The organism is Pseudomonas sp. lyk4-R2A-10 (assembly GCF_030209075.1).
In the GTDB taxonomy this organism is placed as follows: domain Bacteria; phylum Pseudomonadota; class Gammaproteobacteria; order Pseudomonadales; family Pseudomonadaceae; genus Aquipseudomonas; species Aquipseudomonas glycinae.
The window spans coordinates 287224-402566 of the sequence record NZ_JARVSR010000001.1 but is presented as its reverse complement, the minus strand read 5'-3'; the positions used below and the strand labels follow the sequence as shown (position 1 = coordinate 402566).

General features: G+C 60.6%; 108 protein-coding genes, 1 tRNA gene and 3 pseudogenes (1 of these 112 running past the window's edge). 49 read left to right on the top strand and 63 right to left on the bottom strand.

What is annotated here, in order from left to right; genetic code table 11:
* The 5 genes and pseudogenes from QRN46_RS29070 to QRN46_RS01780 form a co-directional block, all read right to left on the bottom strand.
* A pseudogene (locus QRN46_RS29070) lies at positions 1-89 on the bottom strand (PAS domain-containing protein); its annotated part reaches 682 nt to the left of the window's first position; the annotation flags it as partial.
* 515 nt (positions 90-604) lie between these two features.
* Positions 605-1618 (bottom strand): ABC transporter substrate-binding protein, encoded by a 1014-nt coding sequence (locus QRN46_RS01795; protein ID WP_285354203.1) that lies wholly within the window; start codon positions 1616-1618, stop codon positions 605-607.
* Entirely contained in the window at positions 1615-2160 is a 546-nt protein-coding gene (locus tag QRN46_RS01790; RefSeq protein ID WP_201816148.1) for a sigma-70 family RNA polymerase sigma factor, read from the bottom strand. Before QRN46_RS01790 ends, QRN46_RS01795 begins: the two co-directional genes overlap by 4 nt.
* A gap of 127 nt (positions 2161-2287) precedes the next feature.
* Positions 2288-3079, bottom strand: coding sequence for a phosphate/phosphite/phosphonate ABC transporter substrate-binding protein (locus tag QRN46_RS01785; RefSeq protein WP_201816152.1), 792 nt, complete (start codon positions 3077-3079; stop codon positions 2288-2290).
* Positions 3080-3086: 7 nt separating this feature from the next.
* Positions 3087-4028: a fatty acid desaturase gene (locus QRN46_RS01780; protein ID WP_285354202.1), complete on the bottom strand. Its 942-nt coding sequence runs from the start codon at positions 4026-4028 to the stop codon at positions 3087-3089.
* Positions 4029-4365: 337 nt separating this feature from the next.
* On the opposite strand from QRN46_RS01780, the gene QRN46_RS01775 reads away from it, so the two are divergent.
* Positions 4366-4785, top strand: coding sequence for a GNAT family N-acetyltransferase (locus tag QRN46_RS01775; RefSeq protein ID WP_011335594.1), 420 nt, complete (start codon positions 4366-4368; stop codon positions 4783-4785).
* Here the strand turns inward: QRN46_RS01775 and def are convergent, their stop codons facing one another.
* The 3 genes from def to QRN46_RS01760 all read right to left on the bottom strand — a co-directional run bounded on the left by def (position 4786) and on the right by QRN46_RS01760 (position 6647).
* A complete protein-coding gene (gene def, locus QRN46_RS01770; RefSeq protein WP_007951144.1) occupies positions 4786-5325 on the bottom strand; it encodes a peptide deformylase in 540 nt (179 codons plus the stop codon).
* 2 nt (positions 5326-5327) lie between these two features.
* Entirely contained in the window at positions 5328-6278 is a 951-nt protein-coding gene (locus QRN46_RS01765) for a YihY/virulence factor BrkB family protein (protein WP_011335595.1), read from the bottom strand.
* Between the two features lie 177 nt (positions 6279-6455).
* Positions 6456-6647: a CsbD family protein gene (locus QRN46_RS01760; protein ID WP_011335596.1), complete on the bottom strand. Its 192-nt coding sequence runs from the start codon at positions 6645-6647 to the stop codon at positions 6456-6458.
* A gap of 197 nt (positions 6648-6844) precedes the next feature.
* On the opposite strand from QRN46_RS01760, the gene QRN46_RS01755 reads away from it, so the two are divergent.
* The gene (locus QRN46_RS01755; protein WP_285354201.1) at positions 6845-7222 is read left to right on the top strand and encodes a hypothetical protein; all 378 of its coding nucleotides are present in this window, start codon (positions 6845-6847) and stop codon (positions 7220-7222) included.
* Positions 7223-7274: 52 nt separating this feature from the next.
* On the opposite strand, the gene fadD1 is transcribed toward QRN46_RS01755, so the two are convergent.
* Entirely contained in the window at positions 7275-8972 is a 1698-nt protein-coding gene (gene fadD1 / locus QRN46_RS01750) for a long-chain-fatty-acid--CoA ligase FadD1 (RefSeq protein ID WP_011335597.1), read from the bottom strand.
* Between the two features lie 352 nt (positions 8973-9324).
* Entirely contained in the window at positions 9325-11013 is a 1689-nt protein-coding gene (fadD2, locus tag QRN46_RS01745; protein ID WP_011335598.1) for a long-chain-fatty-acid--CoA ligase FadD2, read from the bottom strand.
* A 248-nt stretch (positions 11014-11261) separates the two neighbouring features.
* Here fadD2 and QRN46_RS01740 point away from each other — a divergent pair, with 248 nt between their 5' ends.
* Together QRN46_RS01740 and QRN46_RS01735 are read left to right on the top strand one after the other, a co-directional pair.
* The gene (locus QRN46_RS01740) at positions 11262-12206 is read left to right on the top strand and encodes an alpha/beta hydrolase (RefSeq protein ID WP_201816158.1); all 945 of its coding nucleotides are present in this window, start codon (positions 11262-11264) and stop codon (positions 12204-12206) included.
* 43 nt (positions 12207-12249) lie between these two features.
* Positions 12250-12720 carry a MaoC family dehydratase gene (locus tag QRN46_RS01735; RefSeq protein WP_003227420.1) on the top strand — a complete coding sequence of 157 codons (471 nt, stop codon included), beginning with the start codon at positions 12250-12252 and terminating at the stop codon, positions 12718-12720.
* A 75-nt stretch (positions 12721-12795) separates the two neighbouring features.
* On the opposite strand, the gene QRN46_RS01730 is transcribed toward QRN46_RS01735, so the two are convergent.
* Positions 12796-13263 (bottom strand): PA2169 family four-helix-bundle protein, encoded by a 468-nt coding sequence (locus QRN46_RS01730; RefSeq protein WP_007951153.1) that lies wholly within the window; start codon positions 13261-13263, stop codon positions 12796-12798.
* Between the two features lie 205 nt (positions 13264-13468).
* Between QRN46_RS01730 and QRN46_RS01725 the strand changes: the two genes are divergently transcribed.
* Entirely contained in the window at positions 13469-13705 is a 237-nt protein-coding gene (locus QRN46_RS01725) for a DUF3820 family protein (RefSeq protein WP_003213031.1), read from the top strand.
* Positions 13706-13735: 30 nt separating this feature from the next.
* On the top strand, positions 13736-14917 hold the full coding sequence (locus tag QRN46_RS01720; RefSeq protein WP_285354200.1) for an aminotransferase class V-fold PLP-dependent enzyme: 1182 nt from the start codon (positions 13736-13738) through the stop codon (positions 14915-14917).
* Here the strand turns inward: QRN46_RS01720 and QRN46_RS01715 are convergent.
* The 4 genes from QRN46_RS01715 to zwf form a co-directional block, all read right to left on the bottom strand.
* Complete coding sequence (locus tag QRN46_RS01715; RefSeq protein ID WP_201816161.1) at positions 14914-15630, bottom strand: intradiol ring-cleavage dioxygenase; 717 nt, start codon at positions 15628-15630, stop codon at positions 14914-14916. The genes QRN46_RS01720 and QRN46_RS01715 overlap by 4 nt on opposite strands.
* Positions 15631-15797: 167 nt before the next feature.
* On the bottom strand, positions 15798-16463 hold the full coding sequence (locus QRN46_RS01710) for a bifunctional 4-hydroxy-2-oxoglutarate aldolase/2-dehydro-3-deoxy-phosphogluconate aldolase (RefSeq protein ID WP_011335602.1): 666 nt from the start codon (positions 16461-16463) through the stop codon (positions 15798-15800).
* 17 nt (positions 16464-16480) lie between these two features.
* Positions 16481-17194 (bottom strand): 6-phosphogluconolactonase, encoded by a 714-nt coding sequence (pgl, locus tag QRN46_RS01705; RefSeq protein ID WP_064383725.1) that lies wholly within the window; start codon positions 17192-17194, stop codon positions 16481-16483.
* Positions 17181-18647, bottom strand: a complete 1467-nt coding sequence (zwf, locus tag QRN46_RS01700) for a glucose-6-phosphate dehydrogenase (RefSeq protein WP_221615332.1) — start codon at positions 18645-18647, stop codon at positions 17181-17183. Before zwf ends, pgl begins: the two co-directional genes overlap by 14 nt.
* Before the next feature lie 226 nt (positions 18648-18873).
* Between zwf and QRN46_RS01695 the strand changes: the two genes are divergently transcribed.
* Positions 18874-19734, top strand: a complete 861-nt coding sequence (locus QRN46_RS01695; protein ID WP_169842436.1) for a MurR/RpiR family transcriptional regulator — start codon at positions 18874-18876, stop codon at positions 19732-19734.
* 207 nt (positions 19735-19941) lie between these two features.
* Here the strand turns inward: QRN46_RS01695 and QRN46_RS01690 are convergent, their stop codons facing one another.
* From QRN46_RS01690 to edd, 11 genes are all read right to left on the bottom strand, one after another.
* A complete protein-coding gene (locus QRN46_RS01690) occupies positions 19942-20796 on the bottom strand; it encodes a D-hexose-6-phosphate mutarotase (RefSeq protein WP_285354199.1) in 855 nt (284 codons plus the stop codon).
* Between the two features lie 116 nt (positions 20797-20912).
* Positions 20913-22259 (bottom strand): carbohydrate porin, encoded by a 1347-nt coding sequence (locus QRN46_RS01685; protein WP_201816196.1) that lies wholly within the window; start codon positions 22257-22259, stop codon positions 20913-20915.
* Positions 22260-22391: 132 nt separating this feature from the next.
* Positions 22392-23552 (bottom strand): ABC transporter ATP-binding protein, encoded by a 1161-nt coding sequence (locus QRN46_RS01680; RefSeq protein WP_201816199.1) that lies wholly within the window; start codon positions 23550-23552, stop codon positions 22392-22394.
* A gap of 2 nt (positions 23553-23554) precedes the next feature.
* A complete protein-coding gene (locus tag QRN46_RS01675) occupies positions 23555-24400 on the bottom strand; it encodes a carbohydrate ABC transporter permease (protein WP_007951164.1) in 846 nt (281 codons plus the stop codon).
* Positions 24393-25301, bottom strand: a complete 909-nt coding sequence (locus tag QRN46_RS01670) for a carbohydrate ABC transporter permease (protein ID WP_011335609.1) — start codon at positions 25299-25301, stop codon at positions 24393-24395. Before QRN46_RS01670 ends, QRN46_RS01675 begins: the two co-directional genes overlap by 8 nt.
* Before the next feature lie 93 nt (positions 25302-25394).
* Positions 25395-26696 (bottom strand): ABC transporter substrate-binding protein, encoded by a 1302-nt coding sequence (locus QRN46_RS01665; protein ID WP_007951167.1) that lies wholly within the window; start codon positions 26694-26696, stop codon positions 25395-25397.
* A gap of 118 nt (positions 26697-26814) precedes the next feature.
* Complete coding sequence (locus tag QRN46_RS01660) at positions 26815-28074, bottom strand: D-mannose isomerase (RefSeq protein WP_201816202.1); 1260 nt, start codon at positions 28072-28074, stop codon at positions 26815-26817.
* A 104-nt stretch (positions 28075-28178) separates the two neighbouring features.
* Complete coding sequence (locus QRN46_RS01655) at positions 28179-29606, bottom strand: ATP-binding protein (RefSeq protein ID WP_201816532.1); 1428 nt, start codon at positions 29604-29606, stop codon at positions 28179-28181.
* A gap of 31 nt (positions 29607-29637) precedes the next feature.
* Complete coding sequence (locus QRN46_RS01650) at positions 29638-30369, bottom strand: response regulator (protein WP_011335612.1); 732 nt, start codon at positions 30367-30369, stop codon at positions 29638-29640.
* A 79-nt stretch (positions 30370-30448) separates the two neighbouring features.
* On the bottom strand, positions 30449-31405 hold the full coding sequence (locus QRN46_RS01645) for a glucokinase (RefSeq protein WP_285354198.1): 957 nt from the start codon (positions 31403-31405) through the stop codon (positions 30449-30451).
* Positions 31402-33228 carry a phosphogluconate dehydratase gene (gene edd, locus QRN46_RS01640; protein ID WP_085745187.1) on the bottom strand — a complete coding sequence of 609 codons (1827 nt, stop codon included), beginning with the start codon at positions 33226-33228 and terminating at the stop codon, positions 31402-31404. Before edd ends, QRN46_RS01645 begins: the two co-directional genes overlap by 4 nt.
* Positions 33229-33448: 220 nt before the next feature.
* Between edd and gap the strand changes: the two genes are divergently transcribed.
* The 9 genes and pseudogenes from gap (at position 33449) to QRN46_RS01600 (ending at position 43783) form a co-directional block, all read left to right on the top strand.
* Entirely contained in the window at positions 33449-34450 is a 1002-nt protein-coding gene (gene gap / locus QRN46_RS01635) for a type I glyceraldehyde-3-phosphate dehydrogenase (RefSeq protein ID WP_085689348.1), read from the top strand.
* 119 nt (positions 34451-34569) lie between these two features.
* Positions 34570-35088: an RNA polymerase sigma factor gene (locus QRN46_RS01630; protein ID WP_201816208.1), complete on the top strand. Its 519-nt coding sequence runs from the start codon at positions 34570-34572 to the stop codon at positions 35086-35088.
* 124 nt (positions 35089-35212) lie between these two features.
* On the top strand, positions 35213-36178 hold the full coding sequence (locus QRN46_RS01625; RefSeq protein ID WP_011335617.1) for a FecR family protein: 966 nt from the start codon (positions 35213-35215) through the stop codon (positions 36176-36178).
* A gap of 122 nt (positions 36179-36300) precedes the next feature.
* Positions 36301-38886 (top strand): TonB-dependent receptor, encoded by a 2586-nt coding sequence (locus QRN46_RS01620; protein WP_285354197.1) that lies wholly within the window; start codon positions 36301-36303, stop codon positions 38884-38886.
* Positions 38887-38995: 109 nt separating this feature from the next.
* The gene (locus tag QRN46_RS01615) at positions 38996-39592 is read left to right on the top strand and encodes a biliverdin-producing heme oxygenase (RefSeq protein WP_011335619.1); all 597 of its coding nucleotides are present in this window, start codon (positions 38996-38998) and stop codon (positions 39590-39592) included.
* A 91-nt stretch (positions 39593-39683) separates the two neighbouring features.
* On the top strand, positions 39684-40079 hold the full coding sequence (locus tag QRN46_RS01610) for a YbaN family protein (protein ID WP_011335620.1): 396 nt from the start codon (positions 39684-39686) through the stop codon (positions 40077-40079).
* A gap of 102 nt (positions 40080-40181) precedes the next feature.
* Positions 40182-41540: pseudogene (locus QRN46_RS29065) on the top strand (methyl-accepting chemotaxis protein); the annotation flags it as partial.
* 102 nt (positions 41541-41642) lie between these two features.
* Entirely contained in the window at positions 41643-42398 is a 756-nt protein-coding gene (locus QRN46_RS29060; protein ID WP_371320921.1) for a methyl-accepting chemotaxis protein, read from the top strand.
* A 38-nt stretch (positions 42399-42436) separates the two neighbouring features.
* Complete coding sequence (locus QRN46_RS01600; RefSeq protein WP_201816217.1) at positions 42437-43783, top strand: CoA transferase; 1347 nt, start codon at positions 42437-42439, stop codon at positions 43781-43783.
* 74 nt (positions 43784-43857) lie between these two features.
* Here QRN46_RS01600 and arcD (QRN46_RS01595) read toward each other — a convergent pair whose 3' ends face one another.
* Positions 43858-45285, bottom strand: a complete 1428-nt coding sequence (gene arcD / locus QRN46_RS01595) for an arginine-ornithine antiporter (protein WP_285354196.1) — start codon at positions 45283-45285, stop codon at positions 43858-43860.
* Positions 45286-45733: 448 nt separating this feature from the next.
* On the opposite strand from arcD (QRN46_RS01595), the gene arcD (QRN46_RS01590) reads away from it, so the two are divergent.
* The 12 genes from arcD (QRN46_RS01590) (at position 45734) to QRN46_RS01535 (ending at position 60367) form a co-directional block, all read left to right on the top strand.
* Positions 45734-47161: an arginine-ornithine antiporter gene (arcD, locus tag QRN46_RS01590; RefSeq protein WP_011335624.1), complete on the top strand. Its 1428-nt coding sequence runs from the start codon at positions 45734-45736 to the stop codon at positions 47159-47161.
* Positions 47162-47195: 34 nt separating this feature from the next.
* Complete coding sequence (arcA, locus tag QRN46_RS01585) at positions 47196-48452, top strand: arginine deiminase (RefSeq protein ID WP_011335625.1); 1257 nt, start codon at positions 47196-47198, stop codon at positions 48450-48452.
* 69 nt (positions 48453-48521) lie between these two features.
* A complete protein-coding gene (locus QRN46_RS01580; protein WP_201816234.1) occupies positions 48522-49532 on the top strand; it encodes an ornithine carbamoyltransferase in 1011 nt (336 codons plus the stop codon).
* A 73-nt stretch (positions 49533-49605) separates the two neighbouring features.
* A complete protein-coding gene (gene arcC, locus QRN46_RS01575) occupies positions 49606-50535 on the top strand; it encodes a carbamate kinase (RefSeq protein ID WP_064383742.1) in 930 nt (309 codons plus the stop codon).
* 62 nt (positions 50536-50597) lie between these two features.
* Positions 50598-50960 carry a DUF5064 family protein gene (locus QRN46_RS01570; RefSeq protein WP_011335628.1) on the top strand — a complete coding sequence of 121 codons (363 nt, stop codon included), beginning with the start codon at positions 50598-50600 and terminating at the stop codon, positions 50958-50960.
* Positions 50961-51245: 285 nt separating this feature from the next.
* Positions 51246-52754 carry a transcriptional regulator GcsR gene (gene gcsR, locus QRN46_RS01565; RefSeq protein ID WP_039766033.1) on the top strand — a complete coding sequence of 503 codons (1509 nt, stop codon included), beginning with the start codon at positions 51246-51248 and terminating at the stop codon, positions 52752-52754.
* Between the two features lie 367 nt (positions 52755-53121).
* Positions 53122-53505: a glycine cleavage system protein GcvH gene (gene gcvH / locus QRN46_RS01560; RefSeq protein ID WP_011335630.1), complete on the top strand. Its 384-nt coding sequence runs from the start codon at positions 53122-53124 to the stop codon at positions 53503-53505.
* A gap of 10 nt (positions 53506-53515) precedes the next feature.
* A complete protein-coding gene (gene gcvP / locus QRN46_RS01555) occupies positions 53516-56368 on the top strand; it encodes an aminomethyl-transferring glycine dehydrogenase (protein WP_285354195.1) in 2853 nt (950 codons plus the stop codon).
* A gap of 201 nt (positions 56369-56569) precedes the next feature.
* Positions 56570-57946, top strand: coding sequence for an L-serine ammonia-lyase (locus QRN46_RS01550; protein WP_285354194.1), 1377 nt, complete (start codon positions 56570-56572; stop codon positions 57944-57946).
* A 93-nt stretch (positions 57947-58039) separates the two neighbouring features.
* Positions 58040-59164, top strand: a complete 1125-nt coding sequence (gcvT, locus tag QRN46_RS01545) for a glycine cleavage system aminomethyltransferase GcvT (RefSeq protein ID WP_285354193.1) — start codon at positions 58040-58042, stop codon at positions 59162-59164.
* Positions 59165-59568: 404 nt separating this feature from the next.
* Positions 59569-59781, top strand: coding sequence for a cold-shock protein (locus tag QRN46_RS01540; RefSeq protein WP_011335634.1), 213 nt, complete (start codon positions 59569-59571; stop codon positions 59779-59781).
* 97 nt (positions 59782-59878) lie between these two features.
* Complete coding sequence (locus tag QRN46_RS01535) at positions 59879-60367, top strand: RDD family protein (RefSeq protein ID WP_285354192.1); 489 nt, start codon at positions 59879-59881, stop codon at positions 60365-60367.
* 58 nt (positions 60368-60425) lie between these two features.
* On the opposite strand, the gene nadA is transcribed toward QRN46_RS01535, so the two are convergent.
* The 19 genes from nadA to QRN46_RS01440 all read right to left on the bottom strand — a co-directional run bounded on the left by nadA (position 60426) and on the right by QRN46_RS01440 (position 75533).
* Positions 60426-61484 carry a quinolinate synthase NadA gene (gene nadA, locus QRN46_RS01530; RefSeq protein ID WP_039766022.1) on the bottom strand — a complete coding sequence of 353 codons (1059 nt, stop codon included), beginning with the start codon at positions 61482-61484 and terminating at the stop codon, positions 60426-60428.
* Positions 61485-61755: 271 nt separating this feature from the next.
* Positions 61756-61831 (bottom strand) — tRNA-Lys (locus QRN46_RS01525).
* A 63-nt stretch (positions 61832-61894) separates the two neighbouring features.
* A complete protein-coding gene (gene queC, locus QRN46_RS01520; RefSeq protein ID WP_011335637.1) occupies positions 61895-62587 on the bottom strand; it encodes a 7-cyano-7-deazaguanine synthase QueC in 693 nt (230 codons plus the stop codon).
* Between the two features lies 1 nt (position 62588).
* Entirely contained in the window at positions 62589-63236 is a 648-nt protein-coding gene (gene queE, locus QRN46_RS01515) for a 7-carboxy-7-deazaguanine synthase QueE (RefSeq protein ID WP_011335638.1), read from the bottom strand.
* A gap of 164 nt (positions 63237-63400) precedes the next feature.
* On the bottom strand, positions 63401-64240 hold the full coding sequence (ybgF, locus tag QRN46_RS01510; protein ID WP_011335639.1) for a tol-pal system protein YbgF: 840 nt from the start codon (positions 64238-64240) through the stop codon (positions 63401-63403).
* Between the two features lie 6 nt (positions 64241-64246).
* On the bottom strand, positions 64247-64744 hold the full coding sequence (gene pal / locus QRN46_RS01505) for a peptidoglycan-associated lipoprotein Pal (protein ID WP_003178634.1): 498 nt from the start codon (positions 64742-64744) through the stop codon (positions 64247-64249).
* A gap of 52 nt (positions 64745-64796) precedes the next feature.
* Positions 64797-66056 carry a Tol-Pal system beta propeller repeat protein TolB gene (tolB, locus tag QRN46_RS01500; protein ID WP_373423137.1) on the bottom strand — a complete coding sequence of 420 codons (1260 nt, stop codon included), beginning with the start codon at positions 66054-66056 and terminating at the stop codon, positions 64797-64799.
* A 38-nt stretch (positions 66057-66094) separates the two neighbouring features.
* Positions 66095-67174 (bottom strand): cell envelope integrity protein TolA, encoded by a 1080-nt coding sequence (gene tolA, locus QRN46_RS01495; protein WP_011335641.1) that lies wholly within the window; start codon positions 67172-67174, stop codon positions 66095-66097.
* Entirely contained in the window at positions 67174-67626 is a 453-nt protein-coding gene (tolR, locus tag QRN46_RS01490) for a protein TolR (protein WP_162130475.1), read from the bottom strand. Before tolR ends, tolA begins: the two co-directional genes overlap by 1 nt.
* Positions 67627-67649: 23 nt before the next feature.
* Positions 67650-68345 (bottom strand): protein TolQ, encoded by a 696-nt coding sequence (tolQ, locus tag QRN46_RS01485; RefSeq protein ID WP_039766018.1) that lies wholly within the window; start codon positions 68343-68345, stop codon positions 67650-67652.
* Positions 68335-68802, bottom strand: coding sequence for a tol-pal system-associated acyl-CoA thioesterase (gene ybgC, locus QRN46_RS01480; RefSeq protein ID WP_007951203.1), 468 nt, complete (start codon positions 68800-68802; stop codon positions 68335-68337). The genes tolQ and ybgC overlap by 11 nt, the downstream gene beginning before the upstream one ends.
* Before the next feature lie 127 nt (positions 68803-68929).
* Positions 68930-69991, bottom strand: a complete 1062-nt coding sequence (gene ruvB, locus QRN46_RS01475; protein WP_011335643.1) for a Holliday junction branch migration DNA helicase RuvB — start codon at positions 69989-69991, stop codon at positions 68930-68932.
* Positions 69992-70600, bottom strand: coding sequence for a Holliday junction branch migration protein RuvA (gene ruvA / locus QRN46_RS01470; RefSeq protein WP_007951205.1), 609 nt, complete (start codon positions 70598-70600; stop codon positions 69992-69994).
* Positions 70601-70714: 114 nt separating this feature from the next.
* Positions 70715-71242: a crossover junction endodeoxyribonuclease RuvC gene (gene ruvC, locus QRN46_RS01465; protein ID WP_007951206.1), complete on the bottom strand. Its 528-nt coding sequence runs from the start codon at positions 71240-71242 to the stop codon at positions 70715-70717.
* 140 nt (positions 71243-71382) lie between these two features.
* On the bottom strand, positions 71383-72129 hold the full coding sequence (locus QRN46_RS01460) for a YebC/PmpR family DNA-binding transcriptional regulator (protein WP_003227527.1): 747 nt from the start codon (positions 72127-72129) through the stop codon (positions 71383-71385).
* 124 nt (positions 72130-72253) lie between these two features.
* Positions 72254-74029, bottom strand: coding sequence for an aspartate--tRNA ligase (gene aspS, locus QRN46_RS01455; protein WP_011335645.1), 1776 nt, complete (start codon positions 74027-74029; stop codon positions 72254-72256).
* A 108-nt stretch (positions 74030-74137) separates the two neighbouring features.
* Complete coding sequence (locus QRN46_RS01450) at positions 74138-74359, bottom strand: FmdB family zinc ribbon protein (RefSeq protein WP_007951210.1); 222 nt, start codon at positions 74357-74359, stop codon at positions 74138-74140.
* Between the two features lie 113 nt (positions 74360-74472).
* Complete coding sequence (locus QRN46_RS01445) at positions 74473-74820, bottom strand: ribbon-helix-helix domain-containing protein (RefSeq protein WP_011335646.1); 348 nt, start codon at positions 74818-74820, stop codon at positions 74473-74475.
* 242 nt (positions 74821-75062) lie between these two features.
* Positions 75063-75533: a Dps family protein gene (locus QRN46_RS01440; protein ID WP_085697174.1), complete on the bottom strand. Its 471-nt coding sequence runs from the start codon at positions 75531-75533 to the stop codon at positions 75063-75065.
* A gap of 307 nt (positions 75534-75840) precedes the next feature.
* Between QRN46_RS01440 and QRN46_RS01435 the strand changes: the two genes are divergently transcribed.
* Complete coding sequence (locus tag QRN46_RS01435) at positions 75841-76443, top strand: cold-shock protein (RefSeq protein WP_011335647.1); 603 nt, start codon at positions 75841-75843, stop codon at positions 76441-76443.
* Positions 76444-76533: 90 nt separating this feature from the next.
* Here QRN46_RS01435 and QRN46_RS01430 read toward each other — a convergent pair whose 3' ends face one another.
* On the bottom strand, positions 76534-76740 hold the full coding sequence (locus QRN46_RS01430) for a SlyX family protein (RefSeq protein ID WP_007951214.1): 207 nt from the start codon (positions 76738-76740) through the stop codon (positions 76534-76536).
* Positions 76741-76743: 3 nt separating this feature from the next.
* Positions 76744-77169, bottom strand: a complete 426-nt coding sequence (locus QRN46_RS01425; protein WP_041475414.1) for an HIT family protein — start codon at positions 77167-77169, stop codon at positions 76744-76746.
* An 899-nt stretch (positions 77170-78068) separates the two neighbouring features.
* Here QRN46_RS01425 and QRN46_RS01420 point away from each other — a divergent pair.
* Positions 78069-79415 carry an OprD family porin gene (locus QRN46_RS01420; RefSeq protein WP_011335650.1) on the top strand — a complete coding sequence of 449 codons (1347 nt, stop codon included), beginning with the start codon at positions 78069-78071 and terminating at the stop codon, positions 79413-79415.
* A 123-nt stretch (positions 79416-79538) separates the two neighbouring features.
* Here the strand turns inward: QRN46_RS01420 and QRN46_RS01415 are convergent, their stop codons facing one another.
* Positions 79539-80378, bottom strand: coding sequence for a mechanosensitive ion channel family protein (locus QRN46_RS01415; protein WP_007951217.1), 840 nt, complete (start codon positions 80376-80378; stop codon positions 79539-79541).
* A gap of 136 nt (positions 80379-80514) precedes the next feature.
* Complete coding sequence (locus QRN46_RS01410; RefSeq protein WP_011335651.1) at positions 80515-81000, bottom strand: YajQ family cyclic di-GMP-binding protein; 486 nt, start codon at positions 80998-81000, stop codon at positions 80515-80517.
* Positions 81001-81140: 140 nt separating this feature from the next.
* Here QRN46_RS01410 and QRN46_RS01405 point away from each other — a divergent pair, with 140 nt between their 5' ends.
* From QRN46_RS01405 to QRN46_RS01395, 3 genes are read left to right on the top strand one after another with little or no spacing between them, the layout of a single operon-like run.
* Complete coding sequence (locus QRN46_RS01405; protein WP_011335652.1) at positions 81141-82058, top strand: putative 2-dehydropantoate 2-reductase; 918 nt, start codon at positions 81141-81143, stop codon at positions 82056-82058.
* Positions 82059-82103: 45 nt separating this feature from the next.
* Positions 82104-84140, top strand: coding sequence for a sensor histidine kinase (locus QRN46_RS01400; protein ID WP_011335653.1), 2037 nt, complete (start codon positions 82104-82106; stop codon positions 84138-84140).
* A 3-nt stretch (positions 84141-84143) separates the two neighbouring features.
* Positions 84144-84728 (top strand): cob(I)yrinic acid a,c-diamide adenosyltransferase, encoded by a 585-nt coding sequence (locus tag QRN46_RS01395; RefSeq protein WP_285354190.1) that lies wholly within the window; start codon positions 84144-84146, stop codon positions 84726-84728.
* A 74-nt stretch (positions 84729-84802) separates the two neighbouring features.
* Here QRN46_RS01395 and QRN46_RS01390 read toward each other — a convergent pair whose 3' ends face one another.
* The 4 genes from QRN46_RS01390 to secA form a co-directional block, all read right to left on the bottom strand.
* Positions 84803-85747: a Nudix family hydrolase gene (locus QRN46_RS01390; RefSeq protein WP_011335655.1), complete on the bottom strand. Its 945-nt coding sequence runs from the start codon at positions 85745-85747 to the stop codon at positions 84803-84805.
* Positions 85744-86376, bottom strand: coding sequence for a glutathione S-transferase family protein (locus QRN46_RS01385; RefSeq protein WP_201816267.1), 633 nt, complete (start codon positions 86374-86376; stop codon positions 85744-85746). Before QRN46_RS01385 ends, QRN46_RS01390 begins: the two co-directional genes overlap by 4 nt.
* Before the next feature lie 62 nt (positions 86377-86438).
* Entirely contained in the window at positions 86439-87656 is a 1218-nt protein-coding gene (gene argJ, locus QRN46_RS01380) for a bifunctional glutamate N-acetyltransferase/amino-acid acetyltransferase ArgJ (protein WP_011335657.1), read from the bottom strand.
* Between the two features lie 122 nt (positions 87657-87778).
* A complete protein-coding gene (gene secA / locus QRN46_RS01375) occupies positions 87779-90517 on the bottom strand; it encodes a preprotein translocase subunit SecA (RefSeq protein WP_041475415.1) in 2739 nt (912 codons plus the stop codon).
* A gap of 307 nt (positions 90518-90824) precedes the next feature.
* On the opposite strand from secA, the gene QRN46_RS01370 reads away from it, so the two are divergent.
* A complete protein-coding gene (locus QRN46_RS01370) occupies positions 90825-91280 on the top strand; it encodes a DUF721 domain-containing protein (RefSeq protein ID WP_011335659.1) in 456 nt (151 codons plus the stop codon).
* Positions 91281-91290: 10 nt separating this feature from the next.
* Here QRN46_RS01370 and QRN46_RS01365 read toward each other — a convergent pair whose 3' ends face one another.
* Complete coding sequence (locus QRN46_RS01365; RefSeq protein WP_011335660.1) at positions 91291-92778, bottom strand: helicase HerA-like domain-containing protein; 1488 nt, start codon at positions 92776-92778, stop codon at positions 91291-91293.
* Between the two features lie 187 nt (positions 92779-92965).
* Between QRN46_RS01365 and QRN46_RS29055 the strand changes: the two are divergent.
* The 5 genes and pseudogenes from QRN46_RS29055 to gpgF form a co-directional block, all read left to right on the top strand.
* Positions 92966-93997, top strand: a pseudogene (locus QRN46_RS29055) (HAMP domain-containing protein); the annotation flags it as partial.
* 93 nt (positions 93998-94090) lie between these two features.
* The gene (locus tag QRN46_RS29050; RefSeq protein WP_502942347.1) at positions 94091-94855 is read left to right on the top strand and encodes a methyl-accepting chemotaxis protein; all 765 of its coding nucleotides are present in this window, start codon (positions 94091-94093) and stop codon (positions 94853-94855) included.
* Between the two features lie 157 nt (positions 94856-95012).
* Positions 95013-96125, top strand: a complete 1113-nt coding sequence (gene gpgS, locus QRN46_RS01355; protein ID WP_011335662.1) for an N-acetylglucosaminyl phosphatidylglycerol synthase — start codon at positions 95013-95015, stop codon at positions 96123-96125.
* The gene (gpgD, locus tag QRN46_RS01350; RefSeq protein WP_011335663.1) at positions 96118-96894 is read left to right on the top strand and encodes an N-acetylglucosaminyl phosphatidylglycerol deacetylase; all 777 of its coding nucleotides are present in this window, start codon (positions 96118-96120) and stop codon (positions 96892-96894) included. Before gpgS ends, gpgD begins: the two co-directional genes overlap by 8 nt.
* A complete protein-coding gene (gene gpgF, locus QRN46_RS01345) occupies positions 96891-97889 on the top strand; it encodes a glucosaminyl phosphatidylglycerol flippase (protein WP_011335664.1) in 999 nt (332 codons plus the stop codon). The genes gpgD and gpgF overlap by 4 nt, the downstream gene beginning before the upstream one ends.
* Here the strand turns inward: gpgF and QRN46_RS01340 are convergent.
* A complete protein-coding gene (locus QRN46_RS01340) occupies positions 97873-98049 on the bottom strand; it encodes a hypothetical protein (RefSeq protein ID WP_011335665.1) in 177 nt (58 codons plus the stop codon). The two genes, gpgF and QRN46_RS01340, sit on opposite strands and share 17 nt — an antisense overlap.
* 93 nt (positions 98050-98142) lie before the next feature.
* The gene (gene purU, locus QRN46_RS01335) at positions 98143-98991 is read right to left on the bottom strand and encodes a formyltetrahydrofolate deformylase (RefSeq protein ID WP_011335666.1); all 849 of its coding nucleotides are present in this window, start codon (positions 98989-98991) and stop codon (positions 98143-98145) included.
* A 339-nt stretch (positions 98992-99330) separates the two neighbouring features.
* Here purU and mvaT point away from each other — a divergent pair, with 339 nt between their 5' ends.
* Entirely contained in the window at positions 99331-99708 is a 378-nt protein-coding gene (mvaT, locus tag QRN46_RS01330; protein ID WP_007951234.1) for a histone-like nucleoid-structuring protein MvaT, read from the top strand.
* A gap of 101 nt (positions 99709-99809) precedes the next feature.
* Here mvaT and sbcB read toward each other — a convergent pair whose 3' ends face one another.
* The gene (sbcB, locus tag QRN46_RS01325) at positions 99810-101240 is read right to left on the bottom strand and encodes an exodeoxyribonuclease I (protein ID WP_011335667.1); all 1431 of its coding nucleotides are present in this window, start codon (positions 101238-101240) and stop codon (positions 99810-99812) included.
* A gap of 180 nt (positions 101241-101420) precedes the next feature.
* Between sbcB and QRN46_RS01320 the strand changes: the two genes are divergently transcribed.
* The 8 genes from QRN46_RS01320 (at position 101421) to QRN46_RS01285 (ending at position 109500) form a co-directional block, all read left to right on the top strand.
* Positions 101421-102146, top strand: coding sequence for an RDD family protein (locus QRN46_RS01320; protein WP_011335668.1), 726 nt, complete (start codon positions 101421-101423; stop codon positions 102144-102146).
* Complete coding sequence (locus QRN46_RS01315) at positions 102143-103120, top strand: stage II sporulation protein M (protein WP_201816269.1); 978 nt, start codon at positions 102143-102145, stop codon at positions 103118-103120. Before QRN46_RS01320 ends, QRN46_RS01315 begins: the two co-directional genes overlap by 4 nt.
* On the top strand, positions 103107-104651 hold the full coding sequence (locus QRN46_RS01310) for a DUF4129 domain-containing protein (RefSeq protein WP_201816272.1): 1545 nt from the start codon (positions 103107-103109) through the stop codon (positions 104649-104651). The genes QRN46_RS01315 and QRN46_RS01310 overlap by 14 nt, the downstream gene beginning before the upstream one ends.
* A complete protein-coding gene (locus QRN46_RS01305; protein WP_201816275.1) occupies positions 104648-105814 on the top strand; it encodes a DUF4350 domain-containing protein in 1167 nt (388 codons plus the stop codon). Before QRN46_RS01310 ends, QRN46_RS01305 begins: the two co-directional genes overlap by 4 nt.
* Positions 105811-106812, top strand: coding sequence for an AAA family ATPase (locus QRN46_RS01300; protein ID WP_085610826.1), 1002 nt, complete (start codon positions 105811-105813; stop codon positions 106810-106812). The genes QRN46_RS01305 and QRN46_RS01300 overlap by 4 nt, the downstream gene beginning before the upstream one ends.
* Positions 106809-108143: a DUF58 domain-containing protein gene (locus tag QRN46_RS01295; RefSeq protein ID WP_201816289.1), complete on the top strand. Its 1335-nt coding sequence runs from the start codon at positions 106809-106811 to the stop codon at positions 108141-108143. The genes QRN46_RS01300 and QRN46_RS01295 overlap by 4 nt, the downstream gene beginning before the upstream one ends.
* 194 nt (positions 108144-108337) lie before the next feature.
* Positions 108338-108553: a hypothetical protein gene (locus QRN46_RS01290; RefSeq protein WP_041475416.1), complete on the top strand. Its 216-nt coding sequence runs from the start codon at positions 108338-108340 to the stop codon at positions 108551-108553.
* Positions 108554-109095: 542 nt separating this feature from the next.
* On the top strand, positions 109096-109500 hold the full coding sequence (locus QRN46_RS01285) for a DUF6124 family protein (RefSeq protein WP_011335674.1): 405 nt from the start codon (positions 109096-109098) through the stop codon (positions 109498-109500).
* A 44-nt stretch (positions 109501-109544) separates the two neighbouring features.
* Here QRN46_RS01285 and QRN46_RS01280 read toward each other — a convergent pair whose 3' ends face one another.
* Positions 109545-109904: a PilZ domain-containing protein gene (locus tag QRN46_RS01280; RefSeq protein ID WP_007951248.1), complete on the bottom strand. Its 360-nt coding sequence runs from the start codon at positions 109902-109904 to the stop codon at positions 109545-109547.
* Positions 109905-110122: 218 nt separating this feature from the next.
* Positions 110123-110509 (bottom strand): tetratricopeptide repeat protein, encoded by a 387-nt coding sequence (locus QRN46_RS01275; RefSeq protein ID WP_011335675.1) that lies wholly within the window; start codon positions 110507-110509, stop codon positions 110123-110125.
* Between the two features lie 173 nt (positions 110510-110682).
* Between QRN46_RS01275 and pyk the strand changes: the two genes are divergently transcribed.
* A complete protein-coding gene (pyk, locus tag QRN46_RS01270; protein ID WP_007951250.1) occupies positions 110683-112134 on the top strand; it encodes a pyruvate kinase in 1452 nt (483 codons plus the stop codon).
* Between the two features lie 138 nt (positions 112135-112272).
* On the opposite strand, the gene QRN46_RS01265 is transcribed toward pyk, so the two are convergent.
* Genes QRN46_RS01265 through QRN46_RS01255 form a run of 3 tightly spaced genes read right to left on the bottom strand, consistent with a single transcriptional unit; the run spans position 112273 to position 115086 of the window.
* Entirely contained in the window at positions 112273-113022 is a 750-nt protein-coding gene (locus tag QRN46_RS01265; RefSeq protein WP_201816291.1) for an enoyl-CoA hydratase-related protein, read from the bottom strand.
* A 29-nt stretch (positions 113023-113051) separates the two neighbouring features.
* Positions 113052-113987, bottom strand: coding sequence for an iron-sulfur-binding ferredoxin reductase (locus QRN46_RS01260; RefSeq protein WP_201816293.1), 936 nt, complete (start codon positions 113985-113987; stop codon positions 113052-113054).
* On the bottom strand, positions 113980-115086 hold the full coding sequence (locus QRN46_RS01255; protein WP_201816295.1) for a GGDEF domain-containing protein: 1107 nt from the start codon (positions 115084-115086) through the stop codon (positions 113980-113982). Before QRN46_RS01255 ends, QRN46_RS01260 begins: the two co-directional genes overlap by 8 nt.
* Positions 115087-115343: the final 257 nt, after the last annotated feature.

Here is a 115343-nt window from a genome sequence, read left to right as displayed (position 1 = left end):
ATCGCCGCCAGCTTGGCGTTGGCTTCGGTCAGGGCACAGCTGAAACGTTCGATTTCCTGCAGATCAGCCTTGTGATGTAGGTTGAACATGTCTCGATCACCTTCCGCGCGTTCTTTTGATTTGATGAAAGTTCAGGTCTTTCAGAATCCACCACTACGTTCCACAGAACAGGCACACGCCTTCCTCCACGGGAGGAAGTTGTCAGGTGATAAACGATGATTAATCGGAGAGTCCATGCGACGACGCTCTAATCAAGGCATCCTTTTCTTGATAGCCCGGTGATGGGCCATTCCTAACATGCAGAAGAACTTCCATTTAAAAAACAGCTCCCTGTCGGTCAAGTGTCGGTGCCTTGGATTGCGCACTCTGGCAGCTTTGAGATCGGTAACCACTAGCGGTCGAAACGCATTGGATGGCGTTCGGCATAGTTAGTTATGAATGAGCATAGACAGCGCGAATGCTTGCGCAAGGCCACTAGTCGGCCAGTAATGAGGGAATTCGGACAGGAAGCGGACGAGAAACGGTTCAGCGGCGTGGGCGTTGATTGCCATTGCGACCGACTCGCAATGGCAACTTTTGAAACGACACCAATATCGGAAAAGAACTACAGACTCCCACTAACCTTGTTCGCCACATCATCCGGCACCCAAGGCTTCCACACTTGCGGTTGATCGCGCAGAAACGCTTCGGCGACCTGGCGTGGCTGCTGGCGCTTCTCGCTCATCCCGGCCAGGGTCTGGTTCAGCAGATCAATCGGCAAATCGACTTTCTCAAAGAACGTCACCAGTTCCGGATACTGCGCTTTGAACGGCGCCGAAACGCCAATCGCCAGGCTCGCCGGCATCGAGCGGGTGCCTCTCGGATTGGGGTTGTTGGCATCGGCCAGGGTTTTCCAGGCTTCGGCGTCGAACGGCGGCTCTTCCAGCTTCACCAGTTTGAAGCGACCGAGCAGCGGCGTCGGCGACCAGTAGTAGAACAGCACCGGTTTGCCGCGCTTGATCGACGACGCCACCTCGGCATCCAGCGCCGCGCCGGAGCCGGTGCGGAAGTTGACGAAGCTGTCGTTCAGCGCATACGCCTTGAGCTTCTGGCTGTTGACGATTTCCGAGGTCCAGCCGGTCGGACTGTTGAGGAAACGCCCACGGCTCGGGTCTTCCGGGTCCTTGAACACATCCTTGTAGCGCGGCAGGTCGGCCACCGATTTCAGCTCCGGCGCCAGCGGTTTGACCCCGCGCTCGGGGTCACCCTTGATCACGTATTCCGGCACCCACCAACCTTCGGTGGCGCCCTTCACCGTGTCGCCGAGGCCGAACACCTTGCCCTCGGCGGCAGCCTTGACCCACGCCGGACTGCGCCCGGCCCACTCTTCGCCGATCACCTGAATATCGTTTTTCGCCAGCGCCGCTTCCAGGCTGACGGTGCTGCCCGGTAGCGTATCGGTCGGGTAGCCGTAGCCTTTCTCGACGATCAGGCGCAGCACTTCGGTGATGAAACTGCCGCTTTCCCAAGTGATGTCGCCGAAGTGGATCGGCGCGGTTTTTTCCGCTGCCACCACGTGGCCGGCCGTCAGGGTCAGGGCCAGCAGCGAACTGCCGAGCAGGGTTTTGAGCGATCTCATGCGAACCTCTTGTTCTGGGAGGAAATCAGGGTTTGGTTGGCGCTGTGGCGATTGCACAGAGCCTGGGAACGGGTCATGTACTGGCTCACCGAACGCTGGGAGATGCCCAGTTCGGCAGCGATTTGCGGGTAGGTCAGGCCGTCGATGCGCGCCAGCAGAAAGGTCGAGCGCACCTTGCCCGGCAGGCGCTGGAGCGTCCGATCCAGGTGTTTGAGACTCTGCGACAGGTCGGCGAGCTCTTCAGGAGACGGGGGGTGATCGAGGTCGCCCTGTTGCAATTGATGCAGATGCCGACGCTCCAGATCGCCCCGCCGCCAGCGCTCGTACAGCAGGCGTTGAGCAATGGTGGTGAGCAACGCGCGGGGTTCGCGGATGGCGGTCAGGCCCGGCGCTTCGAGCAATTGCGCAAAGGTTTCGGCGGCTATGTCTTCAGCGGTGGCCGCATCATTCGATTGCCGACGCAGACGTGTGCACAACCACTGGTAATGGTCGCGAAACAACGTGTTCACATGATTGCGATGGGATGAGTCGGCGCCGGACATGGGGGCTCCTTGGTCAAGGGTCGCTGAATGTCCGGTCGTCCGGTGGCGCGATCCTAGCAAGGTGCCTTATGCGTTAAAAATACTTAAAAAGAATTTTTATATTCCATTAACGAATTACAAGAAGCCGCTAGCGCAGGCGGCCATAACCCAGCTCTTCGGCCTCGCGCTGGTAATCCAGCAGGACGAGGTAATCGCTTTCGCTGGCGGGCAGGACTTCGGGCAAACCGAGGATGCGAGCCACATCGGGCAGGTCTTGAAGGCTGCTATTCATCGCCCGGCGCAAGTGTTCAATCTGCTCGTCCGTCGTGCTGGCGGCGGTGATAAAGGGCAAGGTCGGGCTGAACGCACTGCGCGCCACCACCCGTAATCCGCTGACCTCTGCGGCGGCGTATTGCGCCAGGTACGCAAAGGTCACGCTGTCGATGGCCGCCAGATCGGCACGGTCTTCACGCAACCAGCGCAGGCTTTCGCGGTGACCACCACTGATGCCGACCGTGGCGAAAAACTGCCCGTCCCGGTGCAACGGCGCCAGACGCTGACGCAACAGGTTCATGCCGCTGTTGGAGTCGTCGCTGTTGATCACCCCGCGACTGTCGAAAAATGCCGCCAGACTGCGGCGCGAATCATCGGCGCGGGCGAGGATCAGGCTGCAATGGTTGCCGGCGCTGGCGTCCGGCAATTCGTAGCGCGGACGGCCGACAATCCTCACCTGACCACGCAGCGCGGTCATCAGCGGATAGCCGCAGGTCTGGGTCAGCAGCAACTCGGGTGAACGCCAGAGTTCCAGCAGCGACAGGCCTTCGGCATCGAGCCGCGAATGGCCCAGGTGTTCGAGAATCCGCGCCAGCCATTGCTCGTTCGCCGCGCGGATCGGCTCGGGTGCGATGTACATCAACAACTCTGCGTAACCTGACGTCATGCTCGCCTCAAATAAACGGATGCTGCGGGCTGTCGATCGGCTTGATGCCGTGCCGGCGCCACAGTTGCCCATAACCTTGCACCAGAAATCCGCCACTGCGCGCCACCCATTGCTCCCGGCGCATGCGGTAGGCCTCGGGCAAGTCGTACCACGAAAGCTTCGGCAGGTCGTGATGCACCAGATGGAAATTCAGGTTCAGGAACAGCCAGCGCCACGGCCATCCGGCTTCGTTGAGCACCGTACGCTGCTCCGGTTGCGTATGCGGCCGATGTTCATAGTAGGAGCGAACCATCGCGATCGACAGCGCCGGCACGCTGATCAAAAACAGGTAATGCCACACCGACAACACGCTGTAGCGGGCGATGAAAAACAGCATCAGCACGGTCAGGGCGCCGTGGGTCAGCCACATCAGCCAGGCCTGGCGCTCGCCGCTTTTCAGACGTTGCAATTCTTCACCGGCCAGCGCCAGCAATGCCAGCGGTGCGCCAAGAATGAAGCGGCCCAATACGGTCTTGTTCAGCCAGTGCAGGCTGCGTTCGAACAGCGAACTGCCCTGCCAGCGTTCGGCACTCAGGTAACGGCTTTCGGGATCGACGCCGGGGATCGTCAGATCTTCATCGCGATGGTGCTGCAAATGGCTGTCGCGGTAGAGCGTGTACGGATACCACACCGCGAATGGCGCATAGCCGAGGAGTTTGTTGACGAAGGTCCAGCGCGTCGGATGACCGTGGAGCAATTCGTGCTGCACCGACAGCCACAGCACCAGCAATGGAATCAGCAGCAGCGTGCTCCACAAGAGTCCGAGCCGTTCGCTGCCCAGCACAATCGCGAACCAGCCGCCGTACACGCCGATCAGCAGCAGCCAGGTCGGCCACTCGGTGCGCGAGGTGAAGCGCTGACGCAGGGTTTCGATCTGTTGGCGATGGGCATCGTCAAAATAGTGGGGCATGGCGTGGCTCGGAACGAGGGTCTGATCGTTCTGTGCAACACCGGCGGGAAATCTTGCAGATTATTTTTGCGAGCTGTTTTCAAGGACAGGACAGGAGCCCGGATCCGGGCTCCCGTACAGCGCGATCAATGGCCAAAAATGTCGACTTTTTTCGCCCTTTTTTCGTGGCGTTTTTCGATGGCGGTCTTGGCCGGTTTCTTCTTCGCGGCTTTTTTCGAATCCATACCTTTGGACATGATGCGTACTCCACTCAGAGGGGATGTGAGATCAGGTATACACCTATCCCGGCGGGCACGTTGTTTTATAATCCGCAGCTTTTGCACCGGCAGTCCGATTCATGACCGACATCCGTTACAGCCAGCTCGACGACCTGTCCTGGCCCTTGATGAACAAGTTCTACCGCCAGCATCAATCGTCGATGAAAGCGGTGCGCGAGGCGCAATGGTGGGTGGCGCGGCGGGAGGAAATCGTGGCGGCGCTGTGCCTGCGGCCGGTGTTCGGCGGGCATTGGCTGACCGGGTTGTTCGTTGATCCGGCCTGCCGCGAACAGGGCATCGCTGCGCAATTGATCGCGGCGGCGGTGAAAGATGTGGAGGCGCCGGTGTGGCTGTTCTGCCATCCGGACTTGCGTGGATTCTACGAGCGGCGCGGCTTCACCTTCGACCCCGCCCTGCCCCAGGCCATGGCCGAGCGCTTGAGCCGTTATGCGCGGAGCAAACCGATGATTGCCATGGAGCTGGCGCCGCGCACGGACTAGTCAGTCGTCGGCGTTGGGATCGAGGTCCGGAAACATCACTTCGGTGAAACCGAACTTGCTGAAATCGGTAATGCGCGACGGGTACAGCCGCCCGATCAGGTGATCGCATTCGTGCTGCACCACCCGCGCATGGAACCCCGAGGCCACACGCACAATCGGCTCGCCTTTGGGATCGACGCCCTCGTAACGGATCTGCTGATAACGATCCACCGCGCCCCGCAGGCCGGGCACCGACAGGCAACCTTCGAAGCCCTCTTCCATCAGCGGGCTGAGCGGCGTGATCAGCGGGTTGATCAGGATCGTCTGCGGCACGGCTTCGGCGTCCGGGTAGCGTTCGCTGTGCTCGAAACCGAAGATCACCAATTGCAGGTCGACGCCGATCTGCGGCGCGGCCAGGCCGACACCGCCGACACTTTCCATGGTCTGGAACATGTCGTCGATCAGTTGCCACAGCTCGGGACTGTCGAGCATTTCAGCGGGCACTGGCGGGGCGATGCGCAGCAGGCGTTCGTCGCCCATCTTCAGGATTTCACGGATCATGGTCAGACTTCGTCAGTGTTCGGCTTGAGCGAATGATCGCGCCCGAGGCCGGAAACGTGTTGTTTGGGATGTTCATCGAGTTCGCCGGGGACTTTCTCGCCCGAATCCTTGCCCTCGCTGGACATATGTTCGATGACCGCATTCATCTCCGCGCCGAGCAACAACACGGCGGAGGAAATATAGAAATACAGCAACAGCACGATGATCGCACCGATGCTGCCATACATGGCGTTGTAGTTGGCGAACGTCTTGACGTAAAACGCGAAGCCCAGGGACGCGATGATCCACACCACCACCGCCAACACCGAGCCGGGGGTGATGAAGCGGAATTCCTGTTTGACGTCGGGCATCACGTAGTAGATCAGCGCCACGGCCACCATCATCAGGATCACGATCACCGGCCAGCGGGCGATGGTCCACAAGGTAACGATGACTTCTTCCAACCCGACCTGCGCGGCGATCCAGCCCATCACCTGCGGGCCGAGCACCATCAGCGCAGCGGCCACCAGCAACATGCCGGCGATGCCCACGGTGTAGATGACAGACAGCGGAAAACGCTTCCACAGGGGCCGGCCCTCGACCACATCGTAGGCGGCGTTCATCGCGCTCATCATCAGGCGCACGCCGGCAGACGCGGTGTACAGGGCGATGACGATACCCACCGAAAGCAGGCCGCCCTTGGATTGCTGCAGTTGATCGATCACCGGGTTGACCTGCTCCAGCGCCTGGGGCGGCAACACCAGTTCCGATTGCAGGCGCAGCCAGGAGAAGAAGTCCGGCAGGTGCAGGAAACCGATCAGGGCAATCAGGAACAGAATGAACGGGAACAGCGAGAACAGCATCTGGTAGGCCAATGCCGAGGCATAGGTCGACATCTCGTCGTCGACGAATTCGGTGATCGTGCGCACCATCACCCGGTGCAGGGGCAGACCTTTCATGTCGGGAAAAATCATTCGCGTCTCCTTTCGCCGCAAAACAGGTTGAAGTCGTGGCGACTCAGGGGCCGTTTTTCTCTCATCAAAGTAGCTTACTTGGCGACTTTGAAACACTGTGTTCCGTGACCGCATGTGAGCGGGATACGAAAACGGCCATCCTTGGATGGCCGCTTCGCTGTTTCGTTCAAGGCCTGATCAAGCCTTGTCGACGCCTTTCTTGATCGCGTCCTTGGCTTTGCCCACCGCTTGCTGGGCCTCGCCTTTCTTCTCTTGCAATTTGCCTTCGGCTTGCAGTTTGGTGTTGTCGGTGGCTTTGCCGACACCCTGCTTGACGTTGCCGACCGCTTCGTTGGCCATGCCTTTCACTTTATCGCTCGTGCTACCCATGGTAATTCTCCTTGGAACATTAACGGGGAAAGTCAGTACGTAATGATTGACTGGCCCGGTTTGCGCCAAGTTTCATTTATTTTCAGGGTTTCATTTCGTCGCGACGTGCAGGTTGGGCTTTATGTTTGCGAGCGTTGCCCCGAGAATGCCCACCACAAGGGCGCCAGGCGCCACAGAACCGATCCCGCAGGAATGTTATGAAACTCGATAAAAAGCAGGCCATCGCCCGTCGCAACCAGGAACTGGGCGGTGCCGTGCTCGGCACCAACAACTGCCACTTCGCCGAACTGAACCGCAACCGCAACATCTGGTGGTTCGACTTGCCGGTGTCGCGCCTGGCCATCGGTCAGTACGAGTGGATTCACCTGTTGATGCACACCTCGGCCACCGACGAACTGCTGCACCTGAAAGTGCCGACCGTGTTCCTGCGCGAGAAACTCGAAGGCCTGGTGATCCGCAACGAAGGCAAGCGCAAGGCCGCCCTGAGCCTGGAACTGAGCGCCGACAAGGACTCGTACCTGCAGGACATGCGCCCGGCGGGGACCAATGTGAACTTCGCGCCGTTCCGCCAGTAAGCGTTCAAGCCCTGCACCAACAAAAAGCCCCGCATCTGCGGGGCTTTCTGTTTTATGCGGCGCTCTTCGCCTTGATCTTCTTCAGCTCTTCGTCGCGCAACTCGCGGCGCAGGATCTTACCGACGTTGGTGGTCGGCAGCGCATCGCGGAATTCCACCGAACGCGGCACCTTGTAGCCGGTGACGTTGGCGCGCATGTGCTCCATCACCTGCTCCTTGGTCAGCGTGACGCCCGGTTTGGCGACGATGAAGATTTTGATCGCCTCGCCGGATTTTTCGTCCGGAACGCCGATGGCCGCGCACTGCAACACGCCGGGCAGGGCCGCCAGCACGTCTTCCAGCTCGTTCGGGTACACGTTGAAACCGGAGACCAGGATCATGTCTTTCTTGCGATCGACAATGCGCATGTAGCCGTCCGGCTGGATCAACGCGATGTCACCGGTTTTCAACCAGCCTTCGCTGTCGAGCATTTCATCGGTGGCTTCCTGACGCTGCCAGTAGCCCTTCATCACTTGCGGGCCCTTGACGCACAGCTCGCCGATTTCGCCCAGCGGCTGCTCGACACCGGCATCGTCGATGACTTTGCACAGGGTCGACGGTACCGGAATGCCGATGGTGCCGATCTGGATGTTCTGGATCGGGTTGACTGTGGCCACCGGGCTGGTTTCGGTCATGCCGTACCCTTCGCAGATCGGGCAACCGGTGACCGCTTTCCAACGCTCGGCTGCGGCCAGTTGCAGGGCCATGCCGCCGGACAAGGTGACTTTCAGCGCCGAGAAGTCCAGCTTGCGGAAACCTTCGTTGTTGCACAGGGCCACGAACAGGGTGTTGAGGCCGACGAAGCCGCTGAACTTCCACTTCGACAGTTCCTTGACCATCGCCGGCAGGTCGCGCGGGTTGCTGATCAGGATGTTGTGGTTGCCGATCAGCATCATCGCCATGCAATGAAAGGTGAACGCATAGATGTGATACAGCGGCAGCGGCGTGATCAGGATCTCGCAACCTTCATTGAGGTTGGAGCCCATCAGCGCCTTGCACTGCAGCATGTTGGCGACGAGGTTGCGATGGGTGAGCATCGCGCCCTTGGCCACGCCGGTGGTGCCGCCAGTGTATTGCAGCACCGCGACGTCGCCGCTGTCCGGGTTGGCTTCGGCAACCGGCTGGCCCTGACCCTTGCTCAGCACGTCGTTGAACTTGACGGCTTTTGGCAGGTGATAAGCCGGCACCATCTTCTTCACGTACTTGATGACGCTGTTGATCAGCAGACGCTTGATCGGCGGCAGCAGGTCGGCGACTTCGGTGACGATGACGTGTTTGACACCGGTTTTCGGCACCACGGTTTCGGCCAGATGCGCCATGTTCGCCAGGCATACCAGCGCCTTGGCACCGGAGTCGTTGAATTGGTGTTCCATTTCCCGCGCGGTGTACAGCGGGTTGGTGTTGACCACGATCAGCCCGGCACGGATGGCACCGAAGACGGCAACCGGGTACTGCAACACGTTGGGCAGTTGCACGGCGATTCGATCACCGGGCTGCAAATCGGTATGCTGTTGCAGATAAGCGGCAAACGCACCGGACAATTCGTACAGTTCACCGTAGGTGAGGGTCTTGCCCAGGTTGCTGAACGCCGGTTTGTCGGCGAAGCGTTGGCAGGATTGCTTCAACACTGCCTGAATATTCGGGTACTCGTCTGGATTGATGTCGGCAGCAATTCCAGCGGGGTACTTATCCTTCCAAAAGTCTTCGATCATGGAAGCCCACTCCTCAGCAACGCGAATTCAGCACCGCATTTGATGCGATTATTATTGGTGTTTGTTTATTGGTGAGTCTGGCTTTTTACAAGGCCGAGAAGTCACAAAGCGCGCCGAGAGTAGCAGCTTTGCCAAGGGTCGACCAGAGCCAAAAGCGGCCCACATGGTCACTTTAATGACTCAAGAACTATTGGCAGTCATTTTAGAGCAAAAATCCTATAACACCTTGAAAGTCCCGGTTTTCGGGGGCTTGAAACGCGAGCGGGCTCGCTCCCACAGGGTCACCAGTGAACCTGGGGGGAGCGAGCCCGCTTCGGGCGGCGATCCGACGATTGCGCTTGGCACAGTCTGTTTATGCGATATCGCGCAACTCCCGCCGCAGAATTTTCCCGACAGGCGTCATCGGCAACGACTCGCGCAGCACGATATGTTTCGGCACCTTGTACGCCGTGAAATTCTCTTTGCAGTAAGCCTTCAGTTCTTCCAGGCTCACGCCGGTTTCCCGCGCCACCACAAACAGCTTCACTGCCTCGCCTGAGCGCTCGTCCGGCACCCCGATCACCGCGCAGTTGGCGACTTTCGGGTGGGCCATCACCACGTCTTCGATCTCGTTCGGGTACACGTTGAAACCGGAGACAATGATCATGTCTTTCTTGCGGTCGACGATGCGCACGAACCCGTCCGGGTCAATGACTGCAATGTCGCCGGACTTGAACCAGCCCTCGGCATCCAGCACTTCGGCGGTGGCCTCGGGCTTGTTCCAGTAGCCCTTCATGATCTGCGGGCCCTTGATGCACAGTTCGCCACGCTCGCCCAGCGGCTGCTCGACGCCGTCGTCGTTGATGACTTTCAACAAGGTGCCCGGCACCGGCAGGCCGACCGTTCCGATCCGCGACAGCTCGCCGTACGGATTGGTGCAGGCCACCGGCGAGGTTTCAGTCAGCCCATAGCCTTCGGTGATCCGGCAACCGGTGATCTGCTCCCAACGCTCGGCGGTGGCCTTGACCAGCGCGGTGCCGCCGGAGTTGGTGAGCTTGAGGGTGGAGAAATCCAAGGTCTTGAAGTCCGGATGATCCATCAACGCGACAAACAGCGTGTTGAGCCCCAGCAGCGCCGAAAACTTCCAGTTCTTCAGCTCCTTGATGAAGCCGCCGATGTCACGCGGGTTGGTGATCAATACGTTGTGGTTGCCCGACACCATCATGCACATGCAATTCGCGGTGAAGGCATAGATGTGGTACAGCGGCAGCGGCGCGATCATTACCTCCTGCCCTTCGCGCAGCAGCGGCTGGCCGTCGCTGCCGAACTGGCCGAGACAGGCGCGCACCTGTTGCATGTTCGCCACCAGATTGCCGTGGGTCAGCATTGCGCCCTTGGCCAGGCCGGTGGTGCCGCCGGTGTATTGCAGCACGGCGATGTCATCCAGGCCGACCTTCAGCGGCTTGATGCCCAGGCCCCGGCCCATGCGCAACGCGCTCTTGAAGGAAATCGCCTGGGGCAGCGAGTACGCCGGGACCATTTTCTTCACTTTGCTGACCACAGTGTTGACCAGCCAGCCCTTGGCGGTGGGCATCAGGTCGCCCATCTTCGCTTCAATCAGGTACTGAATGTCGGTGTCCGCCAGCACTTCCTGGACCTTCTGACCGAACATGTTCAGGTACACCAGCGCCCGGGCACCGGAGTCCTTGAACTGGTGACGCATCTCCCGCGCGGTGTACAGCGGGTTGGTGTTGACCACGATCAGCCCGGCGCGCAGAGCACCGAACACGGCAATCGGATAATGCAGGACGTTGGGCATCTGCACCGCGATGCGATCCCCCGGCACCAGGTCGGTGTGGGCTTGCAGATAACCGGCGAAGGCGGCGCTCTGGCGCTCCAGCTCGGCGTAGGTCAGGGTCACGCCCATGTTGCTGAACGCCGGGCGATCAGCGAATTTCTTGCAGGAACGCTCGAACACCTCGATCACCGACTTGAACTCACCCGCATCGATGTCCAGGGGTACGCCCGCCGGGCGTTTGTCATTCCAGAAATCAGGTTGCATTGTTCTTGTCCTCTTTACCTGAGCCGATCCGGGGCCGCTTCGCTGTCATTTCTTTCTGTCCCTGAAAAAGCCGAGAGCAAAAAGCGGGGCTTCACGGACACTAGCAGCTATGGTCAATCAGGCAAATATGGGCAAGGTCCTCATTGATCGTGTGAATCTTCCTGCCGTGGCGTGAGCTGATCGGACGCGCTATACAATGCAACCTCTGCACGACGCTTGAGCAAAAACAGGCCGCAAAAGGAATCGCCATGATCCACGACACCTTCTGGCTGGACGCGAGTGACCGCAGCCGCCTCTTCGTCAACCATTGGCTGCCGAACGCGCCGCTGAAAGCGGTGATTCTGCTGGCCCATGGCATGGCCGAACACAGCGGTCGCTATGCACGGCTGGCAGAGGCGTTCTGCGCTGAAGGCTACGGTGTGTACGCACCCGATCAACGCGGCCATGGCAAGACGGCCGATCATGGGACGCTCGGGCACTTCGCTGACGACGACGGCTGGTGCAAGGTGGTTGGGGATCTCGCGAGTCTCAACCAGTTCCTCGGCCAACGTCATTCGGGCGTGCCGATCGTGCTGCTCGGGCACAGCATGGGCAGTTACATTGCCCAGGCTTATCTGCTGCATCACAGCGCCAGCCTGCACGGCGCGATTCTCAGCGGCTCGAATTTCCAGCCGGTCGCGCTGTACCGCGCGGCCCGGCAGATCGCCCGTTTCGAAAAGCTGCGCCAGGGCGCCAAGGGCCGCAGCGCACTGATCGAGTGGCTGTCATTTGGCTCGTTCAACAATAAATTCAAACCGGCGCGCACCGCGTTTGACTGGCTCAGTCGCGACCCGGTCGAGGTCGACAAGTACGCCACCGACCCGTTGTGTGGCTTTCGTTGCACCAATCAGTTGTGGATCGACCTGCTCGGCGGGTTGCAGCAAATCAGCAAAGCGTCCAATCTCGCCCAGATTGATCCGGGCCTGCCGCTGCTGGTGATTGGCGGCGAATGTGATCCGGTGAGCGAAGGCAAGCGTCTGACTGATCTGGCCAACGCCCTGCGCGCAGCCGGCAGCCAGAACCTGCAACTCAAGATCTACCCGCAAGCGCGGCACGAATTGTTCAACGAGAGCAACCGCGACGAAGTGACCGCCGATGTGCTGGCCTGGATCAAACAGGCCCTTAGCCATCGCCGGCCACACCGCAGCGAATAATTTTTTTTTGGATTCATTTCATCCGTCACAGGAATTCAGCCCCATGACCCAGGTTACCAACATCCCTTACGAAGCCCTCGAAGTGGGCCAGACCGCGAGCTACAGCAAGACTGTCGAGGAACGCGACATTCAGCTGTTCGCCGCGATGTCCGGTGACCACAACCCGGTGCACCTGGACGCCGAGTTCGCCGCCGCCAGCATGTTCAAGGAACGCATCGCCCACGGCATGTTCAGCGGCGCGCTGATCAGTGCCGCAGTGGCTTGCGAGCTGCCTGGACCGGGCACCATTTATATCGGCCAGCAGATGAGCTTCCAGAAGCCGGTGAAGATCGGCGACACCCTGACCGTGCGCCTGGAAATCCTTGAGAAACTGCCGAAATTCCGCGTGCGCATCGCCACTCGCGTATTCAATCAGCGCGATGAGCTGGTGGTGGACGGCGAGGCCGAGATCCTGGCGCCGCGCAAGCAACAGACCGTTACCCTGCCGACGCTGCCGGCCATCAGCATCGGTTGATCGCCCTCGCCCTCGATCAAATCCGGGCACAAAAAAACGCCAGACCAGCTGGCGTTTTTTGTGGGCTTCGAACGCTTACGAGCGTGCGCGAGCCTGGTTACGCAGCGCCTTCACCTGGTCGTGATTGCGTTGCACACCGTGGTACTGGCGTTCGACCAGGTCACGAATGCCGACCAGATTGTGTTTGTTGATCTTCTCGATCGCTTCACGATAAGCCTTCAGGGCGTGGTCTTCACCGCGCTCGGCTTCGTTGAGCACCGCTTCTTCGTCCTTGCCGGTGAACATCGCTTTGACGTCGACCCAGCGACGGTGCAGATCACCGCTGACACTGGTCGAGGTTTCCGGATCGCCACCCATCGAACGCACGGCGGCTTGCAACTCGGCCGCAGCGGTTGCGCAATCGGCGGAGCGTTTCACGAACAGGGTTTTCAGCTCTGGGTGCTTGATGTCTTCAGCGCAGGTCTTGAACCCTTCCTGACCGTCCTTGCTGGTTTCGATCAGGTCGTTGAGGACGGAGATGGCTTCTTTATTCATGTCAGTCATTTTTCAATTCCTTGCGTGGGTGAAAGATGCAAGGAGTGTTGCAGTGGTCGTGCCAGCTTCACTAAAAGAATTTAATCTTTGATTTTCAATAACTTACAAATAATCCAGAAATCTGTATGCCTGTTATTTGCATGATCTGTCATTTGGCCTGCATGCAGAATGCCTGTATTTTCCGAAGTGTTTTCAAAGCCAGACGATTCCAACGATGAACCCTGAAAAGCTCGAACTGCTGATCACCCGCGAAATGCCCTTCGGCAAATACAAGGGCCGGATCATTGCCGACCTGCCGGGCCCGTACCTGAACTGGTTTGCCCGGGAAGGATTTCCCCATGGCGAACTGGGCGGGCTGTTGGCGTTGATGCAGGAAATCGATCACAACGGCCTGTCGGAACTGCTCGAACCGCTGCGCGCCAAACACGGCAAACCTGCCCCGCGCCACTGAGGCGTCACCCTGATCCGAGTCGAGTCGACCATGCCCGATAACACCCGCCGCGCCCGAGACGAAGCTTTCTGGCAAACCTTCGCCGACCGTTACGACCGCCACCCCGGCCCGGTGAATCTGGAGAACGGCTATTTCGGGCGCATGTCGCGCACCGTGGTCGAGGAGTACCAGCGCAACATCGAGCTGATCAACAACAGCAACTCGATCTACGTGCGACAGCGTTTCGAGCAGCACGACAGCCTCGACATCCGTGCGCAACTGGCAGAGCTGATCGGCGTGCGCGCGCAAAGTGTGGCCTTCACCCACAACGCCACTGCCGGCCTGCAATCGCTGATCCGCAACTATAACCGCCTGCAACCTGGCGACCAGGTGCTGATCTGCGATCTGGAGTACGACACGGTCAAGGGCGCGATGCGCTGGCTGGCACAGCATCGCGGGGTCGAGGTGATCGAGATCGAGCACGCCCACCCCGCCAGCTTCGACAGCCTGCTGGCCACGTACCGCGAAGCCTTCATCCGCCATCCAAAGCTCAAGCTGATGGCCCTTACTCACGTCACTCACCGTACCGGGCTGGTGATGCCGGTGCAGGCCATTGCCGCGCTGGCCAAGGAACATGGGGTCGATATCATCCTTGATGGTGCCCATGCCCTTGGCCAGATCGAGTTCGATCTCGAAGCGCTGGGCATCGCCTTCGCCGGGTACAACCTGCACAAGTGGATCGGCTCGCCGCTGACTCTCGGTTTTCTCTACATAGCTCCACAGCGCCTGGCCGACATCGACCCGGACATGGGCGAGATGCATTTTTCGGCGGGCGATATCCGCTCACGCACGCCCTACAGCACGCCGAACATTCCGGCACTGATGACCCTGCCTTTGGTGTTCGAGGAACACCGCTCACTGGGTGGCGCGGCCGCCAAGGGCGCGCGGGTGAACTACCTGCGCAACCTTTGGGTGAGTGCCGTACGCAACCTGCCGGGCATTGAAGTCATGACCCCGGACGATCCTCGCCTGTATTGCGGCATCACCTCGATGCGTTTTACCCGGCATGCCGACCAGCAGGCGATGGTCGAACGCCTGCTCAACGACTACAACCTGTTCACTGTCGTGCGCAACGGCTCTGCCTGCGGGCCGTGCATCCGTGTCACGCCGTCGCTGACCACGACGGCGGCGGAGATTCAGCAGCTGGTTCTGGCGTTGAATGAACTGCGTTAAACCGTGTACTTGTCGAAGTCCTCGGGCTTGATCTGCGACGACACCGCAAAGGTGTCGATGCCGATCGTGAGGTGGCCGAAGTACCCGTCCTCGTGTGAATCACGACCGATCGGCCACACCGTCAGGGTCGACTCTTCGCCGCCCATGTTGGCGTAGTAGGCATCGTCGTTGTTGCACACCGGCAGCGAACTGCGCCCGCGGTAGGCCTTGGCATTGAGCACGCCGCGGGAAACCACCTCCGGAAAATACAGCTGCCCGACCCAGGCCACATTGCGCTCCTCCAGGTATTCGTTGCCGGCGACGATGCGCACCGCCACGTGAACATGCAGGGTGCGACCGGCGTAGAAACCCGGATAGATCGTGGTGAAGCGCACCCTGCCCTTGTGGTCGCTGAACTGACCGCCGCGCAAATAAGTGTCGTCGTCGGTTCGCGGGATCGAGCCGATATCCTCAACGTCAACTTCCAGATCCGGGTTCACCCGGCTCCAGCCGGAATAGGCGCCGCGTGCGTTGCAGTGCCAGATATCCACCAGCGCACCGCTGACCGGCTCGGCGGTCATGGCATCGACGATGGTCAGGCGCAGCAGCAACGGCAGGCCTTCGGCGCCTTCGCTGATGTTGCGGCGCAGCAGCTTGGGATTGCGGAAATATGGCCCGGCGACTTGCTCGGGGGCCAGTTGATAAACCGTTGGAGCTGAAGGCTGGTGATCCATGACGCGCTCTCTCTTCCATAAGATGAACGCAGGTTAACGCCACACGCGCAGCCAGGTGCGGTAACTATGTATCTCGAGATATCGAAGGTTTTCGGGCAAAAAAAAACGGTGCACCGACCAAGCGCACCGTAAAGCCGTAGAACACACAACGAAGTGTCAGTTGAAGATCAGTCCAGCAGCGCCAGAGCCTCGGCGGTGCATTCCTGAATGCGGGCCCAGTCGCCGTTCTTGATCCACTCCGGATCGAGCATCCAGCTACCGCCCACGCACATGACGTTTTTCAGCGCCATGTAGCTCTTGATGTTGGCAGGGCCGACGCCGCCGGTCGGGCAGAATTTCACTTCGCCGAACGGGCCGCCGAGGGCCTTGATTGCCGCCACGCCGCCGCTGACTTCAGCCGGGAACAGCTTGAAGCGGCGATACCCCAGGCCATAGCCTTCCATGATGCCGGAGGCATTGCTGATGCCCGGCAGCAGCGGGATCGGGCTTTCGACGCTGGCTTCCAGCAGGTCACGGGTGATGCCCGGGGTGACGATGAACTGCGAACCGGCGGCTTCGGCCGCGGCCAGCATATTGCGGTCGAGCACGGTGCCGGCACCGGTCACCAGCTCCGGGCGCTGTTCGCGCAGGATCTGGATCGCCTTGAGGCCGAACTGCGAACGCAGGGTCACTTCCAGCGCGGTCAGACCACCGGCGGCCAGGGCGTCGGCCAGCGGCAGCACGTCCTGTTCGCGGGCGATGGTGATCACCGGCAGGATCCGCGCCTTGGCGCAGAGGCTGTCGATCAGGGCAACTTTGTCCGCCATGGAAACGGTCGGGGATGGGGTTGTCATAGCGGCTGTTCCTTGGCTCATGGGCACCAGTAAATCTCTAACGTAGGTTGCAGAAACGCGCGAACCGGCATGGCGGCGACATCGTTGGATGCCAGTGCGGCATTCAGGGTGGTCAGTTTCGACTGACCGGAAATCGACAGAATCTTGTGCCGGGCCGAGGCCAGCAGTGCGCGGCTCATGGTCAGGCGCTGACGCGGCACGCTGGGCGCGAGCATTGGCCAGCAGCGACGGGTGCCGTCGGCTTGCAGGGCTTCGGCCAGGTTCGGGCTGTCCGGGAACAGCGAGGCGGTGTGACCGTCATCGCCCATGCCCAGCACCAGCACGTCGATGGGCGGCAACTCGGCGAGCAAACGATCGGCCTGCTCCGCAGCCTGCTCGACATTGGCCGCCGCGCTGTAGAGGCTGAGGAACTGCGCCTTGGCCGCCGGGCCCTTGAGCAGATACTGCTTGAGCAGGCCGGCGTTGCTGTCGGCGTGTTCGACCGGCACCCAGCGTTCGTCGGCCAGGGTCACGACGACCTTCGACCAGTCCAGTTCCTGCTTGGCCAGATGCTGGAAAAACGCCACCGGACTACGGCCGCCGGACACCACCAGCACGGCGTTGCCGCGTGCCGCCAACGCTTCGCTCAATTGCTTGGCGACATTCAGCGCCAGGCCTTCGGCGAGCAGCACCGGGCTCTTGAATTCATGGGCATTCACGCCCTCGGGCAGTTTCACATCAGATATCGCCATACCACGACCTCCCGTCCCGCGTGATCAATGCAATGGAGCTCATCGGCCCCCACGACCCGGCCGCATACGGCTTGGGCGCGTCACCGGATTTTTTCCACCCGGCGATCAGCTGGTCACACCATTTCCACGCGGCTTCGATTTCATCTTTACGGACAAACAGGTTCTGATTGCCGTTCATCACTTCCAGCAACAACCGCTCGTAGGCATCGGGGATCCGAGCGCTGCGCCAGGTGTCGGAAAAATTCAGTTGCAGCGGGCCGCTGCGCAGTTGCATGCCCTTGTCCAGGCCTTGCTCCTTGGTCATCACGCGCAAGGAAATACCTTCGTCCGGTTGCAGGCGGATGATCAGTTTGTTGCTGATCTGCAGGCGCTGCTCGGGGGCGAAGATATAGTGCGACGGCTCCTTGAAGTGGATGACGATCTGCGACAGTTTCTGCGGCATGCGCTTGCCGGTGCGCAGGTAGAACGGCACGCCGGCCCAACGCCAGTTGCGGATGTCGGCACGCAGGGCGACGAAGGTTTCGGTGTCGCTCTGGGCGTTGGAATTCGGCTCTTCGAGGTAGCCCGGCACGGACTTGCCTTCGCTGTGCCCGGCGATGTACTGGCCGCGCACCACCTGCGTGGTCAGACCTTCCGGACTGATCGGCGCCAGGGCCTTGAGCACCTTGACCTTCTCGTCGCGGATGCTGTCGGCGGACAGGTCGGCCGGCGGGTCCATGGCGATCAGGCAGAGCAGTTGCAGCAGGTGGTTCTGGATCATGTCCCGCAACTGACCGGCCTTGTCGAAGTAACCCCAGCGACCTTCGATACCGACCTTCTCGGCCACGGTGATTTCCACGTGGGAGATGTAGTTCTGGTTCCACTGGGTTTCGAACAGGCTGTTGGCGAAACGCAGGGCGATCAGGTTCTGGACGGTTTCTTTGCCCAGGTAGTGGTCGATGCGGTAGGTGCGGTTCTCCGGGAAGAACTGCGCCACGGCGTCGTTGACCTTGCGCGAGGATTCGAGGTCGGAGCCGATCGGTTTTTCCAGTACCACGCGGGTGTTTTCCGCCAGACCGACGTTCGCCAGGTTCTCGCAGATCGCGCCGTACACCGCCGCCGGGGTGGCGAAGTAGGCAATCATGCGTTGCGTGCTGCCGGCCAGTTCGGCCAGCGCCATGTAATCTTCAGCCTTGAGGAAGTCGACGTGCAGGTAGGTCAGGCGCGCCAGAAAGCGCTCGGCCACGGCCTCGTCCAGTTCCTTGCCCACGTAACGGCGCAGCTCGGCGGCGATGAACGCCAGGTGCTGCTGCTCGGTGCCCGCCTCACGGGCCAGTGCGATAATGCGCGTATCCTCGTGCAGCAGGCCGGCGCCATCCAGGTGATAAAGGGCAGGAAACAGCTTGCGCAGGGCCAGATCGCCCAAGGCGCCGAACAAGGCGAAGGTGCACGGTTCAACCGTAATCGAAGGCATGATGTTTGTTCTTTTATCAAGTTAAGCTACAAATACCTTTTTTCAAGGCATCACTCAAGGGAAAATGTAGTAATAACCACAACATTTTCGCAAAATACAGATTCCGAGTGGTGGTCGGTCGGAGCCATCAGTAGGATAGGCCACCGTCACGGGCCACATCAAAGGCCCAATTTGCATAGCCGCGCGCTTATCGGCGCCGGTGAATCTAGGAATTCTTATGGATCGCGTGCGAAATTTACTGGAACAGATCCAGAGTCGCCTTGAAGAGCTGAACAAGGCCGAACGCAAAGTCGCCGAAGTGATCCTGCTCAACCCACAGCAGGCCACCCGCTTCAGCATCGCCGCCCTCGCCCAGGCGGCGTCGGTCAGTGAACCGACGGTCAACCGTTTCTGCCGCTCGTTCGGCGTCAGCGGCTACCCCGAACTCAAGTTGCAACTGGCGCAGAGCCTGGCCAGCGGCGCGGCCTATGTCAGCCGCGCAGTAGAAGCTGACGACAATCCCGAGGCCTATACGCAGAAGATTTTCGGCAGTGCGATCGCCTCGTTGGACAGCGCGTGCCAGGCACTGGACCCGAACCTTATCAGCCGCGCCGTCGACCTGTTGATCCAGGCCCGGCAGATCCACTTCTTCGGCCTGGGTGCTTCGGCTCCAGTAGCTTTGGATGCACAGCACAAGTTCTTCCGCTTCAATCTGGCGGTCACCGCCCACGCCGATGTGCTGATGCAACGGATGATTGCCTCGGTGGCGCACACCGGCGAGCTGTTCGTGATCATTTCCTACACCGGCCGCACCCGCGAACTGGTGGAAGTGGCGCGCATCGCACGGGAGAACGGCGCTTCGGTGCTGGGCCTGACGGCCGAGAACTCGCCGCTGGCCAAGGCCAGTACGCTGAGCCTGAACATTCCGCTGCCGGAAGACACCGACATCTATATGCCGATGACTTCGCGGATCATTCAGTTGACCGTGCTGGATGTACTGGCGACGGGGATGACCTTGCGTCGCGGGGTGGATTTCCAGCCGCATCTGCGCAAGATCAAAGAGAGCTTGAATGCGAGCCGGTATCCGGTGGGTGACGAGTTCAACTGAAGATCAAAAGCCCCTCACCCTAACCCTCTCCCGGAGGGAGAGGGGACTGACCGAAGTGTCTTGCGCTATACATCGACTTGAAAGATTGGGTCGATTATGGATTCAAAGACATTCGTTCAATTCGGTGAATCTCTTGAATATCCCCCAATCGGTCCCCTCTCCCCCCGGGAGAGGGTTAGGGTGAGGGCAGCGGTCGAACTGACACACTCAAGCCCCCGCCCACGCCTGCAAACTCAAATGCGCCTTCTCCCCCGGCGCCAGATGCAGGCTGTCGGTGCCACCCGCCGCCGCTTCAACACAGACAAACTCCGAAATCTCATCCCAGGTTACGCCCAGCAACGGCCGCGCCCCCGGATGCCACACCACCGTGTCCGCGCTGTCACCGGTATCGATGCACAACTCGCGCTGCCAGGCGTGATCCTTGAGCTGTAATTCGCCGTCGTGCTGGAACACTCGCTGACAGCCGCCATCGACCCGCAACTCGCCTTCCTGCTGGCAAACCTCACGGTTCAACTGGTCATAACCCTGCGCCCCTTCGAGCCCAGACAGCGCTATCTCACTCACATCACCAATACGCCAGTAAGCGTGCAAAGCCTGGCTCAACTGGCACGGCATGTCGTCCTGATGCTCGGTACTCAGGCGCAATTCCATGCGTTCGCCCAAGTGCGCGTGCAGGTCCACCTGCCAGTCGCACAGCTGCAATTGCCAATGCAGGCGCACGCCATCATCGCTGGTGCTGCTGTCGAGCAGTTTCCAGTCCAGCAGGCGCGCCCAGCCATGGGACGGCCACGCGTTTTCGCTAGGGTGACGGCCATACCACGGCCAGCACACCGGCACGCCGCCGCGAATCGCGCCGACATGCGGCCACTTCGCGGCGCACCACAGCCACGGTTTTTGCCCGCGCGGCTGAAAGTGCAGCAACTGCGCGCCCTGACGACTGAACACCGCCTGACACAACGGATGATCGATCACCAGCACATCGCGCATCTGATAGCGCTCCCAGGCGAACACCGGTCGTTCGCGCAGGGATTTGAAGAAGCGTTGCAGCGGATGCTCATGCATGGGCCACGGTTCCAGAATCAACTTTCATGGGCTGCGACACCCCTGTCCAAAAAAAAGCGGACAGCCTTGGCTGTCCGCAAATATGCGCACATAGAGAGGAGCTTATCGCAGACGCGTCAGAACGTAGACTGAATTTTCAGGCCAGCGACCAAAGCGTTATCCACTTCATCCACACCGCCAGGATGAGTGATGTATTGCAGGTTGGGGCGTACGGTCAGCCAGTTGGTCACATGGAAGCCGTAGTTGATCTCGTAGTTGTATTCGGTTTCACGAATCGGCGCGAACACCGGATTGTCGTAGTCCGAAACACCGTTGGAGACGTTGAGCAGTTCGGCGTTTTTCTTCACGTCATCGTTGACGTGAATACGCGCAGCACCAATACCGAAGTCATCCTTCGGACGCGCATCGAACAGGCCTTTGTACACAAACATCACGGACTGGTAGTTGTCGATGAAGTTGGTGTCCTTGTCGTGGAACGTAGCGTTGGCAGCAATGCTCAGACCACGGCTCTTGTCACCGTTGTGGCTGGTGAGTTGCTGCTGTGCAACGAACCAGTAACCGTGCTTGCTGCTGTGGGTACGGTAGGCATCACCGGTGGTCGCAGCGTCGAAACCGTTGACGTCTTCGCGAACGTCGTCGGCATCGGCCGTGCTCTTGTAGTAACCGACACGGTATTCGCCCGGCAGGCCGTTCGGGTTAGGCGACCAGACCAGTTCCACTGGCAACACGGTGCCTTTGGTGCCGCTGCCGCTCAACTTGAAGCCGTTGCCGTGTTCCAGCTGCGACGGGTTCTGGTTGTACGCACCGATCTGCGCGTAGAGCTCGTCGTTGATGTTGTACTTGACGCGAATCGCCGCCTGGCTGACTGGCCAGTTGTACCAGATGTTGGTCGCCCAGTTACCCACTTGCGAACCGCAGAACGCCAGGTTCTGGAACTCGCACGGGAAGGTGTTGAAGTCTTCGCCTTCGCCGAAGTAACCGGCCTTGACGTCGAGCTTGTTGTCGAAGAACTGGTGTTTGATCCACAACTGGGTCAGACGCACCATGTGGCCACGACCGTAGACTTCCTGCGAGGAGCTGAGTGTGCCAGCACGCGGATCGCCAACACGGTCGTTGGAAATGTTTTCGCCATTACGGTTGGTCAGCTGGATCTTGGCCTGAGTGTTGTCCCAGCCCCACAGTTTCTGCAGGTCCAGCGCCACGCCCAGACCGAACTGGTCGGAGTAACGCGCCGTCTTGTCGTTGTTGTAGCCGCCGTGCAGGTTGCCGCCCACCTCACCGACGTAGTCCATCTTGATGTCGATACCCTGCTCGATCAGCTTGGTACGTTCGCCACCCCAGTCCCCGGTCATCCACTCCGAATCGGAGCTGAACGCGTCAGCCGCGTGGACGCTGCCGGCCAGCATCATTGCCGCAACCGCTGACAACTGGCCGATTCGCTGAGCGTTGTTGTTCTTCTTCATCCCTACATCCTCGTTTTATTGTTATTAACTGTTCTTCTTATCTAACGCGGTTTACATCTGATGCGGTGCGCGACAGGCCACGCACCGCGTGCTCCCTGCGGAAACGGGCGAGCCCGCTCCCGCATTTGTTGATCAGCGACCCTTGAACTGGGCCACGTTGGCGCTGTGCGACTCGGTTTTCGGCAGGCCCGCACCCCCCAGGCGCTCGCCGGACTTGGCATCGAACAGCAGCACTTTCGACGGATCGAATTGCAGGGTCAGGGTCTCACCCACCTGCGGCGCCACATCCGGCGCCAGACGGCAGCAGACCTTGGTGTCGTTGAGGTTGACGAACACCAGGGTGTCCGGACCGGTCGGCTCGGTGACCTGCACTTCAGCCTTGATGCTCGGCAAGCCATTGCCCTCGCCATTGGCCAGGACAATCTGCTCCGGGCGCAGGCCGAGGATCACTTCGCGGTCTTCGAGACCGGCGTCCTGCATCGCCATCGGCAATTCGCAACGGGCCTGGCCGCTGTCGAGCAGCGCCACCAGACGGCCGTCCTTGCGTTGCAGGCGCAGCGGGATGAAGTTCATCGGCGGCGAACCGATGAAGCTCGCCACGAACAGGTTGGCCGGGTCGTTGTAGATCTCTTTCGGCGTACCGAACTGCTGGATGATCCCGTCCTTCATCACCGCCACTTTGTCGCCCAGGGTCATCGCTTCGATCTGGTCGTGGGTCACGTAGACCGTGGTGGTTTTCAGGCGCTGGTGCATCAGTTTCATTTCGGTGCGCATCTCGACGCGCAGCTTAGCGTCGAGGTTGGACAGCGGTTCGTCAAACAGGTAGATCTTCGGTCGACGCGCCAGCGCACGGCCCATCGCCACGCGCTGTTGCTGACCGCCGGAGAGCTGGCCCGGCTTGCGATTGAGCAGGTGCTCGATCTGCAACAGCTTGGCCACGCGGGCGACTTCTTCGTCGATCGCCGACTGGCTCATCTTGCGGATCTTCAGACCGAACTCGATGTTCTCGCGCACGCTCATGGTCGGGTACAGCGCGTAGGACTGGAACACCATGGCGATGTCGCGATCCTTGGGGCTCATGCCGCTGACGTCCTGGTCACCGATCATGATCGCGCCGCCGGTGATGGTTTCCAGGCCGGCGATGCAGTTCATCAGGGTCGACTTGCCGCAGCCCGAAGGCCCGACGAGGATCAGGAACTCACCGTCCTTGATCGACAGTTCGATGTTCTTCAGGGTGTCCGGCAGGCCGGCACCGTAGGTCTTGTTTACATTGCGAAGTTCGAGCGTAGCCATGATTACCCCTTGACTGCGCCGGCCGTCAGCCCGCGCACGAAATACTTGCCTGCGACCACATAGACCAGCAGGGTCGGCAGCCCGGCGATCATCGCCGCCGCCATGTCCACGTTGTATTCCTTGGCCCCGGTGCTGGTGTTGACCAGGTTGTTCAGCGCCACCGTGATCGGTTGCGAATCACCGCTGGAGAACACCACGCCGAACAGGAAGTCGTTCCAGATCTGGGTGAACTGCCAGATCAGGCAGACCATGATGATCGGCGTCGACATCGGCAGGATGATCTGGCGGAAGATGGTGAAGAAGCCCGCGCCATCGAGGCGCGCCGCCTTGATCAGCGCATCCGGAATGCTCACGTAGTAGTTACGGAAGAACAGCGTGGTGAACGCCAGACCGTAGACCACATGGATGAACACAAGGCCGGTGGTGGTACTCGCCAGGCCCATCTTGCCGAGGGTGAACGACGCCGGCAGCAACACCGTCTGGAACGGCAGGAAGCAGCCGAACAACAGCAGACCGAAGAACAGCTGCGAACCGCGGAAGCGCCAGAACGACAGTACGTAACCGTTCAACGCACCGATGGCGGTGGAGATGATCACGGCCGGAACGGTGATCTTGATCGAGTTCCAGAAGTAGCCGTCAACGGTCGCCCAGGCTTTCACCCAGCCGATGCCGCTGACCACGGTCGGCCAGCTCAGCAGGTTGCCGGTGGAGATGTCTTCCGGGGTCTTGAAGCTGGTCAGCAGCATGACCACCAGCGGTACCAGATACAGCAGGACCGCGAGGATCAGCACCGCGTAGATCGCGATGCGACTCAGGCTGATGGCGGGTTTCGAAGCGAGACTAGTCATGACGCTTGGTCCTCAGCTCGGAGTACAGGTAAGGCACGATGATCGCGAGGATCGCACCGAGCATCAGGATTGCACTGGCCGAACCCATGCCCATTTGTCCACGGCTGAAGGTGAACGAGTACATGAACATCGCCGGCAAATCGGAGGAATAACCCGGGCCGCCGGCCGTCATGGCCGCTACCAGGTCGAAGCTCTTGATCGCGATGTGCGCCAGGATCATCACCGCACTGAAGAACACCGGACGCAGGCTTGGCAGCACCACTTTCCAGTAGATGCGCGGCATGCTCGCGCCGTCGATCTGGGCGGCACGGATGATCGACTGATCAACGCCACGCAGACCGGCGAGGAACATCGCCATGATGAAGCCCGAAGCTTGCCAGACCGCCGCGATCACCAGGCAATACACCACGCGATCCGGGTCGATCAGCCAGTCGAGACGGAAGCCTTCCCAGCCCCAGTCCCGCAGCAATTTGTCCAGGCCCATGCCCGGGTTGAGCAGCCATTTCCACGCGGTACCGGTGACGATCATCGAGAGCGCCATCGGGTACAGGTAAATGGTGCGGATAAAGCCCTCGCGACGGATCCGCTGGTCGAGGAACACTGCCAGCAATACGCCGATCACCAGGGTGATACCGATGAACATGCCGCCGAACACGGCCAGGTTCTTGCTCGCCACCCACCAGCGGTCGTTGTCGAACAGGCGCTCGTATTGCGCCAGGCCTGCCCATTTGTAGTTCGGCAGGAAGGTCGACGTGGTGAACGACAGGACAAACGTCCAGAGGATATAGCCATAGAAGCCCACCAGAACGATGAACATGCTCGGCGCCAGCACCAGTTTCGGTAGCCAGCGCTGCAATGCGTCGAACGGCGAGGCCTTGCTGAACACAGCAACAGAACTCATGGGAAGATCCAGTAAAGAAAATGAAGGACCGCTGCAAACTGCAGGCTTCAGGCCGATGCGCGACCTGAAGCTTGCAGCTGCTCTACGCTGACGTTACTTGGCAGCCTTGATGGCGGTGCCGAGTTTCTTCGCAGCGTCGGCCGGGTCGGCTTTCGGGTCGTTGATGTAGTTGGTCACGACATCAAAGAACGCACCCTGCACGGCCAGCGTGGTCGCCATGTTGTGCGCCATGCTTGGCTGCAAGCCACCGTTCTTGGCGTCTGCCAGGAAGTCTTTGGCAGCGGTCTGCGCGCAGGAGTCGAAACCGTACTTGCCCATGTCGGCGAGCATGTCGTTACGCACCGGGATCGAGCCCTTGTTGATGCTGAAGACTTTCTGGAAGTTTTCACCCAGCACGACTTTGGCGATGTCCTGCTGACCGGCCGCGGTGCCCGCGTCCTTCTGCTTGAACACGGCCAGGGAGTCGATGTTGTAGGTGAACGCCTTGTCGGTGCCCGGGAACGCTACGCACTCGTAGTCCTTGCCGGCGACTTTCTTGGCGGCGGTCCATTCGGACTTGGCCCAGTCACCCATGATCTGCATGCCGGCCTTGCCGTTGATGACCTTGGCCGCTTCCAGGTTCCAGTCCTGGCCTTTGCCGTCCTGGTCCATGTAGGTCGCGACTTTCTTCAGCTCGGTCAGGGCCTTGACCATTTCCGGGCCGGTCAGGGCAGCGTTGTCCAGGTCGACCAGGGCTTTCTTGTAACCATCAACACCCATCACCGACAGCACGACCGCTTCGAACACGGTGCTGTCCTGCCATGGCTGACCGCCGTGGGCCAGCGGAATGAAGCCCGCCGCTTTCAGCTTGTCGCCGGCGGCGTAGAATTCTTCGAGGGTGGTCGGGGCTTTTTCGATACCGGCTTTCTTGAAGACTTCCGGGTTGATCCACAGCCAGTTCACGCGGTGAATGTTCACCGGTACGGCTACGTAATCACCTTCGAACTTCACGGTGTCGGAGACTTTCTTGTCGAGCAGGCTGTCCCACTTCTCGGACTTGGAAACGTCTTTCAGGACGTCAGTGTCGAGCAGACCGGTCGACGCCCATTCCTGGATGTCCGGGCCTTTGATCTGGGCAACGCCCGGCGGGTTGCCGGCTACCGCGCGGCTTTTCAGCACGGTCATGGCAGTCGCACCGCCACCGCCGGCGACAGCGCCGTCTTTCCAGGTGAAACCGTCTTTCTCGACTTGTGCCTTGAGCACATCGACGGCAGCTTTTTCGCCACCGGACGTCCACCAATGCACGACTTCCACCGAACCTTTGGATTCGGCAGCGGAAACACTCAGGGGCAGCACAGCGAGCGGGAACAGGGAGGCGACAGAAATGACAGTAGCGAGGCGAGAAATCGCATTCATCTGAGATGTACCTTTCTTGTTGTTATGCATGCAAGTCTGGTGCTTGCGCTGCACACGAGTTTAAACAGAGCGTTTCCCCCCGCAGGTAACGAAGGGACGCGCGAATGTCACCACATGGTTACACAGGAACGCTTCGAGACAGGTGTGCCAGAGCACTGGCCATGCTCGGCGCCAGCGGCAGACGCGGAATCAGCACGGCCTGCCAGGCGTGGTACAGATCCGGTTTGCCCGCCCAGATATCGGCGCTCGGGCGGTTTTGCGGGTCAAGTTCGTGATGCCAGCTGCCGTCGCAGCGGTCGATGAAATACGTTTCGCAAAATTCCCAGAACAGGCGATACCAGGTTTCGTACTGCGCATCGCCGGTGCGTTTGAGCAAGGCACTGGCGGCAGCGCTGGCCTCGGCGTGGGTCCAGTGCAGGCGATGGCGCACCACGGCTTTGTTGTTCCAGTCGAGGGTATAAACGATGCCCGGCGCACCGTCGACGTCCCAGCCATGGCGGCAGTTTTGTTCGAACAGCTTTTGCGCGTCGGTGGCCAGCCAGCCGGGGGTGAGCATGCCAGCCTGGACCCGCGCGGCTTCGAGGTGCAGCAACAGCCGCGCCCACTCGAAACCGTGCCCCGGCGTGGTGCCGTAGGGACGGAAACCGTCGGCGGGATTGTCATGGTTGTAGTCGCGCAGCGGCTGCCAGTTGCGGTCGAAATGCTCGATCACCAGGTAATCGTTGGCAGCGGCGTGCCCGTGAATCACCCGCTCGACGATGCGCTGCGCACGCACCAGCCAGCGCGGGTCGTCGGTGACATCGGCCAAAGCGAGGAACGCTTCGGTGGCGTGCATGTTGCTGTTGGCGCCGCGATAGGCTTCCTCTTCGCGCCAGTCGCGATTGAAGAACTCGCGCATGGCGCCCTCTTCTTCGCTCCAGAAATACGTGTCGATGATGTCGATGGCGTCATCCAGCAACGCCTGCGCGCCGGGACGCTGGGCGACCACAGCGGAACTGGCCGCGAGCGCGACGAAAGCATGCAGATAGGCGTTCTTGCCGGTGTTGCCATCACGGTGTTCGGCGACGGCGAACCAGCCACCGTGCAGCGCATCACGCAACGGGCCGCGCAGGGCCGCAATGCCGTGATCGACCAGCTCGGCGAATCCCGGCAGGCCCTGAATGTGGGCCATGGCGAAGCTGTGGGTCATGCGCGCGGTGTTCATGGTTTCGGCTTGCGCGCCGGCCTGAAGCTGGCCGCGCTCATCGAGATTGCCAAAGCCCTCGGGCAACCGTGAAGCCTTGGCGAACGCCAGCAGGCGCAGGCCTTCATCGGCGAGCCATTGCTGGTGGGCAGGGGCGTTCAGCCAACTGCTGAAGCCCGGATTGAAGTGATCCATGGGTGGCCTTTTTTGTTGTTATGACTGCGGGCAGTCTAAACAACGGGCCGGGAGGGTCTTGTAACGAAGGGGGCGGGTTTTGTCACCGAGCGGTGACAATCAGATCAATCCGCCGAACGCGGCAATTGCAGGGTCACGCGTAATCCACCCTCACGCAGATTCTGCAACGTCACCTCCCCCCCATGGCTATGAGCAATGTTGCGGGCGATCCCCAACCCCAGCCCGTAACCCTGCTGCTGTCCCGCCAAGCGGAAGTGCGGCTCGAACACCTGCTCCAGCCGCTGCTCCGGCACGCCCGGCCCTTCATCGTCGACATGCAGCACGAATGCGCTTTCGTCGTCATCGATGTGCAGGTGCGCGTTCTGGCCGTACTTCAACGCGTTGTCGATCAGGTTGCCGATGCAGCGCTTGAGCGCCAATGGCTTGCCCGGATACGCCGCCAGCGCCCGCCCCTGCTGGGTCACGCGGCCATTGCCGTTGGGCGCCAGATACGGTTCCACCAGGCAGTCGAGTACATGATTGAGATCCACCGGCTCGATGTTTTCGTGGATGTCGGTGTCCTTCACGCATTGCAGCGCGCCTTTGACCAGCAGCTCCAGTTCGTCCAGATCGCGGCCGAACTTGGTTTGCAGCTTCTCGTCTTCCAGCAGTTCGACCCGAAGGCGCAGTCGCGTAATCGGTGTACGCAAGTCATGGGAAATCGCGCTGAACAACTGACTACGCTCGGTCAGGTAACGGCTGATGCGTTCGCGCATGGTGTTGAAGGCGCGGCCCACTTCGACCACTTCACTGCCGCCGCCCTCGGCCACCGGCTCGACGTCGGCGCCCAGCGACAAATCCCGCGCGGCTCGCGCCAGACGCTTTAGCGGCCGGCTCTGCCAGTGCACCAGCAGACCGATGAACAACAACAGAAAACCACTGGTGAAGACGATGAACCACACTTGCTGGGTCGGCAGACCCTGTTCTTCAAGACTGGTGTAGGGTTCGGGCAGCAGCGAGGCGATGTACAGCCATTCACCCGGCGCCAATTGAATCTGGGTCACCAGCACCGGTGGATTCACCGGTTCCAGGGTCAACGCGTAATGCGCCCACGAACGCGGCAACTCATCAAGTTTCAACCCGGCGTTGAAGATCCGTAAGTCATCGGGGCTGACGAAGGTCACCAGAATGTCGGTGTCCTGGCCCAGCGACTGGCGCAGCACTTCATCCACCGCTTTCAGCACCGCGGCCTTGCGCGGCGTCACCGGCAACACCTCCATGCCCAGCGGTTTGTCATTCAGTGTCACCACAAAACGCGTGCCGCCCATGCTGCGCAATTGGTCGAGCACCAGCGGCCGATAAGCCACCGGCAACGAGCGGAAATAACTGACGCTGGCGGTCATCGAATGGGCGAGGCTGCGGGCGCTGGTGACCAGGCCTTCGAGCTGGGTCGCGCGCAATTGGGACACCCAGATCACGCTGGACAGCGTCTGGGCGAACAACACCGCGAGCAACGTCAGCAGCAGCATCCGCCCGAGCAGCGAACGCGGCATCGGCACTTTGCGCGCGGTGGTGCGCAGGAACTCAGTGACCATTGCCGGCAACCACATTGGCTGCCAGTTGGTAGCCGCTGCCACGCACGGTGCGGATCAGGCGCGGCGGTTTTTCGGTGTCGCGCAGACGCTGGCGCAAACGGCTGACGGCCATGTCGACGATGCGGTCGAGGGGCATCAGGTCGCGGCCACGGGTGGCGTTGCCGATGGTGTCGCGGTCGAGGATTTCCTGGGGATGATCAAGAAACAGTTTCAACAGGGCGAAGTCGGCGCCGGACAGAATCACCTCCTCGCCGTCGGCGTGAAACAGCCGATGGCTGACCATGTCCAGCCGCCATTCATCGAACGCCAGCACTTCACTGCCGCCGCGTTCCTGGCCGAATTGGGCGCGGCGCAGCAGGGCCTTGATCCGGGCCTGCAGTTCGCGGGGGCTGAAAGGTTTGCCGAGGTAATCGTCGGCGCCGAGCTCCAGGCCGATGACCCGGTCGGCTTCGTCGGAACTGGCGGTGAGCATGATGATCGGCACCTGGGCCTGACGCGGATGCTGGCGCACCCAGCGGCACAGGCTGAAGCCATCTTCATCCGGCAGCATCACATCGAGGATCACCAGATCGCTCGGCGCCTCGTTAAGCGCCTGACGAAAACCGGCGCCATCCGCCGTGGCCCGTACCTGAAAACCCGCGCGGGTCAGGTAGGTTTCCAGCAACTCGCGTATCTCCTGGTCGTCATCGACCAACAAAATCGACTTGTTGACTGAGCTCACTTCGAAGGCATCCTTGTTGTTGGAATTGGGCGGATTATGCCTGATGTGTCGAGGGTTCCCACGCCCGGCGTGGGAATGATCATTGACCGGATTGTTCGAGCGCCACTCCTGCACCGACGAGCCCCGAGTACGGCGCCGTCACCAGCCACACCGGAATCCCCTTGAAGTAATCGCTCATGCAGCCCTTGTCGGCAAAACTGCGGGCGAAACCGCTTTCGAGGAAGAAATCGGCAAAACGCGGAATCACGCCGCCCACGATGTACACCCCGCCACGGCCGCCCGTGGTCAGCACGTTGTTGCCGGCCACGCGACCGAGCCAGCAGCAGAACTGCTCCAGCACTTCCAGGGCAATCGGGTCGCCTGCAAGCCCCGCCGCAGTGATGGCTTCCGGCGTATCGAGTTTCGGTTCATGACCATCCACCGCGCAGATCGCCCGGTAGACCCGCGGCAAGCCGCCGCCGCTCAACGCGGTTTCCGCGCTGACGTGGCCGATCTCGTTGTGGATGTGCTGCCAGAGCTGGGTTTCACGCGGACTGCTCAGCGGCAGATCGACATGACCGCCCTCGCCCGGCAACGCGGCAAACCGCCCTTCGCCGAGATCAAGCAAGGTGCCGACGCCCAGGCCAGTGCCAGGGCCGATCACTACCGCCGGGCGCAATGGCTCCGGCGTGCCCTCGCAGACCACACGAAATTCGCCCGGCTGCAAACGGGTCATGCCCAACGCCATCGCCGAGAAGTCGTTGACCAGCAACAGCTGCTCGACCTGCAAGGTCTGGCAGAACGCCTTGCGGCTCAGGCGCCAATGGTTGTTGGTGAACTTGAATTCATCGTCGCTCACCGGCCCCGCCACCGACAGGCACACCGAACCGATGGCGCCCGGCGCCAGACCGAGCCTGCTGAGGTAGAGGCTGATCGCCTCTTCCGGGCTGGCATGGTCGGCCGTGGCCAGCACCTGAACCGATTCGAGCTGCTGATCTTTCCACAACGCAAACCGCGCGTTGGTGCCTCCGATGTCACCGACCAAAGCCAGTTTCAATTAAGCGTCTCCAGGGCAGAAGTGAAGGCGCTGGCGCCCTGCTCCGCCGAGCTGAAGGCCAAACGCATGAAGCCAAACAGTTCGCGACCGCTGCCGATGTTGTTGCCCAACAGGCCTTTGGCGGGTTCGCGCGCTGCGAATTCGGCGGCGTCCACCTTGAGTTCCAAAGTGCCTTTGACGCCATCGACGCGGATGATATCGCCCTCTTGCACGCGCGCCAAAGCGCCGCCGACATAAGCCTCGGGGCTGACGTGAATCGCCGCCGGGATTTTCCCCGAAGCGCCGGACATGCGCCCGTCTGTCACCAACGCCACCTTGAAGCCTCGATCCTGCAGCACGCCGAGGAACGGCGTCATCTTGTGCAGTTCCGGCATGCCGTTGGAGCGCGGGCCCTGGAAGCGCATCACCGCGACAAAATCCTTCTCCAGCAAACCGGCCTTGAAGGCGTCGGCCAGATCCTGCTGATCCTGGAACACCATGGCCGGCGCTTCGACGATCTGGTTTTCCAGCGCGACGGCGGACACTTTCATCACGCCGCGACCGAGGTTGCCCTCCATCACGCGCAAGCCGCCCTCTGCCGAGAACGCACGGGCCACCGGGCGCAGGATGTTTTCGTCGAGGCTGTCGGTCGGGCCTTCGCGCCACACCAACTTGCCGTTATCGAGGAACGGCTCCTTGGTGTACTGGCTCAGGCCGTGGCCGAGCACGGTGTTGACGTCTTCGTGCAGCAGGCCGGCTTCGAGCAGTTCGCGGATCAGGAACGACATGCCGCCCGCTGCCTGGAAGTGGTTGATGTCAGCCTTGCCGTTTGGATAAACGTGGCTCAGGGTCGGCACGACTTCGGAGAGGTCGGCCATGTCCTGCCAGGTCAGTTGAATGCCCGCCGCCATGGCGATGGCCGGCATGTGCAGGGTGTGGTTGGTCGAGCCGCCGGTGGCGTGCAGCGCGACGATCGAGTTGACCAGCGCCTTCTCGTCGACGATTTCACCGATCGGCATGAAGTTGCCGTTCTGTTTGGTCAGGCGGGTGACCTGATGCGCGGCTTCGCGGGTCAGCGCCTCACGCAGCGGGGTGTTCGGATTGACGAACGATGCGCCCGGCAGGTGCAGGCCCATCACTTCCATCAGCAACTGGTTGGTGTTGGCGGTGCCGTAGAAGGTGCAGGTGCCCGGGCTGTGGTAGGACTTCATCTCCGATTCCAGCAGCTCTTCGCGGGTCGCCTTGCCTTCGGCGTACTTCTGCCGCACGTCGGCTTTTTCCTTGTTGGAAATCCCCGAGACCATCGGCCCGCCCGGGACGAAAATCGTCGGCAGGTGACCGAAACGCAGGGAGCCCATCATCAGGCCCGGCACGATCTTGTCGCAGATGCCGAGCATCAGCGCGCCGTCGAACATGTTGTGGGACAGCGCCACCGCCGTCGACATCGCGATCACTTCGCGGCTCGGCAGGCTGAGTTCCATGCCCGGTTCACCCTGGGTCACGCCGTCGCACATCGCAGGCGTGCCGCCGGCGAACTGGCCGACCGAGCCGATTTCGCGCAGGGCGTTCTTGATCTGCTCCGGGAAGACTTCGTACGGCTGGTGCGCCGAGAGCATGTCGTTATATGACGAAACAATCGCGATGTTGGCCGAGTTCATCATCCGCAGGCTGTGCTTGTCTTCGCTGCCACACCCGGCCACGCCGTGGGCGAAGTTGGCGCATTGCAGTTTGCCGCGCATCGGCCCGTCAGTTGCAGCGCCGCGAATCAGCGCAAGGTAAGCCTGACGCGTGGCGCGGCTGCGGGCGATAAGCCGTTCGGTGACCTCAAGAACGCGGGGATGCATGTGTAGAACTCCAGGCTAACGGATGTGGCGACCTGATTGTCTATGCTGATCAAAAGCCCGTTCGCGTGGGATGACGAACGGTTTTGTTGATCATTCGGACCAGTTGATTCAGGTCACTCGTTGTAGATAAAACAAAATATTGCCACTAAAAAGGCTTGTTTTCTATTTTTATGCGAATAATCTTGTAATTCCAACAACAAAACGACGGCGGCGCTGTTCAATGACTCTTCGAATCGCAATCAATGGTTTTGGCCGCATCGGCCGTAATGTCCTGCGCGCACTGTATACCCAAGGCTATCGTCAGGATTTGCAGATCGTCGCCATCAACGATCTGGGCGACAGCGCGATCAATGCGCATCTGCTCAAGTACGACACCGTTCATGGCACATTCGACGCCGAAGTGGCTCATGACAACGAGAGCCTGACCGTCAACGGCGACCGCATTTCGGTCAGCGCCATCCGCAACCCGGCCGACCTGCCATGGGCCGCGGAAAAGATTGATGTGGTGTTCGAATGCACCGGTCTGTTCACCGACCGGGCCAAAGCCGCTGCGCATATTACCGCCGGCGCACGCAAAGTGATTATCTCGGCCCCGGCCAAAGGCGCCGATGCCACCGTCGTTTACGGTGTGAACCACGACATTCTGCGCCAGTCGCACCAGATCATTTCCAACGCGTCGTGCACCACCAACTGCCTCGCGCCAGTCGCGCAAGTGCTGCACCGCGAGTTGGGCATCGAAAGCGGTCTGATGACCACCATTCATGCCTACACCAACGACCAGAACCTGACCGACGTCTATCACACCGACCCGTACCGAGCGCGCTCCGCCACCCAGAACATGATCCCGAGCAAGACCGGCGCTGCCGAAGCCGTGGGCCTGGTGCTGCCGGAACTGGCGGGCAAGCTGACCGGCATGGCCGTGCGCGTACCGGTGATCAATGTGTCACTGGTTGACCTGACCGTGCAGTTGAAGCGCGAAGCCTCGGCCGATGAAGTCAATGCACTGATGAAAGCCGCGAGCCAGCATTCGAAGATCCTTGGCTACAACACTCTGCCGCTGGTTTCGAGCGACTTCAACCACAACCCGCTGTCGTCGATCTTCGACGCCAACCACACCAAAGCCAGCGGCAAACTGCTGAAAGTACTTGCCTGGTACGACAACGAGTGGGGCTTCTCCAACCGCATGCTCGATAACTGCCTGGCGCTGTGCAACGCGGAATAAAACCGCTGCCGCCCTTTTGAGAGCGGGCAAAAGCTTTACCCACCTTTGACAAATCAACACTTGACCATTCGGGCGGATGATAAGCATTATCATTCGCTCGAAATGGATCAGGTCCTCCCGTGAGTCAATCACACTTCAATCACGTCTTCCTCGCCCAGCGCACCTCGCTGCTGCGGACCCTGGAACGGATGGTCAACAACCACAGCACCGCCGAAGACCTGTTGCAGGAAACCTACCTGCGCGTCACCCGGGCGCTGGGCGAACGGGCCATCGATCACCTTGAACCCTTTGTCTTCCAGACCGCGCGCAACCTGGCGCTGGACCATTTGCGTGCGCGCAAGATTCATTCACGCACCATGGTCGACGACGTGCCGCAGGACGTGGTGCACAGCGTCGCCGCCCCCGCCAGCAGCGCCGAAGACGCCGCCCACGCCGAACAATTGCTGGAGCGTCTGAACGTGAGCCTCGGTGAACTCAGCCCCCGCCAACAACAAATCTTCATCCTCAGCCGTCTGCACGGGCGCAGCTATCAGGAAATCGCCGAAGAACTGAGCGTCTCTCTCAGCACGGTGCAGAAAGAACTCAAACTGATCATGACCATCTGCATCGGTGTCGCCGAGCGTTTGAATGGCGACTGATGCCGTAGGGCTTTTCTGTAAACCTCAGGATCGACTGCACTGATCATCGGGCTTTGTTACCCTTGCCCGACTTTTACGCTTCACTAAAAAAACAGCCGTGCACAGACACTGCCGAGGAAACACCGTGACGGACACCCACCGCTCCCCTTCGCCTTCATCGGCGCAGGACGCCGCCAGCGCAATGGACCAGGCTCTGGACTGGCTCATCGTGCTCGGCAGTCCGGACGAGGAGCAGACCCGGCAATTCCATGCCTGGCTGGCGGCCGATCCGTTGAATGCCGAGGCGTTCGCCAGGGCCCAGGCAATCTGGGACGGCCCGCAGATCGCCCAGTGCGCGCAGAACCTCGCGGCCAAACCGAAGAAAGTCACCGTCCTCACACGTCTGCGCCCGCACTGGAAACCGCTGGCCACCGCCGCGGTGCTGCTGCTCGGGCTATTCAGTTTCAGCGACCTGCCGATGCGTCTGCAGGCCGATCACCTGACCGTGGTCGGCGAGCGTCAGCGCTTGCAGCTCGAGGACGGTTCGAAGGTCCTGCTCAACACTAACTCCGCCTTCTCCAGCACGATCAACGATCAGCAGCGGGTCGCGCGGCTGTATCAGGGCGAAGCATTTTTCGAGATTCCGGCCAGCCGCAGTCAGCCGCTGGAAATCGACGCCGGCCCGGTGAAAGCCAGCGTGCGCGACACCGCGTTCGCCGTACGTTATCTCGACGGCGTGGCGCAGGTGCGGGTGCAGCGTGGCGATGTCGATCTGCGTGCGACCCGTGATGATGCACGGGTGCGGCTGTCCGCCGGAGAAAGCATCCGCATCGGCCCGAACGGTTTCGACCACCCGGCCAAGGTCGACGCCGCTACCGATCTGGCGTGGGTGCAGGGTCGGCTGATCTTCGAGAACTGCCCGCTGAACCAGGTGCTGGCGGAACTGCGCCGCTACTATCCGGGCTTCATCATCAACACCAACGAACAGTTAGCCGACGTCGCCGTCACTGGCAATTACCGTCTCGACCAGCCGCTGGACGTGGTGCGTTCGCTCGCTCACATCACCTCGGCCAAGCTTCAGGAATTCCCAGCGCTGGTGATTCTGAACTAAATGAGAATTATTTTTACTCGATAGCCAAAGCTCGTTCGTCTCGTTATAGCCAATGCAATTGATTCGCATCTCGCGAGATCAATCAGCACCTATAAAGATTCGTGCGACACGGAGCGCTATCGATGTCCTCTCGCCTTACCCGCCAGACTTCTTCCCCTTCCCGCGTGCTGTCGCTGCTGACCGCCGCCATCCTGATGGCCGGCACCGCGCCGCTGATGGCCGCCACCGAACAGCCGACGCGCAACATGGGCGATTACTCGTTCGCCATTGCCCAGCAGCCGCTGGTGTCGGCGCTCAATGCGTTCACCGCGGTCACCGGCTGGCAGGTCGGTTTGCCGGCGGAACTGGGTCAAGACGTGTCGTCGCCGGGCGTGCGCGGTTCGCTGCCACCGGAAAAAGCCCTGGAGCGTCTGTTGGTGGGGACCAACCTGAGCTTCCGCAAACTGAGCAACAACAACGTCGTGCTGGAAAAACGCGCCAGCAGCGGCGCACTCAACCTGGATCAGGTGACCATCAGCGCCACCCGCCAGGAACAGTCGATCAATAGCGTGCCGGCCACCGTCACCGTGCAGACCCGTCAGGATCTGGACCGCAACAACGTCAACACCATCAAGGATCTGGTGCGCTACGAGCCGGGCGTATCCGTGGGCGGCGCCGGCCAGCGTGGCGGGATCAGCGGCTACAACATTCGCGGCATCGACGGCGACCGCATCCTGACTCAGGTCGACGGCGTCGAAGTGCCGGACGGTTTCTTCAATGGTCCGTACGCCAAGACTCAGCGCAATTACGTTGACCCGGAAATCGTCAAACGCGTCGAAATTCTTCGCGGCCCGGCCTCGGTGCTGTACGGCAGCAACGCCATCGGCGGCGCGGTCAGCTACTACACCCTCGACCCGGACGACATCATCAAGCCCGGCAAAGACGTCGGCGCCCGCCTGAAAACCGGCTACAGCTCCGCCGACGAGAGCTGGCTGAAATCCGCCACCGTCGCCGGTCGCGCCGACCAGTTCGACGGCTTGCTGCACTACAGCCAGCGCGACGGTCATGAAACCGATTCCTACGGCAGCAACAACGGCACGGGCCTGGAACGCACCGCCGCCAACCCGGAGGACGTGAAAGCCACCAACGTGCTGGCCAAGATCGGCTGGAACTACAACGAAGGTTCGCGCCTGGGCCTGACCTACGAAAAGTACAAGGATGATCGCGACACCGATCAGAAAAGCGCCTACGGCGGCCCGTACTTCAACGGTGCTCCGACGATCCCGAACAGCGTGCTGCCCGGCGGCATGTACCAGTGGCGCACCGGCAACGACACCATCACCCGCGAGCGTTTCGGCCTGGAGCACAGCTTCGAGCTCGACAGCCTGCTGGCGGACAACGTGAAGTGGAGCCTCAACCACCAGACCGCCAAGACCGACCAGAGCACCGACGAGTTCTATTACCCGATCACCCGTAAAGTCCTGCGCACCCGCGACACGATCTACGAAGAAAAACAGTGGGTCTTCGACGCGCAACTGGACAAGGCATTCGCCATCGGTGACACCGATCACGTGCTGACCTACGGCACCACGATCAAGCAGCAGAAAGTCACCGGCTCGCGCAGCGGCGACGGCAAGTGCCTGGCGGTCGGTCGCGGCTGCACCGCCATCGGCGCTACCAGCGCAGCCGACGTGCTGAAAAAGTCCAGCGACTTCCCGGACCCGACCATCAACACCTACAGCCTGTTCGCCCAGGATCAGATCAGCTGGAACAACTGGACCTTCCTGCCGGGCCTGCGCTACGACTACACCCAGCTCAAGCCGCACATCACCCAGGAATTCCTCAACACCGTGGCCGCCGACGGTAATGGCACGGTCAGTGATTCGAACAAGACATGGCATAAAGTCTCGCCGAAATTCGGCCTGACCTACGCCCTGACCGAAAACTACACCTGGTACGGTCAGTACGCCGAAGGCTTCCGCACCCCGACCGCGAAAGCCCTGTACGGCCGCTTCGAGAACAGCACCACCGGCTACAACGTGGCACCGAACCCGGACCTGGAGCCGGAAAAGAGCAAAAGCTATGAAACCGGCCTGCGCGGCAACTTCGAGCAAGGCTCGTTCGACGTGGCGGTGTTCTATAACAAGTACCGCGACTTCATCAACGAAGACGCCGTCACCCCTGGCTACGACGAGCTGACCTTCCAGTCGAGCAACATCAAGCACGCCACCATCAAGGGTGCCGAAGTCAAAGGTCGTCTGAACCTCGATTCCTTCGGCGCGCCGCAAGGCCTGTATACCCAGGGTTCGATCTCCTACGCCTACGGACGCAACAACGACAACGGCGAGCCGTTGAACAGCGTCAACCCGCTGACCGGCGTGTTCGGCCTCGGTTACGACCAGGACAACTACGGCGGCCTGCTGAGCTGGACCGTGGTCAAGAAGAAGGATCGCGTCGACGACAGCAACTTCAAATCGCCGGACGGGGTCAGCAGTCAGTTCAAGACTCCGGGCTTCGGCATTCTCGATCTGGCCGGTTATTACAAGGTCACCGACGACGTCACCGTCAGCGGCGGCATCTACAACCTGACCGACAAGAAATACTGGCTGTGGGATGACGTGCGCGGTTACGACAGCGTCGGCGAAGCGTCGGTGACACAACCGGCCAACCTCGATCGCCTGACCCAGCCGGGTCGCAACTTCGCGATCAATCTGGTCTGGGATATCTGATCCGGATGACCTCACGGCGCGCGCATGGCCGCGCCGTGAGGTTTTTTTACTGTCCGGCGCTTGCCCGTACGTCTCGTTATCAAGCGCCTCTTCTTTTCAAGGACATCTCATGAGCACCCCGGAAAAAGCCCTGCGTTCGCAACGCCTGAACCAGATCACCCACGAGCCGCACAGCAAGCTCGATGCGCTGGTCAAGGCCCACGCGCCGTTCGAGACCCGCGCCAATTTCGCCCGCTTCGTGGTTGCGCAATACCTGTTCCAGTCGGAGCTGGTGTCGCTGTACAACGATGCCGAACTGACCGCTATCGTCCCTGACCTGCCGGCCCGCTGCCGCGCCGAAGCCGCCAGGGCCGACCTCGCCGACCTCGACACCGAAGTGCCTGCGCCAGTCGCCGGCGCGGTGAAAAACCCGAGCAAGGCCCGCGCCCTCGGCTGGATTTTCGTGTCCGAGGGTTCAAAGCTTGGCGCTGCGTTCCTGATCAAACGCGCGGTGGCGCTGGACCTGAGCGAAACCTTTGGCGCCCGTCATCTGGGCGAACCTGAAGGCGGTCGTGCCGAAGGCTGGAAGAGCTTTGTACGCACCCTCGATTCGCTGCAATTCAGCGCTGAAGAGGAAGCCGAAGTGGAGCAAGGCGCGATCGACGCGTTCAACCGCTTCACCGTGTTGCTGGAACAGGCTTACTCGACTGAAGCCGAACCGGCCTGATTGCTTAATTCCTGTGGAAGCCTGGCTTCCACAGGGAACTGCATAAGCCTGTAAGATTCCCATCCCGCTTCATAAGTCTCTCGCTGAGCCCATGCCCCAACCCGCCGCCTCCCGACTCGCCCGCCTGCTGTTCGGCCTGCTCGCCTATGTCAGCCTCGGCATCGGCCTGATCGCCATCGTCGTGCCCGGCCTGCCGACCACCGAGTTCATCCTGCTCGCTGCCTGGGCCGCGACCCGCAGTTCGCCGCGCCTGAGTGCCTGGCTGGAAAACCATCGTCTGTTCGGCCCGATCCTGAGCAACTGGCGCAACGGCAAGATCATCGCCCGCAAGGCCAAGGTCAGCGCCACGGTCAGCATGTTGCTGTGCGCCACGCTGATGCTGGTGATGCTCGATCACGGCTGGCCGATCTATCTGGCGATTGTGGGGATGACGATGGGCAACCTGTGGATCTGGTCACGACCGGAAGCGTTGCCGAAAATTTCCTGATTTTCCCCTTGTTTTCAGGGTATTTACCCGCGCAAACGTTTAGCCGCGACCGCTCGTCGGCTTGTGATTCATGCCTGTCCGCCCCGCGCCGATGAGCATTGAATGGCGCTGAATGGATTTGGCGAACCGGGCACCTTCCTGCCTCTTAGCCAACAGCTCATCCATTCGCGAGAACGTCCCATGTTCGACTCTCTGTCCATTCGCCTGAAAATCGTCCTGCTGTCCGGCCTGTGCCTGCTCGGTGTGGTCGCGCTGATCGTTGGCATCAATATTTACCAGACCAACCAGAACGACGAACTGGTCAGCACTTCCAGCAGCAAGATGCTCACCGCCAGTGTGCAGGACCTGCTGCAGGCCAAGGCTGCCGAACAGGCGGTGCAAGTGCAGAAAACCTTCGGCGAGAGCCTGCTGGTGATCACCGCCCTGGCCGACCAGGTCAAGGACATGCGCGTCATGGCTGCCAAGCGTTCGCTGGACGCCGGCGCCCTGCGTGAAGAGTTGAACCAGAGCCTGAAAACCGCCTTCGAACGCAACAGCAAGGTGCTCGGCATCTGGCTGGCGTTCGAACCGAACGGACTGGATGGCAAGGACAGCGAATTCGCCAACGATGCCGCGCGTCAGTCCAACGAGGCGGGGCGTTTCGCCAGTTACTGGAGCCGTGCTGCGGGTCCGTCGCTGAACACGATCATGGTCGAAGACGACATGAACAAGACCACCCTCAGCGTCAGCGGCACGCCTTACAACAGCTGGTACACCTGCCCTCGCGACAACAAGCGCACCTGCCTGCTTGATCCTTACGCCGATACCGTGGGCGGCAAGGAAATGCTCATGACCACCATTTCCGTACCGTTGCTGGTGGACGGCAAGGCCATCGGCGTGGTCGGCATCGACATTGCCCTGGATGCGCTGCAAGCGGCGGCCGTCAATTCCCAGCGTGAGCTGTTCAACAGTGCCGGACACATGCTGATCGTCTCCGGCAGCGGCGTGCTGGGCGCCTACAGCACCGACGCAACCAAAGTCGGCAAAGGCATCACCGAAACCCTCGGTGCCGAAGGCAAGGACATCCTGCAACTGCTGAGCGCCGGCACGCCGAAGATTCTCGAACAGGGCGACCTGATCCGCGCCGTGTACCCGGTCGATCCGATTGGCAACTCCCGGGCCTGGGGCGTGGTCATCGACCTGCCGAAACAAGTGCTGCTGGCCGACTCGGTCAAGCTCCAGGCAGTGCTCGACGATGCCCAGCAAACCGGCATGATTACCGCGTTGGCGGTGGCCGTGATCGCCGGCCTGATCGGTCTGCTGCTGATCTGGCTCACCGCCTCCGGCGTGACCCGCCCGATCAACAGCGTCGCCGAAATGCTGAAGAACATCGCCAGCGGCGAAGGCGACCTGACCCAGCGCCTGAACTACACCAAGAAAGACGAACTGGGCGAACTGGTGAACTGGTTCAACCGCTTCCTCGACAAGCTGCAACCGACCATCGCCCAGATCAAACAGAGCATCACCGAGGCCCGTGGCACCGCCGATCAATCGTCGGAAATCGCCCGCCAGACCAGCGAAGGCATGCAGGTGCAGTTCCGCGAGATCGATCAGGTGGCAACCGCCTCCAACGAGATGAGCGCCACCGCCCACGACGTGGCCAACAGCGCCTCGAATGCGGCCAACGCGGCGAAAGGCGCCGACCAGTCGGCCAAGGACGGCATGTCGATCATCGAGCGCAGCACCCGCGACATCAATCAACTGGCGGACGAAGTCAGCAAAGCGGTGACCGAAGTCGAAGAGCTGGCAGTCAACAGCGAGCAGATCGGTTCGGTGCTGGAAGTGATCCGCAGCATCGCTGAACAGACCAACCTGCTGGCACTGAACGCCGCGATCGAAGCGGCCCGTGCCGGTGAAAGCGGTCGTGGTTTTGCGGTGGTGGCCGACGAAGTCCGTAACCTCGCCAAGCGCACTCAGGATTCGGTGGAAGAAATCCGCGTGGTCATCGAACGCATCCAGACCGGCACCCGTGGCGTGGTCGCGACCATGCACTCGAGCCAGACCCAGGCTCACAACAACGCCGGGCAGATCCGCCAGGCCGTGGACGCCCTCGGCAAGATCAGCGACGCGGTCACCGTGATCAGCGACATGAACCTGCAGATCGCCAGCGCCGCCGAACAGCAGAGCGCGGTGGCCGAAGAGGTCAACCGCAACGTCTCGGCGATCCGCACCGTCACCGAAACCCTGACCGAACAGGCCACCGAATCGGCGGCGATCAGCAGCCAGCTCAACGCCCTGGCCAGCCAGCAGATGAAATTGATGGATCAGTTCCGCGTCTGATTTGATCTATGATCAGGCCCTCTTCCGGAGGGCCTTCGATGACTGATCTGCTCACGTCCATTCAAGCCGCACTCGGCTTGTCCCCCACGCCGATTCCGTTCACCGGCGAGGGCGCCCTGCCCTCGGCGTTTGCCGTTACTGACCTTGCCTGCGCGAGCATTGCCGCTGCCGGGCAGGCAGTCGCCGAACTCCTTCAGCAGCAGACCGGTCACTTGCCCGGCGTAGAAGTCGACCGTCGCCTCGCCTCGTTCTGGTTCGCCACCTCGCTACGACCCATCGGCTGGGAAGTGCCGCCGCTGTGGGATCCGGTGGCCGGCGACTATGCGACCAAAGACGGCTGGATCCGCCTGCACACCAACGCCCCGCATCACCGCGCCGCTGCTGAACGCGTGCTCGGCGCCTGTGCAGACCGCGCAGCGATGGCGGCGAAAGTCGCGCAATGGGCCAGTGCCGATCTGGAGCAAGCGGTGGTCGAGGCCAAGGGTTGTGCGGCTGAGATGCGCAGCTGGGAACAGTGGCAGAAACATCCCCAAGGGTTGGCGGTGAATGCCGAACCCTTGGTGCATTTCAGTGACGGGAAAGAAGAAAGTCATCAACCCTGGCAAGGCTCGGTGGCGCGGCCATTGGCCGGGCTCAAGGTGCTCGATCTGACCCGCGTACTGGCCGGCCCGACCGCCAGCCGCTTCCTCGCGGGGCTCGGCGCCAACGTGCTGCGCATCGACCCGCCGACCTGGAACGAACCCGGCGTGGTGCCGGAAGTGACCCTCGGCAAACGTTGTGCGCGACTGGATCTGCATGTGCCGGCAGATCGCACAGTGTTCGAAAGCCTGCTCAAGGATGCCGACATTCTGCTGCACGGCTATCGCGCCGACGCCCTTGAACATCTCGGCTTCGGCGTCGAACGCCGCCGACAACTGGCGCCGGGGCTGATCGACGTTTGCCTCAACGCCTACGGCTGGAGCGGCCCGTGGCAGAACCGTCGGGGCTTCGACAGTCTGGTGCAGATGAGCAGCGGAATCGCCGAGGCCGGGCAGCGCTGGAAGCAGGCGGACAAACCGACACCGCTGCCGGTGCAGGCGCTGGATCATGCGACGGGGTATCTGATGGCGGCGAGTGTGATTCGGTTGCTGGCTGAACGGTTACGCAGTGGTCGAGGTGGATCGGCGCGGTTGTCGCTGGCGCGGACGGCGAAGTTGTTGATTGAGCATGGACCGGGGACTGACCAGGCGTTGCTTCCGGAATATCCACAGGATCAGAGCTTGAGCTTGGAGCAGACACCATGGGGGCCGGCACATCGGCTTCAGGCGCCGCTGCGTATTGCTGGAACGCCGTTGCAGTGGACTTTGCCGGCAACTGAATTGGGTTCACATCGGGCGCAGTGGTGACCTCTCCACCGTTTTCGCGAGAAACCCGAGCATCGCCGGCCAGTCGTAAGGCCCCTGAAAGTCGAGCCGCAATCTCACAGGGACAACACGCCGCTGTACAACCCGTAGGCCGCAAGCCCGGCCCCGGCGATGACGCAGGTGAAAATCCCCTTCTCGAGCGTGGTGAACAACGGCTCGCCCTGCTCATGCTTGGCCTTGGCGAACAGGATCACGCCCGGCGCATACAACAGCGCCGACAGCAGCAGGTATTTCACCCCGCCGGCATACAACAGCCACACCGCGTAGCACAGCGCGATACCGCCGATCAGCAGATCCTTGGTACGTTCGGCGGAGGCATGTTCATAGGTCTCACCCCGTCCGCTGAGTAACACGGCGTAGGCTGCCGACCACAGATACGGCACCAGAATCATCGACGAGGCGAGGTAAATCAGGCTGGTGTAAGTACCGGCGGAAAACAGCGTGATCAGCAGGAAAATCTGGATCATCACGTTGGTCAGCCACAACGCATTGACCGGCACATGGTTGGCGTTTTCCTTTTTCAGGAACGCCGGCATCGTGTTGTCCTTGGCAGTGGCGAACAGGATCTCGGCGCACAACAGCGCCCACGACAACAACGCACCGAGCAATGAAATGGCCAGGCCCACGCTGATCAGCAGCGCACCCCATGGCCCGACAATATGTTCCAGTACGGCGGCCAGCGACGGATTCTGCAAGGTCGCCAGTTCCGGCTGGCTCATGATCCCCAGCGACAACACATTGACCAGCACCAGCAGCGCCAGCACACCGATGAAACCGATCACCGTGGCACGGCCCACATCGGTGCGCTTCTCCGCCCGAGCCGAGTAAACGCTGGCGCCTTCGATACCGATGAACACGAACACCGTGACCAGCATCATGTTGCGCACCTGATCCATCACGCCACCGAAATTCGGGTTGCTGCGGCCCCATATGTCGCGGGTAAAAATATCGGCCTTGAACGCCACGGCGGCGATAACCACGAACATGATCAGCGGAATGATCTTGGCCACGGTGGTCAACTGATTGATCAGCGCGGCTTCCTTGATCCCGCGCATCACCAGAAAGTGCACGGCCCACAGCAACACCGAAGCGCAGCCAATCGCAATCGGCGTATTGCCCTGGCCGAATACCGGAAAGAAGTAGCCGAGGGTGCTGAACAGCAACACGAAATACCCGACGTTGCCCAGCCAGGCGCTGATCCAGTAACCCCACGCGGAAGAAAAGCCCATGTAATCGCCGAACCCGGCCTTGGCGTAGGCATACACGCCGGAGTCCAGTTCCGGCTTGCGATTGGCCAAAGTCTGGAACACGAACGCCAGGGTGAGCATGCCGATCGCCGTGATGCCCCAGCCGATCAGGATGGCGCCGGCATCGGCCCGGGCTGCCATGTTTTGCGGCAAGGAAAAAATCCCCCCGCCAATCATCGAACCCACCACCAGGGCGATCAGTGCGCCAAGGCGCAGTTTTTGCGTCGGTTGCGACATTCCAGCGTCTCCAGGTTCCCGAGGTCGGCATTGGCCGCCCATGGTCATGTAACCGGTATTAACCAAACGGTTAGAGCGTAAGTACGTTTATTGAATAACGCCAATCAACGTCTTTTATATATAGCGGATGGCACTAATGCCTAGCACGGATAGGCAATTTTGTGTGCGAATCCTGATAATTCGATTCTGTACTGGAAACAGAGGCGAAAAATTTGCCAAACCTTGAAAACGGACTAGCGTGATAACTCGAAAGTAATAGGAAAAGTTCCCAACTATATATGCCGAAAGCCTCTAGGACAGGCTTTACACGCAGAAGCCGTATGCCATCAGACGTTTCATAAGTCATTCATTAACAATGGAATGTGACCATGCACTGATCTAAGTCAGCTGTTTGAAAAGCCAACAGAACTACGCTGTGAACTCTTCTCTCCTGCAATGGAGTCATGCAATGTCTGAAGCTCCCGGAAAACTACGACTAGGTGCACTGGTCGCGTTGGTAGTCGGCTCAATGATCGGTGGCGGGATATTCTCTTTGCCACAAAACATGGCCGCCAGTGCCGATGTCGGCGCGGTACTGATTGGCTGGGCCATCACCGCTGTCGGCATGCTCACCCTCGCTTTCGTCTTCCAAACCCTGGCCAATCGCAAGCCTGACCTGGACGGCGGTGTCTACGCCTACGCCAAGGCCGGTTTCGGCGATTACATGGGTTTCTCTTCGGCCTGGGGTTACTGGATCAGTGCCTGGCTGGGCAACGTCGGTTACTTCGTTCTGCTGTTCAGCACTCTCGGGTATTTTTTTCCGATTTTTGGGGAGGGCAACACCGTTGCAGCCGTGATCGGCGCCTCTGTCCTGCTGTGGGGCGTGCACTTTCTGGTACTGCGCGGGATCAAGGAAGCGGCGTTCATCAACCTCGTGACCACCGTCGCCAAGGTCGTGCCGCTGCTGCTGTTCGTATTGATCGCGATCTTCGCCTTCAAACTGGACATCTTCACCGCCGATATCTGGGGCGTGAAAAACCCGGATCTGGGCAGCGTGATGAACCAGGTGCGCAACATGATGCTGGTCACCGTGTGGGTGTTCATCGGCATCGAAGGCGCGAGCATCTTCTCGGCCCGGGCGGAAAAACGTTCGGACGTCGGCAAGGCGACCGTGATCGGTTTCATCACCGTGCTGCTGTTCCTGGTGCTGGTGAACGTGCTGTCGCTGGGCATCATGACTCAGCCGGAACTGGCAAAACTGCAGAACCCGTCGATGGCCGCCGTGCTGGAACACGTGGTCGGTCACTGGGGCGCGGTGCTGATCAGCGTCGGTCTGATCATCTCGCTGCTGGGGGCGTTGCTGTCGTGGGTGCTGCTGTGTGCGGAGATCATGTTCGCCGCTGCCAAAGACCACACCATGCCGGAGTTCCTGCGCAAGGAAAACGCCAACCACGTGCCGGTCAACGCCCTGTGGCTGACCAACGCGATGGTGCAGCTGTTCCTGATCATCACTCTGTTTTCGGCCAGCACTTACCTGTCGCTGATCTACCTCGCCACTTCGATGATTCTGGTGCCGTACCTGTGGTCGGCGGCCTACGCCCTGCTGCTGGCGGTGCGCGGCGAAAGCTACGAAGGCTTCGCGGCCGAACGGCGCAAGGACCTGATCATCGGCGCCATCGCCCTGATCTATGCGGTGTGGCTGCTCTACGCCGGTGGCGTGAAGTACCTGCTGCTCTCGGCCCTGCTCTATGCCCCCGGCGCGATCCTGTTCGCCAAGGCCAAGCTCGAACTCAAACAACCGGTTTTCACCAACGTCGAGAAGCTGATTTTCGCCGCAGTGGTCGTGGGCGCCCTGGTGGCTGCCTACGGACTGTATGACGGCTTCCTGACTCTGTAATTGCCCAACGTTTTCACTCTGGAGGATCACCGAAATGACCACGGAAAAAGCTAAGTACGGCGTCCATTCCGAAGCCGGCAAACTGCGCAAAGTCATGGTTTGCTCCCCAGGTCTGGCCCATCAGCGGCTGACCCCGAACAACTGCGATGAACTGCTGTTCGACGACGTGCTGTGGGTCGCTCAGGCCAAGCGCGACCACTTCGACTTCGTGACCAAGATGCGTGAGCGCGGAATCGACGTGCTGGAAATGCACAACCTGCTGACCGACATCGTCGGCAACCCCGAAGCGCTGGACTGGATCCTCGAGCGCAAGGTCACCGCCGACTCGGTGGGCCTGGGCCTGATCAACGAAGTCAAATCCTGGCTGAAAAGCCTGGAGCCGCGACACATCGCCGAATTCCTGATTGGCGGCGTGTCCGCCGATGACCTGCCGGACAGCTTCGGTGGCAAGACCATCCAGATGTTCCGCGACTTCCTCGGCCACTCCAGTTTCATTCTGCCGCCGCTGCCGAACACCCAGTTCACCCGCGACACCACCTGCTGGATTTACGGTGGCGTGACGCTGAACCCGATGTACTGGCCGGCGCGTCGTCAGGAGACCTTGCTGACCACCGCCATCTACAAATTCCATCCGCAGTTCACCAACGCCGATTTCGAGATCTGGTACGGCGACCCGGACAAGGATCACGGCAGCTCGACCCTCGAAGGCGGCGACGTCATGCCAATCGGCAACGGCGTGGTGCTGATCGGTATGGGCGAGCGCTCGTCGCGTCAGGCCATCGGCCAACTGGCGCTGAACCTGTTCAAGAACAAGGCCGTGGAAAAAGTCATCGTCGCCGGCCTGCCGAAGTCTCGCGCCGCGATGCACCTCGATACCGTGTTCAGCTTCTGCGACCGCGACCTCGTCACGATCTTCCCGGAAGTGGTCAACCAGATCGTCGCCTTCACCCTGCGCCCTGACGAAAGCAAACAGGGCGGCATCGACATCCGTCGCGAAGAAGGCACGTTCCTCGACGTCGTGGCCAAAGCCCTCAACCTGCCGAAACTGCGCGTCGTCGAAACCGGCGGCAACAGCTTCGCCGCCGAACGCGAGCAATGGGACGACGGCAACAACGTGGTGGCCGTGGAGCCGGGCGTGGTCATCGGCTACGACCGCAACACTTACACCAACACCCTGCTGCGCAAGGCCGGGGTCGAGGTCATCACCATCAGCGCCGGCGAACTCGGTCGCGGCCGTGGCGGCGGCCACTGCATGACTTGCCCGATCATCCGCGACCCTATCGATTACTAAACGACCATCTCCCCGGCCGCACTGACCCTGTCGCGGCCGGGCCGATTACCGAATCCAAGGAGAATCATCATGGCGTTCAACATTCACAACCGTAACCTGCTCAGCCTGGAACACCACACCCCACGTGAGCTGCGCTACCTGCTCGACCTGTCCCGCGACCTGAAGCGCGCCAAGTACACCGGCACCGAGCAGCAACACCTGAAGGGCAACAACATCGCCCTGATCTTCGAAAAAACCTCGACCCGCACCCGCTGCGCGTTCGAAGTCGCCGCTTATGACCAGGGCGCCAACGTCACCTACATCGACCCGAACTCCTCGCAGATCGGCCACAAGGAAAGCATGAAGGACACCGCCCGCGTTCTGGGGCGCATGTACGACGCCATCGAGTACCGTGGCTTCAAGCAGGAAATCGTCGAAGAGCTGGCCAAGTTCGCCGGCGTACCGGTGTTCAACGGCCTGACCGATGAGTATCACCCAACGCAGATGATCGCCGACGTGCTGACCATGCGTGAGCACGCCGACAAGCCGATCCACGAGATCAGCTACGCCTACCTGGGCGACGCGCGCAACAACATGGGCAACTCGCTGCTGCTGATCGGCGCCAAACTCGGCATGGATGTGCGCATCTGCGCGCCGAAAGCCCTGTGGCCGCACGACGATCTGGTCGATCGCTGCAAAAAATACGCAGAGGAAAGCGGCGCCCGCATCACCCTGACCGAAGACCCGAAAGCGGCGGTCAAAGGCGTGGACTTCATCCACACCGACGTCTGGGTATCGATGGGCGAGCCGGTGGAAGCCTGGGCCGAGCGTATCCAGCAACTGCTGCCGTATCAGGTCAACGCCGAGCTGATGAAAGCCACCGGCAACCCGCGCACCAAGTTCATGCACTGCCTGCCGGCGTTCCACAACAGCGATACCAAGGTCGGCAAACAGATCGCCGAACAGTATCCGCACCTGGCCAACGGCATCGAAGTGACCGACGACGTGTTCGAGTCGCCGGCCTGCATCGCCTTCGAGCAAGCGGAAAACCGCATGCACACCATCAAGGCGATTCTGGTGTCGACCCTGGCTGATCTGTAAGCGTTGACCCTGACCTGCGGGCGTCGCCGAAGGCTGCGCCCGCAGGCTCACCGAATTCTGAAAGGACTGCATTATGCGTATCGTCGTAGCTCTGGGCGGTAACGCCCTGCTCCGCCGTGGTGAGCCGATGACCGCTGACAACCAGCGCGCCAACATCCGCATCGCCACCGAGCAAATCGCCAAGATCCACCCTGGCAACCAACTGGTCATCGCCCACGGCAATGGCCCGCAAGTCGGCCTGCTGTCGTTGCAGGCAGCGGCCTACACCTCTGTCACCCCTTACCCGCTGGACGTGCTCGGCGCCGAAACCGAAGGCATGATCGGCTACATCATCGAACAGGAACTGGGCAACCTGCTGGACTTCGAAGTCCCGTTCGCCACCCTGCTCACCCAGGTCGAAGTCGACGCCAACGACCCGGCTTTCAAGAATCCGACCAAACCGATCGGCCCGGTCTACGAGAAGGCCGAAGCAGAAAAACTCGCCGCTGAAAAAGGCTGGGCCATCGCCCCGGACGGCGACAAGTTCCGCCGTGTGGTGGCCAGCCCCCGGCCGAAACGCATCTTCGAAATCCGTCCGATCAAGTGGCTGCTGGACAAGGGCAGCATCGTGATCTGCGCCGGCGGTGGCGGCATCCCGACCATGTATGGCGCTCACGGCAAGCTGCAAGGCATCGAAGCGGTGATCGACAAGGACCTGTGCTCGGCGCTGCTGGCCGAACAACTGGAGGCGGACTTGCTGGTGATCGCCACCGACGTCAACGCGGCGTACATCGACTTCAAGAAACCCACCGAGAAAGCCATCGCCCAGGCCCACCCGGACGAACTCGAACGCCTGGGCTTCGCCGCCGGCTCCATGGGGCCGAAGGTGCAGGCAGCCTGTGAATTTGCGCGCCATACTGGCAAGGTCGCGGTGATCGGTTCGCTCTCGGACATCGAAGCCATCGTCCAGGGCACCGCCGGGACGCGAGTCAGCACGGCGACACCGGGCATCACCTACCGATAAAAAGAAACTCCGGGGGCAGACCTCAGGTCTGCCCTTCTCCCATGCCTTGAAAGGAGAAAACCATGGCCCAGTTCGAACCCGGTCATTTGCATATCGAGCGGCACGCGTTGACTGACGACGACGTCAATTACAACGTGCACCTCGACTATGAAGTGTTCACCGATCCTCAGAAAGGCAAAGGGATACAGTTCACCCTGCATGGCAGCATGCAGGGCAAAGAGGTCAACGAACCGTTCTTTCTGCCCAAGGAGGAAGCCTACAACTTCGCCCGCAACGTAACGCAGATTGCCGAAAAGTACGGCATTCCCAAGAGCCACAGCCAGATCGGCTCGGTGCACAAGCATTACGACCTGATGTTTGAGGACATCCGCATGAAGTTGAATATGAAATCCGGGGATCCGGTCAATCCCGAGCATTTCGAGTAACCCCCAAAGACCCCCTCACCCTAGCCCTCTCCCAGAGGGAGAGGGGACTGATCCGGGGATATTTCAGAGTTACACCGACCTGAACCTGCTCTGCCGAATCCATAATCGACTGGTTCTTTCAGGTCGATGTCAAACCTTAGACACCTCAGTCAGCTCCCTCTCCCTCCGGGAGAGGGCTGGGGTGAGGGGTGGATTTCGAGCACGACGCCATTCTCAAGATTTCACCCCAGTCCCCCATCAAGGCATACTTGCCCCCCTCCGCACTCCAGAACCCAGAACCGCCCCATGCGTATCCACGTCAGCTTCATCGACCGCGTCGGCATCACCCAGGAAGTCCTGGCTATCCTCGGCGGGCGCAATCTCAATCTGGATGCGGTGGAAATGATCCCGCCCAACGTCTACATCGACGCCCCGACCTTGAGCCCGCAAGTGCTCGAAGAACTGAAAGATGCGCTGTTTCGCGTGCGTGGTGTAGAAGCAGTAACCGTGGTCGACATCCTCCCCGGCCAGCGTCGGCACTTGCAGCTCGACGCATTGCTCGCGGCGATGACCGACCCGGTGCTGGCACTGGACAGCGCCGGCAAGGTGCTGCTGGCCAACCCGGCACTGATCGCCCTGTACGGCCGCGAGCCGGCTGGCGAAAGCGTTTCGGAACTGTTCAACGATCCGGGCCTGCTCGAAACCCTGCTCGAACAAGGCTTCCGCCTGCCGCTGCGGGAAATCACCGTCAACGGCCAGACCCTGTTGCTGGACGCCACGCCGATCACCGACGCCGGCGCCCTGCTGACCCTGTATCAACCCAACCGCATCGGCGAACAACTCTCGGCGTTGCACCACGACCATGCCGAAGGCTTTGATGCGCTGCTCGGTGAATCGCCGCCAATCCGCACCCTCAAGGCTCGCGCCCAACGCGTCGCGGCCCTCGACGCGCCGCTGCTGATCCAGGGCGAAACCGGCACCGGCAAGGAACTGGTGGCCCGCGCCTGCCACGCCATCAGCGCCCGGCACAGTGCGCCATTCCTCGCACTGAACTGCGCGGCCCTGCCGGAGAACCTCGCCGAAAGCGAACTGTTCGGCTACGCCCCCGGCGCCTTCACCGGCGCACAACGCGGCGGCAAACCGGGGCTGATGGAGCTGGCCAACCAGGGCACGGTGTTCCTCGACGAAATCGGCGAGATGTCGCCGTACTTGCAGGCCAAACTGCTGCGCTTTCTCAACGACGGCAGCTTCCGTCGGGTTGGCGGTGACCGAGAGGTAAAGGTCAACGTGCGGATCCTCAGCGCCACCCACCGCGACCTGGAAAAAATGGTCAGCGAAGGCCTGTTCCGCGAAGACCTGTTCTACCGCCTCAACGTGCTCAACGTCGAAGTGCCGCCACTGCGTGAACGTGGTCAGGACATTCTGTTGCTGGCGCGCTATTTCATGCAGCAGGCCTGCGCGCAGATCCAGCGCCCGGTCTGCCGCCTGGCCCCGGGCACCTATCCGGCGCTGCTCGGTAACCGCTGGCCAGGCAACGTGCGGCAATTGCAGAACGTGATCTTCCGCGCCGCCGCCATTTGCGAAAGCAGCCTGGTGGACATCGGCGACCTCGACATCGCCGGCACCTCCGTGGCACGCCAGACCGACACCGATGTCGACAGCCTGGAAGAAGCGGTCGAAGCCTTCGAAAAATCGCTGCTGGAAAAGCTCTACGTCAGCTACCCCTCGACCCGCCAACTGGCCAGCCGCCTGCAGACCTCGCACACCGCAATTGCCCATCGGCTGCGCAAGTACGGCATCCCCAACAAGCCCTGAACCGAACTCGGTCAAAAATGTGGGAGCGGGCTTGCTCCCACACGGTATGTGACGGATTCGAAATCCGTTCAAAAGCGACCTCCATCTGTACTGAAAGCGCTACAGCGGAACGATATCGCTACACCCTCCTCCGATCACCGCTGTGCAAGGCTTTGATCCGGTTCAGCTTTTTTCTTCGCCTCACGCTGTAGCGATTTCGCTACAGACAGTGCACTCGCGCTCGCCCTAAAATCAATCAAACCATTGATTTATAACGATATTTTTACTTTGGCCGCGTTCTTGCTAAGTAACCGTTCATAAAATCAGGGCATTGCCGCCCGAGTATTCCACCGCGTCCACCAGACGAGTCTGGCCCCTAGGAGATTCCATGAGCGAGTTGCGTTTTACTGAAGATCACGAATGGCTGCGCGCCGAAGCCGATGGTTCTGTCACCGTTGGCATCACCGCTTTCGCGCAGAACGCCCTGGGCGACGTGGTGTTCGTGCAACTGCCTGAATTGCAGGCTTACGAGAAAGGCGCCGAAGCCGCCACCGTGGAATCGGTAAAAGCCGCCAGCGGCGTTTACATGCCACTGGACGGTGAAGTCCTGGCCACCAACCCGGCCCTGGAAGACAGCCCTGAACTGGTGAACGAAGATCCGCTGGGCGAAGGCTGGTTCTTCCGCTTCAAGCCAGCCGACGCGACCGCCGTCGCCAAGCTGCTGGATCAGGACGCCTACGACCGCCTGATCAAAGCCCAAGCCGAAGCCTGAGGAACCTGACATGACCCAAGTAAATCTCGGCACTGCCAACGAATTCATCGCCCGTCACATCGGCCCGCGCGCCGGTGACGAGCAAGCCATGCTCAACAGCCTCGGCTTCGACTCGCTCGAAGCCCTGAGCGCCAGCGTCATCCCGGAAAGCATCAAGGGCACCAGCGTGCTCGGTCTGGACGACGGCCTGAGCGAAGCCGATGCCCTGGCAATGATCAAAGGCATCGCCGGCAAGAATCAATTGTTCAAGACCTACATCGGCCAGGGTTACTACAACTGCCACACGCCGTCGCCGATCCTGCGCAACCTGCTGGAAAACCCGGCCTGGTACACCGCTTACACTCCGTACCAGCCAGAAATTTCTCAGGGCCGTCTCGAAGCGCTGCTGAACTTCCAGACCCTGATCAGCGACCTCACCGGCCTGCCGATCGCCAACGCTTCCCTGCTCGACGAAGCTACCGCCGCTGCCGAAGCCATGACCTTCTGCAAACGCCTGAGCAAGAACAAGGGCAGCCACCAGTTCTTCGCCTCGATCCACAGCCACCCGCAAACTCTTGACGTGCTGCGCACCCGTGCCGAGCCACTGGGCATCGACGTGGTGGTGGGCGATGAGCGCGAACTGACCGACGTGACGCCGTTCTTCGGCGCACTGCTGCAATACCCGGCCAGCAACGGCGATGTGTTCGACTACCGCGAACTGACCGAACGCTTCCACGCTGCCAACGCACTGGTCGCCGTGGCCGCTGACCTGCTGGCCCTGACCCTGCTGACTCCGCCGGGCGAATTCGGCGCAGACGTGGCCATCGGCAGCGCGCAACGCTTCGGCGTGCCGCTGGGCTTCGGTGGCCCGCACGCGGCTTACTTCTCCACCAAAGATGCGTTCAAGCGCGACATGCCGGGCCGTCTGGTCGGTGTTTCGGTTGACCGCTTCGGCAAGCCGGCCCTGCGTCTGGCGATGCAGACCCGCGAGCAACACATCCGCCGCGAGAAAGCCACGTCGAACATCTGCACCGCACAAGTGCTGCTGGCCAACATCGCCAGCATGTACGCCGTGTATCACGGCCCGAAAGGCCTGACCCAGATCGCCAACCGCGTGCATCACCTGACCGCGATTCTGGCCAAGGGCCTGAGCGCACTGGGCGTGAACGTCGAGCAAGCGAGCTTCTTCGACACCCTGACCCTCGCCACCGGCGCGCAAACCGCCGCGCTGCACGACAAGGCTCGCGCCCAACAGATCAACCTGCGTGTGATCGACACTCAGCGTCTGGGCCTGTCGGTCGACGAAACCACCACCCAGGCCGACATCGAAACCCTGTGGGGCCTGTTCGCCGACGGCAAGACTCTGCCGGATTTCGCTGCGCTGGCCGCTGCCGCGCAAAGCACGATTCCGGCTTCGCTGGTTCGTCAGTCGCCGATCCTCAGCCACCCGGTGTTCAACCGCTATCACTCGGAAACCGAGCTGATGCGCTACCTGCGCAAACTGGCGGACAAGGATCTGGCGCTGGATCGCACCATGATCCCGTTGGGCTCGTGCACCATGAAACTCAACGCCGCCAGCGAAATGATCCCGGTGACCTGGGCCGAATTCGGCGCCCTGCACCCGTTCGCCCCGGCCGAGCAAAGCGCCGGTTACCAGCAACTGACCGACGAACTGGAAGCGATGCTTTGCGCCGCAACCGGTTACGACTCGATCTCGCTGCAGCCGAACGCTGGTTCCCAGGGTGAGTACGCAGGTCTGCTGGCGATTCGCGCCTATCACCAGAGCCGTGGCGAAGACCGTCGCGACATCTGCCTGATCCCGTCGTCCGCCCACGGCACCAACCCGGCGACCGCCAACATGGCCGGCATGCGCGTGGTCGTGACCGCGTGCGACGCCCGTGGCAACGTGGACATCGAAGACCTGCGCGCCAAGGCCATCGAGCACCGCGAACACCTCGCGGCGCTGATGATCACCTACCCGTCGACCCACGGCGTGTTCGAAGAAGGCATCCGCGAAATCTGCGGCATCATTCATGACAACGGCGGCCAGGTGTACATCGACGGCGCCAACATGAACGCGATGGTCGGCCTCTGCGCACCGGGCAAGTTCGGCGGCGACGTCTCGCACCTGAACCTGCACAAGACTTTCTGCATTCCGCACGGCGGTGGCGGCCCGGGCGTCGGCCCGATCGGCGTGAAATCGCACCTGACCCCGTTCCTGCCGGGCCACGGCCACATGGAACGCAAGGAAGGCGCGGTCTGCGCAGCACCGTTCGGCAGCGCGAGCATTCTGCCGATCACCTGGATGTACATTCGCATGATGGGTGGCGCAGGCCTGAAGCGCGCTTCGCAACTGGCGATCCTCAATGCCAACTACATCTCCCGTCGCCTGGAAGAGCACTACCCAGTGCTGTACACCGGCAGCAACGGTCTGGTGGCGCACGAGTGCATCCTCGATCTGCGTCCCTTGAAAGACAGTAGCGGCATCAGCGTCGATGACGTCGCCAAGCGTCTGATCGACTTCGGCTTCCACGCCCCGACCATGTCGTTCCCGGTGGCCGGCACGCTGATGATCGAGCCGACCGAAAGCGAATCCAAGGAAGAACTGGACCGCTTCTGTGACGCTATGATCCGCATCCGCGAAGAAATCCGCGCGGTGGAAAACGGCACGCTGGACAAGGACGACAACCCGCTGAAGAACGCTCCGCACACCGCAGGGGAACTGGTCGGCGAGTGGACTCACCCGTACAGCCGCGAACAAGCGGTGTACCCGGTGGCGTCGTTGATCGAAGGCAAGTACTGGCCGCCGGTCGGTCGCGTCGACAACGTGTTCGGCGACCGCAACCTGGTCTGCGCCTGCCCGTCGATCGAAAGCTACGCTTAAACGAATGAGGGGCAGGTTGACCTGTCCCGATTTCAGCAACACCAAAAATCCCTGTGGGAGCTGGCTTGCCAGCGATGAGGGCGAATCAGCCTCCATCCCTGTTGCCTGACACTCCGCCATCGCTGGCAAGCCAGCTCCCACACGAAATGCATCAAGCCTGATATCCCGCCAATTCCTATAACAAGAAACCGGAGAACAACCATGTCGTTAAGCGTGTTCGACCTGTTCAAGATTGGCATCGGCCCCTCCAGCTCCCACACCGTCGGCCCGATGCGCGCAGCTGCGCGCTTCGTCGAAGGACTGCGCCGGGAAAACCTGTTGTCGGCCACCACCAGCGTCAGGGTCGAGTTGTATGGATCCCTCGGCGCCACCGGCAAGGGTCACGGCAGCGACAAGGCCGTGCTGCTGGGCCTGGAAGGTGAACACCCGGACACCGTGGATACCGAAACCGTCGCCGCCCGTCTCTCGGAGATTCGTGGCAACGGGCGTTTGAACCTGCTCGGTGAACACAGCATCGCGTTCAACGAGAAAGAACACCTGGCAATGATCCGCAAGCCGTTGGCCTATCACCCCAACGGCATGATCTTCCGTGCCTTCGATGCGGCGGGATTACAAATCCGCAGCCGCGAGTACTACTCGGTCGGCGGTGGTTTTGTGGTCGACGAAGATGCGGCCGGCGCCGACCGCATCGTCGAAGACTCCACCCCGCTGACCTTCCCGTTCAAGAGTGCCAAGGACTTGCTCGGTCATTGCGCCACCTATGGTCTGTCGATCAGTCAGGTGATGCTGGCCAACGAAAGCGCCTGGCGCCCGGAGGCGGAAACCCGTGCCGGCCTGCTGAAAATCTGGCAAGTGATGCAGGACTGTGTGGCCGCCGGCTGTCGCAACGAAGGCATTCTGCCGGGCGGTCTGAAGGTCAAGCGGCGGGCGGCGGCGTTGCACCGGCAATTGTGCAAGAACCCGGAATCGTCGCTGCGCGATCCGCTGTCGGTGCTGGACTGGGTCAACCTCTACGCCCTCGCTGTCAACGAAGAAAACGCCAACGGCGGGCGCGTGGTCACGGCACCGACCAACGGCGCGGCGGGGATCATTCCTGCGGTGCTGCATTACTACATGCGCTTCATTCCCGGCGCGAACGATGACGGCGTGGTGCGTTTCCTGCTCACCGCCGCGGCCATCGGCATTCTGTACAAGGAAAACGCCTCGATTTCCGGTGCCGAAGTCGGCTGTCAGGGCGAGGTCGGCGTGGCCTGTTCGATGGCGGCCGGCGCGTTGTGCGAAGTCCTCGGCGGCAGCGTGCAACAAGTGGAAAACGCCGCCGAAATCGGCATGGAACACAACCTCGGCCTGACCTGCGACCCGATTGGCGGACTGGTGCAAGTGCCGTGCATCGAGCGCAACGCCATGGGCTCGGTCAAGGCGATCAACGCCGTGCGCATGGCCATGCGCGGAGACGGGCAGCATTTCGTCTCCCTCGACAAGGTCATCCGCACCATGCGCCAGACCGGCGCCGACATGAAAAGCAAATACAAGGAGACCGCCCGTGGCGGTCTGGCGGTCAACATTATCGAGTGCTGATCGCGCCATAAACTCGCTCTTCCTTTGGGAGAGAACACAAAACTGGCCCCCTCTCCCTCCGGGAGAGGGTTGGTGTGAATCAAGGAGTCACGCATGTCCACCGAACAACTGTCGAAAACCCCGCTGCACGCTCTGCACCTCGAACTCGGCGCCCGCATGGTGCCGTTCGCCGGCTACGACATGCCGGTGCAATACCCGCTGGGCGTGATGAAAGAACACCAGCACACCCGTGAGCAGGCCGGGCTCTTCGATGTCTCGCACATGGGCCAGATCCGCCTGACCGGCGCCAATGCCGCCAAAGCCCTGGAAACCCTGGTGCCGGTGGACATCATCGATCTGCCGGTGGGCATGCAGCGCTACGCGATGTTCACCAACGAAACCGGCGGTATTCTCGATGACCTGATGGTCGCCAATCTCGGCAACGACGAGCTGTTCCTGGTGGTCAACGCCGCGTGCAAGGACCAGGATCTGGCCCATCTGCAAAAACACATCGGCGACCAGTGCAAGATCGAGCAACTGTTCGAAGAACGCGCCCTGCTCGCCCTGCAAGGCCCCGCCGCCGTGACCGTGCTGGCACGCCTGGCACCGGAAGTGGCGAAAATGACTTTCATGCAATTCACCCGCGTGAAGCTGCTGGGCGTTGACTGCTTTGTCAGCCGTTCGGGCTACACCGGTGAAGACGGTTTCGAAATCTCGGTTCCGGCAGCCGACGCGGAAAAACTCGCCCGCGCCCTGCTGGCCGAACCGGAAGTCGCCGCCATCGGCCTCGGCGCCCGTGACTCGCTGCGCCTGGAAGCCGGCCTGTGCCTGTACGGCCACGACATGAACACCGAGACCACCCCGATCGAAGCCAGCCTGCTGTGGGCAATCTCCAAACCTCGGCGTGCCGATGGTGCGCGCGCCGGTGGTTTCCCGGGTGCGGAGCAAGTCTTCGCTCAACAGCAAAACGGCGTGTCGCGCAAACGCGTCGGCCTGCTGCCGCAAGAGCGTACGCCGGTCCGAGAAGGTGCAGAGATCGTCAACGAAGCGGGCGAGATCATCGGCAGCGTGTGCAGTGGCGGTTTCGGCCCGACCCTGGGTGGCCCGTTGGCCATGGGTTACCTGGACAGCGCCTACGTCGCACTCGATACGCCAGTCTGGGCGATTGTTCGTGGGAAAAAGGTGCCATTGCTTGTAAGCAAAATGCCATTTGTTCCACAACGCTACTATCGCGGTTGATTGACTGTTTCTATAAGTAACGCGATTGCGTTATGCGTGCACTAATGTGTAACGCAATCGCCATAAAACAGTGCACTCTGTTTACATTCGATTCGAATATGAACTTGGCTTATAACGTTCGAAAACAATTGAACAAGCTAATCGTATAAGCCGGACTAGTGAATCGACTAAGTGCCGGCAAGGGCAGGAAAACCGGGGCCTTCGCGGGGCTTGTTTTTCCTCCCGTAGTTGGCGTAGAGTTTGTCCACTGTGTTTGCATGGGTCAGCTTGGAATCGTGACCTGGGCAGTAGCCTACAAGTTAGCTACATCCCGTTCGACGTCTTCTTACTCTCCTGCAACCAGCCCCAGTACTCTTTCATGAGGAAGAGACTGTCATCAATTTTTGCGTCAAAGGAAATAAGAAATGTCCCAACGTCAGAGCGGTACCGTCAAGTGGTTTAACGACGAGAAAGGTTTTGGTTTTATCACTCCAGAAAGCGGTCCGGATCTGTTCGTGCATTTCCGCGCCATTCAGGGCAACGGCTTCAAGAGCCTGAAAGAAGGCCAGAAAGTGACCTTCGTTGCAGTGCAAGGCCAGAAAGGCATGCAAGCTGACGAAGTCATCGCAGAAGCCTGATTTTCTGTAACGAAAAAGCCCCTGATATTGATATCAGGGGCTTTTTTGTGGGCGCAAATCCGTAAAATGGCGCTTCACTTTCCGTCCAGAGGCTGCCATGTCGAAACACCTGCTCACGCCCCAGGGCAATTTCCCCGCCGTCGGCCTGGGCCGTCGTCTGGCAGCGATGTTCTATGACTTTCTGCTGTGCACCGCCCTGCTGATCGTGACCGGAGGCGTCTACAAGATGATCCAGGCCGCGATCATCGGTGAGGAGCGTCTGCGGGTTCTGACCGACGCCGGGCAGCTGGATGGCGATCCTCTCTACTCCACGGTGCTGCTGCTGGTGCTGTTTGGTTTCTTCGCCAAGTTCTGGACTCACGCCGGGCAGACGCTGGGCATGCAGGTCTGGGGCATTCGCGTGCAGAACGCTGATGGCACTGCAATCAGCCTGTGGCAGGCGTTGCTGCGGTTCATGGTGTCGATTGCATCGTGGCTCTGCCTGGGCCTGGGGTTCTTCTGGTCACTGTTCGACAAACAGAAACGCGCCTGGCATGACATCTACTCCAACACGCAGCTCGTGCGAATTCCGAAGAAAGCCAAATAATCCTCCAGATGCAAAAACGCCCCGATCCAATCGGGGCGTTTTTGTTTGCGTCGCAAGGTCAGGCGTTGCCGGCCAGTTTCATCCGCGCGGCTTGAGTGAAGTCGAGCATGCGCTTGAGCGGGCGGATCGCTTGAGGAATGAGAGCCGGGTCGACAAAGATCTCGTTCGAACCTTCCTTCAGGCACTTGAGCGTGCGCTCAAGGGTGTTCATGGCCATCCACGGGCAATGTGCGCAACTGCGGCATGCCGCGCCGTTACCGGCGGTTGGCGCTTCGATGAAGACCTTGTCCGGGCACAGCTGCTGCATCTTGTAGAAGATGCCGCGGTCGGTAGCGACGATCAAAGTCTTGTTCGGCAGCGATTGAGCGGCGGCAATCAACTGACTGGTGGAACCGACAGCGTCCGCCAACTCGATCACCGAGGTCGGCGACTCCGGATGCACCAGAATGGCGGCGTCCGGGTACAGCGCTTTCATGTCTTCCAGCTGCTTGGACTTGAATTCCTCGTGAACGATGCAGGCACCATCCCAGAGCAGCATGTCGGCGCCGGTCTGACGCTGGATGTAGGTGCCCAGGTGCTTGTCCGGCCCCCAGATGATGGTTTCGCCGTTGTCCATCAGGCTTTCGACGATCTCCAGCGCGCAGCTCGATGTCACCACCCAGTCGGCCCGGGCTTTGACGGCGGCCGAGGTGTTGGCATACACCACCACGGTGCGCTCCGGATGTTGATCGCAGAACGCCGAGAACTCGTCCACCGGGCAACCCAGATCCAGCGAGCAGGTCGCTTCCAGGGTCGGCATCAGCACGCGCTTTTCAGGGTTGAGAATCTTCGCGGTCTCGCCCATGAATTTCACGCCGGCGACCACCACGGTCTTGGCAGGATGGGCGTTGCCGAAGCGGGCCATTTCCAGTGAATCGGAAACGCAACCGCCGGTCTCTTCGGCGAGGGCCTGGATGATCGGATCGCAATAAAAGTGGGCAACCAGCACCGCGTCCTGAGCCTTGAGCTCGGCGGCGATGGCGGAACGATAATAAGCCTCTTCCTCGGCTGTCAGCGGCTTGGGCTGCTTGGCGTCGAGGTGGGCTTGTACCAGAAGGCGTTCGGAAATCTGCGTCATGTTCGCAAGACCTGCAGGCGCATTCGCGCGAAAGTCGAGTATACACCCGGCTCCGGACCGCTTGAGGGTACCGCCGGGAGAGTGAGTATTATCAGGCACGGACAGCATTGAAGCTGCGCAAGGCTACAGAATATCCCGTTGATACAAAAGATGATTCTGACCTGCGTCACGGCAGGAAGAAACGAAGGGAGAGATGCCCGAATCACAGGCAAAAAAAAACCCGGAAATCCTCACTTTCGTGGGCCTTCCGGATTTTCTAAACCGCCAAATATGGTGGGTCGTGTGGGATTCGAACCTACGACCAATTGGTTAAAAGCCAACTGCTCTACCAACTGAGCTAACGACCCGCTGTGTGGTGGCGCGTATAATACTGATTTTTAAGGACTATTCAACACCTAATTTGAAAAAAATCAAAAATAACGTGTCGGGTCGCTGATTCCGGCCGCCGCGAAGCCTTCTGCACGCAGTCGGCAGCTGTCGCATTTACCGCAAGCACGGCCGTCATCGTCAGCCTGATAGCAGGAAACGGTCAGCCCGTAATCAACGCCAAGCTTCACGCCCGCCTGGACGATCTGCGCCTTGCTCAAGTTCTGCAGCGGTGCCTGGATGCGGAAACCATTACCTTCGACGCCAGCCTTGGTCGCCAGATTGGCCATGCGCTCGAACGACTCGATGAACTCGGGACGGCAATCCGGGTAACCGGAGTAATCCACTGCGTTGACGCCGATAAAGATGTCACGGGCGCCGAGCACTTCAGCCCAGCCGAGAGCCAGCGACAGGAATACCGTGTTGCGTGCCGGCACGTAAGTCACCGGGATGCCTTCGCCCAGCTCTTCCGGGATGTCGATGCTGGTGTCGGTCAGGGCCGAGCCGCCCATGCCGTTCAGGTTCAGGCCGATCACCTTGTGCTCGACCACACCCAGATCGCGGGCAACGCGCGCAGCGGCATGCAGTTCGGCGTGGGAACGCTGACCGTAATCGAAACTCATGGTGTAGCAGGCGTAGCCTTCAGCGCGGGCCATGGCCACCACCGTAGCCGAGTCCAGACCACCCGACAGCAGGATTACCGCACGTTTTTGGCTAGTGTTCAGTTGTTCAGTCATCTCAGCGCCCCGGCTCATCATTCCATAGATATTTATGCAGCTGCAGTTGCAGGCGCACTGGCAGGTTATCCGCCACCACCCAGTCCGCCAGATCCCGAGCGTTCAGGTCGTGGTGACTTGGGGAAAACAGCACTTCACCTGCACGTCGCTCAAGACCGTACTGGATCAGCTTCGATACCGCCCAGTCATAGTCCTCCCGCGAGCAGATGACAAACTTCACCTGATCGTTGGGCGTCAGCAGATCGATGTTCTCGTAACGGTTGCGATGGGCTTCTTTGGAGTCAGGCGTCTTCAGGTCGACCACCCTACTGACCCGTGGATCGACCGCCGAGATGTCGAGGGCGCCGCTGGTTTCCAGCGAGACTTCGTAGCCGGCATCGCACAACCGTTTGAGCAAAGGGATGGCATTGGGCTGTGCCAGCGGCTCACCGCCCGTGACACAGACGTAGCGCGGGCGAAAGCCGGCCACTTGCTCGAGGATGTCGTCGAGGGTACGGATCGTGCCACCGCTGAACGCGTAGGCGCTGTCGCAGTATTGGCAACGCAATGGGCAACCGGTCAGGCGCACAAAAACAGTGGGCAGCCCGGCAGTCCGCGTTTCCCCCTGCAACGAGTAGAAAACTTCGGTAATTCTCAATGTGTCTTGCATAGTCGCCACGGGCGTAACAGCTAAACAGGCTGTCCGCCTCCGTCAGGCACTTCAGGCAACCCCGCCAACGCGTAGATCACCAGAAGCGTGTTTCATAAAAGGGCGTGAATTCTAACGAAAAAACCCGCGACAAGCGCGGGTTTCTTCCAAACGGGTCAAAGCTGTTACATGCGTTGCAGATCGCGCTGGGCCAACTGAGCGGCGGACGTGCCCGGATATTGGGCCACCACCTGCTGCAGAATGCCTTTGACCTTGTCGGTATGACCGAGGCGACGCTCTACATCAGCCAGCTTGTACAGCGAATCCGGCACTTTGGCGTGCTTGGGATACAGCTGTGAAACCTTGGCGAAAGCCTGACCTGCACCTTGCAGATCGCCTTTGGCCAGGTTCACTTCACCCAGCCAGTACTGGGCGTTGCCCGCGTATTGGCTGTTCGGGTATTTACGCAGGAAAGCGGCAAACGCTTGGCTGGCCTTGTCGAAATCCTTGGCCTTGATCAGGTCGAAAGCTGCATCGTAATACAGCTTTTCCTTGGCCGGATCAGCCGGTTCGCCACCTGCGGCAGGTGCCTGGGCGGCCGCAGCAGCCCCGGCTCCAGCGGCGGCACCGGCAGCAGCACTTGCATCGCCACCGGCAGAAGAATTCTCGGGAGTCGCGGCAGGTGCAACGCCGGATCCTATGCGCCGATCAAGATCCTGGTATCGCTCCAGGGATTCCTGCTTCATGCGCGAAACTTGGTTCTGCAGTTCTTCGATCACGCCTTGCTGGCGCGACAGTTGATCCTGCATTTGTTGCAGTTGGTTGAACAGCATGCCTTGTGCCGAGGCAGGGGCCGAAGCCGCTCCCCCGGCATAGGCGCCGTTCGTACCGTAACCTGCAGGCGGATAACTGCTCCCGCTATTGTTATAACCGGAGTTGTCATCGACCACAGGAACCGCAGCCCACGCCGCAAGCGGCGCGAGGCTGAGAGCCAGAACAGTTACAGCACGACGGCACGTTCGCATATCGAATTACTTACGCAGTTCGACGCGACGGTTTTGAGCCCAGGACTGCTCGTCGTTGCCGGTAGCAACTGGACGCTCTTCGCCGTAGGAAACCAGTTCCAGCTGAGCTGGGGAAACACCTTGCAGTACCAGGTAGCGCTGAACGGCTTTCGCACGACGCTCGCCCAGTGCCATGTTGTACTCACGAGTACCACGTTCGTCGGTGTTGCCTTCCAGAACAACGCGAGCGCCGTTTGCTTTCAGGTCTTTGGCGTGAACGTCCAGAGCGCGCATGGCTTCTGGCTTCAGGTCCGAGCTGTCGTATTCGAAGTAGAAGGTGGTGATTGCGCGCAGAGCAGCTTCTTCGCTCAGGGAACCGTCAACTGCACCAGTGTTTGCGCCGTAACCAGCGTTTGGATCAACAGCGCCTTCACCGGCGTTGTCGCCGCCTTTGGACGAGCAACCTACAGCTACAGCCATGGCCAGAGCCAGCGCAGCAAATTTACCAAACTTCAGCATTTCCATCGTGAAACTCCTAATGAACCCCAGTGTGTTAAGTAAAACGTAAAGCGCCGCGTCAGTTCAGGTAAGGGGACCAGGACGGTTCTCTGACTTCGCCTTGAGCGGTAGGAAGCGGGAGCCTCACGCGTCCATTAATGGACACGAGCATCAAGACTCCCCGGCCCTGCTGGCGGGTGGCGTAGATTACCATGGTGCCGTTGGGCGCAACAGTAGGCGACTCGTCCAGAGTGCTATCAGTGAGGATTTTTACACTTCCGCGCTGCAAATCCTGAGCCGCCACTTTGAAATTGGTGAAACCGTCCTGACGATGGATCATCACCAGGGTCTTTTCATCCGCCGAAAGCTTCGGGTTGGCGTTGTAGTTGCCCACGAACGTCACACGCTCGGCACCGCCGCCACCAGCGCTGGTCTTGTAGATCTGCGGTTTGCCGCCACGGTCGGAGGTGAAGTAGATGGTCGAGCCATCCTTGCCCCAGTACGGTTCGGTGTTGATGCCAGGACCTGCAGTCACGCGAGTGATCTGACGCGAACCGAGGTTCATCACGTAGATGTCAGGGTTACCGTCTTTCGACAGTACGAACGCCAGGCGATTGCCGTCCGGCGACCAGGCAGGCGCGCCGTTCAGGCCTTCGAAGTTGGTGATCTGCTCGCGGCGACCGGTGTCGATGTTCTGCATGAAGATGCGCGGACGCTTCTGTTCGAACGACACGTAGGCGATACGCTTGCCGTCCGGTGCAAAACGCGGCGACAGGATCGGCTCGCGCGATTGCAGCAGGGTCACGGCGCGGGCGCCGTCATAATCCGAACGCTGCAGGGTGTAACGGGTGTTCTTCTCGGAGAAACGCTCGGCCGTGACGTACAGCAGGCGAGTCGAGAATGCACCTTTGATGCCGGTCAGTTTTTCGAACGACTGATCGGAGATGTAGTGCGCCATGTCACGCAGCTGTTCGGTGGTACCGGACACACTGCCGTCAGCCACTTTCTGTTCGGTGGCGACGTTGAACAGAGCCCACTGCACCTGCAGACGGCCGCCGGCCGGCACGATGCTGCCGACCATCATGTATTGCGCGCCCACCGCCTTCCAGTCACGGAAGATGATTTCGCTCGGCTGACTTGGCTGGCTGATCATGTTTTGCTTTGGAATCGGCGAGTAGTAGCCCGAGTTGCGCAAATCGTTACCAATGATTTCAGCCATGTCATCCGGCAGGACAGCACCGCCCTGGAAACCGAACGGCACGACGGCGATCGGCGTTGCCCGATCGCTGCCGCTGGTGACCAGAATGTTCTTTTCATCCGCCATCACGATCCCTGCCATGCAGCAGATCACGACCAGCATTCCTCGAAGAAGGTTTCTCACAAGGCTAGATCCTCAGGTGTGAATGTCATCTTGAATGAACGATACGGAGCGAAATCGCTCGGCTTCATTCCCTGCATTTCCGTCAAACGTCCAATATTCTTGACCGCTGCCACTGCCGACGCATCGAACGGACCGTCACCACTGGACTTGGCCACGCTGACCGAAGTCACCGTACCGTCCGGCAACATGCCGATCTGCAGCACAACCGTCATGCCTTTGCGTGCCGAAGGTGGACGTGCCCAGCCTTCCGCTGCCCGCGCACGAATCAGGTCATCGAAACTGCCCGCGACTTCATCGCCCTGCTCATCGGCCAAGGCCTGCTGGCGCTGCGGCGTGTCGGAAAGCAAATCTGCCAGGGCCTGAGCCTTTTTGTCTTCGGCGGATTTACGTGCCGCGTCCTGCGCTTTCTTCTTCGCAGCATCGGCAGCAGCTTTCTTCTTCGCGTCTTCGGCGACTTTCTTCTTCGCCTCTTCAGCTTCAGCTTTCTTCTTGGCGTCTTCGGCGGCTTTCTTCTTCGCGTCTTCGACGATCTTCTTCTTGGCTTCTTCAGCGGCCGCTTTCTTGGCCTCTTCTTCAGCAGCCTTCTTGGCTTCTTCTTCGGCTTTCTTCTTGGCTATATCAGCCAATTGTTTCTCTTCTGCCTTCTTGGCTTCGGCGGCTTTCTTCGCGTCGTCGGCTTTCTTGGCTTCATCAGCCTTCTTCGCCTCGTCCGCTTTCTTCGCCTCATCGGCCTTCTTGGCTTCCTCGGCCTTTTGAGCCGCTTCTTCTTTCTTTTGTTCCGCAGCCTTCACCGCTTCCTGCTCGACCTTTTTCTGCTCCATCTGCTCGACTTCGGTCTGGCGCGCGGCGGATTTCTTCGCCTCACCCGCAATCTTCTGATTGGTCTGGGTGGTTGCCTGACTTTTCGATTTCAGCTGGTACAGGGTCGCCTGGACAATCGGCTTGGCCGGCGGCAACTCCGGAGTCAGGGCGAAACTGACGAACAGCATGCCGAACACCAGCACGTGCAAGCCAATCGCCCAGACACTGGGCCAGAAGTAGCTTTCCGAGGCGGACGGCTCTCGCTGTTGCTGCATCAGGGCGCCTCGGTGATCAAGCCAACGTTACCGACCCCGGCTTTCTGCAACCCGCCCATGGCGCCCATGACGGAGCCATAATCGACGGACTTGTCGCCACGGATGAAGACCTGGGTACGCTTGCCGCCTTCAGTGCCGGCGCGAATGATCTTGGTCACCGCGTCGGTCATCTGTGGCAGGGTCATGGCCCGGTCCTGCTGCTTCTCGGTGTCGACTTCGCTGCCAAGGTTCCAGTAGTAGGTCTTGTCCGACTTGATCGAAATGGTCAGCACCTGGGTGTTGTTGTCCTGCGGCAAGGCTTCGCTGGAAACCTTGGGCAGATCCACTTTCACGCCCTGATTGAGCATCGGCGCAGTCACCATGAAGATGACCAGCAGCACCAGCATCACGTCGATGTAAGGCACTACGTTCATCTCGGCGACCGGCTTGCGCTTGTGTCGGGCTCGAGTGATTAAAGCCATCGGGAAATACCTGCTTATTCTTCGCTGGTGTGCACTTTGCGGTGCAGGATCGCCTGGAACTCATCGGCGAAGGTGTAGTAGCGGCTCAGCAAGGTTTCGCTGCGGGCAGAGAAACGGTTGTAAGCAATAACGGCCGGGATCGCGGCGAACAGACCGATCGCGGTGGCGATCAGGGCTTCGGCGATGCCGGGTGCGACGGTGGCCAGAGTGGCCTGCTGGGCGCTGGCCAGACCACGGAAGGAGTTCATGATCCCCCAGACGGTACCGAACAGACCGATGTACGGGCTGACGGAACCTACGGTGGCGAGGAACGGCAGGCTCTGCTCGAGTTTCTCTTCCTCACGGGAGATGGCGACGCGCATGGCACGGGCCACGCCTTCCATCACCGCTTCAGGATCGACGCCTGGCTGCTGACGCAGACGGGAGAACTCCTTGAAGCCGGCACGGAAGATCTGCTCGACGCCGGAATCCGGATCCGGATTGCTGCCAGCCTGACGGTAGAGTTTGGACAGGTCGATACCCGACCAGAATCGCTCCTCGAAGCTCTCGAGGGCACGTCGACCGGCGCGTATCAGATTGCTGCGCTGAAAGATCATGATCCATGAGGTCACCGATGCGGCCACCAGAGTCAACATTACCAACTGCACCACGATGCTGGCATTGCTGACCAGGCTCCACATGGAGGAATGGTCGACGACGTTAGCTTCCACGCTTTATCTCCTGCTTTGAGTGTGTACCCGTGCCGACCGCGTCGGCAAAGGCCGCACGCAGGTCTTCGGGAAGGGCCCGGGGTTTCAAACTGTTAGTGCGCACACAGGCCACCAGAAACTGCCCTTCGCAGAGCAGCACATTATCCGTTGCCCGCCTGACCTGCTGTCGAAAGCGCAGGCTGGCACGGTTCAATTCGATTACATCAGCGCTTACCAGAAGCTCGTCATCCAGTCGCGCCGGCGCGTGATAACGCGCTTCGCTGGAATGCACGACGAACAACAGGTCCTCCCCTGCCAGCGCCGACTGGGCAAAGCCCAGCTCCCGGAGCCGCTCGGTTCGAGCCCGTTCCATAAACTTGAGGTAATTAACGTAATACACGATGCCGCCCGCATCGGTGTCCTCGTAATAAACGCGACAACGATGTGCGAACGGCTCAAGCCCGTTTTGCGCGCGCATACTCTAGTGCTTACTCCTCGGGTTGCCAATCCGGCCAGGCAACTGTTTTTCATTGTTGGAAGGCTTTACCGCAAAAGTACCGTCCTGTGACAGTACAAACGCTGAATAAATCGACAATAAATGTGTATCAATCGTCCACGGCATCGAGAAACTCGTCTACCACGGGCATCTCGCCCATTCGTGTCGGAATGTTTAAACCAAAATGCAGGTACGCGTGACGGGTAACCACCCTGCCCCGCGGCGTACGCATGATGTAGCCCTGCTGAATCAGGTACGGCTCGAGCACGTCTTCAATGGTGTGGCGCTCTTCGCTGATCGCCGCCGCCAGACTGTCAATGCCTACCGGGCCGCCGTCAAACTTCTCGATCATGGTCAACAGCAGACGCCGGTCCTGATGATCGAAACCATGCTCGTCGACATCCAGCAGGTTCAACGCCAGATCTGCGACGGATTTGGTGATGTGGCCCTTGGCCCGGACTTCGGCGAAATCCCGCACCCGACGCAGCAGTCGGTTGGCGATCCGCGGCGTGCCACGTGCACGACGGGCAATCTCGAAAGACCCTTCCGGATCCAGCGGCAAGCCGAGGATATTCGCCGAACGGCTGACAATCGTCGCCAGGTCAGCGGTGCTGTAGAACTCGAGACGCTGGACGATGCCGAAACGGTCGCGCAACGGGTTGGTCAGCATGCCCGCCCGCGTCGTCGCGCCAACCAGGGTGAACGGTGGCAGATCAAGTTTGATCGAACGCGCCGCCGGACCTTCACCGATCATGATGTCGAGCTGGAAATCTTCCATGGCCGGGTACAGCACTTCTTCGACGATCGGCGACAGACGATGGATTTCATCGATGAACAGCACGTCGTGCGGCTCAAGATTGGTCAACAGCGCCGCCAGATCACCCGGACGTTCCAGCACCGGGCCGGAAGTGCTCTTGATCGACACACCCATTTCCTGAGCAATGATGTTCGCCAAGGTAGTTTTACCCAGCCCCGGCGGACCGAAGATCAGGGTGTGGTCGAGGGATTCGCTACGGCCACGGGCGGCCTGGATAAACAGTTCCATCTGCTCGCGAACGGTCGGCTGGCCGATGTACTCGGCCAGGCTGACGGGACGTATCGCCCGATCCTGGACTTCTTCGCGCTCACGCGGACTGTGCGTGGCGGCGATCAGACGATCAGCTTCAATCACTTAAATCATTCCCTTCAGGGCGCGTCGAATCATGTCTTCGCTGCTCAGGCCTTTCTCTTTGATCGCGGAAATCGCCTTGCTCGCTTCCTGTGGCTTGTAGCCCAGGGAAATCAGCGCGCTGACCGCATCGTTCTCGGCCGTATTGACTGGCGCCGGGCCGTCCGGCTGGTTCGGCACCAGCGCGAACATGGCCGGCGACGTTTCCCAGGCCTTGAAGCGATCCTTGAGCTCGACCAGCAGACGCTCGGCGGTTTTCTTGCCCACGCCCGGCACCTTAGTCAGCGCCGAGGTGTCCTGGGACTGTACGCAGCGGATCAGTTCGTCGACTTCCAGACTCGACATCAAGGCCAGGGCCAGTTTCGGCCCTACACCGTTGAGACGGATCAACTCGCGAAAAAAGTCTCGCTCACGCTTGCCGGCAAAACCATAGAGTAACTGTGCGTCTTCGCGTACGACCAAATGGGTGTGCAAGGTCAGCGGTTCACCGACCGACGGCAGACGATAAAGGGTGGTCATGGGCACTTCCAGCTCATACCCGAGGCCGTTTACATCCAGAATCAGGTGCGGCGGCTGTTTCTCAGCCAGAGTACCGCGCAAGCGTCCAATCACGTTTCAGATCCTTGAGCGTTGGCCAGCCGTGGGCTGGCGACCGACAGAGCATGGATTCACGGCCGACAACCCAGGCACGAAATCCACATTCCGTAAAAATGACTGCTGATGCTATCAGAGACGCAGGCGCCCGCCACGACTGCGTGCCGTTCCCAAGCCGTGCGGTAACAGACTGGAGCGGGTGTGGGCGTGACAAATGGCAATCGCCAGGGCATCCGATGCGTCGATTTGCGGTTTGCTGGTCAGCTTGAGCATGTGCATGACCATCATCTGCACCTGCTCTTTATTGGCAGCACCGGTTCCCACCACAGCCTGCTTGACCTGAGTGGCCGTGTACTCGGCGATCTCCAGGCTTTCTTCGGCGCCGGCAACGATAGCGGCCCCACGGGCCTGCCCGAGCTTGAGCGCCGAATCAGCGTTTTTCGCCATGAACACCTTTTCGATGCCCATGGTGACCGGGCCGTAGGTCTGGATGATTTCCCGCACGCCGCGGTAGACAATCTGCAACCGCTCATGCAGCTCGCCGGCACCGGTGCGGATACAACCCGAGGCGACGTAGATGCAACCGCCGCGTCCGGTATCGCGAACAATGCCGTAACCGGTAATGCGCGAACCGGGGTCGATACCAAGAATTAAAGTCATAAGCCTGCTGGTTCGAAAAAACACAAAAAACAAATGTGGGAGCTGGCTTGCCAGCGATGACGGTGTGTCAGGCACCATCATTAGCTGATGTGCCGACGCCATCGCTGGCAAGCCAGCTCCCACATTGAGCCTAGTCGCTCTTAACCGAGCTGAGCGGCCACGTCTTCCGGAATGTCCGCGTTGGAGTAGACGTTCTGCACGTCGTCCAGGTCTTCCAGCATGTCGATCAGCTTGAGCACCTTCTCGGCACCCTCCAGATCCAGTTCGGCGCTGGTGGTCGGCTGCATGACGATTTCCGCGTCATCACCCTTGAAACCTGCGGCTTCCAGGGCATTGCGTACCGCGTAGAAGCTGGTGAACGAGGTGAACACGTCGATCGAGCCATCTTCGTGACTGACCACGTCGTCGGCATCGGCTTCCAGCGCCGCTTCCGTCAGCGCGTCTTCGTCCACGCCCGGGGCAAAGCTGATCTGGCCCTTGCGTTCGAACAGGTAGGCTACCGAACCGTCGGTACCGAGGTTGCCGCCACACTTGCTGAACGCGTGGCGAACAGCTGCTGCGGTGCGGTTGCGGTTATCGGTCATGCACTCGACCATCACCGCCACGCCGCCTGGGCCGTAACCTTCATAGGTCAGTTCTTCAACGTTGTCGGCTTCGGTCGCACCGGCGCCACGGGCCACGGCACGGTCGATGATGTCGCGACTCATGTTGGCGCCCAGCGCCTTGTCCAGCGCCAGGCGCAGACGCGGGTTGGAGCCCGGATCACCGCCGCCCTGACGGGCCGCAACGGTCAGTTCGCGGATCCACTTGGTGAAGATCTTGCCTCTCTTGGCATCCTGGCGTTCTTTGCGGTGCTTGATGTTCGCCCACTTGGAATGACCTGCCATAACTCGCTCCGAATTCTCTTGAACAATGCCCGCCATGCAGGTGCATCGGCCAGCAAAAAAATCTTGTTTTCAATCACTGCAGAAAGAAAAAAGGCGCATCCGAAGATGCGCCTTCAGGCCCGTCTTACTCAGCCTTCGGCGTTTCGCGCAAACGAATGTGCAGTTCGCGCAATGCCTTCGCGTCCACGACACCCGGCGCCTGCGTCATCACGTCGGCAGCACTCTGGGTTTTCGGGAAGGCGATCACTTCACGGATCGACTGGGCGCCAGTCATCAGCATCACCAGACGGTCCAGACCGAAGGCCAGACCACCGTGTGGCGGTGCGCCGTATTTCAGGGCGTCGAGCAGGAAGCCGAACTTCTCTTCCTGTTCCGCTTCGTTGATGCCCAGCAGACGGAACACCGCCTGTTGCATCTCTTTACGGTGGATACGGATCGAACCGCCACCCAGTTCGGTGCCGTTCAGCACCATGTCGTAGGCACGGGACAGAGCGCCGGCCGGGTTGGCTTCCAGCTCTTCCGGCGAGCACTTCGGTGCGGTAAACGGGTGGTGCAGCGCGGAGAAGCTGCCGTCGTCGTTCTCTTCGAACATCGGGAAGTCGACAACCCACATCGGAGCCCATTCGCAGGTCAGCAGCTTCAGGTCGTGACCGAGCTTGATACGCAGCGCGCCCAGGGCTTCGCTGACGATCTTGGCCTTGTCGGCGCCGAAGAACACGATGTCGCCGTCGACTGCGCCAACGCGGTCGAGGATCACGTTCAGGTTGGCTTCCGGGATGTTTTTCACGATCGGCGATTGCAGACCTTCAACACCGGCAGCACGCTCGTTGACCTTGATGTACGCCAGACCCTTGGCACCGTAGATGCCGACGAACTTGGTGTAGTCGTCGATCTGCTTGCGCGGCATGCTCGCCCCGCCTGGAACGCGCAGCGCGGCGATACGGCATTTCGGGTCGTTGGCAGGGCCGCTGAAGACCTTGAAATCCACTTCTTTCAGTTGGTCGGCCACGTCTACCAGTTCCAGCGGGTTACGCAGGTCTGGTTTGTCGGAACCGTAACGGCGCATGGCTTCTTCGAACGTCATGTGCGGGAATTCGCCGAATTCCAGATCCAGCACTTCCTTGAACAGGTTGCGGATCATGCCTTCGGTCAGGCCCATGATGTCTTTTTCGTCGAGGAAGCTGGTCTCGATGTCGATCTGAGTGAACTCAGGCTGACGGTCGGCACGCAGGTCCTCGTCGCGGAAGCACTTGGCGATCTGGTAGTAACGGTCGAAGCCGGCGACCATCAGCAGTTGCTTGAACAGCTGTGGCGATTGCGGCAGCGCGAAGAACGAGCCGGCGTGGGTACGGCTCGGTACGAGGTAGTCGCGCGCGCCTTCCGGAGTGGCACGGGTCAGGATCGGCGTTTCGACGTCGAGGAAGCCGTTCTCGTCCAGATAGCGACGGATACTGGTGGTCATACGCGAGCGCAGACGCAGCTTCTCGGCCATCTCCGGACGACGCAGGTCCAGGAAGCGATAACGCAGGCGGGTTTCTTCGCCGACGTCGGAGAACTCGTTCAGCGGGAACGGCGGGGTTTCCGACTCGTTCAGCACTTCCAGTTCGTAGCCCAGCACTTCGATCATGCCCGACGCCATATTGGCGTTGGTGGCACCGGCCGGACGCAGACGCACCTTGCCGGTGATCTTCACGACGTATTCGCTGCGCACGCGATCGGCGGCGGCGAAGCTCTCGGCGCGATCCGGATCGAACACTACCTGGGCCAGACCGTCACGATCACGGATATCGAGGAAAATCACCCCGCCGTGGTCGCGACGACGGTGAACCCATCCGCAAAGGGTAATTTCCTGGCCTTCCAGGCTTTCGTTCAGTTGGCCGCAATAATGGCTGCGCATCATGGTAGTGGTTCGCTTCTCGTAATTCGAAATTCGGTGGAGATCCCGCTGCACTCAAGCACTGTGCAACCTGTGGAAACTCGCGCGTGTCGTTCGACCTGGGTTTGAACCCTAGTCAGATTTGTCGCCACCGGCCAGATTCTTCTTCGCGCCGGTCTTGAAATCGGTTTCGTACCAGCCGCTGCCGCTGAGGCGAAAGCCCGGCATCGACAGTTGCTTCTTGAGTTCCGGCGCCTGGCAGGCAGGGCAATCGACCAGTGGTGCGTCGCTGATCTTTTGAATGGCTTCCAACTGATGACCACAGGAAGCACATTGGTAATCGTACATCGGCATGGGGTTGTCTCGGCAATCAGATTGCCAGCACGCGCAGGGCTGTGCGGCGAAAGGGCGGGATTATATCCATTAAATGCGGCCTGTGCAGCCGGAAGACTGCACAGGCCGTCTCGTCAGTGACAACCCGCGTCGTGCATACCCGGAGAATCCCGCAGGCCATGCACCACACATACCACCCGCACCAGACCGCTAAAGTTTTTCACCCCGCCATGGCGCAGGTGCACTTCACGATCGACACGGGACAACAGCGTGCCGACCGAACAGCAATTGTCCTCGGCCATCCGGCCCAGAATGTTCCAGTAAACCTGCTCCAGCCGCATGCAGGTCGCGAAACCGTTCAAGCGTACCGATCGGGACAGCGGCCGGATCAACGCCATGTCGAACCCGCCGAGAAACGGCTCCCCGAACTTGTCCTGCTGCAAACCGACGGCAATGCCGCCTCGCCTGTCTCCACCTTCCATATCGCTGACACTCCTTTGTCATTCCTGCGCCTGTGATCAAGGCGATTTCCTGTGACCTCATTAAAAGCGCAGGTGCAAAGGCAGATCCAGATGACTTTTTGACCATCCACGTAGGATAAGCCAACGCGATACGGAGGATCGTGGAGCGGTGGGGCGTATTCCTTGTTTCCTACCGTCGCGAATGATTTTTCCGGAAAAAAAGAGAAAAGCGCACGAGCGAAGGATCCGTGCGCTTTCCGTCATCAAGCCTCGAGCAGCGCGCGCAACATCCACGCGGTTTTCTCATGAACCTGCATGCGCTGGGTCAGCAGGTCGGCGGTCGGTTCGTCACTGACCTTGTCCAGCAGAGGGAAAATCCCCCGCGCCGTGCGGGTGACCGCTTCCTGACCCTCGACCAATTGCTTGATCATGTCCTCGGCACTCGGCACGCCCTCCTCCTCTTTAATGGAAGACAGGCGCGCGTAGGTCGCGTACGCGCCCGGCGCCGGAAACCCCAGCGCCCGGATGCGTTCGGCGATCAAGTCCACTGCCAGGGCCAGTTCGTTGTATTGCTCCTCGAACATCAAATGCAGGGTCCGGAACATCGGTCCGGTGACGTTCCAGTGGAAGTTGTGGGTCTTCAGATACAACACGTAGGTGTCCGACAGCAGGCGCGAGAGCCCTTCGACGATGGATTTGCGGTCTTCTTCACTGATACCGATATCGATTGCCATGCTTACCCCCTAACGGCGATTGAATTCATCCAGCAGGTGTCGGTTCACTGTAGCAAGGCCACCCCTGCCCCGCAGCCCCCGTATGAACCCGATAGACGCGACAAATCGTCCGGTACCTGCCACTGGCCGGGGTAATTTGAGTAGCTGCAGGCTTTGCTGTTAAATAGGCAGTGTGTCGCTACGCCCCGTTTTCCGGGCCTGCGCATAGGCTGATGTCGTGCACGTGTCCAACGCCTCTTATTGTTCCGAAGCGAACCGTGCGCCTTCAGCTCTTCCTTGTGAGCCGTCATAACGTGAGTCAATAAAAATGTTGAAAATCGTCCACCTGCTAATGGGCGCAGCAGCCTTGCTGCTGTCCTTCATACCCAGCCTGAAGTCCGAAGCGGTACCTTACCTGCAACAACCCGATGCACTTTACCTGGCCTTTTTCGGCCTGCTGAACCTGATCCTTGCGCCAGTCATCCCTTACTGGAACAAAGGTCCGCGCCAGCATCTGCAAAATCTGGTCAGCGCCCTGCTGGTCCTGACTGTCGTCCTGCAAACCCTGACCCTGATCGCGCCGATGCCTGTCATCGCCGGCCAGCCAGCCGTGCTGTTCAGCCTGGTGATCGCACTGGTCGCCGTGGTTCTGCACCTGGCGGTCAGCTTCTATAAATCTTCACCGGCCGCCGCTACGCAAAGCTACGACATGAGCAACCGCGATACCGGCACCGTCAAGTGGTTCAACACCTCCAAGGGCTTCGGCTTTATCTCCCGGGATTCCGGCGATGATATTTTCGTGCACTTTCGCGCCATCCGTGGCGAAGGCCACCGCGTTCTGGTCGAAGGCCAGCGTGTGGAGTTCTCGGTGATGAACCGTGACAAGGGCCTGCAGGCCGAAGACGTGATCGCCGCCCTGCCGCGCCGCTGATCCACGTCCCGCAATAAAAAACCGCGAAAAGCCTGGCTGTTCGCGGTTTTTTAATGAATGCGTTTTAACGGGAGCATGCCCGCGCACTTCTCAATAGTGTGGCGGCGGTGCGTCTTCTTCAAAAGAACCGAACTGCCCCACCATCTCTTCCTGGCGCTTGAGTACGGCTGCCATCTGCAATTGCAGACGCTCGACCACTCGCTGCTGCTCCACCAGCACATCGTTCAATGCCTGAATGGTGTCGTCCTGAAATGCCAGACGACTTTCCAGCTCGGTAACACGTTGTTCGAGGCTCATGACTCAGCCCTCCAGAAAGGTGAAATCTTCGTCCAGCACCAGGCGCAGGCGCTCGCGGATCGCGGCCACTTGCTCGGCGCTGTAAGGCTTGGCGGGGTGCTTGCCCCAGACCGGCGCCGGCCAGGCGGCGTCGTCCCGCTTACGCACGATCACATGCATATGCAACTGGCTGACCACGTTACCCAGGGTCGCCACATTCATCTTGTCGGCGTCGAAGGAATCCTTTAGCACCTCGGCCAATGCGGTGGTTTCCTGCCACAGGCGCTGCTGGTCGGCGACATCCAACTGAAACAACTCGCTGATATCGTCGCGGCGTGGCACCAGGATGAACCACGGGTAGTTGGCGTCATTGGACAACAGCAGTCGGCACAGCGGGAAATCGCCGATGGTCAGCGTGTCCTGTTGAAGTCGTGAATCTAAAGCAAACACTGCGCGCACTCCCGGCGAAATGACCTGTTTACAGCTTAGCGCCCTGCTTTGAAAGCAGTGCACCAAGCGACTGGACGGCAGCATACCTGCGATTGGAGCGACCTTCACGGCGAACAGGGTTGCGGCAAGAATTCCTCCACGCCCCGGGATGTGACATTTATGACTCATGCGCACCAGAACGGAACCGGGAGCGCGAACGAACCGAGCAATATGACCGCCTGACACCTGAGCCTCTACGTTCATCCAGCGACCCAACTGTATGAATTCAGTACAGCCATTGAAATTTTTTGCACCAAAACCGCACAGTGCGTCTACGCTCAGTGCGTCGGGCATCCGCCGAATACTCACTGACGGGGTGAACCGGTAACGTTTTTGGTTGTCGCGTAGCAAAACTCACGGAGCAACACCATGCGAAGGATGGCGTCAAGCCTGACTGACAGGCCCTCGAAGCCCCCGGTTTTATGAGGTTTTTACAGCGTCAGACGAGCGCTCTGAAAAAAACCGGAACAATTCAGCGGTTTGTGCACGCTTGTTGCATTCATACCCATATGGACTATAAGCGCATCACAAGAAGTGGATGCCTTGAGCCCAATAAAAACAGTGGCAGGGTTGCCCGATGGAGATTCAAGCGTTTTGCCAAGGGACTCTTTTTTACCGATGCTCAAGCCCTGTAAAACAGCGCTGAAGTTGTCAGTCCCATTGCATTTGGACTGTAAATTTGCGACATCTACCAAGCCGATTGCGACACGCTCGTAAAGAAGCTGAAAGGTTGAATGCGCAAGTATCGCCAACATGGTCGGCGTGATATAAGTTTGCGCCGACACAAAAAGAAAGAGCCGCCCAGATAATAAAACAGGTGGGACGGCAGTACTCTTCTAAAACCAAAGGAGCAAATCACGATGCGCGTGATGAAGTGGAGCATGATCGCACTGGCAGTTGCAGCAGCCGCCAGTACTCAGATGGCTACGGCCGCACCGTTCGTAAGTGACCAGGCAGAAGCCAAAGGCTTCGTTGAAGGCGCGAAAGCTGATTTGCTGATTCGCAACTATTACTTCAACCGTGACAACAAAGACGGTGCCCGTGACGTAAAAGACTGGACCCAGGGTATCTGGGGCAACTTCAGCTCCGGTTACACCCAAGGTACTGTTGGCGTCGGCGTTGATGCGTTCGGCTACCTGGCCATCAAACTGGACGGCGGTGCCGGCACCAGCGGCTCCGGCAACATGAGCCGCAGCAACGAGTTCAATGCAAACGGTTCCCGCGACCCTGACGACAGCCAAGGCAAAGCCGGCGCTGCCATCAAGTTCCGCGTATCGAAAACCGAGCTGAAAATCGGTGACATGCAGCCTAGCACCGCTCCGGTGTTCGCTGTCGGCGGCTCCCGTATCCTTCCGCAAACTGCCAGCGGTTTCCAACTGCAGAGCAGCGAGATCAAAGACCTTGACCTCGAAGCCGGTCACTTCTACTCGGCAACCAGCCAGGACCGCAACGCCCGTGAAGGTGGTCTGTACGCGACCTACGCTGGTGTTGAAGCCAACACCATCGACTACTTCGGTGGCAAGTACGGCATCACCGAAAACCTGAGCGCATCGCTCTACGGCGCCAAACTGGAAGACATCTGGAACCAGTACTACGCCAACGTGAACCTGACCACTCCATTTGGTGGTGACACTTCGCTGAACACCGACTTCAACATCTATCGCACCACCGACACCGGTAGCGCGAAAGCCGGTGACATCAGCAACACCGCGTTCTCCCTGGCCACCGCTCTCTCGTTCCTGAAAGCGCACACCATCACCCTGGCCTTCCAGAAGGTCAACGGCGACACTCCGTTCGACTACATCGGCGTGGGCAAGAACAACCGTGGCGGCGACTCGATCTTCCTCGCCAACTCCATCCAGTACTCTGACTTCAACGCCCCGGGCGAGAAGTCTGCCCAGATCCGTTACGACATCAAAATGGCCGAGTACGGCGTTCCAGGTCTGAGCTTCATGACCCGCTACGTTAAAGGCTGGGACATCGACGGTACCCACACTCCAGCAGGCAGCGCCTACGCTGGTCTGTATGGCGAAGATGGCAAACACAACGAAACCAACTTCGAAGCCAAATACGTAGTTCAGTCTGGCCCGGCCAAAGACCTGTCCTTCCGTATTCGCCAAGCCTGGCACTTCGCTAACGCCGACGAAGGTGAAGGCGATACCAAAGAGTTCCGTCTGATCGTCGACTACCCGCTGTCGCTTTTGTAATCGCACCGAGTTAGTTGCGGTAACAAAACAAAAAGGCCCATCTTCGGATGGGCCTTTTTTATTGCCTGTCACTTGTAATAGATGCCTGACCGATAAGTCAGGCAATTAATTAGCAACCTATCATTACACTGCCGATTCCTGAACCACACGAATCACTCGTTGCGGAAACGGGATATCAATTCCGGCAGTTTTTAAACGATCACGGGATTGTTCGTTAAACATGAACATCACATCCCAGTAATCCGCCGTTTTAACCCAGACGCGCAGGGAAACAGTGATCGAACTGTCACCCAGTGTCGAAATAACGGCCTGGGGTGCCGGATCCTGCAGAACACGATCATCCTTGGCCAGATCCAGCAGCACCTGACGGGCCTTTTGCAGATCGGCTTCGTAATCCACACCCACGTCGAACACAACCTTGCGGGTCGGCTGACGGTTGGTGTTGGTGATGATGCCGTTCGACAGATTGCCGTTTGGCACGATGATGGTCTTGTTGTCACCGGTGCGCAGCACGGTGTGAAAGATCTGGATGCTGTCGACGGTACCCGCCACACCCTGGGCTTCGATCCAGTCACCGATGCGGAACGGACGGAACAACAGAATCAGTACGCCGCCGGCGAAGTTCGCCAGGCTGCCCTGCAGCGCCAGACCGATGGCCAGGCCGGCCGCACCGATCGCCGCAACGAACGAAGTGGTCTCGACGCCGATCATCGACGCCACGCTGACAATCAGCAGCACCTTGAGAATGATGTTGGCCAGGCTGCTGATGAAACCTTGCAGCGCCAGGTCGGCATTGCGCAGGGCCAGCAGGCCGCCGAGCTTTTGCGTGACCTTGTTGATCAGCCACCAGCCAATGGCCAGGGTGATCACCGCCAGCAGCACACGGCTGCCGTATTCCATGATCATCGGAATCCACGCCTGGGATGCCTTGACCAGGTTGTCCACCTCAGCATTCAAATCCATCTTTCATCTCCTGATTGCCGGCTTCCCGGGCTGTAAAAACCAGCGGCAGAAAGACCGAACCGAACAGGGCTCAATCGTTTCTGCCGTTGCTTGGGCCTCGGACGCATTAAACGCCGAGAGGTTCCGACCGAAAAGCTTAGTCGCGGAAGTTGTTGAACTGCAGTGGCATGCCAAATTCCTTGGCACGCAGGGCCGCGATGGCTTCCTGCAGGTCGTCACGCTTCTTGCCGGTCACACGCACCTGCTCGCCCTGAATGGCGGCCTGCACCTTGAGCTTGGCTTCCTTGATGTGGCCGACGATCTTCTTCGCCAGTTCTTTGTCGATGCCTTCCTTGAGGACAGCGTCCTGCTTCATCAGCTTGCCCGAGGCGAAGGAGTCTTTGACTTCCAGGCACTGCACGTCGATCTTGCGCTTGACCAGGGCCAGCTTGAGGATCTCGATCATCGCTTCCAGCTGGAAATCGGCTTCAGCGGTCAGGTGGACGGTCAGATCCTTTTCCTTGTATTCGAAGCTGCCCTTGCCTTTCAGGTCATAACGACGATCGAGTTCCTTCACGGCGTTCTCGACCGCGTTGGTGAGTTCGTGTTTGTCCAGTTCGGATACCACGTCGAACGACGGCATGTAATCTCTCCAATAAAAAGGCGCGCTCGTACGGGACGCGGCGCGCTTGGCTTGCGGTTAAAATCGGGCTCATTATAACGGGTCTTTTCCCACCGACACGGCGAGCCTTGCATGCCTGTACCTTACCGAGTGAAAAACTGATGTCCACCCCCTGGCATGTCCTCGGCGCCGGAAGTCTCGGCACGCTCTGGGCCACGCGCCTGGCCCGGGCCGGCCTGCCGGTTCGGTTGATCCTGCGCGACATTGACCGCTTGCACGACTATGCAACGGCGGGCGGCCTGACCCTCGTCGAACAAGGCGTGGCCAGCAGTTACGCCATCCCCGGCGAAACCCCGGACAGCCCCGAACCGATCCGCCGCCTGCTCGTGGCGTGTAAGGCCTACGACGCCGAAGCGGCTGTGGCCGGACTTGCCCATCGCCTGGCACCGGACGCCGAGCTGATCCTCTTGCAGAACGGCCTCGGCAGCCAGGAAGCGGTCGCCGCGCGAGTCCCGCAGGCCCGCTGCATCAGCGCCTCCAGCACCGAAGGCGCCTTTCGCGACGGCGACTGGCGCGTGGTGTTCGCCGGCCACGGTTACACCTGGCTGGGGGACGCCGGTCATCCGGTAGCGCCGATCTGGCTGGACGATCTCGAGGCGGCGAAAATCCCCCATGAATGGAGCGCCGATATCCTCACTCGTCTGTGGCGCAAACTGGCACTCAACTGTGCAATCAATCCGCTGACGGTGCTGCACGACTGCCGCAACGGTGGCTTGCAGCAACATCACTGCGAAGTCGCCACGCTGTGCGGCGAACTGACCGAGCTGCTCGAACGCTGCGGGCAACCGGCGGCGGCGGACAACCTGCAACAGGAAGTGGAGCGGGTGATCCAGGCCACGGCGGCGAATTTCTCGTCCATGTATCAGGACGTGGCCAGCCAGCGCCGCACCGAGATCAGCTATTTGCTTGGGCATGCCTGCAAGGTTGCAGAGCGTCATCAGTTGAACCTGCCGCATCTCAAGCAGTTGCAGCAGCGCCTGACTGCCCATCTGCACAGTCTCGGATTGCCCGTCGACTGAGCAGCGGCTACGCTGGCCACTTGTTCCTTTGCTGCGATAAACCTGATGCCATTGCGCCAGCGTCTTGAAAACCTGCCGGTCGGCCAGAAACTGCTGGCCGCCCTGCTGGTGCTGTTGACCACCGTGTTGCTGGTCGCCAACCTGACCTTTATCAGCGCCGCCTATTACATTTCCCAGGAAAGCATGGCGCCCCAGGCGTTGCAGACCATCGGCCGGCTGGTGTCGAACCCGAGCCTGGTGGCCGAAGCCTTGCAATCGCCACAAAGCGCCGAGCGTCTGCTCAAGGAGCTCGACAGCTATTCTCCGCTGCGTGCAGCCGCTTTATATGACGGCAAAGGCGAACGTCTGGCGCAGTTGCAACACGGCGACAAACTCAACCTGCCGGAACGCTACCGGCACATCGAAGCCTGGCAACTGACCGAGTTTCGCAGCAATCAACTGATCACCCTGCCCCGCCCCGGCACCGCGCCGGGCCATCTGTTGCTGGTGGCCAGCAGCGAGCTGCCGGTGGCGTTCTATACCGGCACACTCACGGCCAGCCTGGGGATCCTGATTTTCAGTGTGCTGCTGTGGCTGGTCATCGCCCGGCAGATCAAGCGCCTGATCACCCGGCCGATTCATCAACTGGAAGAACTGTCCCGTCAGGTAACCCGCGAGGAGAACTATGCCCTGCGCGCCTCCCGGGGCAACCATGACGAAATCGGCAGCCTCGCCGAAGCGTTCAACACCATGCTGTCGCGCATCGAGGCGAGGGAGCAGCAACTCAAGCGTGCCCGCGATGATTCCCAGGCGGCTTACGATCAGGCCCAGGGGCTGGCCGAAGAAACCCGCCACACCAACCGCAAGCTGGAACTGGAAGTCCAGGTGCGCAGCAAGATCGAGAAGAAACTCACCGGGTTCCAGAACTACCTCAACAGCATCATCGACTCCATGCCCTCGGCGCTGATCGCCCTCGACGAACAGCTCTACGTCACGCAGTGGAACCAGGAGGCCAGCGCCCTTTCCGGTACACGACTGGACGAAGCGCTTAACCAGCCGATCTTCCTCGCGTTCGAGCCGCTCAAGCCGTTCCTGCCGCAACTCAAGCAGACCGTCGAACAGCACACTGTGGCGAAAATCGAGCGGGTGACGTGGTTCAAGGACGACGAGCCCAAGCACTACGCCCTCACCTTCTACCCGTTGATGGGCGGTGCCGGGCGCGGCGTGGTGATCCGGATCGACGACATCACCCAGCGCCTGTCGCTGGAAGAAATGATGGTGCAGTCGGAGAAAATGCTGTCGGTCGGTGGCCTCGCCGCCGGCATGGCCCACGAGATCAATAACCCGCTGGGGGCGATCCTGCACAACGTGCAGAACATTCGCCGACGCCTGTCGCCGGACCTGCCGAAGAACCTCGAGCAGGCCGAGCAACTGGGCATCGAACTCGATACCGTGAACCGTTATCTGCAAGGCCGGGAAGTCCCGCAACTGCTCGACGGCATTCAGCAGGCCGGCGCCCGGGCGGCGAAAATCGTCACCCACATGCTCAGTTTCAGCCGTCGCAGCAACCGCCAGATGGCGCCGTGCGACCTGCCGGCGCTGATCGATCAAGCCGTGGAAATCGCCGGCAACGACTTCGACCTGGCGATCGGGTTCGACTTCAAGGGTCAGGCAATCATTCGCCAGTTCGACCCGGCGCTGGGCCCGGTGCCCGGCACTGCCAACGAACTGGAACAGGTGCTGCTGAACCTGCTGAAAAACGCCGCGCAGGCGATCCACCAGCGCGAAGATGACAGCGAGCCAGGGCGAATCACCTTGCGCACCCGGCTCAATCCGCCGTGGGCCGAGATTCAAGTCGAGGACAACGGCATCGGCATGAGCGAGAACGTGCGCAAGCGCACCTTCGAGCCGTTCTTCACCACCAAGGAAATCGGCCAGGGCACGGGCCTCGGGCTGTCGGTGTCGTACTTCATCATCACCAACAACCACAAAGGCCAGATGGAAGTGCAGTCGGCGCCGGGGCAAGGCACCTGCTTCACCCTGCGCCTGCCACTGGCGCAACCGGCGCCCATCGCCGCCGAAACCAATCAACTACCGAGGTAAACCATGGGCTTTCGCCTGTCGAAGATCTACACCCGCACCGGCGACAAGGGCGAAACCGGACTCGGCGACGGCCGCCGGGTGCCCAAGGATCACCCGCGCATCGAAGCCATTGGCGAGGTCGATACGCTGAACAGTCAGGTCGGTGTACTGCTGGCCGGATTGATCGCCGAGCGCGAAATCTGCCCCGGGCTGAATGAGCTGATCGATGTGTTGGCGCCCTGCCAGCACCGATTGTTCGATCTCGGTGGCGAGCTGGCGATGCCGGAATATCAGGCATTGAACGCAGCAGAAATCGAACGGCTGGAAGCCGCTATCGATGTCTGGAACGAGGAACTGGGGCCGCTGGAGAATTTCATTCTGCCGGGCGGTTCGATGCTGATTGCCCAGGCCCACGTCTGCCGCAGCCTGGCGCGCAGTGCCGAGCGGCGTTGTCAGCATTTGAATGCGATCGAACCGTTGGCCGGGGTTGGCCTGGCGTATATCAATCGCTTGTCGGATCTGTTGTTTGTGGCGGCCAGGCTGATCGCCCGGCGCCAGGGTATTGCCGAGATTCTGTGGCAACCGGCGGCGAAACCTTCAGATCAGTAGCGCCAGTCAGGCCCCCTTCGCGAGCCCGCTCGCGAAGGGGGCAGTCGCATCAATGCTAATTCAGGCCTCAGGCCTCAGGCCTCAGGCCAGAACGCCCGAATCCCCGCGACACCCTGAGCCCCGGCATTCCATGCTTTTTCGCGCTCCGCCGGGCCGACTCCGCCCAACAGGAACACCGGTTTGCTGAAGCCTTCGATCAGCGTCGACGCCTGCTCCCAGCCCAACGGCTGTGCATCCGGGTGAGTCAGGGTCGGCTGCACCGGCGACAGAGTGACGAAATCCACGCCCATCTGCTCGGCCAGTGCCAGTTCTTCAGCGTTGTGGCAGGACGCTGCCAACCAGCGCTCCGCCGGTAACGGACGCCCCGCAGCGGCGTATTTGCGCAACTGCGCCGAGGTGATGTGCCAGCCGGCCGCCGGGAAATCCCCCAGCCACTCGAACGGGCCCTTGATCATCAACTGCGCCTTGCCGGCGCACAGGCCGACCGCATCGACCGCCAGATCGCGGTACTTCGGATCATAACCATTGGGCGCACGCAGCTGGATCAGCTTGATGCCACCGGCGATTGCCTTCTGGATACCGCGCAGCAAGGCCGGGGTTTCCAGGTCTTCCGGGGTGATCAGGTATTCGGCAGGCAGACGCGCCGCCGCCACGATCGGCTGGTTGGCCGCCGGGAATTCGTAATCCGTCAGCTCCCTGGCCGACACCCAGGCCAAGGGCTGACCTTCAGCGCCGTGGGGCTCACCGGTAAAACTCGAAACTTCCCAGACATCCAGCAACACCTGCTTGTCCGGGTAGTCATGACGCACCTTGATCAGCGGCCGAGCGGCGCCAACGACAATGCCCAACTCTTCGTGCAGCTCTCGGGCCAGCGCGGTTTGCACCGACTCATCGGCCTCGACCTTGCCACCGGGAAATTCCCAGAGGCCGCCTTGATGCTGGGTATCGGCACGACGGGCGATCAGAATCTTGCCACTGCCGTCACGAATGACGGCGGCGGCGACGTGTACACGTTTCACGACTGCAATTCCTCCAGTCCAGCCTTTTGCCAGGCCTTGAAGGCCGGCCATTGGTAGACGGTTTCAACATAGGCTTGATCGTCGGCCGGCAGCTTCACCTGATAGGTGCGCAGGCGTACGGCAATCGGCGCGAAGAACGCATCGGCCAGCGACACTCGACCAAACAGATAAGGCCCAGGCTCGGTCGCGACAGCGCGGCATTCGGCCCACAGCGCGAGCATGCGCTCGATGTCGACCTTCACCTCCGGCGGCACCGGATTGAGCGGCGCATCGTGGCTCAGGTTGAACGGCATGTGATTGCGCATGGCGAAGAAGCCGCTGTGCATCTGTGCGCAGGCGGATCGCGCCTGGGCACGGGCGGCGATATCGGTCGGCCAGAGTTGTTCGGAAGGAAACTGTTCGGCCAGGTATTCGGCAATCGCCAGAGAGTCGGCGATGGTGCCACGGGCGGTTTTCAGCAGCGGCACCTTAGCGGTCGGCGAGTGCGTGAGCAGCCGCTCGCGGGTGTCGGGCCTACCGAGCTTGACCAATTCTTCGGTGTAGGGTGCGCCGGTCAGTTCAAGCGCCAGCGCCGCGCGCAGGGACCAGGAGGAAAGCAGTTTGTCGCCGATGATCAGGTGAAGGCTCATGTTCGGGTCCTTTCATGGGACAGAAGAAAAGGAGGTCCGCAGACCTCCCTCTTCAGCAGGGATCAGGTGCGGTATTCGGCGTTGATCTTCACGTACTCGTGGGACAGGTCGGTGGTCCAGATGGTTTCGCTGCAATCGCCGCGACCCAGTTCGATACGGATGGTGATTTCTTCCTGCTGCATCACCGCCGAGCCCTGGGCTTCGGTGTAGGTCGCGGCGCGCGCGCCACGGCTGGCGATGCACACCTCGCCGAGGAACACGTCGATCTTGCTCACATCCAGGTCCGGCACGCCGGCACGGCCGACAGCGGCGAGGATGCGACCCCAGTTCGGGTCCGAGGCGAACAGCGCGGTCTTGATCAGCGGCGAGTGGGCCACGGTGTAGCCGACGTCCAGGCATTCCTGGTGATTGCCGCCGCCGTTGACTTCAACGGTCACGAACTTGGTCGCGCCTTCGCCGTCACGCACGATGGCCTGGGCCACGTCCATGCACACCTCAAACACGGCCTGTTTCAGCTTGGCGAACAGTTCGCCTTCGGCGCGGTTGATTTCCGGCAGTGCGGCCTTGCCGGTAGCGATCAGCATGCAGCAGTCGTTGGTCGAGGTGTCGCCGTCGATAGTGATGCGGTTGAACGACTTGTTGGCGCCGTCCAGCATCAGGTTTTGCAGCACGTCGCGAGAGACTTTGGCGTCGGTGGCGATGTAGCCGAGCATGGTCGCCATGTTCGGACGAATCATGCCTGCACCCTTGCTGATGCCGGTGACGGTGATGGTCACGCCGTCATGCTGGAACTGGCGGCTCGCGCCTTTTGGCAGTGTGTCGGTGGTCATGATGCCAGTGGCGGCAGCTTCCCAGTTGTTTTCCGACAGATCGTCCAGCGCGGCTTGCAAGGCGCCTTCGATCTTCTCGACCGGCAGCGGCTCGCCGATCACGCCGGTGGAGTACGGCAGAATCTGGCTGGCATCGACGCCGGTCAGCTCGGCCAGCTTCGCGGTCGTACGCTCGGCGGCGGCCAGGCCCGGCTCGCCGGTGCCCGCGTTGGCGTTGCCGGTGTTGGTCAACAGGTAGCGCACAGCGTTCTGCACGCGCTTCTTGGCCAGGATCACCGGCGCTGCACAGAAAGCGTTCAACGTAAACACGCCCGCCACGGTGGAACCTTCGGCGCAACGCATCACGACGACATCCTTGCGCCCCGGGCGTTTGATACCGGCCGAAGCAATACCGAGTTCAAAACCGGCAACCGGGTGCAACGTTGGCAAAGGACCAAGACCAACAGCCATGAATGCGCTCCTTACTCAATGATGTCAGCACCGCCAAGCGTAGTGACGGTGGTGTAAATGGCAAAACGCCGCGACGGCTGGTGCCGGTCGCGGCGCGGGTATTTCAGCGATTGAAACGGGGTTTACTGGATCTGCCCGTGGCAATGCTTGAATTTCTTGCCCGAACCGCAGTAGCACAGTTCGTTGCGGCCCAGCTTCTGCTCGTTGCGAACCGGCGCGGCAGCGAGGGCCACGTCGACCTCTTCACCGACCAGTTCCGGTTGCGCTTCCAGGCCAGGAGCCTCGGCGTGTTCGAACTGCATGCGCGCGGCCAGCGCTTCGGCTTCCTGACGCAGGCGTTGCTCTTCTTCGGCCGGATCTTCGCGGCGAACCTGAACGTGCGACAGCACACGGATCGAGTCGCGCTTGATCGAATCCAGCAGCTCGGAGAACAGCGTGAAGGACTCGCGCTTGTATTCCTGCTTCGGGTTCTTCTGCGCATAACCACGCAGGTGGATGCCGTGACGCAGATGATCCATGGTCGACAGGTGGTCTTTCCACAGGTCGTCCAGCACACGCAGCACGATCTGCTTCTCGAAGGAGCGCAGGGCTTCGGCGCCGGCCTGGTCTTCTTTTTCGTTGTACGCGGCGATCAGCTCGTTCATCAGCTTCTCACGCAGGGTTTCTTCGTACAGGTGATCGTCTTCGTCGAGCCATTGCTGGATCGGCAGCTTCACGCCGAAGTCGCTGGCGATCGACGCCTCCAGACCGGCCACGTCCCACTGCTCTGGCAGCGATTGCGGCGGAATGTGTGCGCTGACGGTGGCGTTCAGGACGTCCTGACGGAAATCAGCGATGGTTTCGCCGATGTTGTCCGCAGCCAGCAACGTGTTACGCATGTGATAGATCACTTTACGCTGTTCGTTGTTGACGTCGTCGAACTCGAGCAGTTGCTTGCGAATATCGAAGTTGCGGCCTTCAACCTTGCGCTGTGCCTTCTCGATGGCGTTGGTCACCATGCGGTGCTCGATCGCTTCACCGGACTGCATGCCCAGGGCTTTCATGAAGTTCTTCACCCGGTCAGAGGCGAAGATGCGCATCAGGCTGTCTTCCAGCGACAGGTAGAAGCGGCTGGAACCGGCGTCACCCTGACGGCCGGCACGGCCACGCAGCTGGTTGTCGATACGACGGGATTCGTGACGCTCGGACGCGATCACCTGCAGGCCGCCGGACTCCAGCACTTGCTGGTGACGCTTCTGCCAGTCGGCCTTGATCTGGGCGATCTGCTCAGGGGTCGGGTTTTCCAGCGACGCGACTTCAACTTCCCAGTTGCCGCCCAACAGGATGTCGGTACCACGACCGGCCATGTTGGTAGCGATGGTCAGTGCGCCCGGACGACCGGCCTGCGCGATGATTTCAGCTTCTTTTTCGTGGAACTTGGCGTTCAGAACCTTGTGTTCGATGCCTTCCTTCTCGAGCAATGCGGACATGTGCTCGGAGGTTTCGATGGTCGCAGTACCCACCAGCACCGGCCGGCCGGCGGCCATGCTTTCCTTGATGTCATTGACGATCGCCGCGTATTTCTCTTCGGCGGTCAGGAACACCAGGTCGTTGTAGTCCTTACGGGCCAACGGCTTGTTGGTCGGGATCACGACGACTTGCAGGCCATAGATCTGATGGAATTCGAACGCTTCGGTGTCCGCGGTACCGGTCATGCCGGACAACTTGTCGTACAGACGGAAGTAGTTCTGGAACGTGGTCGATGCCAGCGTCTGGCTCTCGGCCTGGATGTTCAGGTTTTCCTTGGCCTCGATGGCCTGGTGCAGGCCTTCGGACAGACGACGGCCGGGCATGGTACGACCGGTGTGTTCGTCGACCAGTACGACCTGACCGTCCTGCACGATGTATTCAACGTTGCGGTGGAACAGCTTGTGCGCACGCAGACCGGCGTAGACGTGAGTCAGCAGGCTCAGGTTGTGCGCCGAGTACAGGCTCTCGCCCTCGGCCAGCAGACCTATGCTGGTCAGCTGGTCTTCGATGAACTGGTGACCGGCTTCGTTGAGTTCCACCTGACGGGTCTTCTCGTCAACGGTGTAGTGGCCTTCCTGGGTGACTTCGCCTTCGACTTCTTCGACGTGCAGCTTGAGTTTCGGGATCAGCTTGTTGATCTCGATGTACAACCTGGAACTGTCCTCGGCCTGACCGGAAATGATCAGCGGGGTACGCGCTTCGTCGATGAGGATGGAGTCGACTTCGTCGATCACGGCAAAATTGAGTTCGCGCTGGAATTTCTCTTCCATGCTGAACGCCATGTTGTCGCGCAGGTAGTCGAAACCGAATTCGTTGTTGGTGCCGTAGGTGATGTCGGCGGCGTAGGCGGCGCGTTTCTCTTCCGGCGGCTGGAAAGGCGTCACGATGCCGACGCTCAGGCCGAGGAATTCATACAGCGGACGCATCCAGTTGGCGTCGCGGCGGGCCAGGTAATCGTTCACGGTCACAACGTGCACGCCCTTGCCGGACAGCGCGTTGAGGTAAACGCCCAGGGTACCCACCAGGGTCTTGCCTTCACCGGTGCGCATTTCGGCAATCTTGCCTTCGTGCAAGGTCATGCCGCCAATCAGCTGGACGTCGAAGTGGCGCATGCCCATGACCCGCTTGCCGGCTTCGCGGGCAACCGCAAAGGCTTCCGGCAACAGCTGATCAAGGGTCTCCCCCTTGGCAATGCGGTCTTTGAACTCTGCGGTCTTGGCGCGCAGTTGATCGTCCGAGAGGGCGACCATCTTCTCTTCGAAGGCATTGACGAGCTGCACCGTCTTGAGCATGCGTTTGACTTCACGCTCGTTCTTGCTTCCAAAAAGTTTCTTTAACAAAGGCGCAAACATATCGGCAGGATCTTCCACACTAAAGGGATGGAGGGCGGCCCCGTGAGTCGCCCGTGCAGCCCTCATGGCCGCATGCGAACGAGCATTCTACCCGGAAACGGTGGTGAGGAAAGTGGGGATATTCCACGATGCTGGCACTGCGCTTTGACGGGGCTCACTTAAAATAGGGGCGTTTTGCTCAACTTCAAGCCGTACAGCGAAGAAGTTAGTCGTTGATTTAATGGGCAAAGCAGGGACAAAAGCAATGGGCGAGTGAAATGGGTGCTATCTGCTACCATGGCGCCTCTGCAACTTCAGGTCCTAGATCATGGCATTTCGCCCTCTCACAGCCAGAGCGCCCGCCGTTCTGCTACGCGAAGCCAGGCCGTTGAAAGCCATCCTCGGTCACGCCCAGCGCCTGGCTCATCTGCAACGTCTGCTCGAAAGCCAACTGCAACCCGCCGCCCGTGAACACTGCCACGTCGCCAAGTGGCGCGAAGGCGAACTGTTGCTGATCGTCACCGACGGTCATTGGGCCACGCGTCTGCGCTATCAGCAGAAACGTCTGCAACGGCAACTGCAGATGTTCGACGAGTTCGCCAATCTGACGCGGATCAAGTTCGCCGTGCGGCCACCGACCCTCCAGCGCGAGGCGAACGGGCCGACGATCGATCTGTCGACGGATGCGGCGGCGACCATCCAGGCCACCGCCGACGGGATCAGCGATCCGAATCTGCGGGCAGCACTGGAACGACTGGCCGCCCACGCCAAACCCAAGGCCTGAGCCTTATTGATCAGCGGCGTTTGCTGCCACCGAGCAATGACCCCATCAGGCCGCGCACCAATTGTTTACCCAGCGAGTTCGCTGCCTGGCGCATCGCCGACTTGAGCGCCTGCCCCGCCGCCGTGCCGAGAAATTCTCCGGCCCTGTCCGCCAGGCTTGGCTCTTCAGCGGCCGGTTTGCCCGGCGCCGCTTCAGCCTCCGGCGCCAGCCCCTTGCGCCCCATCAGGATTTCATAGGCCGACTCGCGATCAATCGGTTTGTCATAACGGCCCTTGAACGGCGAACCGGCGATCAGCATTGTGCGCTCAGTCTCGGTCAACGGCCCGATCCGCGATTGCGGCGGCGCCACCAGCACCCGCTGCGCCATTTCCGGCGTGCCCTTTTCTTGCAAGGTGCCGACCAGGGCCTCGCCAATCCCGAGTTCGGTGAGCACCGACAATGTGTCGAACGCCGGATTCGGCCGGAAGCCATCCGCCACCGCCCGCAGGGATTTCTGCTCCTTGGCAGTAAATGCGCGCAGGCCGTGCTGGATCCGCAGCCCCAGTTGCGCCAGCACATCGTCCGGCAGATCGCCCGGCGACTGGGTGACGAAATACACGCCCACACCTTTCGAGCGAATCAGCCGCACCACTTGCTCAAGCCGCTCCTGCAATGCCTTGGGCGTGTCACCGAACAACAAATGCGCCTCATCGAAAAACAGCGCCAGCAACGGTTTGTCGGCATCGCCACGCTCAGGCAATTGCTCGAACAGTTCGGCCAGCAGCCACAGCAGGAACGTTGCATAGACCTTCGGCGCCTCATGCACCAGACGACTGGCATCCAGCAGATGAATGCGTCCGCGACCGTCGGCGGTCGGCTGCAGAATGTCTTCGAGTTGCAACGCCGGCTCGCCGAACAACGCCTCGGCGCCCTGCTGCTCCAGCGTCGCCAGACGCCGCAACAGCGCCTGACTGGAGCCGGTGGTGAACAGCGCCGCGTCTTCGCCCAGCAGTTGCGGATTGTCCTTGAGATGATTGAGCAGTGCCTTCAGATCCTTGAGATCCAGCAACAACAGGCCTTCGCGATCCGCCACCTTGAACGCTGCGTACAGCGCCGACTGCTGGCTGTCGGTCAGTTCCAGTAAGGCGCCGATCAGCAGCGGGCCCATTTCACTCAACGTAGTGCGCAGCGGATGACCGGACTGACCGTGGATGTCCCACAAGGTCACAGGATACGCCTGAGGCTTGTGATTGAGCCACGGCATGCCGGCGATGCGCTCGGCGATCTTGCCCTGAGGGTTGCCGGCAGCACCGAGGCCGCACAGGTCGCCCTTGACGTCGGCGGCGAACACCGCAACCCCGGCGTCGCTGAACGCCTCGGCCAGGCGCTGCAAGGTGACGGTCTTGCCGGTACCGGTAGCCCCGGCCACCAGTCCGTGACGGTTGGCCAGGCGCATGGCCTGAGCGATCGGTTGCCCGGCGAGGTCGGCGCCGATTACGAGTTGCGAGGAGTCAGGCATTTGGTCACCCAATGGTTAATCTTTGTCGATCATGGCCGATAGCTAAAGGTGACAGATGCGACTGACATCCGCATCGGAGATTTCCCTAAGGAGAAGCGGAAATACCTGCTTGTACTCATCAAGCCCACCTAGCGAGCATCTATAGAAGCACGCCCTGAATAATAAGACCTTAGCGGAACCCCAAGCCATGAACAAAAATCTGCGTTTCAGCCACAAAATTTTGCTTGCCGCCGCCCTCATCGTCATTGCCGCCTTCGCCTCGTTCACGCTGTACAACGACTGGTTGCAGCGCAATGCGATTCGCGAGGATCTGGACAATTACCTCAACGAGATGGGCGAGGTCACAGCCGACAATATCCAGACCTGGCTCAGCGGGCGCATCCTGCTGATCGAGAACGCTGCCCAGAATATCGCCATCAATCCCGAGCCTGCCGCCGTCGCCAGCCTGCTGGAACAGAAAGCCCTGACCTCGACCTTCATGGCGTCCTACCTCGGCGATGCCACCGGGCACTTCACCATCCGCCCGGACGCGAAGATGCCGGACGGTTTCGATCCGCGTGTTCGCCCTTGGTATAAAGGTGCCGAAAGCAGCAGCACCTCGACCCTGACCGAACCGTACATCGACGCGGCCACCGGCCAGACCATCATTTCCATCGCCACCGCCGCGAAGAAGGCCGGCCAGAGCGTCGGCGTGGTGGGCGGCGACCTGAGCCTGCAAACCCTGATCAACACCCTCAGCGCCCGGGATTTCTCCGGCATGGGCTACGCGTTCCTGGTCAGCGCCGACGGCAAGATCCTGGTGCATCCGGATAAAGCCCTGGTGATGAAGTCCCTGAAGGAAGCCTATCCGCAGGACACCCCGCGCATCAGCAGCGATTTCAGTGAAGTCACCGTCGACGGCAAGACCCGCATCGTCAACTTCACCCCGATCAAGGGCCTGCCGTCGGTGAACTGGTATATCGGCTTGTCGGTGGACAAGGACAAAGCCTTCTCGATGCTCAGCGAATTCCGCACCTCCGCCGTGATCGCGACCGTGATTGCCGTGGCGATCATCATCGCCCTGCTTGGCATGCTGATCCGCATTCTGATCCAGCCGCTGCACGTGATGACCCGCGCCATGGAAGACATTGCGGATGGCGAAGGCGACCTGACCAAACGCCTGACCATCCAGAACCAGGACGAGTTCGGCGTGCTCGGCACGGCGTTCAACCGTTTCGTCGAACGTATCCACGGCTCGATCCGCGAAGTGTCGTCGGCAACCGGCCAGGTCAACGAAGTCGCCCTGCGCGTGGTCGCGGCCTCCAACTCGTCGATGTACAACTCCGACCAGCAAGCCTCGCGCACCAACAGCGTGGCCGCCGCCATCAACCAACTCGGCGCCGCCGCCCAGGAAATCGCCCGCAACGCCGCGCAAGCCTCGACCCAGGCCAGCGACGCCCGTGGCCTGGCCGAAGACGGCCAGCAAGTGGTGGAACGCAGCATCAAGGCCATGAACCAGCTGTCGAGCATGCTCAGCGCGTCCAGCAGCAATATCGAATCGCTGAACAGCAAGACCGTGAACATCGGCCAGATCCTGGAAGTGATCACCAGCATTTCCCAGCAAACCAACCTGCTGGCGCTCAACGCCGCCATCGAAGCGGCCCGTGCCGGTGAAGCCGGTCGTGGTTTTGCGGTGGTGGCGGACGAAGTGCGCAACCTCGCCCACCGCACCCAGGAATCGGCGCAACAGGTGCAGACCATGATCGAGGAGCTGCAAGTCGGCGCCCGCGAATCCGTCAGCACCATGAGCGACAGCCAGCGCCACAGCCAGGACAGCGTAGAGATCGCCAACCTCGCCGGCGAGCGTTTGAACAGCGTGACTCAGCGCATTGGTGAAATCGACGGGATGAACCAGTCGGTGGCCACCGCGACCGAGGAACAGACTGCCGTGGTCGAGTCGATCAACGTAGATATCACCGAGATCAACACGCTGAACCAGGAAGGTGTCGAGAACTTGCAGGCGACGTTGCGGGCTTGCTCGAATCTGGAACAGCAGGCTTCGCGATTGAAGCAACTTGTTGGCAGCTTCCGCATTTAAAGCCGCTCTGCCGGTCGTCTTCGTCGTTCACAACTGTCCGACGAAGACGACCAACATCCCTCCGAAACCGGCCTTGCACCCCACCGCGAAACCCCGACCGAACATCTATTCTTGATAAAGGTCAACCAAGGGAGATCAACGCGGAGGGACGTTCACCGTGCATATCGCCGACATCACCATGTTCTACGCCCCGGCCAGCGGCGGCGTGCGCACCTATCTGGATGCCAAGCACCGTCGCCTGGGTGTGAAGCCCGGGATCCGCCACAGCCTGCTGATACCCGGCGCGCATTTCGGTGAAGATGATGGCGTCTACACGGTTCCCGCCCCCGCCCTGCCTTTCGGCAAGGGCTATCGGTTCCCCTTGCGACTGGCCCCTTGGCGAAACGTACTGCAGGATCTGCAACCCGATCTGATCGAAGTCGGCGACCCCTACCTCACCGCCTGGGCCGCGCTCGATGCACGGCGACAACTGGATGTACCGGTGATCGGCTTCTATCACTCCGACCTGCCGCTGCTGGTGGGCAACCGCATGGGCCACTGGGTCACGCCGAATGTCGATGCGTATGTGCGCAAGTTGTACGGCAATTTCGACCGGGTGCTCGCGCCCAGCCAGGTCATGGCCGACAAGCTCAGCGGGCTGGGCGTGCGTAATGTCTTCGTGCAACCGTTGGGCGTTGACCTTCAGACCTTCCACCCCGATGCCCACGACGCCGCGCTGCGTAGCGAACTGGGGATCGCCGAGGACTCGCGCCTGTTGATCTTCGCCGGCCGGGGCTCCAAGGAGAAAAACCTGCCGGTGCTGCTCGACTGCATGAAGCGCCTGGGCCCGCGTTATCACTTGCTGCTGGTCGGTTCATCGATGCCGGCGTCCGTCCCGGACAACGTCAGCGTGATCGACCGGTTCTGCCCGGCCGCACAGGTCGCGCGGCTGATGGCCAGTGCCGACGCACTGATCCACGCCGGCGATCAGGAAACCTTCGGCCTGGTGATTCTGGAGGCCATGGCCTGCGGCATTCCGGTGGTGGCGGTGGCGGCCGGGGCGTTCGAGGAAATCGTCAGCGAATCCTGTGGCCTGCTCTGCGCACCGAACAATGCGCAAGCCATGGCCAATGCCGTGCGTGAGCTGTTCAGTCGCGGGGCTGGCGTACTTGGTCAACAGGCACGCCAGCACGTGGAGCGGCATTACGCCTGGAACACGGTGGTCGACAGCCTGCTGGGCCACTACCACGCCGTACTCGGCGAATCGGTTCCGCGGGTGGCCAATGGCTGAATCTCACGAGCGCCCGACGTTAATGCTGGTGCTGCATGACGTGGCACCCTCCACGTGGGCCGATTATCGAGAATTTGTCGAAGCCGTTGACCGGTTGGGCAACGTCCCGATGACGTGGCTGGTGGTCCCGAATTTCCATCGACACGATGCCCTCGAGGCCCACCCGGAGTTCTGTCGAATGCTCGACGAGCGCGTCGCCCGCGGCGATGAACTGGCGCTGCACGGCCATTTCCATGAAGACACCGAGCCCGGCCCGCGTACAGCGCGCGACTGGTTCATGCGTCGGGTCTACACCCATGAAGGCGAGTTCTATCAGCTGTCCCGTGAAGCCGCCCTCGCCCGCCTGCGCCCGGGCATCGATCTGTTTCGGCGCCACGGCTGGCCACTGCATGGTTTCGTTGCCCCGGCCTGGCTGATGAGCGCCGGCACACGCCAGGCATTGCGCGAATTGCCACTGCGCTACACCAGCGATCCGCAGCATCTTTATCACTTGCCGGATTTCACTGCGGTCGAGGCTCCGGGACTGGTCTGGAGCGCACGCAGCGCCTGGCGTCGCGGCATGTCGAAGGTCATCAGCGAACAGCGTGAGCAGCGCTGGCGTCAGGCGCCGGTGATTCGTCTAGGCTTGCACCCGGTGGACATGCGCCACCGGTTTTCCCGGGATTACTGGTGGCGCACCCTTGAACGACTATTGGCGGACGGACGCGTGCCCATGACCAAAATCGACTGGCTGACGCGCCAGCGCATTCAAGCCGAGCGTGCCGCTTGAGTCGCGGCATTCTGTTGCTGATCGGCCTGCTGGTGGCCGTGGCGGTTCCCGTCCTGCTCGGGGGCGGCGAAACCTGGGAGCGCCTGCAGGCATTTCCGCTGCGCTGGCTGTTGATCATGTTCGCCATGGTTCTGCTGTGTTGGGGCATCAACACCTTGCGCTTGCGGCTATTGCTCGGCGATCAGCGTGAGCGGGTCACGCCCGTCAAAAGTCTTGGGGTAGTAATGGCTGCCGAATTCGCCTGGTGCGCCACGCCCGGCGGCAGCGGCGGGCCGTTGACGATCATGGCATTGCTGGCCCGCAGCGGCGTGCGCCCGGCCCGGGGCAGTGCCGTGTTTGCGATGGATCAGTTGAGTGATCTGCTGTTTTTTCTCTGCGCCCTGAGCGGGATCCTGATCTACGCGCTGTTCCAGCATCTCAGCGACCGTATGGAATGGCTGCTGACTGTCAGCGCCGTGTCATTGTCCGGGGGCTTGCTCAGTTGTGTGCTGGTCGCGCGCTATCACCGCCGTTTGATCCGTTTGAGCGGACGACTGCTGGCCGGGATGAACGTCGAACCGCGTACCCGACGGCGCTGGGCGCGGCAGTTGCTGCACTTTCTGGCCGCGTTCACCGATGCGCTGAAATTGCCGTGGCAGACGTTGATCAAGGTGTTCGTCCTGACCTGCGTGCATTGGTCGCTGCGCTATAGCGTGCTGTATCTGGCGTTGCGCGGTCTGGGGGCGGATGTGCAGTGGGCCTGGACGTTTCTGATCCAGATGCTTTCGCTGGGGGCGGGGCAATTCAGCCTGTTGCCGGGCGGTGCCGGTGCAGCGGAGTTGACCTCGGCGGCGCTGCTGGCGCCGATGGTCGGCAAATCCACCGCGGCGGCGGCTATTCTGATCTGGCGGGTGGTGACGTATTACTTCTATCTGCTGGTCGGTGGCCCGGTGTTTCTACTGATGCTGGGCCGGCCATTGCTGAAAAAGCTGCTGAGCGTCAGACAGGCTTCTTGAGGTCATCGTCTTCGTCCTTGAGTTGTTCCCACAGTTCGGCAGCGCCGGGAAACTCCGTGCCGTCCTCCGGACTCAGGTCATCCGGGTCATAGCGGCTCAGGCAGCCTTCGCCGAGGGTGGCGGGGGCTTTGGAAGTGGCTTTGTCCAGTGGATCGCTCATGAACGCTTCCTTACAGGGCTGCAACAAGTCATAAAAAAAGGGCCTGAGGCGATTGAACGCCCAGGCCCTTTGTTTTTCAACCGAAAGGTCTGATCAGAACACCACGGTCTTGTTGCCGTGCACCAGCACGCGGTCTTCCAGGTGATAGCGCAGGCCACGGGCCAGCACCATCTTCTCGACGTCACGGCCGAAACGCACCATGTCTTCGATGCTGTCGCTGTGGCTGACACGTACCACGTCCTGCTCGATGATCGGGCCGGCGTCCAGCTCTTCGGTCACGTAATGGCAAGTCGCACCGATCAGCTTCACGCCGCGCATCGAAGCCTGGTGGTACGGCTTGGCACCGACGAACGACGGCAGGAAGCTGTGGTGAATGTTGATGACCTTGTGCGCGTATTCGCGGCACATGTCCGGCGGCAGGATCTGCATGTAGCGCGCCAGCACCACGACTTCGGCGTCGTGCTGCTTGACCAGGCGCGACACTTCATCGAAGGCCGGTTGCTTGTCCTGCGGATTGACCGGCACGTGGTAATAAGGAATGCCGTGCCACTCGACCATGCTGCGCAGGTCGTCGTGGTTGGAAATCACGCAGGAGATCTCGCAATCGAGCTCGTCGCTGTGCCAGCGGTGCAGCAGGTCGGCCAGGCAGTGGGATTCGCGGCTGGCCATCAGCACCACGCGTTTTTTCTGCTCGGTGTCGGTGATGCGCCAGTCCATCGAGAACTCTTCGGCGATCGGTGCAAACTTCTCGCGCAACACCTCGATACCAAAAGGCAGGGAATCGGCACGGATTTCGTGACGCATGAAGAACCAGCCGACCTGGTTATCCGAGTGGTGGCTCGCTTCGGTGATCCAGCCATTGTGGGCCGCCAGAAAGTTACTGACTTTGGCAACGATGCCAACGCGGTCCGGGCAAGAAATCACCAGCCGAAAAGTGCGCATGAGGGGGAAACTCCAGAACTTCGCAAAGGCGGCCATTCTAGCGACTGCGCGGGAAAACTGCAGTATTGATGACCCTCGGAGGCTTACGGCACCCCGTCGCAGCTTTTTTGACGCCCGTAAACGCCAGAATGATGGCACTGCAAAAGCCAAGCTTGAACAGACCTGTGTGAATATCTGTGAAGACTCCATCACATTATTTAACTGAACATTCAATTCAGGGCTTTTCAACGTAACTAATTCAAATAAAAACTCCGGTTAAATGTTTACTTGATGAAACAGCCTGACTATTATTGCAGCACTGTCCCCTGCCATCGCGCACTCCCACATAAGGTAGTAATCATGTCCTTGATCAACGAATATCGTGCCACTGAAGAAGCTATCAAAGAGCTGCAAGCCCGTTTGAAGAACCTGTCGCAAGACGACAAACTGCAAGCCGAGCTGGAATTCGAAGGCAAACTGCGCACACTGATGGGCGAATATTCCAAATCCCTGCGTGACATCATCGCGCTGCTGGATCCAGAGTCCAAAACCAAAGCACCACGTGGCGGCGCAGCCAAAACTACCGGCACCAAGCGTGCTCGCAAAGTTAAACAATACAAAAACCCGCACAACGGCGAAGTCATCGAAACCAAAGGTGGCAACCACAAGACTCTGAAAGAGTGGAAAGCCAAGTGGGGCGGTGACGTGGTTGAAGGCTGGGCTACCCTGCTGGGCTAAGCCGCAACCCTTGTCGCAGAGCGCTTCTGTGACACAAAAAAACGCCAGCGAATGCTGGCGTTTTTTTATGCCCGGCATTCAAGCGCCGGATATGTTCGATTTCAAAGATCCAAACGTTTGCGCAATGCCTGGACATAGTTCTGCCATTCAACCAACACCTCGGCCTGCATCGGCGCAGCACTAAGCAGCCATTGCTCCATGGCCTCGGCAAAAGATTGCAAGGTATTAGGCGCCCCCCACTCCGGCGCTGACAAGCGTTGCCGGCAAAAGATTCTCCAGCGCTCTTGCTCTTCGAAATTCAACGTATCGGGAAAGTTACGTGCTCGATATCGAAACAACAATTCAGGCAAACGTTCGTCATCGAACGGCCATTGCTCTCGCGCCAATTGGCCAGGATCGGTCGCCCTCACTTGCTCACATAAACGACGATCACGATCACCGATAAATCCGTCGTACAACTGTTGTTCGGGATCTTCATTCGAGGTGAAATCTTCGCTGGCATAAATCGCCGAGACTTTATCTTTCCAAACTTGTTGTGCGTCACTTAGTCGCAAGGCGCGCGCCTGATACAAGGCCATGTCCAGACCCAGGCGCTGCTGATCGTCAGCACGCAACACCGACAATGGCGCCACCACCGGACACTTGTTGATATGGATGAGTTTGAGCGGTACCGGCAACTCGCCTTCGGCCAGGTCGTCACGCCGGGTATACAGGCGCTGACGCAATGTTTCGGCATCCAGGTCGAGCAGCCCCTGCGGGTCCAGGTGCAGGTCACAGACGATCAACGCGTTCTTGTTGCGCGGATGCCAGGCCAGCGGCAGCACCACACCAACATAACTGCGCGCAGCCGAGAAGCGGCCGGAAATGTGCACCATCGGCTGCAACAGACGAATCTGGTCCATGACCTTCTGCTTGCTGCGCAGCTGGAACAACCAGTCATACAGCTTCGGCTGCTTCTCGCGGATCAACCGGGCCAGGGCAATGGTGGCGCGCACGTCCGACAGGGCTTCGTGGGCATTGCCATGATCGATGTTGTTGGCGGCGGTCAGACGTTCGAGCTTGAGCGTCACCTTGCCTTCGTCATCGGTCGGCCAGACCAGCCCGTCCGGGCGCAACGCGTAGGCGGCGCGTACTACGTCAATCAGGTCCCAGCGACTGTTGCCGCCCTGCCATTCACGGGCATAGGGATCGAAAAAGTTGCGGTACAGGCTGTAGCGGGTCATCTCGTCGTCAAAGCGCAAGGTGTTGTACCCCGCACCGCAGGTGCCGGGAGCCGCGAGCTGCGCGTGAACCCGGGTCATGAAGTCGGCTTCGCTCAAACCTTGCTCGGCGAGGCGGCTCGGGGTAATGCCGGTGATCGCGCACGCCGCCGGATGCGGCAGGATGTCTTCGCTGGGCTGGCAGTAGAGATTGACCGGCGCGTCGATTTCGTTGAGTTCGTGGTCGGTGCGGATCCCGGCCACCTGCAACGGACGGTCGCATCGGGGGTTGATGCCGGTGGTTTCGTAGTCGTACCAGAAGATGGAAGTCACGGGCGGTTCCTGAACTGAAGATCGGCAAAGTCTAGGCGTTCGACCGCCGTCGCGGCCAGCACCGCATCATTCAGTCACCTTTGGTTGAAGGATGTGTATGACATAGTGATGTCGTTTCCCCCCGAGAGACTGCTAGCATCGGACGCACTTGCATCCCGATCCGGCAACATCAGGTAGCCCATGCTCGAGACCACAGCACCGCCAAGGAAAGCACCGCTGGCCCCGCCACTGGACACGCGGCACCAGGTCGAAACGCCGGAAGGCATCGATCTGCCGCTGCGTCCCGCCGGCCTGATGGTGCGCGCCGTGGCATTCACCGTCGATCTGGGGTTGCGCGGGCTGATCCTGGGACTGCTTTTCATGTTACTGGCGCTGCTCGGCAAACTCGGTATCGGCCTGGGCTCACTGCTGTTGTTCGGGGTGAGCTGGTGGTACATGGTGCTGTTCGAAGTACTGCGTCAGGGTCGCTCGCCGGGGAAACAATGGATGGGCCTGCGGGTGGTGCACGACGATGGCACGCCAGTCGGCTGGCCGGCCTCCCTGTTGCGCAATCTGCTGCGCTTTGTCGACCTGATGCCGTTCGGCTATTTCCTCGGTGCGATCAGTTGCCTGCAACACCCGACCTTCAAACGCCTCGGCGATATCGCGGCCGGCACGCTGGTGATCTACAGCGAACGCCCGCTCAAGCGCCCGCAATTACCCGATGCCGCCCCCCGTCGTTCGCCGATCCCGCTGACCCAGACTGAACAACGTGCCCTGCTCGCTTTCGCCGAGCGCCAGGGCGAGCTTTCGACGGCACGGGTCAATGAACTCGCTGCATTGCTCGCTCAGCCGCTGCACATCAGCGCGCCGAAAGCCGTCGGTGAGCTCAACGGCATCGCTCGCGGCCTGTTGGGGCCGACATGAAGCAAAGCCTTTTCGAATCCCGCCACAAGGCTGAATGGGAGCGTTTCACGCTTGCTCTCGAACGCCTGGAACGCGGCAAGGGCACCTCGCAGGTGGCGGAATTTCCCAAGGCTTATCGGCGCCTTTGCCAGCATCTGGCCCTGGCGCAGGAACGCGGCTACAGCAGTTTTCTGGTCGACTCCCTGCAACAGCAAGTGCTGCGCGGTCATCAACAGCTTTACCGGCATCGCAGCCGGATCGGCGCGGACGTGCCGGGTTTCATCCTGGCCGGTTTTCCACAACTGGTGCGCGCCGAATGGCGCTTCGTGCTGGCCGCCGCCCTGCTGTTCTTCGGCAGCCTGATCGGTTTCGGGGTGCTGGTGTATCTGAGTCCCGAATTGATCTACAGCCTGATCCCGGCCGAGCAGGTCCGCGAGATGCAAAGCATGTACGACCCGGTCGCCGGCCACCTCGGGCGTTCGGCCGAACGCGCGGCGAGCGAAGACTGGGTGATGTTCGGCTACTACATCATGCACAACATCGGCATTGCTTTTCAGACCTTCGCCAGTGGTTTGCTGCTGGGAGTGGGCAGCGCGTTTTTCCTGTTCTACAACGGCCTGATAATCGGCGCGGTGGCCGGGCACCTGAGTGAAATCGGCTTCGGCCAGACCTTCTGGTCATTCGTGATCGGGCACGGGGCATTTGAACTCAGTGCGATTGTTCTGGCCGGTGCGGGGGGGCTGAAACTGGGCTGGGCGTTGATTGCGCCGGGACGCCTTACACGAATCGAGGCGCTGCAGATTGCGGCGCGCCGGAGCATCCTGCTGATCTGTGGCGTGATGCTGTTCCTGTTGATCGCCGCGTTTATCGAAGCCTACTGGTCGTCGCGCACCGGGGTTTCGCCGCAGACCAAATACCTGGTCGGCGCCGGGCTCTGGCTCTGCGTGGCGCTCTATCTGCTGTTCGCCGGAAGGACCCGCCATGCGCCTGAGTGACGCAACCGTGGCAATCCGTCCGCGCACCAATTGGGAAGCCATGGACCTGGGCGTGCTCATGAGCCAGCAACATCGGCGCCTGCTGATGACCAGTTGGGCCATCGTCACCCTGCCGCTGTTCGCGGTGCTCAGCCTGCTGTTGTGGGATTCACCGTCACTCGCCGTGTTCATCTTCTGGTGGCTGAAACCGGCCTACGAACGCTTGCCGCTGTACATCCTGTCCAAGGCGCTGTTCGGCGAAACACCCACCTTGAAACAGGCCTTGCGCCAATGGCCGCGCCTGCTCAAGCCGCAACTCATCGCCAGCCTGACCTGGCGCCGGTTCAGCCTGAGTCGCAGCTTCCTGCTGCCGGTGCTGCAACTCGAAGGCCTCGACAGCACGGCGCGCCAGCAGCGCTTGCAAGTACTGCTGCAACGCAATGCCGGCACCGCGCAGTGGCTGACGATCATCGGCGTGCATCTGGAAACGGCGCTGTGGATCGGCCTGATGGTGTTGTTCTACCTGCTTCTGCCGCAACAGGTCGAAACCAATTGGGACTGGCAAAGCCTGATCTTCGCGGCCGACCACGAATGGCGCTGGCTGGAGCATCTGACCAATACGTTCTATGCGCTGATCCTGGTGATCTGGGAACCGGTGTATGTCGCCTGCGGGTTCAGCCTGTATCTGAACCGCCGCACCGTCCTCGAAGCGTGGGACATCGAACTGGTGTTCCGCCGCTTGCGCCAGCGTTTGAACAGCAGCGCAATCGGCTTGCTGCTGGCGGTGTGTCTGCTGTTGCCGGGGTTGCCCTCAGCCTGGGCTGCCGAACCTGCCACTGCGCCTGATGCACCGCGTCTGTTGAACCAGCCACTGACCAGCGAGGCATCCCGTAACAGCATCAAGGCCTTGCTCGATCAACCGCCATTCAAGAACAAGGAAACCGTCACCCGTTATCACTTCGGCGAAGATCCCGCTGCCGCCGAAAAAGCCAGGGAAAGTGAAGCACCGCAATGGTTGAAAACACTGCTCGACTGGCTGGATGGCCGACACCTCGATGGCCTGGCCAAGGCGATCGAAGTCGTGCTGTGGGGCGCGGCGATCGCCGGGGCTGGCTGGCTGATCCGGCGTTATCGGGATTTTCTGCAAGCATTCGTCGGCCGCCGTCCGCGCTTGCCCGAAGCGAACGGAAGACCCTTGCCACAACAAGCCTTCGGTCTGGATCTGCAAAAGGAAAGCTTGCCCGATGACATCGCCAGCCACGCGGAACAGCTCTGGCAAACCGAGCCGCGTGCGGCATTGGGGCTTTTGTACCGGGCACTGCTCAGTCATCTGCTGCACGATTTCAACCTGACCCTGAAACCCGCCGATACCGAAAACGAAGTGCTGGCCCGGATCGAACAGTTGCAACGTCCGGATCTGCTCACTTATAGCCGTCACCTCACCGGCCATTGGCAGAACATGGCCTACGGGCACCGCGTACCGGCGGCACATCTGCAACAGGAATTGTGTGATGGCTGGCGCTCCCTGTTCGGCCACGGAGCCGCCCGTTGAACCGGCGCGCGCTGTGGCTTCTGGGCGGTGCGCTGATCGTCGCCCTGCTCGCTGTGCTGGGCATTTATCTGTACCTCAAGGCCACGCCGTACCAGACCGAAGTCGATCACGGCCCGTCCCCCGCTGCGCAAGCCAACCCTTATCTGGCGGCGGAGATGTTTCTGCGCGAGCGCGGGATCGACGTCAGCCATGCCGAAAGCCTTGCCGTGCTACCTGAAATCGATCCGCGCCAGCACACGTTGCTGATGTTCAACGACCGCTCGAAAATGACTCCGCGTCAGGTTGACCAGGTATTGAACTGGGCCCGGGCCGGCGGAAGGCTGGTGTTCGTCGCCGAATCGATCTGGAATGAAAAGACCGGCCAGAGCAACGACCTGCTGCTCGACCGCGTGCAACTGCGTCAATCCTTCAGCAAGGATCTCAAGGATCCGCCGCCGGATGCCGCCGAAGACCCGTTCCCGAATCTGACCAAACTCTATCTGGAAGACGAAGACGCACCCGCCTACGCCGGATTCGACACCGCGTTCCACCTCGACGACCCGAAAAACCTCGCCCAGGCCTGGGCCAATAGCGCGAAAGCCACGCACATGATGCAACTGGCTTTCGGCCTCGGCACGATCACCGTGATCACCGATGCCGATCTGTGGAAAACCCCGGCCATTGCGCAACACGACAATGCCTGGCTGCTCTGGTATCTGAGCGCCGATACCGCTGTGACCCTGCTGTTCAACACCGAGCACGACAGTCTGCCGGCCCTGCTCTGGCGGTATTTTCCGCAAGCCATCGTGGCCCTGATTGCCTTGATCGGTCTGTGGCTGTGGCATGTCGGCGTGCGTCACGGCCCGGTGCAGGCGCCGTCTCCGAGTGGTCGTCGACAGTTGATGGAACACCTGCGCGCCAGTGCCGATTTCATCCTGCGTCACAACGGCCAGCAGACCTTGCTGCAAGCGTTGCAGCAGGACGTTCTGCGCCGCGCCCGTCATCGACATCCCGGTTTCGACCAACTGAATGTCGCCGAACAATGGCTGGTGCTGTCGCGCCTGACCCGCCAACCGACCCGTGCCATCAGCCAGGCCCTGAGCCCGGCACCGAAGCGGCGCCTGTCCAGCGCCGAATTCTGCCGTCAGGTCGCCCACCTGCAAGCCTTGAGGAACACGCTATGACCGAACACATCGAACCCGGCTCGCCCAGCCATGTGGCCCAGCAACGCCAACGCGCCAGCCAGTTGGCCCAGGCCGTACGCGGCGAATTGCAGAAAGCGCTGATCGGCCAGAACCCGGTGATCGACGATGTGCTGACCGCGCTGATCGCCGGCGGCCACGTGCTGCTCGAAGGCGTTCCCGGCCTCGGCAAGACCCTATTGGTACGCGCCCTGGCAAAATGCTTCGGCGGCGAGTTCGCGCGCATTCAGTTCACCCCGGACCTGATGCCCAGCGACGTCACCGGCCACGCGGTCTACGACCTGCAAACCGAGCAGTTCAAACTGCGCAAGGGCCCGCTGTTCACCAACCTGCTGCTGGCCGACGAGATCAACCGCGCCCCGGCCAAGACCCAAGCCGCCCTGCTCGAAGCGATGCAGGAACGTCAGGTCACCCTCGAAGGCCGGGCCCTGCCGATTGCCCAGCCATTCATGGTGCTCGCCACGCAGAACCCGATCGAACAGGAAGGCACCTATCCGCTGCCCGAAGCCGAGCTTGATCGCTTCATGCTCAAGGTGCGCATGGATTACCCCGACGCCGATCAGGAGCTGGACATGGTGCGGCAGGTCAGCCGCTCGACCCGTGCCGACATGCTTGACGTGCAACCGCTGCGCACCGTGTTGCAGGCCAAGGACGTGCAGGCCCTGCAACGCATCGCCAGCGATTTGCCGCTGGACGATCAGGTGCTCGATTACGCCGTGCGTCTGGCGCGCAGCACCCGCACCTGGCCGGGGCTGAGCCTAGGCGCCGGGCCACGCGCCTCCATTGCACTGGTCCGTTGCGCCCGCGCCCGGGCCTTGCTGCGCGGTGGTGAATTCGTGATTCCCGACGACATCAAGGGTTGCGCACTGGCGGTGTTGCGTCACCGGGTACGCCTCGCGCCAGAGCTGGACATCGAAGGCCTGCAAGTCGATCAAGTCCTTCAGCAACTGCTTGACCAGATCCCGGCGCCGCGCCTGTGAAACCCTCGCGCCTGCTGTTGATCTGGCTGGCGATCCTGCTGGCCATCGGCATTGTGCTGGGCGCGTTGCAGGCGCTGGATGTGGAAGTGCCATCGAGCCTGTTGTCGATCAACTGGGGTTTGTTGCTGGCGCTGTTTGCGCTGAGCCTGCTGGACGCGCTGCGTCTCAAGCGTCTGCCCTCGCCCCGCGTGCAACGACAGGTGCCCGGCAGCCTGGCCCTCGGTCGCTGGAGCGATATCCGGCTGGAAGTCGAACACGAGCTCGACCAGCCACTGGCCATTCAAATCTTCGACCACGTACCCGACAGCCTCGGCTACGAAAACCTGCCGCTCTCCACCGAGCTGCAACCCGGCCAGCGCAGCCTGATCGGCTATCGCCTGCGCCCGCTCAAACGCGGCCACTACACCTTCGAAACCTGCGAACTCAACCTGCCGAGCCCCTTCGGCCTGTGGTCCGGCAAACGCCTGCTGACCATCACCGACCACACCCGCGTCTACCCCGACTTCGCCCGCCTCTACGGCGGCCAGTTGCTGGCGGTCGACAACTGGCTCAGCCAGCTCGGCGTGCGTCAGCGCCAGCGTCGTGGCCTGGGAATGGAATTCCATCAGCTCAGGGAATTTCGCGAAGGCGACAGCCTGCGTCAGATCGACTGGAAAGCCACCGCCCGCCACCGCACACCGATTGCCCGGGAGTACGAAGACGAGAGGGATCAGCAGATTGTTTTCATGCTCGATTGCGGGCGGCAGATGCGCAGTCAGGATGGGGAGCTTTCGCATTTTGATCATGCGTTGAATGCGTGTCTGCTGTTGAGTTATGTGGCGTTGCGGCAGGGGGATGCGGTGGGCTTGTCCACCTTCGCCAGCGATCAGCCGCGGTTCATTGCACCGGTCAAAGGTGCGGGGCAGCTCAAGGTGTTGCTCAACGGTGTTTATGACCTGGATAGCACGCGGCGTTCGGCGGATTATCCGGCGGCGGTAAATCAGTTGCTGGCGAGGCAGAAGCGTCGGGCGCTGGTGGTGTTGGTGACGAATGTGCGGGATAAGGATGATGAGGAATTGCTGAACGCCGTCAGACAATTAAGCCAACAGCATCAAGTACTCGTGGCCAGCCTGCGTGAAAGCACGCTTGAAGATAGACGGCATTCGCAGGTGCAAACGATTGAGCAAGCGCTTGAATACTGCGCAACAGTGGATTACCTGAACGCCCGATCGGTGCTCCATGAAAAATTGAGTGCCCAAGGAGTGCAAGTGATAGATGCCCCCCCAAGTGAATTGAGTACAGACGTAATTTCGCGGTATCTGAGCTGGAAAAAATCTGGAGCACTCTGCTAACACATTGTGAAATTCACACGGGAAGGCCAGATTAAAACTACGAAAAATCAAAAGCTCTAAACAATAAGCTGGCTCAGTTCACCCGAGGAGCATCACAAGCTGATGCATCTCACCAGTCGAGTAGAAATCGCTAGCCAACTAACACTCGCAGATGCCACTGCTATGCTTGTTTTTTTGCAAAAAGGAGCCTAAGAATGGCCGTTCAATACTCTCTATCAGACGTGTTGGAAAGGATGTATCAGAATCAACTCGGCTTGGAAGCCGCTCTAATGGAATTAGTACTCCTGGTCGAAGCACAGGGAATGGTGGATACCGGAAACAACGTCCGAGAAGCACTTTTTACAATCGGAGAAAACGCTGGCTTCATCAATCAAGGTTTGGCCAAGCTGAAAGGAAAACGTCCCAGCTAAAGCTTTCGGACTTTCGCCTATGTCTCCAAGATCTTTCGATGTATTTCTTCTACGGTTCGTGTCCTCTAGAACCAATAATTAACTGGGGGTTTTCTTACAGCTCGGTTCTCAAGAAAACTCCCTTTGCCTACGACTACACTAGCTCTGCCCCACGTGTAAAAACCTTCAAAAGAGATGCAAAACTGTTGTTCTCTCACTTTTTGTGGACAACAAAAAAACGGTGGAATTGAGGCTACAACACGTGACGCTTTTGCCTACATGTAAGCGCGAATCCGCCGGCTTGTGCACCTTGGCGTTGCCCCGTAACTTGATCCCCGTCGCTGCCAATCAGCGGCCGGGTTTAGTCGCCCGAGGTAAGATAGGTTTGCAAACGCATCGTCCAGTCGGGTATTCCCTATCCCTGCACTCGATGGTGGCTGTGAGCAGGGTGCCCCCGGGCACGCCGGAAAAGCCTACTTCCCCGGTCGACTAACCTGCTTACAGCTGCCACCCCCTCGTTTAGTCGCGAAGCGGTAACAGCCCAACTTATTAGGAAGTTAGGTATGTTCAAAGCTACACCAAATCCGCCTTCGGATATCGATCCAACTGACAAGACTGATCAAACCGATCCGGTCTCCCCCTACGCCTCCGTCGATTCAAAAAAACTCCACGACGCGGCCCATCGGGCCCTCGACTTTTACCTCAACCCCAAAGCTGAAAAATCACGCAACTCCGTGGATCGTGGCATGCAGATGTTCAAAGTCGATCCGGACATCAACCCGGAAGCCATCGCCATCCAGACCTACGAAACCTTTTCCTCGGTCAGCATTCTGTTGCTGGATCTGGCCGACAGCCTGGACGACAAGCCGCGGCATCTGGCGATGGCGATCTATCAGTTGAGTGAATTGGGGTTGTTGCTGGTGGAGAAGACACTGGATAACGAACGGGCGATTGCGATAAACGAGTAAGAAAAAGGGCCACAACCTTCGGCAGGTTGTGGCCCTTTTGGTTTTCAAGCCGAGGCCGGCAACGGCTGAAAGCTGAAGTACTGCTTCAACGCCTCGACCAGTTGCCCATACTCGGGCGGCGTCCGGTACAGGCTGAAGCCGGCGTCGTAGTGTCGGGGGGTCGCGTCTTCGTGGCACCACAGGCAGCACGCGGTGAGGTCGATGACCTGCTGACAGCCCTCGCCCAAGGGAATTTTCAGGCGCAGGTTGAACTCGGCACCGATCATCATCGGCAACTGGCTGATGAGCATCAAACCGTCTTCGGACACGTTGCCCAGAAAGCCGATGGGTTTGTCGGTGACGCTGTTGAATACTCGCAGAAAATACGGCAGCTGATGCCGTTCGATTCGACGGTCGGTAAACATAAGCAATTCGCCATGCAAGGCTCCATTACAGAGCCGCACTCTCGCTTCGGAACGGACCTGTGCGTCAGGTTCGCTCTCCCCGCACCCGGTGTGACGCTCGCTACGCGCATCTCATGCCAGTCGCAGGTGTTGCGCCGGTACAGATATCGATCTGCACCGGTGTCATTCGACTATAGCTCACCCTATACAAGCAGCCAGCTTTTGTATGGCAACCGCCATCAGAACCGGGTTGGACGTACCACGGCGGCAGCGCTGCGCGTCGGGTAGTGACCCAAGCTCTGCAGGGTTTCCAGACGCGCGCGGGCGCGGTAGGCGTATTCGCTGTTGGGGTACGAGGCGATGATGAACTGATAGGTCTGCGCCGCATCGACGAACATTTTCTGCCGTTCGAGGCACTGGCCGCGCATCATCGACACTTCCGGCCACACATAAGGGCGGGCGCGGCTGGCGCGTTCGACCTTGGACAGTTCAAGCATCACCTGCTCGCAATTGCCCCGGTCATAGGCGCTGTAGGCGTTGTTCAAATGATGGTTCATCGACCAACGGGTGCAGCCCGAAGCGGCGAGGACGCTGAGGGCAAGGGCGGCAATGGGCACGAATCGCATGGGGGTTCTCCTGTCTTGTGCTCTGTATCGACCCCTGGTCGGAAATCTTCAGGCGCGTTTGTCCCAAAGTTGCCGTGTTCAATAAAGAAAGTATTAAGTAGTGCAAACGAACAATGACTACACCCTTCGAGCATAGTAGCCTTCGCTGGCGCTTGAACCTGAGGAGTCTTTGCATGTCCGTCCGTCGTACCAAAATCGTCGCTACCCTTGGCCCGGCCAGTAACTCGCCGGAAGTTCTCGAACAGCTGATTCTGGCTGGCCTGGACGTCGCCCGTCTGAACTTCTCCCACGGCACCCCCGACGAGCACAAGGCTCGCGCGAAGCTGGTGCGTGACCTCGCGGCCAAGCACGGTCGCTTCGTCGCCCTGCTGGGTGACCTGCAAGGCCCGAAAATCCGTATCGCCAAATTCGCCAACAAGCGCATCGAGCTGAAGATCGGTGACCAGTTCACCTTCTCCACCAGCCATCCGCTGACCGAAGGCAACCAGCAAGTGGTCGGCATCGACTACCCGGACCTGGTCAAGGACTGCGGCGTGGGCGACGAGCTGCTGCTCGACGACGGCCGCGTGGTGATGCGCGTTGAAACCGCCACCGCGACCGAGCTTAACTGCGTCGTGACCATCGGCGGCCCGCTGTCCGACCACAAAGGCATCAACCGTCGCGGTGGCGGCCTGACCGCGCCGGCCCTGACTGAAAAAGACAAGGCCGACATCAAGCTCGCCGCTGAAATGGAAGTCGACTACCTCGCCGTGTCCTTCCCGCGTGACGCCGCCGACATGAACTACGCCCGTCAACTGCGCGACGAAGCCGGCGGCACCGCCTGGCTGGTGGCGAAGATCGAACGCGCCGAAGCCGTGGCCGACGACGAAACCCTCGACGGTCTGATCAAGGCTTCCGACGCGGTGATGGTTGCCCGTGGTGACCTCGGTGTGGAAATCGGCGACGCCGAGCTGGTGGGCATCCAGAAGAAAATCATTCTGCACGCACGCCGCCACAACAAGGCGGTGATCGTGGCGACCCAGATGATGGAGTCGATGATCCAGAACCCGATGCCGACCCGCGCCGAAGTGTCCGACGTGGCCAACGCCGTGCTCGACTACACCGACGCCGTGATGCTGTCTGCCGAATCCGCTGCCGGCGCTTATCCGCTGGAAGCCGTGCAGGCGATGGCGCGCATCTGCGTCGGCGCTGAAAAGCACCCGACCAGCAAGACTTCCAGCCACCGCATCGGCAAGGAATTCGAGCGCTGCGACGAAAGCATCGCGCTCGCGACCATGTACACCGCCAACCACTTCCCGGGCGTGAAAGCGATCATCGCGCTGACCGAAAGCGGCTACACCCCGCTGATCATGTCGCGTATCCGTTCGTCGGTGCCGATCTACTGCTTCACCCCGCACCGCGAAGCCCAGGCCCGCGCAGCGATGTTCCGTGGCGTGTACACCGTGCCGTTCGACCCGGCTTCGCTGGCCCCGAACGAAGTCAGCCAGAAAGCCATCGACGAGCTGGTCAAGCGCGGCGTGGTGGAGAAAGGTGATTGGGTCATCCTGACCAAGGGCGACAGCTACCACACCACCGGCGGCACCAACGGCATGAAAATCCTGCACGTGGGCGACCCGCAGGTCTGAGTGACCGGTTGCTGAAAACGAAAAGCCCCGCCATGTGAATGGCGGGGCTTTTTCATTTCAGACTGATCGTTACTAGTTTGATCGTTCCCACGCTCCGCGTGGGAACGATCAGTGCGCGGAGTGCGTTCGGCGGATATCTCAATGCCGTTTGATGAACCCCGTCAACGCCGCCAACGCCTCCGGCGACCTCAGCCGCTGAGTGAACAGCGCGCCCTCCTCCTCGATCACCTTGCGAATCAACTCGCGATCCGGCGCGCGCATCAACTGTTTGCTGATGCGCACCGCTTCAGCCGGCAACTCGTCAAACCACAACGCCATCTCCCGCGCCTTGGCCAACGCGGCTTCGCCACTGCCCAGCGCCTCGGTTGCGATGCCCCATTGCGCCGCCTGCTCACCGGTGAAGCCTTCACCCAGCAACAACAGCTCCGATGCCTTGGCCTGCCCGAGCAAACGCGGCAGGATCAGGCTGGAGCCGAACTCCGGGCACAAACCGAGATTGACGAACGGCATGCGCAACCGCGCATCCCGCGCCACGTACACCAGATCGCAATGCAGCAACAGCGTCGTGCCAATACCCACCGCCGCCCCGGCCACCGCGGCGATCACCGGTTTGCGGCACTCCAGCAAATTGAGCATGAAGTGAAACACCGGGCTGTCGAGGTCGCTCGGCGGTTGCTGGATGAAGTCAGCAATGTCGTTGCCGGCGGTGAAACACTCGGCGCTGCCGGTGATCAGCACGGCGTTGATTTCAGGGTCGCTATCAGCCTGTTTCAGCGCGTCGGCCAACTGGCTGTACATGGCGCGGGTCAGGGCGTTTTTCTTGTCCGGGCGGTTGAGGCGCAGGGTCAGCAAACCGCGTTCGCGGTGCAGCAGGATGGCTTCGGGCATGGCAGGTCTCGCGTCTGAGAATTCAGCGCTCAACCACGGCTCAGGAAGACATCGGCCAGCAGTTGATTGCGCGGCAGTCCGGCCAGGAACAGACGCTTGGCAAACGCGTCGACGCTGGCCGTCGAGCCGCAGACTAAGGCCAGGGTTTGTCGGGAGACAAGGCGCAGTTGCGCCAAAGCGCCCGGCAACTCGGCCGCGGTCCACCGTTCGACGCTGAGGTTTTGGCGCTGCGCGGCCAGTGCTTCAAGGGGTTTGGCCAGGTAATGCCCGTCGGCGTCATGAGCCAGGTGAATGACGCGAATGGCGCCCCGATGATCATGACGCAAGGCCTCGCGCAACACGCCGAACAACGGGCCGAGTCCGGTACCGGCGGCCAGCAGCCACAGCGGCCGGTCGTGCCAGTCCGGGTCGTAATGCAGCGCGCCGCCGCGCAGTTCACCGAGACGGATCGGATCACCGATCTGCAAGCGGCGCGCGGCTTCGCTGAATTCGCCGGGCTGGCGGCAATCGAGGTGAAATTCAAGAAAGCGATCCTCTTCCGGCAGGCTCGCCAGCGAATACGGCCGCGCAATCTGGCCGGCCCACAGCACCAGATGCTGGCCGGCGCTGTAGCGCAGCGGCCGCTGGGGTGTCAGGCGCAGGCGCAACACGCTGTCGCCGAGCCAGTCCAGCGCTTCGACCGTGGCCGGGCGCCCATCGGTGACGGGGTCGAAGGTGTGCACCTGCAAGTCTTCGATCACCTGACACTGGCAGGCCAACCGCCAGCCCTGATCACGCTGTTCGACGCTCAGGGCATCCGGGCGACTGTCGGCGGGCAAGCCCTGCACGCATTGCACCAGACACGCATGGCAACTGCCGGCGCGGCAGCTGTAAGGCACCGCCACACCGTTCCGGTTGAGGGCATCGAGCAGGTTGCTGCCCGCCGCCACCGACCACTGTCGATCACCGACCCGCAGTTCAGGCATCGACGTTCTCCCATGCCGCCGCGCAACGATTGCGTCCGTCACGCTTGGCCCGATAGAGCGCCTGATCGGCACGTTGCAAGGCATCGTCCAGATCATCGCCCAATTCCAGCAGGGTCATGCCGGCGGACAGGCTCAGGTTTTTCACATTCAGGCCCACCAGTTCAACGTCGGTGAAGGCGATGCGCAGCCGTTCGCAACAGGCGGTCAGGCGCTCGGCGTTGCAATCGGGCAGCAGCACCACGAATTCCTCACCACCATATCGCGCCAGCACATCGCCGTCGCGCAGACAGGCCCCGGCCACGCCGGCGAAAGCCTGCAACACCTGATCGCCAGCCGCGTGGCCGTGAATATCGTTGATGCGTTTGAAGTGGTCGAGGTCGATCAGCGCCAGACCATGCACCACGTCGGGCTCCATCGCATTCAGCTCGCGGGTGGCCAGGCGCAGGAAATGCCGGCGGTTGAACAGCCCGGTCAGTTCGTCGGTGGCCACCAGGTCTTCGAGCTGGCGCATCATCCCGCGCAGGGTGTCCTGATGCGCCTGCAAGGCGAACCGGCGCTGACGCATGCGTTGGCGCGAGGTCTGGACGAAGCGCGCATAAATCACCAGCCACGCCAGCACGATCAACAGGATGCAAGCCTGCAACGCGGAAAGCGCCGGATCGTGCAGATGCAAGTGGTAACCGTCCCACAGCGTGATGGCGCAAAAACTGAAGAACACCAGCATTGCGCAGCGTACGAACGCCCGCTGTGACAGATGGAACAGGCCGAACAGCAGGATCAGGACATAGAAGACCAGGAACTCGCCCCGGGCTTCTTCCAGATGCGCGATCAGCCACGTTTGCCAACCAAGGCCGAGCAGCACTTGTGCTTCGGTCAGGCTCGGGTCGGAAAAGCGCAGATTGCAGCCTGAGAAAAACACCGCGAACAGGATTGCCTGGCTGATGACCACCAGGGCGCTGCCGACGGCGACACCAGCCAGCGAATCTTCGTAATGTCCGGTGAAATACGCCAGCCACAGCAGCAGCAAGGCCAATCCATAGGTGGCTGCAGCGAGGGCGAAGCGTTTGAGCAAAAGACGTTGAATGGCGTTATGGGTCAATCGTTGACTCACCGTGCGATAAGAGGCTGACCGAGTGTCCTACTCTACAGACCGGCTGCCACTTTAGTGGCGCAGGCGATAAATGACCATTGATTTTCGGGCCGGGTATTTGGCGTCAAAGGCATGACCTTCGCGTACCGCCAAGAGCGCCCTCACCCTAACCCTCTCCCGGAGGGAGAGGGGACTGACCGTGATATTTTGTCGAATGTCGGCATCCTGAAATATCGCGTCAGACATCTATTTCAAGCTCTACACAA

Coding starts and splice junctions, on each gene's coding strand:
- QRN46_RS01675 (WP_007951164.1), bottom strand. CDS start 24,400: ATGACTAGTCTCGCTTCGAAACCCGCCATCAGCCTGAGTCGCATCGCG.
- QRN46_RS01655 (WP_201816532.1), bottom strand. CDS start 29,606: ATGCCGCGTTCGCTGCTCGGGCGGATGCTGCTGCTGACGTTGCTCGCG.
- fadD1 (WP_011335597.1), bottom strand. CDS start 8,972: ATGATCGAAGACTTTTGGAAGGATAAGTACCCCGCTGGAATTGCTGCC.
- ybgF (WP_011335639.1), bottom strand. CDS start 64,240: ATGCGAACGTGCCGTCGTGCTGTAACTGTTCTGGCTCTCAGCCTCGCG.
- def (WP_007951144.1), bottom strand. CDS start 5,325: ATGATCCGTGAAATCCTGAAGATGGGCGACGAACGCCTGCTGCGCATC.
- QRN46_RS01385 (WP_201816267.1), bottom strand. CDS start 86,376: ATGAGCCTTCACCTGATCATCGGCGACAAACTGCTTTCCTCCTGGTCC.
- QRN46_RS01430 (WP_007951214.1), bottom strand. CDS start 76,740: ATGAGCCTCGAACAACGTGTTACCGAGCTGGAAAGTCGTCTGGCATTT.
- QRN46_RS01720 (WP_285354200.1), top strand. CDS start 13,736: ATGCCCGATAACACCCGCCGCGCCCGAGACGAAGCTTTCTGGCAAACC.
- aspS (WP_011335645.1), bottom strand. CDS start 74,029: ATGATGCGCAGCCATTATTGCGGCCAACTGAACGAAAGCCTGGAAGGC.
- QRN46_RS01460 (WP_003227527.1), bottom strand. CDS start 72,129: ATGGCAGGTCATTCCAAGTGGGCGAACATCAAGCACCGCAAAGAACGC.
- gpgD (WP_011335663.1), top strand. CDS start 96,118: ATGGCTGAATCTCACGAGCGCCCGACGTTAATGCTGGTGCTGCATGAC.
- QRN46_RS01765 (WP_011335595.1), bottom strand. CDS start 6,278: ATGATTTTTCCCGACATGAAAGGTCTGCCCCTGCACCGGGTGATGGTG.
- arcA (WP_011335625.1), top strand. CDS start 47,196: ATGACCACGGAAAAAGCTAAGTACGGCGTCCATTCCGAAGCCGGCAAA.
- QRN46_RS01620 (WP_285354197.1), top strand. CDS start 36,301: ATGTCCTCTCGCCTTACCCGCCAGACTTCTTCCCCTTCCCGCGTGCTG.
- fadD2 (WP_011335598.1), bottom strand. CDS start 11,013: ATGCAACCTGATTTCTGGAATGACAAACGCCCGGCGGGCGTACCCCTG.
- QRN46_RS01725 (WP_003213031.1), top strand. CDS start 13,469: ATGAACCCTGAAAAGCTCGAACTGCTGATCACCCGCGAAATGCCCTTC.
- arcD (WP_285354196.1), bottom strand. CDS start 45,285: ATGTCGCAACCGACGCAAAAACTGCGCCTTGGCGCACTGATCGCCCTG.
- QRN46_RS01580 (WP_201816234.1), top strand. CDS start 48,522: ATGGCGTTCAACATTCACAACCGTAACCTGCTCAGCCTGGAACACCAC.
- argJ (WP_011335657.1), bottom strand. CDS start 87,656: ATGGCTGTTGGTCTTGGTCCTTTGCCAACGTTGCACCCGGTTGCCGGT.
- QRN46_RS01290 (WP_041475416.1), top strand. CDS start 108,338: ATGGCCGTTCAATACTCTCTATCAGACGTGTTGGAAAGGATGTATCAG.
- QRN46_RS01275 (WP_011335675.1), bottom strand. CDS start 110,509: ATGCGATTCGTGCCCATTGCCGCCCTTGCCCTCAGCGTCCTCGCCGCT.
- QRN46_RS01760 (WP_011335596.1), bottom strand. CDS start 6,647: ATGGGTAGCACGAGCGATAAAGTGAAAGGCATGGCCAACGAAGCGGTC.
- QRN46_RS01570 (WP_011335628.1), top strand. CDS start 50,598: ATGGCCCAGTTCGAACCCGGTCATTTGCATATCGAGCGGCACGCGTTG.
- QRN46_RS01615 (WP_011335619.1), top strand. CDS start 38,996: ATGAGCACCCCGGAAAAAGCCCTGCGTTCGCAACGCCTGAACCAGATC.
- QRN46_RS01670 (WP_011335609.1), bottom strand. CDS start 25,301: ATGAGTTCTGTTGCTGTGTTCAGCAAGGCCTCGCCGTTCGACGCATTG.
- gcvT (WP_285354193.1), top strand. CDS start 58,040: ATGTCCACCGAACAACTGTCGAAAACCCCGCTGCACGCTCTGCACCTC.
- QRN46_RS01285 (WP_011335674.1), top strand. CDS start 109,096: ATGTTCAAAGCTACACCAAATCCGCCTTCGGATATCGATCCAACTGAC.
- QRN46_RS29060 (WP_371320921.1), top strand. CDS start 41,643: ATGCAGGTGCAGTTCCGCGAGATCGATCAGGTGGCAACCGCCTCCAAC.
- QRN46_RS01265 (WP_201816291.1), bottom strand. CDS start 113,022: ATGCCCGAAGCCATCCTGCTGCACCGCGAACGCGGTTTGCTGACCCTG.
- QRN46_RS01740 (WP_201816158.1), top strand. CDS start 11,262: ATGATCCACGACACCTTCTGGCTGGACGCGAGTGACCGCAGCCGCCTC.
- QRN46_RS01730 (WP_007951153.1), bottom strand. CDS start 13,263: ATGACTGACATGAATAAAGAAGCCATCTCCGTCCTCAACGACCTGATC.
- QRN46_RS01795 (WP_285354203.1), bottom strand. CDS start 1,618: ATGAGATCGCTCAAAACCCTGCTCGGCAGTTCGCTGCTGGCCCTGACC.
- gcvP (WP_285354195.1), top strand. CDS start 53,516: ATGACCCAAGTAAATCTCGGCACTGCCAACGAATTCATCGCCCGTCAC.
- pyk (WP_007951250.1), top strand. CDS start 110,683: ATGTCCGTCCGTCGTACCAAAATCGTCGCTACCCTTGGCCCGGCCAGT.
- QRN46_RS01280 (WP_007951248.1), bottom strand. CDS start 109,904: ATGTTTACCGACCGTCGAATCGAACGGCATCAGCTGCCGTATTTTCTG.
- tolB (WP_373423137.1), bottom strand. CDS start 66,056: ATGGCAGGGATCGTGATGGCGGATGAAAAGAACATTCTGGTCACCAGC.
- queC (WP_011335637.1), bottom strand. CDS start 62,587: ATGACTGAACAACTGAACACTAGCCAAAAACGTGCGGTAATCCTGCTG.
- QRN46_RS01365 (WP_011335660.1), bottom strand. CDS start 92,778: ATGCCTGACTCCTCGCAACTCGTAATCGGCGCCGACCTCGCCGGGCAA.
- tolA (WP_011335641.1), bottom strand. CDS start 67,174: ATGCAGCAACAGCGAGAGCCGTCCGCCTCGGAAAGCTACTTCTGGCCC.
- QRN46_RS01690 (WP_285354199.1), bottom strand. CDS start 20,796: ATGCATGAGCATCCGCTGCAACGCTTCTTCAAATCCCTGCGCGAACGA.
- QRN46_RS01610 (WP_011335620.1), top strand. CDS start 39,684: ATGCCCCAACCCGCCGCCTCCCGACTCGCCCGCCTGCTGTTCGGCCTG.
- QRN46_RS01790 (WP_201816148.1), bottom strand. CDS start 2,160: ATGTCCGGCGCCGACTCATCCCATCGCAATCATGTGAACACGTTGTTT.
- edd (WP_085745187.1), bottom strand. CDS start 33,228: ATGCATCCCCGCGTTCTTGAGGTCACCGAACGGCTTATCGCCCGCAGC.
- ybgC (WP_007951203.1), bottom strand. CDS start 68,802: ATGCGCGCGCAAAACGGGCTTGAGCCGTTCGCACATCGTTGTCGCGTT.
- QRN46_RS01320 (WP_011335668.1), top strand. CDS start 101,421: ATGCTCGAGACCACAGCACCGCCAAGGAAAGCACCGCTGGCCCCGCCA.
- QRN46_RS01415 (WP_007951217.1), bottom strand. CDS start 80,378: ATGGATTTGAATGCTGAGGTGGACAACCTGGTCAAGGCATCCCAGGCG.
- QRN46_RS01685 (WP_201816196.1), bottom strand. CDS start 22,259: ATGAAGAAGAACAACAACGCTCAGCGAATCGGCCAGTTGTCAGCGGTT.
- QRN46_RS01260 (WP_201816293.1), bottom strand. CDS start 113,987: ATGCCTGAACTGCGGGTCGGTGATCGACAGTGGTCGGTGGCGGCGGGC.
- QRN46_RS01435 (WP_011335647.1), top strand. CDS start 75,841: ATGTTGAAAATCGTCCACCTGCTAATGGGCGCAGCAGCCTTGCTGCTG.
- QRN46_RS01395 (WP_285354190.1), top strand. CDS start 84,144: ATGGGCTTTCGCCTGTCGAAGATCTACACCCGCACCGGCGACAAGGGC.
- queE (WP_011335638.1), bottom strand. CDS start 63,236: ATGCAAGACACATTGAGAATTACCGAAGTTTTCTACTCGTTGCAGGGG.
- QRN46_RS01600 (WP_201816217.1), top strand. CDS start 42,437: ATGACTGATCTGCTCACGTCCATTCAAGCCGCACTCGGCTTGTCCCCC.
- QRN46_RS01780 (WP_285354202.1), bottom strand. CDS start 4,028: ATGCCCCACTATTTTGACGATGCCCATCGCCAACAGATCGAAACCCTG.
- arcC (WP_064383742.1), top strand. CDS start 49,606: ATGCGTATCGTCGTAGCTCTGGGCGGTAACGCCCTGCTCCGCCGTGGT.
- QRN46_RS01405 (WP_011335652.1), top strand. CDS start 81,141: ATGTCCACCCCCTGGCATGTCCTCGGCGCCGGAAGTCTCGGCACGCTC.
- QRN46_RS01400 (WP_011335653.1), top strand. CDS start 82,104: ATGCCATTGCGCCAGCGTCTTGAAAACCTGCCGGTCGGCCAGAAACTG.
- QRN46_RS01410 (WP_011335651.1), bottom strand. CDS start 81,000: ATGCCGTCGTTCGACGTGGTATCCGAACTGGACAAACACGAACTCACC.
- ruvC (WP_007951206.1), bottom strand. CDS start 71,242: ATGACTTTAATTCTTGGTATCGACCCCGGTTCGCGCATTACCGGTTAC.
- QRN46_RS01370 (WP_011335659.1), top strand. CDS start 90,825: ATGGCATTTCGCCCTCTCACAGCCAGAGCGCCCGCCGTTCTGCTACGC.
- zwf (WP_221615332.1), bottom strand. CDS start 18,647: ATGCCTTCGATTACGGTTGAACCGTGCACCTTCGCCTTGTTCGGCGCC.
- pal (WP_003178634.1), bottom strand. CDS start 64,744: ATGGAAATGCTGAAGTTTGGTAAATTTGCTGCGCTGGCTCTGGCCATG.
- QRN46_RS01660 (WP_201816202.1), bottom strand. CDS start 28,074: ATGGATCACTTCAATCCGGGCTTCAGCAGTTGGCTGAACGCCCCTGCC.
- QRN46_RS01540 (WP_011335634.1), top strand. CDS start 59,569: ATGTCCCAACGTCAGAGCGGTACCGTCAAGTGGTTTAACGACGAGAAA.
- QRN46_RS01440 (WP_085697174.1), bottom strand. CDS start 75,533: ATGGCAATCGATATCGGTATCAGTGAAGAAGACCGCAAATCCATCGTC.
- QRN46_RS01315 (WP_201816269.1), top strand. CDS start 102,143: ATGAAGCAAAGCCTTTTCGAATCCCGCCACAAGGCTGAATGGGAGCGT.
- gap (WP_085689348.1), top strand. CDS start 33,449: ATGACTCTTCGAATCGCAATCAATGGTTTTGGCCGCATCGGCCGTAAT.
- nadA (WP_039766022.1), bottom strand. CDS start 61,484: ATGACGCAGATTTCCGAACGCCTTCTGGTACAAGCCCACCTCGACGCC.
- gcsR (WP_039766033.1), top strand. CDS start 51,246: ATGCGTATCCACGTCAGCTTCATCGACCGCGTCGGCATCACCCAGGAA.
- QRN46_RS29050 (WP_502942347.1), top strand. CDS start 94,091: ATGTACAACTCCGACCAGCAAGCCTCGCGCACCAACAGCGTGGCCGCC.
- QRN46_RS01550 (WP_285354194.1), top strand. CDS start 56,570: ATGTCGTTAAGCGTGTTCGACCTGTTCAAGATTGGCATCGGCCCCTCC.
- pgl (WP_064383725.1), bottom strand. CDS start 17,194: ATGGCGATATCTGATGTGAAACTGCCCGAGGGCGTGAATGCCCATGAA.
- QRN46_RS01300 (WP_085610826.1), top strand. CDS start 105,811: ATGACCGAACACATCGAACCCGGCTCGCCCAGCCATGTGGCCCAGCAA.
- QRN46_RS01450 (WP_007951210.1), bottom strand. CDS start 74,359: ATGCCGATGTACGATTACCAATGTGCTTCCTGTGGTCATCAGTTGGAA.
- QRN46_RS01420 (WP_011335650.1), top strand. CDS start 78,069: ATGCGCGTGATGAAGTGGAGCATGATCGCACTGGCAGTTGCAGCAGCC.
- QRN46_RS01310 (WP_201816272.1), top strand. CDS start 103,107: ATGCGCCTGAGTGACGCAACCGTGGCAATCCGTCCGCGCACCAATTGG.
- QRN46_RS01340 (WP_011335665.1), bottom strand. CDS start 98,049: ATGAGCGATCCACTGGACAAAGCCACTTCCAAAGCCCCCGCCACCCTC.
- QRN46_RS01785 (WP_201816152.1), bottom strand. CDS start 3,079: ATGACGTCAGGTTACGCAGAGTTGTTGATGTACATCGCACCCGAGCCG.
- QRN46_RS01715 (WP_201816161.1), bottom strand. CDS start 15,630: ATGGATCACCAGCCTTCAGCTCCAACGGTTTATCAACTGGCCCCCGAG.
- purU (WP_011335666.1), bottom strand. CDS start 98,991: ATGCGCACTTTTCGGCTGGTGATTTCTTGCCCGGACCGCGTTGGCATC.
- QRN46_RS01775 (WP_011335594.1), top strand. CDS start 4,366: ATGACCGACATCCGTTACAGCCAGCTCGACGACCTGTCCTGGCCCTTG.
- arcD (WP_011335624.1), top strand. CDS start 45,734: ATGTCTGAAGCTCCCGGAAAACTACGACTAGGTGCACTGGTCGCGTTG.
- QRN46_RS01735 (WP_003227420.1), top strand. CDS start 12,250: ATGACCCAGGTTACCAACATCCCTTACGAAGCCCTCGAAGTGGGCCAG.
- QRN46_RS01680 (WP_201816199.1), bottom strand. CDS start 23,552: ATGGCTACGCTCGAACTTCGCAATGTAAACAAGACCTACGGTGCCGGC.
- QRN46_RS01755 (WP_285354201.1), top strand. CDS start 6,845: ATGAAACTCGATAAAAAGCAGGCCATCGCCCGTCGCAACCAGGAACTG.
- QRN46_RS01535 (WP_285354192.1), top strand. CDS start 59,879: ATGTCGAAACACCTGCTCACGCCCCAGGGCAATTTCCCCGCCGTCGGC.
- QRN46_RS01665 (WP_007951167.1), bottom strand. CDS start 26,696: ATGAATGCGATTTCTCGCCTCGCTACTGTCATTTCTGTCGCCTCCCTG.
- secA (WP_041475415.1), bottom strand. CDS start 90,517: ATGTTTGCGCCTTTGTTAAAGAAACTTTTTGGAAGCAAGAACGAGCGT.
- gcvH (WP_011335630.1), top strand. CDS start 53,122: ATGAGCGAGTTGCGTTTTACTGAAGATCACGAATGGCTGCGCGCCGAA.
- QRN46_RS01445 (WP_011335646.1), bottom strand. CDS start 74,820: ATGGAAGGTGGAGACAGGCGAGGCGGCATTGCCGTCGGTTTGCAGCAG.
- mvaT (WP_007951234.1), top strand. CDS start 99,331: ATGTCCTTGATCAACGAATATCGTGCCACTGAAGAAGCTATCAAAGAG.
- QRN46_RS01710 (WP_011335602.1), bottom strand. CDS start 16,463: ATGACAACCCCATCCCCGACCGTTTCCATGGCGGACAAAGTTGCCCTG.